The organism is Enterovibrio gelatinilyticus, assembly GCF_028683095.1.
GTDB lineage: Bacteria > Pseudomonadota > Gammaproteobacteria > Enterobacterales > Vibrionaceae > Enterovibrio > Enterovibrio gelatinilyticus.
The window spans coordinates 1-86,307 of the sequence record NZ_JAJUBC010000022.1; the positions used below are offsets into that span (position 1 = coordinate 1).

At 46.8% G+C, this 86,307-nt stretch carries 71 protein-coding genes, 4 tRNA genes and 1 riboswitch; of the genes, 38 read left to right on the top strand and 37 right to left on the bottom strand.

Annotation, left to right across the window (positions count from 1 at the left end; genetic code table 11):
- Positions 1-23: 23 nt before the first annotated feature.
- From LRP50_RS17285 to cysB, 3 genes are all read right to left on the bottom strand, one after another.
- Entirely contained in the window at positions 24-746 is a 723-nt protein-coding gene (locus LRP50_RS17285) for a sulfite exporter TauE/SafE family protein (RefSeq protein WP_274165709.1), read from the bottom strand.
- Positions 747-1,961, bottom strand: a complete 1,215-nt coding sequence (locus tag LRP50_RS17290; RefSeq protein ID WP_420791235.1) for a methyltransferase — start codon at positions 1,959-1,961, stop codon at positions 747-749.
- Positions 1,962-2,060: 99 nt separating this feature from the next.
- Complete coding sequence (gene cysB, locus LRP50_RS17295; RefSeq protein ID WP_274165710.1) at positions 2,061-3,035, bottom strand: HTH-type transcriptional regulator CysB; 975 nt, start codon at positions 3,033-3,035, stop codon at positions 2,061-2,063.
- Between the two features lie 319 nt (positions 3,036-3,354).
- On the opposite strand from cysB, the gene LRP50_RS17300 reads away from it, so the two are divergent.
- The 7 genes from LRP50_RS17300 (at position 3,355) to LRP50_RS17330 (ending at position 12,264) form a co-directional block, all read left to right on the top strand.
- Positions 3,355-4,110, top strand: a complete 756-nt coding sequence (locus LRP50_RS17300; protein WP_274165711.1) for a DNA repair protein — start codon at positions 3,355-3,357, stop codon at positions 4,108-4,110.
- 346 nt (positions 4,111-4,456) lie between these two features.
- On the top strand, positions 4,457-6,430 hold the full coding sequence (locus tag LRP50_RS17305) for a methyl-accepting chemotaxis protein (protein ID WP_274165712.1): 1,974 nt from the start codon (positions 4,457-4,459) through the stop codon (positions 6,428-6,430).
- 10 nt (positions 6,431-6,440) lie between these two features.
- Positions 6,441-7,739, top strand: a complete 1,299-nt coding sequence (locus LRP50_RS17310) for an ABC transporter substrate-binding protein (RefSeq protein ID WP_274165713.1) — start codon at positions 6,441-6,443, stop codon at positions 7,737-7,739.
- A 365-nt stretch (positions 7,740-8,104) separates the two neighbouring features.
- Complete coding sequence (locus LRP50_RS17315) at positions 8,105-8,929, top strand: DUF3100 domain-containing protein (protein ID WP_274165714.1); 825 nt, start codon at positions 8,105-8,107, stop codon at positions 8,927-8,929.
- Between the two features lie 3 nt (positions 8,930-8,932).
- Positions 8,933-9,382 carry a hypothetical protein gene (locus LRP50_RS17320; RefSeq protein WP_028022754.1) on the top strand — a complete coding sequence of 150 codons (450 nt, stop codon included), beginning with the start codon at positions 8,933-8,935 and terminating at the stop codon, positions 9,380-9,382.
- Positions 9,382-10,569, top strand: coding sequence for a M20 metallopeptidase family protein (locus LRP50_RS17325; RefSeq protein WP_274165715.1), 1,188 nt, complete (start codon positions 9,382-9,384; stop codon positions 10,567-10,569). The genes LRP50_RS17320 and LRP50_RS17325 overlap by 1 nt, the downstream gene beginning before the upstream one ends.
- A gap of 228 nt (positions 10,570-10,797) precedes the next feature.
- Positions 10,798-12,264 (top strand): multicopper oxidase family protein, encoded by a 1,467-nt coding sequence (locus LRP50_RS17330; protein ID WP_274165716.1) that lies wholly within the window; start codon positions 10,798-10,800, stop codon positions 12,262-12,264.
- 51 nt (positions 12,265-12,315) lie between these two features.
- Here LRP50_RS17330 and adiA read toward each other — a convergent pair whose 3' ends face one another.
- Both adiA and LRP50_RS17340 read right to left on the bottom strand, forming a co-directional pair.
- Positions 12,316-14,610 (bottom strand): arginine decarboxylase, encoded by a 2,295-nt coding sequence (adiA, locus tag LRP50_RS17335; protein WP_274165717.1) that lies wholly within the window; start codon positions 14,608-14,610, stop codon positions 12,316-12,318.
- 231 nt (positions 14,611-14,841) lie between these two features.
- Positions 14,842-15,000: a hypothetical protein gene (locus tag LRP50_RS17340; RefSeq protein ID WP_274165718.1), complete on the bottom strand. Its 159-nt coding sequence runs from the start codon at positions 14,998-15,000 to the stop codon at positions 14,842-14,844.
- Between the two features lie 66 nt (positions 15,001-15,066).
- On the opposite strand from LRP50_RS17340, the gene potE reads away from it, so the two are divergent.
- Positions 15,067-16,386 carry a putrescine-ornithine antiporter gene (gene potE, locus LRP50_RS17345; protein ID WP_274165719.1) on the top strand — a complete coding sequence of 440 codons (1,320 nt, stop codon included), beginning with the start codon at positions 15,067-15,069 and terminating at the stop codon, positions 16,384-16,386.
- A 10-nt stretch (positions 16,387-16,396) separates the two neighbouring features.
- Positions 16,397-16,780 (top strand): hypothetical protein, encoded by a 384-nt coding sequence (locus LRP50_RS17350; RefSeq protein ID WP_274165720.1) that lies wholly within the window; start codon positions 16,397-16,399, stop codon positions 16,778-16,780.
- Between the two features lie 71 nt (positions 16,781-16,851).
- Here LRP50_RS17350 and LRP50_RS17355 read toward each other — a convergent pair whose 3' ends face one another.
- Complete coding sequence (locus LRP50_RS17355; protein WP_274165721.1) at positions 16,852-17,826, bottom strand: LysR substrate-binding domain-containing protein; 975 nt, start codon at positions 17,824-17,826, stop codon at positions 16,852-16,854.
- Between the two features lie 181 nt (positions 17,827-18,007).
- Positions 18,008-18,481 (bottom strand): low molecular weight protein-tyrosine-phosphatase, encoded by a 474-nt coding sequence (locus tag LRP50_RS17360; protein ID WP_274165722.1) that lies wholly within the window; start codon positions 18,479-18,481, stop codon positions 18,008-18,010.
- Between the two features lie 282 nt (positions 18,482-18,763).
- On the opposite strand from LRP50_RS17360, the gene cobO reads away from it, so the two are divergent.
- Entirely contained in the window at positions 18,764-19,354 is a 591-nt protein-coding gene (gene cobO / locus LRP50_RS17365; protein WP_274165723.1) for a cob(I)yrinic acid a,c-diamide adenosyltransferase, read from the top strand.
- A gap of 123 nt (positions 19,355-19,477) precedes the next feature.
- Here the strand turns inward: cobO and LRP50_RS17370 are convergent, their stop codons facing one another.
- The gene (locus LRP50_RS17370; protein ID WP_274165724.1) at positions 19,478-20,530 is read right to left on the bottom strand and encodes a metal-dependent hydrolase; all 1,053 of its coding nucleotides are present in this window, start codon (positions 20,528-20,530) and stop codon (positions 19,478-19,480) included.
- Between the two features lie 266 nt (positions 20,531-20,796).
- Between LRP50_RS17370 and LRP50_RS17375 the strand changes: the two genes are divergently transcribed.
- Positions 20,797-21,240, top strand: a complete 444-nt coding sequence (locus tag LRP50_RS17375) for a CBS domain-containing protein (protein WP_028022765.1) — start codon at positions 20,797-20,799, stop codon at positions 21,238-21,240.
- A gap of 78 nt (positions 21,241-21,318) precedes the next feature.
- Here the strand turns inward: LRP50_RS17375 and LRP50_RS17380 are convergent, their stop codons facing one another.
- From LRP50_RS17380 to apbC, 4 genes are all read right to left on the bottom strand, one after another.
- On the bottom strand, positions 21,319-23,478 hold the full coding sequence (locus tag LRP50_RS17380) for an AsmA family protein (protein WP_274165725.1): 2,160 nt from the start codon (positions 23,476-23,478) through the stop codon (positions 21,319-21,321).
- Between the two features lie 121 nt (positions 23,479-23,599).
- Positions 23,600-24,181 (bottom strand): dCTP deaminase, encoded by a 582-nt coding sequence (gene dcd / locus LRP50_RS17385; protein ID WP_274165726.1) that lies wholly within the window; start codon positions 24,179-24,181, stop codon positions 23,600-23,602.
- Between the two features lie 104 nt (positions 24,182-24,285).
- Positions 24,286-24,927, bottom strand: coding sequence for a uridine kinase (udk, locus tag LRP50_RS17390; protein WP_274165727.1), 642 nt, complete (start codon positions 24,925-24,927; stop codon positions 24,286-24,288).
- A 171-nt stretch (positions 24,928-25,098) separates the two neighbouring features.
- Positions 25,099-26,157, bottom strand: a complete 1,059-nt coding sequence (apbC, locus tag LRP50_RS17395) for an iron-sulfur cluster carrier protein ApbC (protein ID WP_274165728.1) — start codon at positions 26,155-26,157, stop codon at positions 25,099-25,101.
- Between the two features lie 319 nt (positions 26,158-26,476).
- Between apbC and metG the strand changes: the two genes are divergently transcribed.
- Together metG and LRP50_RS17405 are read left to right on the top strand one after the other, a co-directional pair.
- The gene (gene metG, locus LRP50_RS17400) at positions 26,477-28,528 is read left to right on the top strand and encodes a methionine--tRNA ligase (protein ID WP_274165729.1); all 2,052 of its coding nucleotides are present in this window, start codon (positions 26,477-26,479) and stop codon (positions 28,526-28,528) included.
- A gap of 255 nt (positions 28,529-28,783) precedes the next feature.
- The gene (locus LRP50_RS17405; protein WP_274165730.1) at positions 28,784-29,611 is read left to right on the top strand and encodes a hypothetical protein; all 828 of its coding nucleotides are present in this window, start codon (positions 28,784-28,786) and stop codon (positions 29,609-29,611) included.
- A 363-nt stretch (positions 29,612-29,974) separates the two neighbouring features.
- On the opposite strand, the gene LRP50_RS17410 is transcribed toward LRP50_RS17405, so the two are convergent.
- The 6 genes from LRP50_RS17410 to lrp form a co-directional block, all read right to left on the bottom strand.
- Positions 29,975-31,537, bottom strand: coding sequence for a methyl-accepting chemotaxis protein (locus LRP50_RS17410; RefSeq protein WP_274165731.1), 1,563 nt, complete (start codon positions 31,535-31,537; stop codon positions 29,975-29,977).
- A 328-nt stretch (positions 31,538-31,865) separates the two neighbouring features.
- Positions 31,866-33,152, bottom strand: a complete 1,287-nt coding sequence (gene serS / locus LRP50_RS17415; RefSeq protein WP_274165732.1) for a serine--tRNA ligase — start codon at positions 33,150-33,152, stop codon at positions 31,866-31,868.
- A gap of 170 nt (positions 33,153-33,322) precedes the next feature.
- Complete coding sequence (locus LRP50_RS17420) at positions 33,323-34,657, bottom strand: replication-associated recombination protein A (protein ID WP_274165733.1); 1,335 nt, start codon at positions 34,655-34,657, stop codon at positions 33,323-33,325.
- A gap of 118 nt (positions 34,658-34,775) precedes the next feature.
- Complete coding sequence (gene lolA / locus LRP50_RS17425) at positions 34,776-35,375, bottom strand: outer membrane lipoprotein periplasmic chaperone LolA (protein ID WP_274165734.1); 600 nt, start codon at positions 35,373-35,375, stop codon at positions 34,776-34,778.
- A gap of 13 nt (positions 35,376-35,388) precedes the next feature.
- Positions 35,389-38,232, bottom strand: coding sequence for a DNA translocase FtsK (locus LRP50_RS17430; RefSeq protein WP_274165735.1), 2,844 nt, complete (start codon positions 38,230-38,232; stop codon positions 35,389-35,391).
- Between the two features lie 489 nt (positions 38,233-38,721).
- Entirely contained in the window at positions 38,722-39,216 is a 495-nt protein-coding gene (gene lrp, locus LRP50_RS17435; protein ID WP_016961524.1) for a leucine-responsive transcriptional regulator Lrp, read from the bottom strand.
- 165 nt (positions 39,217-39,381) lie between these two features.
- On the opposite strand from lrp, the gene ald reads away from it, so the two are divergent.
- The 7 genes from ald to infA all read left to right on the top strand — a co-directional run bounded on the left by ald (position 39,382) and on the right by infA (position 47,150).
- Positions 39,382-40,497 (top strand): alanine dehydrogenase, encoded by a 1,116-nt coding sequence (ald, locus tag LRP50_RS17440; RefSeq protein ID WP_274165736.1) that lies wholly within the window; start codon positions 39,382-39,384, stop codon positions 40,495-40,497.
- Between the two features lie 132 nt (positions 40,498-40,629).
- A complete protein-coding gene (gene trxB, locus LRP50_RS17445; RefSeq protein ID WP_274165737.1) occupies positions 40,630-41,589 on the top strand; it encodes a thioredoxin-disulfide reductase in 960 nt (319 codons plus the stop codon).
- Between the two features lie 126 nt (positions 41,590-41,715).
- Complete coding sequence (gene cydD, locus LRP50_RS17450; RefSeq protein WP_274165738.1) at positions 41,716-43,485, top strand: heme ABC transporter permease/ATP-binding protein CydD; 1,770 nt, start codon at positions 41,716-41,718, stop codon at positions 43,483-43,485.
- Positions 43,478-45,199, top strand: coding sequence for a heme ABC transporter ATP-binding protein/permease CydC (gene cydC / locus LRP50_RS17455; protein ID WP_274165739.1), 1,722 nt, complete (start codon positions 43,478-43,480; stop codon positions 45,197-45,199). The genes cydD and cydC overlap by 8 nt, the downstream gene beginning before the upstream one ends.
- Before the next feature lie 99 nt (positions 45,200-45,298).
- Positions 45,299-46,018: a leucyl/phenylalanyl-tRNA--protein transferase gene (gene aat / locus LRP50_RS17460; protein ID WP_274165740.1), complete on the top strand. Its 720-nt coding sequence runs from the start codon at positions 45,299-45,301 to the stop codon at positions 46,016-46,018.
- On the top strand, positions 46,011-46,715 hold the full coding sequence (locus tag LRP50_RS17465) for an arginyltransferase (RefSeq protein WP_274165741.1): 705 nt from the start codon (positions 46,011-46,013) through the stop codon (positions 46,713-46,715). Before aat ends, LRP50_RS17465 begins: the two co-directional genes overlap by 8 nt.
- 216 nt (positions 46,716-46,931) lie before the next feature.
- Entirely contained in the window at positions 46,932-47,150 is a 219-nt protein-coding gene (gene infA / locus LRP50_RS17470) for a translation initiation factor IF-1 (RefSeq protein ID WP_016961517.1), read from the top strand.
- 91 nt (positions 47,151-47,241) lie between these two features.
- Here the strand turns inward: infA and clpA are convergent, their stop codons facing one another.
- Together clpA and clpS are read right to left on the bottom strand one after the other, a co-directional pair.
- The gene (clpA, locus tag LRP50_RS17475; RefSeq protein ID WP_274165742.1) at positions 47,242-49,503 is read right to left on the bottom strand and encodes an ATP-dependent Clp protease ATP-binding subunit ClpA; all 2,262 of its coding nucleotides are present in this window, start codon (positions 49,501-49,503) and stop codon (positions 47,242-47,244) included.
- A gap of 58 nt (positions 49,504-49,561) precedes the next feature.
- A complete protein-coding gene (clpS, locus tag LRP50_RS17480) occupies positions 49,562-49,882 on the bottom strand; it encodes an ATP-dependent Clp protease adapter ClpS (protein WP_274165743.1) in 321 nt (106 codons plus the stop codon).
- Positions 49,883-50,698: 816 nt separating this feature from the next.
- On the opposite strand from clpS, the gene cspD reads away from it, so the two are divergent.
- Entirely contained in the window at positions 50,699-50,920 is a 222-nt protein-coding gene (gene cspD / locus LRP50_RS17485) for a cold shock domain-containing protein CspD (RefSeq protein WP_016961514.1), read from the top strand.
- Between the two features lie 361 nt (positions 50,921-51,281).
- On the opposite strand, the gene icd is transcribed toward cspD, so the two are convergent.
- On the bottom strand, positions 51,282-52,529 hold the full coding sequence (icd, locus tag LRP50_RS17490; protein ID WP_274165744.1) for an NADP-dependent isocitrate dehydrogenase: 1,248 nt from the start codon (positions 52,527-52,529) through the stop codon (positions 51,282-51,284).
- A 243-nt stretch (positions 52,530-52,772) separates the two neighbouring features.
- Between icd and LRP50_RS17495 the strand changes: the two genes are divergently transcribed.
- The 5 genes from LRP50_RS17495 to LRP50_RS17515 all read left to right on the top strand — a co-directional run bounded on the left by LRP50_RS17495 (position 52,773) and on the right by LRP50_RS17515 (position 58,097).
- Positions 52,773-53,432, top strand: coding sequence for a pseudouridine synthase (locus LRP50_RS17495; protein WP_274165745.1), 660 nt, complete (start codon positions 52,773-52,775; stop codon positions 53,430-53,432).
- Positions 53,433-53,517: 85 nt separating this feature from the next.
- Complete coding sequence (gene mnmA, locus LRP50_RS17500) at positions 53,518-54,630, top strand: tRNA 2-thiouridine(34) synthase MnmA (protein WP_274165746.1); 1,113 nt, start codon at positions 53,518-53,520, stop codon at positions 54,628-54,630.
- A gap of 13 nt (positions 54,631-54,643) precedes the next feature.
- Positions 54,644-55,264 (top strand): high frequency lysogenization protein HflD, encoded by a 621-nt coding sequence (gene hflD, locus LRP50_RS17505; protein WP_028022789.1) that lies wholly within the window; start codon positions 54,644-54,646, stop codon positions 55,262-55,264.
- A 21-nt stretch (positions 55,265-55,285) separates the two neighbouring features.
- On the top strand, positions 55,286-56,656 hold the full coding sequence (purB, locus tag LRP50_RS17510) for an adenylosuccinate lyase (protein ID WP_102260295.1): 1,371 nt from the start codon (positions 55,286-55,288) through the stop codon (positions 56,654-56,656).
- 307 nt (positions 56,657-56,963) lie between these two features.
- Positions 56,964-58,097 carry a ribosomal protein uL16 3-hydroxylase gene (locus LRP50_RS17515; protein WP_274165747.1) on the top strand — a complete coding sequence of 378 codons (1,134 nt, stop codon included), beginning with the start codon at positions 56,964-56,966 and terminating at the stop codon, positions 58,095-58,097.
- A 110-nt stretch (positions 58,098-58,207) separates the two neighbouring features.
- Here LRP50_RS17515 and oppF read toward each other — a convergent pair whose 3' ends face one another.
- The 6 genes from oppF to LRP50_RS17545 all read right to left on the bottom strand — a co-directional run bounded on the left by oppF (position 58,208) and on the right by LRP50_RS17545 (position 64,538).
- Positions 58,208-59,203 (bottom strand): murein tripeptide/oligopeptide ABC transporter ATP binding protein OppF, encoded by a 996-nt coding sequence (gene oppF, locus LRP50_RS17520; protein ID WP_274165748.1) that lies wholly within the window; start codon positions 59,201-59,203, stop codon positions 58,208-58,210.
- Complete coding sequence (oppD, locus tag LRP50_RS17525) at positions 59,203-60,168, bottom strand: ABC transporter ATP-binding protein (protein WP_274165749.1); 966 nt, start codon at positions 60,166-60,168, stop codon at positions 59,203-59,205. Before oppD ends, oppF begins: the two co-directional genes overlap by 1 nt.
- 9 nt (positions 60,169-60,177) lie before the next feature.
- Positions 60,178-61,089, bottom strand: a complete 912-nt coding sequence (gene oppC / locus LRP50_RS17530) for an oligopeptide ABC transporter permease OppC (protein WP_274165770.1) — start codon at positions 61,087-61,089, stop codon at positions 60,178-60,180.
- 13 nt (positions 61,090-61,102) lie between these two features.
- Entirely contained in the window at positions 61,103-62,023 is a 921-nt protein-coding gene (gene oppB, locus LRP50_RS17535) for an oligopeptide ABC transporter permease OppB (protein ID WP_274165750.1), read from the bottom strand.
- A gap of 73 nt (positions 62,024-62,096) precedes the next feature.
- Positions 62,097-63,737 carry an ABC transporter substrate-binding protein gene (locus LRP50_RS17540; RefSeq protein ID WP_274165751.1) on the bottom strand — a complete coding sequence of 547 codons (1,641 nt, stop codon included), beginning with the start codon at positions 63,735-63,737 and terminating at the stop codon, positions 62,097-62,099.
- Between the two features lie 642 nt (positions 63,738-64,379).
- Entirely contained in the window at positions 64,380-64,538 is a 159-nt protein-coding gene (locus LRP50_RS17545; protein ID WP_274165752.1) for a hypothetical protein, read from the bottom strand.
- Between the two features lie 823 nt (positions 64,539-65,361).
- Between LRP50_RS17545 and LRP50_RS17550 the strand changes: the two genes are divergently transcribed.
- Complete coding sequence (locus LRP50_RS17550) at positions 65,362-67,884, top strand: glycosyl hydrolase family 18 protein (RefSeq protein ID WP_274165753.1); 2,523 nt, start codon at positions 65,362-65,364, stop codon at positions 67,882-67,884.
- Between the two features lie 117 nt (positions 67,885-68,001).
- Here the strand turns inward: LRP50_RS17550 and moaE are convergent, their stop codons facing one another.
- The 5 genes from moaE to moaA form a co-directional block, all read right to left on the bottom strand.
- Positions 68,002-68,442 carry a molybdopterin synthase catalytic subunit MoaE gene (gene moaE / locus LRP50_RS17555; RefSeq protein WP_274165754.1) on the bottom strand — a complete coding sequence of 147 codons (441 nt, stop codon included), beginning with the start codon at positions 68,440-68,442 and terminating at the stop codon, positions 68,002-68,004.
- 3 nt (positions 68,443-68,445) lie between these two features.
- A complete protein-coding gene (moaD, locus tag LRP50_RS17560; RefSeq protein ID WP_274165755.1) occupies positions 68,446-68,691 on the bottom strand; it encodes a molybdopterin synthase sulfur carrier subunit in 246 nt (81 codons plus the stop codon).
- Positions 68,688-69,167, bottom strand: coding sequence for a cyclic pyranopterin monophosphate synthase MoaC (moaC, locus tag LRP50_RS17565; protein WP_274165756.1), 480 nt, complete (start codon positions 69,165-69,167; stop codon positions 68,688-68,690). Before moaC ends, moaD begins: the two co-directional genes overlap by 4 nt.
- A 3-nt stretch (positions 69,168-69,170) precedes the next feature.
- A complete protein-coding gene (gene moaB / locus LRP50_RS17570; RefSeq protein WP_028022801.1) occupies positions 69,171-69,683 on the bottom strand; it encodes a molybdenum cofactor biosynthesis protein B in 513 nt (170 codons plus the stop codon).
- 38 nt (positions 69,684-69,721) lie between these two features.
- Positions 69,722-70,708 (bottom strand): GTP 3',8-cyclase MoaA, encoded by a 987-nt coding sequence (gene moaA, locus LRP50_RS17575; RefSeq protein ID WP_274165757.1) that lies wholly within the window; start codon positions 70,706-70,708, stop codon positions 69,722-69,724.
- A riboswitch (molybdenum cofactor riboswitch) is annotated at positions 70,697-70,832 on the bottom strand. (Overlaps the previous gene by 12 nt.)
- 540 nt (positions 70,833-71,372) lie before the next feature.
- Here moaA and LRP50_RS17580 point away from each other — a divergent pair.
- Positions 71,373-71,939 (top strand): LON peptidase substrate-binding domain-containing protein, encoded by a 567-nt coding sequence (locus LRP50_RS17580; protein ID WP_274165758.1) that lies wholly within the window; start codon positions 71,373-71,375, stop codon positions 71,937-71,939.
- Positions 71,940-72,103: 164 nt separating this feature from the next.
- Positions 72,104-72,997 carry a uridine diphosphate-N-acetylglucosamine-binding protein YvcK gene (gene yvcK / locus LRP50_RS17585; RefSeq protein ID WP_274165759.1) on the top strand — a complete coding sequence of 298 codons (894 nt, stop codon included), beginning with the start codon at positions 72,104-72,106 and terminating at the stop codon, positions 72,995-72,997.
- On the opposite strand, the gene LRP50_RS17590 is transcribed toward yvcK, so the two are convergent.
- The 3 genes from LRP50_RS17590 to uvrB all read right to left on the bottom strand — a co-directional run bounded on the left by LRP50_RS17590 (position 72,965) and on the right by uvrB (position 77,098).
- On the bottom strand, positions 72,965-73,318 hold the full coding sequence (locus tag LRP50_RS17590) for an Hpt domain-containing protein (RefSeq protein ID WP_274165760.1): 354 nt from the start codon (positions 73,316-73,318) through the stop codon (positions 72,965-72,967). The genes yvcK and LRP50_RS17590 overlap by 33 nt on opposite strands.
- A 13-nt stretch (positions 73,319-73,331) precedes the next feature.
- Positions 73,332-74,774: a quorum-sensing sigma-54 dependent transcriptional regulator LuxO gene (gene luxO, locus LRP50_RS17595; protein ID WP_274165761.1), complete on the bottom strand. Its 1,443-nt coding sequence runs from the start codon at positions 74,772-74,774 to the stop codon at positions 73,332-73,334.
- A gap of 302 nt (positions 74,775-75,076) precedes the next feature.
- On the bottom strand, positions 75,077-77,098 hold the full coding sequence (uvrB, locus tag LRP50_RS17600) for an excinuclease ABC subunit UvrB (protein ID WP_274165762.1): 2,022 nt from the start codon (positions 77,096-77,098) through the stop codon (positions 75,077-75,079).
- 249 nt (positions 77,099-77,347) lie between these two features.
- On the opposite strand from uvrB, the gene LRP50_RS17605 reads away from it, so the two are divergent.
- Positions 77,348-78,076, top strand: a complete 729-nt coding sequence (locus tag LRP50_RS17605) for an SDR family NAD(P)-dependent oxidoreductase (RefSeq protein ID WP_274165763.1) — start codon at positions 77,348-77,350, stop codon at positions 78,074-78,076.
- 3 nt (positions 78,077-78,079) lie between these two features.
- Entirely contained in the window at positions 78,080-78,925 is an 846-nt protein-coding gene (locus LRP50_RS17610; RefSeq protein WP_274165771.1) for an amidohydrolase family protein, read from the top strand.
- A 140-nt stretch (positions 78,926-79,065) separates the two neighbouring features.
- Here LRP50_RS17610 and LRP50_RS17615 read toward each other — a convergent pair whose 3' ends face one another.
- On the bottom strand, positions 79,066-80,241 hold the full coding sequence (locus LRP50_RS17615) for a mandelate racemase/muconate lactonizing enzyme family protein (protein WP_274165764.1): 1,176 nt from the start codon (positions 80,239-80,241) through the stop codon (positions 79,066-79,068).
- A 55-nt stretch (positions 80,242-80,296) separates the two neighbouring features.
- Entirely contained in the window at positions 80,297-81,064 is a 768-nt protein-coding gene (locus tag LRP50_RS17620) for a class II aldolase/adducin family protein (RefSeq protein WP_274165765.1), read from the bottom strand.
- A 744-nt stretch (positions 81,065-81,808) separates the two neighbouring features.
- On the opposite strand from LRP50_RS17620, the gene LRP50_RS17625 reads away from it, so the two are divergent.
- The 7 genes from LRP50_RS17625 to rsxC all read left to right on the top strand — a co-directional run.
- Positions 81,809-81,884: transfer RNA gene (locus tag LRP50_RS17625), tRNA-Asn, on the top strand.
- A 180-nt stretch (positions 81,885-82,064) separates the two neighbouring features.
- Positions 82,065-82,140 (top strand) — tRNA-Asn (locus tag LRP50_RS17630).
- A gap of 79 nt (positions 82,141-82,219) precedes the next feature.
- Positions 82,220-82,295, top strand: a tRNA-Asn gene (locus LRP50_RS17635).
- A gap of 180 nt (positions 82,296-82,475) precedes the next feature.
- A tRNA-Asn gene (locus tag LRP50_RS17640) sits at positions 82,476-82,551 on the top strand.
- Between the two features lie 665 nt (positions 82,552-83,216).
- A complete protein-coding gene (gene rsxA / locus LRP50_RS17645) occupies positions 83,217-83,798 on the top strand; it encodes an electron transport complex subunit RsxA (protein WP_274165766.1) in 582 nt (193 codons plus the stop codon).
- Positions 83,798-84,379 carry an electron transport complex subunit RsxB gene (gene rsxB / locus LRP50_RS17650; protein ID WP_274165767.1) on the top strand — a complete coding sequence of 194 codons (582 nt, stop codon included), beginning with the start codon at positions 83,798-83,800 and terminating at the stop codon, positions 84,377-84,379. The genes rsxA and rsxB overlap by 1 nt, the downstream gene beginning before the upstream one ends.
- The coding region (gene rsxC, locus LRP50_RS17655; RefSeq protein ID WP_274165768.1) for an electron transport complex subunit RsxC at positions 84,376-86,307 on the top strand (1,932 nt) is incomplete at its 3' end. The genes rsxB and rsxC, both read left to right, overlap by 4 nt.

The window sequence follows — 86,307 nt, forward strand, 5'->3', positions numbered from 1 at the left end:
TACGCGTCGGCTTTTTTGTTGGTTTAAGAAAAACCACGGAGAAAGGTTGTCACGCCGGCAAAGGAACACAGTACCAGCAGCCCATACCTGACCCATTCAGCACGAACCAAAGGTGCAACTTTCAATGCCAACCATGAGGCGATAAACACCACAGGTAAAGAAAGTAATGCAACATTGGCGTGCCACAGTTCAAAGTACCCTGTCATGCCTTGCACTGCGAGAGAGATCGTACAGCTAAAGATAAAGTAGCCAGCCAAATTCGCACGCAGTTTCACGATATCCATTTTCTGCAATACCAACGCCATCGGTGGGCCACCAATACTGGTCGTTGTACCCATCACTGCAGCGGCAAAACCTGCCCAGAACATGTTCTTGTTATTGGGTTCAACCGACAGCTTAAATACACTCGCCACCACGGCCAATAATACGGCCAGTCCCATAATGATTTCGAGCGCATTGATTGAGAGATACAACAACAATCCGCCAGCCACGAATGTACCTGGAATACGCCCAACAAACGCCCAGCCAAGACCGCGCAATGACAATTGCCCGCGATACTGCCATGTATTCACAATCGCCAAACACAGGGTGACCAATGTCACTGTTGCTGGTACCAATGAAGGGTCTATCAGCATCAGGATTGGCGCGCCGACGATGGCGAGCCCAAAGCCAATCAAGCTTTGAACAAACGCGCCTAATCCCAGCGCAAGCACCACCATAATGAGCTGTTCATAGCTCAGTTCCATTTAGCCCTTCCTTATGGCTTGAATAAGAATGTTTCTTGGCGTCAATTCTCGGGCACAGAACGTGTAAATATCAACATCAAAACCGTTCTCGCTCATATACATCGCTTTATCGAGCACCAACCACATTTCTAGTGGACGACGGAACAAAGTGCGCACCGTTTCCATTTTTTCCACGGTCAAAAATCGCGACTCCCCACGTTTCAAATAGTGGGTGAAATCCACATCATCGGGCAAAACGATGTTTTTTTGCTTGGCAGCCCAAAGGCAAAATGCCTCAAAGCCTTCGTTCAATAGCGACTTTTGAACATTAGGCACAGGAAGATAGTGATCACTCACACCCAACGCGCGTTGAAGGCAATCAAACCCAAGACGAAAACTCACTTCTACAAAGCGCTTGTTTTTCACCGTTTGCCCTGCGGTTACGGTTTCTTGTAATGGGAGTTTTAGATCGTGTCGACTAAGCACCAATGGAGATTGCTTACCCGAAGAAGAGAGCGCTTGGTAGTGAGAGTCTCGAATCAAATGATAACAACAAGGCGAGACAGAAACGCTCTTAGGTTTCGCTGAGACGCTATGTTGCAAAAGCGTCACATGCAAATCACCGCAGGCATGCAGTGCGATGGCATGGTCACAGTCTCGGACAAGCAACTCAGAATCTGATGCAAAAGCATCCCCTTGGACAAAATGCATAGGAAGCCCCTGCTTGTCCGCATAATCCTGACCATCTTGGCAAAGTGCACTCTGCCACTCTAGGCTAGTGACCCGAGCCTGACGTGACGCAGAGATCACGCGTCCTAAGTAACCTTTTCCCGCACACCACTCCAGCCAATGATCACCACTGGACATAGGCATAACGCGATTGAATGCGGAGATTTGCTCCCATTTCCGACCAGGAATACCCGTCGCAAGGTGGTTATCACAGGGTATATCTGCGTCACTGCTATCTGCCGAGTTAATCGCGCACAACGCAAGCATCTTCTTTGTGTCGGGGAGATAAGCTGCGATCGCATCGGCTAAACATCGTGGATTTTCCTTGTACTTTTGCAGCGTATCCAAACTTTGAGCGTCTAGCCAGTGGCACAGTTCAGGATGCGTTTCACGCCATGGGAGATCAAGATAGTCAAAGGGCATGCCTTGCCACAACGAGGTATGTGATTGAAGCCATGAGTCAATTGACGAAAAATGCTCAGTGAGCACAGGTAAAGGCTGAGACAAGATACACTTCCAATATTGGACGACAGGAACGGTGAACCACGCGGGTAATGCGACTGAAGTATATACGCAATGCCCCGTAAAATGCAGCGTGTTCCGCCCTTATCTAATTGGGAGTTCAACCTGACTGAATAGGTTTTCCAGCTCAAGGGGATCTTTCAGTTGCATGGCTCTGTCGATGGTATTGCGATCTAAGTGAGGCGCAAAGCTCTCGATGAAGTCATACATATAAGTGCGAAGCACCGTACCGCGACGAAAACCAATACGCGTCGTGCTGGCATCAAAGATATGGCTCGCATCAATTGCCACCAAGTCCGAGTCCAACGCTTTGTCATACGCCATGCTCGCCATCACACCAATGCCTACGCCAAGTCGAACATAGGTTTTGATGACATCCGCATCCGTGGCGGTAAACACAATATTGGGTTTGAGTTTTGCGCGGTCAAATGCGATATCAAGGCAGGAGCGCCCCGTAAATCCAAAGACATAAGTAACCAATGGAAAACGCGCAATATCGTGAATCGTAATGGACGAGCGAGAGGCTAACGGGTGATCTCTTCGAACAATCAAAGATCGCGTCCAGTGATAACACGGCAGCATGATTAAATCTTCATAGAGATGGGACGCTTCTGTCGCAATAGCGAAGTCAGATTTTCCCTTTTGCACGAAATCGACAATCTGGCTCGGCGCACCCTGATGCATGTGAAGAGATACATTGGGATATCGCTTAACAAACTGAGAAATGACCGATGGCAATGCATATCTGGCCTGAGTATGCGTTGTGGCGATATTCAGTTTGCCCTTGTCCGGCGTCGTATATTCCGACGCAACAGATTTTATCCCATCAACCCGAGACAAAATATCACGGGCAATATCTACAATTTTCTCACCTGCGGGTGTGAGTTTGGTTAAATGCTTGCCACTTCGACCAAATACCTGCACCCCCAGTTCATCTTCCAAAGCGCGGATTTGTTTGCTGACGCCAGGCTGAGAGGTAAACAAACTTTCTGCCGTTGATGACACATTGAGGTCGTGATTCACCACTTCAACAATATATTTAAGCTGTTGTAATTTCATAGAAACAATCAAGAACACCAAGAAGATAGTTAGGTTATATCTCTTATTGATAAGAAGGCGAAGCGAATCGACACATAATCATTACACAGCGCCCACATTCCGCTCGATATTACTGAAATCTATCAAAACACACGACCAAAATAACTTGATGATAATTTTGCAAATAAACGTGTAGTGAAACGCACTAAATCAGACAAAAGCAATACGAAACGGCAGAATTTAGCTAAGATCGAAAATAGAACTAACAAACTATGACCATACTAGCAGATCGTGTATCTTAGGCCGTCTTAGTTTTAACAGGGATTATCGACGCTCACTTATGAATATTGCCTTAGTGGTTGGCTTATGTGTCATCCTGCTTGGTCTCATTGTTGGCTACAACATTATGGCCCAGCAGCGACAACGTGTAGAGTCATCCAAGCGCCAGGAAATGGCTAAATATATTGCAGTTATTGACGCCACTGAAGAGTTGATCGGTAACGCACACAATTTGCCGTATAGCGGTACCCTGCTGGTATGTCTGAATCAAAAAATTCTCGATGCACTGAAGACCATGCATGACATCGATAAAAACGATCGCTCACTTCCGCAACGTATCGCCGATGTACAAGCGCAGGTTAATCAAATCAAGCAGGCTTATCAAAACAAGGATTCAACGTCCTTCCGTGTTCCAGATAGCGATCGTGAAGCCATTTCGATGCTTAAATTGGTCAAACGTCTGCGCGCAGTCATCAAAGCGGAGCACACCAAAGGCCGTCTACCAACACAAGCATTTGTTTCTGAGAATTCTCGTTTAGAACAAATGCAAATGAAGATCAATATCGAAAACGTACTCAAACGCGTAAACGATGCAAAGATCAAAGGCCAAATGGGTACCGCACAGCAATTGCTGAAGAAAGCGTTAGATGTAGTCAGTAGCAAAAATGACCCTTACTGCCAGTCAGCCAAAGAGAGCCTCACTGGAATGCTGAACGAAGTCAATGCGGCTCTCAGCAAAGGCCATGAGAATGCTAAGCCTAAGAACGACGATAACAAAGAACTCGACGAGCTCTTTGCGCCTAAGAAGAAGTGGTAATCTAGCTAGCATTCTTCGTCAGGCCTATTTAACGAGCCCCTTTAATGGGGCTTTTTTGTGCGCGAATTTTGCGAACGTTGAATCTGAGTAACACGGATACGCTGGTTCAATATTGACTACTTTCTCACCAAGACCTTCAACCCATTTAATTCACACTGCAAAATATATGATCTAAATCACGTAAATTTCCGCTAAAGAAACAGTCATATAATGCCGATAATAATGAATCGTGTCACAATCGCTGGCATTTTTCGTCATCACTTGGAGTATTAATTTCAGGTGAGAAACAAAAACCCAGCATTACTTTTAGTCTGTATTTTCAAGACTGCTGAAAAGTGAGAGAGCAATGAAGTTGTCCGTAGTACAAAGAACAATCGCAGGTTTTGCCTTAATGTTTGTATTGATGGCATTGCTGAGCAGCATTAGTTTGTTCAATGCCAAAACTCTACAAGGAAAAGTGGAGCAAATTACTAACCAATCGACCCCAATGGTCGTTGCGTCAGGAGAGCTAATCACAGAGTTAATGCGTACCAGCCTTCTTATTCGCACCTTTCAAAATGACCCGACGCAAGCCGATCGTGTCAACTCACTTTTTGACCGCCAGAAGACACGTTTTTTCCAAATTCTCAGCCGTGCCCAACAGAATGCACAGCATAACGATGAACGCCGTCAGATAGATGCATTGCATCAAGCGTCGACTCGTTATTTTGAACAAGCCAGCACACTGATTGAATTGCAAAAGCAAGCGAACATGCTGACAGAGAAGCGTCAGGTTCTTGATCTTCAGTTTCTTCGCTTAGAAGACACCTATCAGTGGGCAGCCAATCTCCTGCTGCAAAAAGCTGCTATCAAGCGCTCACTTCACAACCGAGCAGAGCTCATCACAAGCGGCATCGCACGTGATATGAAGTCGCTTCGTCGCGCGGGACAGGATACTGACCTGATCAAATTGCGCGCTACATTGTCAAAAGATGTCGAAATGGCATTCAAGCGCCTCGAACTCATTTCTGTCGAAGAGGATGTGAAAGCACGCTACTCGCGTAACTTGAAGAAAGTTGAGCAACTGACATTGGCAGATCATGGCATTTTAGATGTCATGAGTCGCCAGCAGTCAAATAACGCACAACTGCAACGTGAAATCACGCAAACTGAATCTCAAATGGATGATATTCAGTCCCAATTGCAAGCCTATGCTGACTATGCGCAGCAATTGGCACAAACCAGCCGCAATGATGCGGAAAAAGCCGTTAGCGAAGCCTTGTTGTACATCATTATCATGACATCAGTCGCTGCCGCTATTAGCCTTTGGGTTGGCGTTCATACAACGCGTAGCATCCAAAAACCATTGGCACTGATCAGCAATGTACTTGCACGTATGACAGATGGCGACATGCGTACACGCGCTAATTATCAGGCACATGATGAATTTGGTGAGTTAAGCCGCTCGATTGATATGTTGGCTAACACCATGTCAGGCACCTTGGCAAAATTTGGCGAAGGGGCGCAGCACCTTCTTGATGAAGCCAGCCGCGCCGCCAGTGTGAGTGAAAGCTCACGCACCCGCGTTGAAGACCAAAAATCCCGCACTGACCAAGTTGCAGCAGCTATTTCTGAAATGGAAGTGAGTGCGAAAGAGATCTCGCGTTCAACCGAACTCACTGTCGCGGAAGTTGAAAACACCAACCAAACCGCAAACAGCGGCCGAACTCAGGTGTCACTAAGCCGCCAGTTGACCGAGCAGCTGTCTAGCAACATCAAGGAGGCGGTTTCAAATACTCAAGAGCTAAACCAATACTCCAACAACATCGGCTCGATTTTGCATGTCATTCAGGATATCGCTGAGCAGACCAACCTGCTTGCTCTAAATGCTGCTATCGAAGCGGCTCGTGCAGGCTCGCATGGACGTGGATTTGCTGTGGTTGCCGACGAGGTTCGTGCACTAGCGACTCGTACTCAGCAATCAACCGAAGAAATTCAGCAGATGATCAATAATTTGCAAGGTAACGCGTCGCGCATGGCAGACACCATGAACACGAGCCAAAAGCAGATGGATGATTGTTTGACGCAAACGCGCCTAACTGACGAAACACTGCAAGACATCGTGGCGCGAATGGAAGCGATTCAAGAAATGGCGGTACACGTCGCGCAAGCAACGGAAGAGCAGATCAAAGTGAGTCATGAAGTCGCCGAGCATATCAATGGCATTGCTCACGTGGCCTATGAATCAGAGAAAGACGCCAGAGCTTCAGCCACTAGCAGTGAATCACTGGCCACTTTGGCTCAGGAACAACAACGCCTGATTGCTAACTTCCGCGTGTAAGGATTTAACCATGAAAACCACCAAACTATTCCCCCTTGCCGCGATCACTCTGGCGGCATCGTTTTTCGCGAATGCTCAGACAACACTGATCATTGATTCTTGGCGATCTGATGACAAAGTATGGAACGAGAAAATCATTCCAGCCTTTAACAAGCACTACCCAAGCATAAAAGTTGAATATCGCTCACCGCCTGATCTCGATGCGTCAAAATGGAACGGAGACATGGAGAAGCGTTTTGAACAAGGTAAGGCTGGCGATTTGATTGCTTGCCGCCCATTTGATGGCTCTCAAGCGCTGTTCAATCGTGGCTTGCTAAAAGAAGTGACTGAAATGGAAGGGATGGAAAACTTCCCAAGTTTTGCGCTTTCTCCTTGGCAAACCGATTCAGGCGCACAAACTTTCTGCTTGCCAATGGCATCAGTTATCCATGGCTTTTTCTACAATAAATCCATCTTCAAAGAAATTGGCGTGAACGAGCCTGTCACCAACGCAGATTTCTACTGGGCATTAGAAAAAGCGAAACGTGCTGGTTACTTGCCGCTCGCCATGGGCACCAAAGACAAGTGGGAAGCCGCCACGATGGGCTTCCAAAACATTGGTCCTACACACTGGAAAGGCGAAGACGGCCGTGATGCCTTGTTAACGGGCAAGGAGCGTATGGACAGTCAGGCGTATCGCAAAACATTCCGTGAACTCGCCAAGTGGTCAAGCTACATGGGCGAAGATTTCGACCAGCGCGGCTACAATGATTCTATTGAAGCGTTCGCTAATGGTAAGGCCGCTATCTACCCTGCGGGGTCATGGGACATTGGCACCTTTGCAGGCAAAGTCGACATGGGTGTATTCCCGCCGCCAATCGAAAAGAAAGGCGATGCTTGTTACTTCAGTGACCATACTGATTTAGGCATGGGTATCTACTCGAAATCTACCAATCAAGAAGCGGCAGAGCTGTTTCTAAAATGGATGACCACCGCCGAGTTTGCTGAACTGCTCACCAATGAAATTTCAGGCTTCTTTTCACTGTCTAACCACTTCTTTGATGTAAAGAACCCGATAGCACAAGAGATGATGTCTTGGCGTGACCGGTGTGATTCAACCATCCGAAACTCGGCCCAAGTGTTATCTCGTGGGGAGCCAAATCTCGAGCTAGAGATTTGGGAAACCAGCGCCAGTGTCATGTCTGGGCAACTGTCACCATCAAAAGCCGCAAGCCAACTACAAAATGGATTGGAAAGCTGGTATTTGCCCCAGAAAAACAGCGACAAACTTGATGCCAATACGCCCTGCAATTGTTCGCCGTTACTGTAATCACACACTCATATCAACTAACCGTTGATTAGGTAGCCAGACTAAAAACGTCAAACCCAGCCACGTGCTGGGTTTTCTTTTTTCTGACCAACTTGCATTCACATTCACCGCGCGATTCGTGTCGAGCCTTCTGTTACACCTTCATGCGAGCTCCGTTATCAGTGTTGCACCTTGTCGCCAAACACCAACATGTCGCACACCAAAATCACCCTCTTTTTACCTGTCAATAACCCTTAATTCCATATGGGAATATGATATTTAGTTTTCATCTAGTATCGCGCTACAACTATTGATCTCATTCACGTTTCGCTTTCTCGCGCTCTCTATAATCAGCCCCGAATTCCACTTTTAACTGTTGAAGACCTATGAACACAGAAGAAAACAAAAGCGGGCAAGCTCGCGTCGTTATGACCAGTGTTATTGCTGTATCTGCCCTGATTTTCATTTCTCAGTTTTTAATCGGCACCCAAAAGATTGATATGGGTTTTGCCACGATATCTATTCTACCAATGCTATTTGCAGTGATGATCGGCATGGGCCTGTCGGTAAACTGGACAAAAACCAAAGTCAAAGCGTGGGGCAAACTCTTCACTGAAAAAGAAGAAGGCTTCTGCGGCAAAATGGTTGGTTACTGTTTGCTTGTTCTGGGCACCCAGTACGCGGGCATGATCATCCCTAACCTTGACATGATCATTGACGCGGGCATCCCGCTTCTATTCCAAGAGCTCGGTAACCTTCTTCCTATCCTTATTGCCGTTCCGCTTGCAGTGAAATTCGGCTTTGGCCGTAAAACCATTGGCGCTTGTTCATCAATCAGTCGTGAACCTTCAATCGCCGTTATCCAAGGTAAGTTCGGCACGGGCAGCCCTGAGTATGTTGGCGTGCTCGCTATCTATCTTTGCGGCTCAGTGATCGGCACCTTGTGGTTCAGCGTGCTAGGCAGTATTGCACCGCTAACCGGTCTTCACCCACTGGCACTGGCTGCGGGTTCTGGCGTAGGTAGTGGTTCAATGCTAAGTGCTGCATCTGGCGCTCTGGTGTCGGGTCTTGAGCCTGAAATGGCGAAGCAAGTACTCAGTATTGCTGCTGCCTCTAACCTGCTTTCTTCTGTACTTGGCGCACTGTCACTGACCTTCTTGGGTCTGCCACTTGCTGAGTTCGTCTACAAAATTTGCAACAAAGGTAAATAAGCCATGAAAGCCATTCTGAATGATATGAAGCTGGTCTCGCTTGCGATTGTACTGGCAGGTTTTACCCAGTTTCTCACTAACGGCACTGCGCCACTAGAAATGGTGAACAGCTTTGTTGCTATGTCTGTGATTGTATTTCTGTCGTTGGTTGCTAAGAAATTTATCCCTTCTTCACTGCCAACGTTTGCCTACGCGACCATTATCGGCATTTTGATTTGTTTGCCAGAAACGCCTATCCGTACTTACTTCCTCGAATCAGTCGGTAAAATCCAGTTCCTGTCTGTGTGTGTGCCATTGTTGGCATTTGCGGGCTTGTCTGTTGGCGGCCAAATGGAAGAACTTAAGAAGATGTCTTGGAAGGTTATTGTCATCTTCCTTATCGTTGCCACCAGCTGCTTCTTTGGTGCATCAATGATTGCCCAAATCGGCTTCCAAATGAAAGGAATCATCTAATGTCAGCGAAATACAGCCAATTTAATCTAGACAGCAAACTGCTAGAACTACACGCTTTTAGCGTGAACACTCGCCGTGATTTGCACCAGATCCCAGAAGCATCAGGCCAAGAATTTAAAACCACAGCCTACTGCCAAGCATTGATGACCGAACTCGGCTATGCCCTAACCACGTACGAAGGTTTTACCGGCTTTATTGCTGACCTAACTATCGACGAGAACTTGGATCGAGTGGCTTTCCGTGCTGACATGGATGCATTGGAAATGGACGACATGACAGAGAACGACTACCGCTCTCAACATGACGGCTGTTCACACAACTGTGGTCATGACACACACATGGCGATCATCTTGACCACGGCTAAATTCCTGTCTGAAAACAAACAAGCATTGAAGCACAACGTTCGCTTTGTGTTCCAAATGGCGGAAGAAGACATGCGCGTTCCAGGCGCAAGCAAGATGGTTGAGCTGGGCTGCATGAACGGTGTATCCGAAGTGTACGCATTGCACAACGATGCTGCGCTTGAATACGGCATGGTCAAAATCAACAACGGCATTATGTCGTCGTATGGTTCTGCATGGACACTGGATGTAAACGGTGTGTCTGCTCATGGTTCTACCCCGCAGAAAGGTCTAGATGCCATCCGAGAAGCGAGTCGCATCATCATGGACATGGATTACATTGTTGCTAAACGTACCAATCCATTCAGCCCTGCTGTCTTTGGTTGTGGCATGTTCAATGGCGGCAGCATTCCCAATGCTATCCCAGATCATGCTCAAGCTCGCGGCACCATCCGAGCGATGGACGCTGAAACGGACAAGATCCTAAAAGACAGCTTCGACAGCATCGTGAAAGAAAGTGAAATCCGTGGCTTTAAAACCACCATGGAATGCGAAGGCTACCCTGCGGTTATTAACCACCCTGATGCTTACCAACGTGTTGTCGATGCTGCGCGTGAAACCGTGCCAGCTGACCGCCTTGATCCAAACGGTAACCCAATGACCGGTTCAGAGGATTTCAGTTTGATGGTAAACGCGGCTGAAAACCAAAAAGGTGCAATGTTCTTCCTAGGAAGCGGTAACAAAGATGCGGGTATTTGTAACTACCTGCACTCAAACCCTTACTACGTGGATGACGATTTCTTGCTGATCGGTGCGCAAATCTTTATCCATATCGCTTGCCACTGACGATTACTTTCCCCCATAAACATCAAAGGCCAGATACTTCAGTTCTGGCCTTTTTCTTTCTATTCTCACCAATTTCTTATACCTAAAGATGCGTTAATCTGGACAGCTCGCTATCTTTTCTTGTTTGTATCACTTTTGAGCTAGGCTCTAAATGGACGAATACAGTCTGTTATTAAATAATCCGCAACCACAACATATTTAAGTTATTTAAGTTATTTAAGGACAAGGATGACCTGTTTCAGACATCAAAAAGGTGTACTTCAGTGCCAAAAAGGGTTTGCCAACCGACGTGTGGCCTTCGTAATACTTTTAGTCTCCGCTCTTCTTTTTACTGCCGTTTTTGCTAGCATTGCTCTACGCGCTTCTCCACCCACCACAGCAGCACAAACACCACTAAATATCCCAACACTCATCGACAGCCGTACCCAAAATGGGCCGATAGTTATCGATATTACAAAAGGTGAGCACGCGTTTTTCCTCGGCGTAAAGAGCACAACACGCGGCTACAATGGCGGCTATCTTGGTCCTACGATAAAAATGTACAAGGGTGAGAACACCGACATTCAGTTCACCAATCATCTGGATGAACCCACTAATATTCACGGTCATGGATTGCACGTTGAAGGAAAAATTGATGGTGGGCCTCAAAACAAAATCATGCCCGGAGAGACATGGAGCGTAACCATTCCCGTTTCGCAACAGGCATCAACTAACTGGTATCACCCTCACCTTAAAGGCTCCACCGCGAGTCAGGTTCATTCTGGGTTAGCTGGTTTTTATCTTATTGAGGATGCGCATTCAATGTCTCTGGGTTTACCAAACAGTTATGGCATTGATGACATTCCATTGGTGATTCAGGACAGAAGCTTCGTTGATGGAAAAATGACGCCATACCCAACTGGCAACATGCCGGAAGACTTAAGAGAAGACACACTTGTGGTCAATGGTACCGTCAATCCCTATACGTTGGTGCCACGATCTTTCGTCAGATTACGCTTACTCAACGGCTCCAATGCCCGCTCTTATGAGTTCTATCTGGAAGGCGACCAACCTTTCTATAAAATAGCGACTGAAGGCGGGTTACTACCGTCGCCAGTTGAATTAACATCGCTGAAAATGGCGCCTGGAGAACGAAATGACATCGTAGTTGATATGTCAGTCGTCGAAAGCCAGAGGTTGTTGGCAAGGCTGTTACCAATGAACTACAACGGGTTCAACGCTGTACTCATTCCTTTCTCTCAAAGCCAATCTGTTCTTGAACTTCGGGGAGATGACTCTCTTAAAGTGCTTGCATCCGAGTTACCCAAGCAACTCAATACCATCACACCTTATCTTGAAAAGGATGTTGAGGTTGAACGCGTTTTTGAATTGGGTGATATGTCCATTAATGGCCAACAGATGAACATGAAAGTCATCAACCATGAATCGAAGCTAGGGCAACTGGAAAAGTGGACCATTGATTCAGGCAGACACCCATTCCACATGCATGGCACGTCTTTTCTGATTCTGTCAATGAATGGAAAACCACCAGCCCCCGAAGACCAAGGTTGGAAAGACACCATTTATCCAAATGGTACCGCGGAAATTCTGCTGAAGTTTGACTATGAAGCGACTGAACAATGGCCATACATGTACCATTGCCACATTCTGGAACACGAAGACATGGGAATGATGGGGCAATTTACCGTCAAATAACATAGATTGAACAAGAAAGGGGGAAGCTATTTGCTCCCCCTTCGTTTGTATTTAAACCGACTTCACACACATTACATGATAGATTCCATCGTGCATTTCAGTGCCTTCAGTTTCTTTCTCAAAACCGGGGAATTCCTCATCCCACACTTCAAGACTCTTGAGGTATTTAATCTGCGGGCTGTTTTCGTCACCGAAACTCTCACCAGACATCAACATAGGAATACCCGGCGGGTAAGGAATAACCGCATTCGCCGCCACGCGCCCTTCCAATTGGGAAGATGGAACCATTTCCACGTTATCAGCAACAATGGCCTCAAATGCAGCATGTGGCGTAATGATAGCTTCCGGTAAGGTCTCGTAGGCCGCGTTCAGGACTTCGCCTGGGTTGTGCTGTTTGAGGTAACCGAAAATCTTATCACCCAATTCTTTCAAGCCCATTTCGCTATATACATCAGGGAAGTCTGCCACCAAATCTGGCAGCGCATCGGCGAGTGGCGTGTTGTTGTCATAATGGCGCTTAAAGGCCATCAAAGTGTTCACTAATGTTGCCCACTTACCTTTGGTAATACCCATCGAGAACAGGAACATGACTTGAAAATCAGTGGTGCGGGTCGGCACGATACCAAAGCGTCCCAAGTAGAGCGTGACCAGCGCAGCCGGCACACCCGAATCTAACAGGTGCCCATCATCGCCCATGCCCGGCGCCAGAATGCTGACTTTAATGGGATCCAGCATGCACCAATCTGCAGGCATATCCTTGAAGCCATGCCAATTGTCGTTAGGGTGCATGACCCATGCATCCTGACTTTCGCACAGCAAATCAGCCGGAGCATCTTCAAAGGCGTAGCTTTCACCTGACGCAGGATCCGTGACTGTTTCCGCGTTCCACGGTTTAAAGAACCAATCACCGTTATCATTAAATTCACGGTTTAGCCGCCCCATTGCCTGACGAAAATCTACGGCCTCGCGTATCACTTCCAACGTCAGGGAGTGTCCACGATTGCCGTCCATCATCGACACAGCAATATCATTGGAAGCACAAATCGCATACAAAGGTGACGTTGTCGCGTGCATCATGTACGCCTGATTAAAGCGCTCAAAGCTGATCGCCCCTTTGCCGTTCCGTACATGAAGAAAAGATGCCTGAGACAGTGCATTCAGCAATTTGTGTGTCGAGTGGGTGGCAAAGACCGTGGGGGCATCTGGGTTTTCTTCCGGCTCACCACGCATGGCAAAGTGATCTTCGTAGATAGGATTGAAACGCGCATAACCGTACCACGCTTCATCAAAATGAATCCGATCACTGCTTTCCGCCAGTATGTCTTGCGCTTGTTTGGCGTTATAACAAAGGCCGTCATAGGTACAGTTGGTCAATACTGCATAGACCGCTCGTTGGTCGGCATAATCTTTGGTCAGTGGCTCTTCTTTTGCACGTTGCTGAAGCACACTTTTCGATAATTGGTCAGGATAAATCGGCCCAATAATGCCGTAGCGGTTTCTTGTGGGGACAAGATAGACAGGTCGAGCACCTGATAACATTAGGCCTTGTTCAATAGATTTATGACAGTTACGGTCACAAATCACGAGATCATCCGCTTTCATACATGCAGACATTATCGTTCGGTTTGACCCAGAGGTTCCCGTCACTAGGGAATAGGATTGATGAGCCCCAAACACACGAGCTGCATACCGTTCACTTTCACCAAACGCCCCAGTATGATCAAGTAATGAACCTAAACTGCCCCGCTCAATACCCATGTCGGTGCGAAATAGCCCTTCACCGTAATAGTTATAAAAACGCTGTCCCGCAGGGGTTTTTGTAAAGCCCACGCCACCTTGGTGCCCCGGTGCCGCCCAAGAGTACTCATGAATATCGTCATAATGCATCAACGCAGCCATCAAGGGCGGTAACAACTGTTTACGGTATCGTCCCATCGCTGCAACGGCTCGTCCTGCAATGAAATCCGGTGTGTCTTCAAGGATCCAGGCGAACTCATCCACGTTCTCCATCATCTCACGGGTGACATGAAGGGTAATTTTCTTGCGCTCCGCCAATAAAAATACCGGCACGTTTTGCTGACGTTTATTTAGTTTCTCTATCAGCACATAGAAACGTTCGTTTTCTTCGCTTTGCGACCCACTCATGGCCGATGTCAGCATCAGACAATCGAGTGCGGTATTGGAGTTAATCATTGAATAGCAATCATCAAAACTGCTTGCTACCATTACTCTGGCACCACTGCTTTCGAGTTCGGAAATTAGCCTTTCAATGGCATTACCGACAACACCCTCTCTATGTGCCTCTTCTAATATCAATACGTTAAATTTCTTTCCGTAGGTTTTCATACACCCAGCTCCGACACTGTACTTGAAGAAGAGATGACTCAAGATTCATTGAGACTTCTTGAACATAGAAGAGAGGAAGCAGAGACAAAGTCGCAAAAAAGACATTCAACGTAAAAAGGTGCATCTCAGTTCATTCCAGCTGGATGCGAAGAAACACAAATTCTCCGATCACACCGAATAAAACATTCCGCCTCACTCAGGCATTTATCGTTTAACTGTCTTGTAAAAGAATCAATCTGGAAAGATGACACCATCTATTTTCAATGCAACGGTAAGCATGTATTGCTCACGTTTTCTGATGCCTATTTCAATCATGTCGCGATCTTGCTGGCACTTGATAGAGGTGACGGAACCATGCCCATAACTGTCAAACGCATGATGTAGAGCCATTGCCATGACTTGGGTAGAGCAAATTACCGCCTTTCGCACCAACATATATCGAGGTGGAGAACTAGCATGGCATCAGAAAAAAATAAAATGGGGTTGGTTGGGCTCACTACCATAGTGACCGTCAACATGATGGGTTCAGGGATTATCATGTTACCTGCCAGTTTGGCTCAAACTGGGGCAATATCATTATTGTCATGGATTGTCACCGCAATCGGCGCGATGTGCATTGCTTACGCTTTTGCGAAGTGTGGCATGTACTGTAATCGAGACGGAGGGATGTCTGCCTATGCTGATGAAGCACATGGGAAATCTGCCTTCTTCATTGCATCCTACACCTATTATGTATGTTTGGTGATCAGTGCTGTTGCTATTGCTGTGTCGGCAGCTGGCTATCTTGTCCCCTTCTTTCCTTGGATTAAAACCACGCCCTATCACACTTTTATCGCCGTAGTGGGTATTCTTGTTGTCACTATGGTTGCTAACTTTTGGGGCCCAAAGCTCACAGGGCAAATATCAGCAGTGACCGTCTGGGGGATTATTATTCCAGTGGTTGGTTTGTCCGTTGCGGGTTGGTTTTGGTTTAAACCTGAGGTCTTTGCGGAAGCGTGGAACCCTCACCAAGATACAACCGTCACCGCCATATCATCAGGTATCGCGCTCACGCTCTGGGCTTTCTTAGGCATTGAATCTGCAGGGGCGAACTCTGGGGCGGTAGAAAACCCCGAAAAGAATGTTCCCTTAGCCTGTATGCTTGCCACCAGCTTTACCGCCATCGTATATATCGCATCAACATCCGTGATTCAAGGCATCATCCCCAATGAGGAGCTGGCAAAATCTGATGCGCCCTTTGGCCTAGTGTACACCTACATGTTCAATGAAACCGTCGGACAAGTCATTACGGCTCTTGCCGTTATCGCCTGTATCGGTTCCTTGCTTGGCTGGCAGTTCACCAATGCGCAAGTATCGAAAGCAGCAGCCGACATTCGCCTTTTCCCTAAAGTGTTTGGTGAAGTCACCAAATCAAATGCGCCCATTAAAGGCATGCTTATCATGCTTGGGTTGGAGCTTCTACTGGCGATTATGACCATTTCGCCAAACTTGGTTAGTCAGTTCAATATCCTACTCAATCTGGCCGTGTTTATTAATATGGTGCCTTACATCTTGTCGCTCACTGGGCTCGAAGTCATTTTACGTAAGCAAAACTTGAGTGCTAAAGAGTACAAAACAGGGGCTGCCATCGGCACATTTGCCGTGCTTTACAGTATTTATGGCGTGTATGCCTGTGGTCAATCTGCCGTTTTCTATGGCGCGATATTGACGCTACTTGGCTACATCTTCTACGGGTTTATTGCAGCACGAGACACCAAAAGTGGCCCAGTTGCCTAGGAGGTGCACCATGTATGATTATGTAAACCTCACTAAAGGGACAACGCGACTCATCACCTTGAGCGTGTCGGTATTTCTGATGAGCGTGATGTCGGTATACGCGACGGAAGAAATAGACGTGAGTGAAGTGATTGAAGCCGAACCAGATTCAATCACAGCGATTGAGATCATCACGGGGAAACGGATACCTGAAACTGTACTGGAGGGCGATCGTCCACCCCACGTATATCGACCTCGTACGCCGATTTTTCATCACCACCACCCTGAGAATGAATCCGTTCCTCCTAAGATCACAAAGCATTTGTTGGTGGATCACCCCGAGCTAAACAACAACCAAGGCAGGACTATCCGCACACCAAAGAACCATGAAGCGTCTGAATCATCAACCAATTGACACACTTCATGTTAAACAAAAACGCCAGCGATTCTCTCGCTGGCGTTTTTGTTTGTCCTCGCTATCCCGTATTAGTAGACAGGTAGCTCAAGGCCTTCAAATAGCTTATCAACTTTTTCGGCACTATTTTGCATCAACACATTTTCCATCAATGTCTTAGTGAGATGAGGAGAAAATGACAGGAGAAAATCATACATGTAGTTCTGCAAAAGAATGTCTTTCGAGAAACAAATCCACGCACTCGACGGAGCAAACAAGTGATCAAGATTGATATAGGTCAGCCCGGTGTTTTCGATATCACGCGCTGCCAACGTAGAAACAATGCCGATGCCGAAACCAAGCTGAACGTAGCGCTTAATGACATCCGCATCCATGACTGTCATGAAATAGTTAGGGGAAATCCCTTCACGACCAAAGGCCTCATCTTGCGTTCTACGCCCTGTCGAACCCGGTTCGTAACTTAAAATGGGGTAATCCGCCAATTGCTTTAACGTAGGTTTACGTACATGGGCAAGCGGATGCTCCTCGGGCACTACCAGACCTAGTGTCCATAAATAGGCAGGGAGCACAATCAAATCATTGTCGGCCCCAAGGTCGTGAGCAACAATCGAGAAATCAGAGTGGCCTTTGCTGATCACCCCTTTGGTTTGCAAAGGCAGCGTCGGGTGCAAATGGAAATTGATATTCGGGTATTTTTGAGTGAAATAGGAAACACTGTTTGGCAACAGATAGCGAGCAATAGTATGAGTGGTATAGATATTCAGTGTACCCACACTTGGATCCAGATGCTCATTGGCCAATGCTTTAATTTTTTGCTCAAGCGCGAGCATTCGCTCAACCTGCTCAAGAATACGTTCACCGATCGGCGTAACACCACTGAGGTTCTTACCTCTGCGCTCAAATATTCGTACCCCGAGTTCTTTTTCCAACAAACCCACTTGCTTACTCACACCCGGCTGTGTGGTAAAAAGAGATTGCGATGCTGCGGACACATTTAAATTATTGTCCTTTATCGCTTTTAGATATTTGAGCTGTTGAAGTTTCAATCCCTTACCTCAGACAAAGACATTGGCTATAGATCCTAAATTTATAAGAGCCTTATATTTTAAACAAGTTGAATGACTTCAAAATGCTCTGTTTATGGCAAATAATCCAAACTTTCTCTGGGAAATGGCCACAAAAAAGCCCGTCATTGACGGGCTTCAAATCCATATAAGGGAAATCACGCTATCCCAACTGGTTAAGCACTTCATCACTCGCCTGTTCAATTAAATCCAACGCCACTTCAAAACCGCGTCCACCACCAAAGTAGGGATCAGGGATTTCATTTAATTCAGAATGACTATGGCTGAGGAAAAGGGACAATTTATGTCGGTGTTCAGGGGGACAAATATCGATTAAGTCAGCCAGATTCGCCTTATCTGCCGCTAAGATTATGTCAAAGCGCTCAAAATCTTTGACATCAACCTGCCGCGAAGTAATCCCTGAGAAGTCATACCCTCTGGCTTCTCCTGCAGCTTGGCTACGTGGATCAGGGTTAGCGCCAGTGTGATACCCAATGGTGCCTGCTGAATCAACAATCACATCTAGGCCACGTGTCGCCGCTTTCGCTCTGAGTACAGCTTCTCCGGTCGGAGAGCGACAAATGTTACCCATACATACGACGAGAATTTTCGGTTTACTAAGATGATCAACCGACATTGGCACTCCATTCCTTTATCACGTTGAAAACACTGTAACCAATGAAGCAACAGAGCGCAAAGTAGACGTTCAATCGATGTTGAAAAGTTTGATCAAAAAATGTACTAGACACCATCGTTCCCATCAGTACATCTAGACGAGGATATTTTGACCAACCAGAGTTGAACATCACTTCTGTGCTTCCAAATATGACAAGGTTTGTTATGTTGTGATCCAAATGACTAAGGCCAACATATTGATTCGGCCGAGAAGCCAGCATGACAAGCAGAAAAGGAAAGCAAAATGAGCGACGAGCGCTATAAAGCCCGACAACAAAAAGTAAAAGAACAAGTGGACGAGCGTGTAGCTGCTGCTCAGATTGAGAAAGGACTTCTGCTAATCATCACCGGGAATGGCAAGGGAAAATCCACCTCTGGCTTTGGTGTCGTCACTCGCGCGACAGGCCATGGTCAGAAATGTGGTGTGGCTCAATTTATTAAAGGCACTTGGGAATGTGGAGAGCGAAATCTGCTTCAACAGTGCGGTGTTGAATTCCACGTCATGGCAACCGGCTTTACGTGGGACACACAAGACAAAGAGAACGATACGCGCGTGGCGCAAGAGATTTGGGTTGAATGTAAACGCATGCTTGCTGACCCAAGCTATGACGTCGTCTTGCTTGATGAAATGACCTACATGGTCACTTATGGTTATATCGACCTTGATGAAGTCGTCACTGCGTTAGAGAATCGCCCTAGTGAACAGTCCGTGGTCATTACTGGTCGCGCCGCCCACCGAACCCTAACTGATATGGCGGATACGGTATCGGAAGTACGCAATGTAAAGCACGCTTTTGATTCTGGTGTAAAAGTTCGTAAAGGCATCGATTGGTAGCAGGCGACCCCCTTTCTCGATAGCGCCGATGTACCCCAAAAAAAAGCCCCTCTCCAAATATCCGAATCAAAGGATACAAAGAACAGGGGCGTTTTCGCTTCAGCCAGTCACACTTAAAGTTGCTTACTGAATCGTCTCTTCAATTTGCTCTTCACGAAAACAGTCATGTTCGTTACACAGCAAGGCGTCGATGCTTTGTAAACCTAACAACCGCATCCACAGCGCAGGAATTTGCCTAGGTAAAACAGGGCCAGGATCAAGCTGCACTGGATCTACGAGCTGCCAGATCTGTTGGTCATTCTTTTCCGCCATTAAGAACTCAAACGGATGATACATCGCCATCCCCAATCGAAGATCCGTCACGGTCAACGTATTATCTTGCTGTTTAAATTGCACAAAACCACGGGTAAAGGCTTCAAACTGAGCCAATAACTCAGGTTCACTCGGGAACGGCCATTCACCACGAATCATAGGCATCCAGTCTATGACCGGATCTTCATCCAGCAACGAAGTAAGACCTTCCCAATATTTCTCATCATCTAGCACAACCACTCGCCACAGCACGGTATTGAACGGCGTCGGGGAAATGAAAACAGGCTGTCCTTCTAAATGCGTACCCGCGACGTTTTCCTCGACACGCTCTTGTACTTGGCCTAGAGCCACCAAGGACCACATCAAATAAAGGGTCGATATTGCTAAACCTGCCCCACACAATTTAGCGGCTCGACGACGCCAAATTAATGCCGCCAAAACGGGAATAAGTAACGGCAGTGTGTACAAGGGATCGATAATGAACATGCTAGATATTGCCACTGACGGTACATCTAACGGCCAAAAAAGCTGAGTTCCGTATGAGGTGAACGAATCCAATATCGGATGTGTAATCAAGGCCGCAGTGATCAGTGTGAGCAACTGAACGAAAGGCCATGATGCGGCAAAGAAACGCTTCCAAAACAGTGCTAGCACTACAGAGAACGGGATTAGAACAAACAAAGAATGGCTAAAACCACGATGTTTGATCATGTTGGATATGGGGTCGCCGTAATCCAACACCACATCTAAATCAGGCAATGTACCAAGCGCCGCTCCCGCTAATAACACCTTAGGGGTGCAGCGCTTGCCCGCCACTAAACCTGCAACAGCAGCGCCTAAGGCTGCTTGAGAAATCGAATCCATCTACGCGTGTATTCCTTTTTGTTCAATGCCGGAGCAACTCAAGATGTTTGTTCAGCGAAGACCCGATTCTAGCGAACCGAGCCAAGAGTGAAAGCAATTCCTTGGAATGAAACCGTTAATTATTGTTTCCTCCAGAATATTTATACCCAAACAACCTGAAGATGCAGGATTCAACGAGGTTGATTGGGTATATGAGTCACAGCTCTCAACATTTAGTCCTTACATTATGTAGGTTTAAAATTTGACCACATGGAGGATTCAATACGATGCCAGGAAAAGTTTCGGATTACATGACACGTAAACTTATCACCGTCAGCGCAGACACCGGTGTACGCGAAGCCTACTTTTTAATGCGAGACAAAGACATACGCCATCTACCGGTTACACAAGACTCGCAATTGGTTGGTATTATCAGCGACAGATCGCTGCGCCGCCCAAATTGGGCTGATGAAGCACCGGATATTGAACACCCTTATTTGTTGTCAGATGATCTGACTGTCGGTGACGTCATGATCAAAGATGTCATTACCTGCCGAACCTACGAAACCCTGTCGAAGGCCAATCAAACCTTGTTGGATTACAATGTCGGCGCACTGCCGGTGTTAGACAAAACCGATGATTTAGTCGGCATACTGTCTGCGGTTGATTTGCTGGAAGCGCTTCAAGACATGCTCAAAACTGAAAAACGAGCCAAAAAGCAGCGTGCGTAAGCCAACAAACCAAAAAAGCCGCGATAGCGGCTTTTTTAATGCAAAGTTTCAGACACTAACAGTTAGTTAAACAAACCTTTAGTTAAACAAACCTTTTAGCAACTTATCCGCCACGTTTTTCACTTTGTCATCGCCCGCTTTGTCACCAAGCAATTTCTCTAAGCCACGCTCAGCTTCTTTGCGCACCTTTTCTTCCAACACTTTATTACTGGTCAACAGTGCTTTGACATCTAGCTTGTAGCTTGGCGCTTGCCACGTGCCGCCAATCGCAACGGGAATGGTAACGTCTTTCAGCTCATCAATGTCTTTCCCGCCCTGTCCTTTGCTGGTTCCAACCACAGAGACAAACACCTCGAAGTCCAAATCTTCGCTGACCAGATTGGTTTGACCTTCACTACGAATACGCAGCGCGGGCGCTTCCATCTTCATGTTGCGCGTTGATGCAATGCCTTTACCTAGGTTAAAGGTCGCCGTTAGCGCACTGAAGTCTGTTTGACGAGCTTCCTCGACATAATCCGCACGCTTACCTTTTAGTGTCGCTTTGGCTTCACGAATCATTTCAGGGATGTTGATACCGTCAATGGAGCCATCTGCAAAGTTGATAGCCACAGTACCCGTGATGCCAGTGCGAAGACGTTTTTCTGACAAACCAACACCATTTACATTCACGTCAATGCTGCCACGACCAGACAAAATATCTTCGTTGGCTGCTGCCATTAGCAAAGGCTGAACGTTAACGTTTTTGATGTCTTTGGTGACACGATAGCGAGCAGGCGTTACCGTGGCATCCAACGAGCCTTCTGCAGACACTGAACCACCATAGAGCTTCGCATCAAATTGCTTTAGGTTGACCTTGCCACGGTTAACAGCAAATGCGGTCTTCACTTGGCTAACCTTTACATTGTTGGCGACCAATTCATCAATCGCGATTTCCCCTGCAATATCCAACCCCTTCAGGGCTGATAAGTCAGGCTCGACATCGCTCAATGGCGCTTTGGCAATAGCGGTGGCAGATTGGTCATTAGGCGCTGACGATGGCTTGGTTTCCGCAGGTTTTGAGACAGCAGGTTGTGCCGCCTCTGTGGTGTTGCCTAGAAACGCATCAAGATCAATCTTCGAACTATGAAGCGCGAAACGTACAGCGGGAATGTCGGCCAGCGCAACTGATGCATGACCATCAACCTCCAACTCATCAAGGCTGGCAACCAACTGACTCAGTGTTAACTTCTGCGTGTTGTTATTGAACGCCGCATCCGCTTTAAGGCTGATATTCATCTCTGGGCGCGGAAGTGATGCTCCAGCCAGCAGGGTCGAGATATCAATGCCAGTCGCTTGAATATTCGCTATCGATTTATCGACCAACACAGAGGCTTTACCTGACGTATCAAATGACATGTCGTTCGCCTTGCCTTTGGCAGAAAACGTCAAGGCCGCAGGCATTGCTAGTGCAACCTGATCGGCAGTGAGCGACAGGCTGTCTAGTTGAATATTGGCGTCATTCAAAGAAGCGGATAAAGACAGCTTACGAAGCTGTGACTCCATCGCCACTTTGTTCAGCATCGCTTCCATTTGGCCTTTCGCAGTAAATACCATGGCATTTTGCTTTCCTTCAACGTCAAACTCGACCGGCACCCAAGTGCCAGTGGTCAGCTTTCCGATATGAAGATTTAGCTGGCTAATTTCACTGATGGTATGAACCTTATCGTCGCGCACCACTGCACTGGCATTAACCACATCCAACCCACCAATTGTAATGGTCCATGCTGTAGCGGCTTGGCTATCACTGGCAGGTTCGGTGGTCGGCGTCTGTGACGCAGTCTCCGGCTCGCTATCTGTGGTCGACGCGTCTCCGGTCAGCCCATCAAGATTACTCTGCCCGTTTGGCAATGTTTGAATAAAGACATGGGCGCCATACAAGCTCACGAGACCAATGTCGAGTGTATCCGACATCAACGGCATCACAGCGACGGACAAGTCAGCGCGATCCAGTTTGAGCATATTTGGTTCAGCGAAACCTTGGGGGTTTTTAAATGCTAATTTTTCAACGGACAAACCTAAGCTCGGCCAGAAGCGCCAACTGATGTCACCGTCGATGACCAACTCTCGCCCTGTCGCTTTCTTCACTTCGTCAGCAATCAGCGGCTTAAAATCGTTAGGGTTGATAACCGCAACAAGCACACCTATCGCGACAACCACTAACATCACCAGTCCAAGAAGGATGTAGAGAAGCTTTTTCATGATGACAAACCGTTCCTTTTGAGATGCATTGAGATAACAGCAAAAGACTAACGAATTATGACGCAAATTTCTGCATCAAAACGCCTCGTTTCAGCGTATTTAAAAAACAAAGCGAAAAGATCTAATCTTCGTTGATCCGCGAGGCATCAGCTCCTTGCTGATTTTTGTACTTGGCATTTTCTCTTTTGTGATAAGGGCGTTCTGCAGGGCTTGTCATGGTTTCAAAACTCAGTGCGCCAATTGGCATACCCGGGCGCAGCGCCAAAGGCAAACGACCACTGTTGTAAAACTCCAACACAATACGACCTTGCCAACCTGGGTCAATCCTATGTGCCGTGACATGCACCATTAAACCCAGACGAGCCAATGATGAACGGCCGTCAAGCCAACCAACAATATCATCAGGCAAGGTCACTACTTCTTGCGTCACTGCTAATGCTAACTGCCCAGGATGAAGATAAAACGCCTCACCTTCGGCAATCTCTATTTCATCACTCATGACTTTATCGAGTTGTGCGGACACTTCTTCTTTCGGCCCAGACAAATCGATATAGGGCGCCCCATACTCTTGAAAGACTCGAAACTGGTTGCCAAGAGTCACATCGGCGGTCACACCCGAAATGGCCTCGTCATTGGGTCTGGGTTCAATGATAATGTGTCCACTGTCCAAGTATTCACGTATATGCTTGTCACTTAATCTCATCGCACGCTCCCTGCTTAAATTGCCACACAGCATTGACCATGTGCGGCTTAGGCTTCCCCAACCTCAAAGATAAAAAAAACCGGACTAAGCCGGCTTCTTTATTATTATGCTTTTAGCAATTTTGCTATATGTGCTTTTAGCACATCGATGGCAATACGGTTTTTACCGCCTCGCGGAACAATGATGTCCGCATACTGCTTAGATGGCTCAATGAACTGCATGAACATTGGGCGAACTGTGTTTTGGTACTGTTGAAGAACAGATTCCATTGTACGACCACGCTCTGCAACATCACGCTTCACGCGACGAAGTAAACAAATGTCCAGAGGCGTATCCATAAAGATACTCGCATGCATCAAATCACGCAGACGTGGATCAGTCAGTAGCAAAATACCTTCCAATATGATCACCTTCTTCGGCGTCAATGTGGTGCTCTCGTCCATACGAGTATGCTCGGCATAGCTATATTGTGGTACTTCTACGGCTTTACCTTCCGTCAGCGCTTGGAGATGCTTACAAAGCAAATCATGGTCCAACGCTTGCGGGTGATCGTAATTTGTCTTTACGCGATCTTCCATGCTGAGATGACTTTGATCACGGTAATAGCGGTCTTCCGTGATAACACCGATCTGATGATCGCCCACTTTTTCTTTCAGTTCCTGATAGATGGTGCTGGCGATCAGACTTTTACCAGATGCAGATGCCCCTGCAATACCGATAATGACACATTGGTTGTTGTCACTCATATATGAATACCCGGAAGTTTGGCGAGAAATAAACCGCCTGATTATAGGGAGTTGGATGCGCTCACGCCATCAAAATATGTGATGAACATCTCAAATAAAAGTAAGATGCGCAATGTTTCACCAAGCTGCACGCGATTTGCGCATCAATTCACCCTTTCAACACGGCCCTCATTACTCACCCAATGTGGTGATGGAGATTTGCTCTGGTGCAGTTTCTCCGCTCCAAAAGAGCTGGCAAGCAACGCGCAACGCTAACTGACGGTAGATAGCCGCATGTTCGCTATCAGGTTTCGACGTGACAGTAGGGCTACCTGCATCAATGTCTTCACGAATACTCATGTGCAGAGGCACTTGCGCCAGAACGGATAAATCCAGACTCTCTGCCATTTTCTGTGCGCCGCCTTGCCCAAAGATGGCTTCGTGATGCCCACATTGGCCACAGATGTGATAACTCATGTTTTCAACCACACCCAGCACAGGCACTGCCACTTTATCGAACATGGAGACGCCTTTTATTGCATCCGCCAGGGCTAAGTCTTGCGGCGTTGTCACGACAATTGCCCCTGTGATAGGAAATTGCTGCGCCATACTCAAGGCAATATCTCCCGTCCCTGGCGGCATATCCACGACAAGGTAATCCAAATCAGGCCAACGGGTTTCATTCACCAATTGTGCAAACGCTTTTGAAGCCATGGGGCCACGCCACACCATGGCATTTTCATCAGGCACTAGATAACCGATGGAGTTACTAAACAGACCATGAGCCTCGACAGGCTCCATGTTTTTACCATCAAGGGTAACAGGTTGCTTACCTTTGGTTCCCAGCATAATAGGAACCGAGGGCCCATAAATATCCGCATCAAGTATGCCAACGTTGGCGCCTTGAGCATGCAACGCCAACGCAAGATTCACCGACGTGGTAGATTTACCGACCCCCCCTTTCGCTGAACTCACCACAATCACGTTTTTCACACCTTTGATCAACGCTTTGTCACCTGCCTTAATCGGCGCGACACGCTGTGTGAGCGTAAAACTGGGGACAGATGTGCCATTGGTTTTCTGAACGGTTAACCATGCGTCGAGCTCAGTAATGAGTTCTCCAGCAGCAAAGGGAAACGTCACAGTCACGTCACCTTGTTTTGACTCAAGCACGATACCTGGATGGCTTGCCCAATCAGAGATCAATCCAGGATGTTGAAACTGATTAAGCAAATCGACGACGGCAGACATATCAATCCCTCTATGTATGAATACGCCCACTCACAAGCAAATGGACGATATATTTCGAGTATATCGAGTTAGTCAAACTCGATTTTCATAGCCTAATGAAATTTAAACGAAAGCGCACGATTTTCATCCTGCAGTTAAAGAATACATTCGCTGTAACAAGACGGCGTCCGACCCATAAGAAACAAAATACCAATGAAAGGAGCACATCACGACAGCTTAAGCAGGTGTTTACTTGGGTTACGCTAGGCATTCCCACCCGTATCAGGTAATATTTGCGCCATTCATTCGATTCATTTGTCAAAAGCGAACTAACTAAATTATGGCTGCAAACCAACGTAAAATTCTGGTTACCTGTGCCCTGCCTTACGCTAATGGCTCCATCCATTTGGGTCATATGCTTGAGCACATTCAGGCAGACGTATGGGTGCGTTATCAGCGCCTGCGTGGCAACACTGTTAATTTCATTTGTGCCGACGATGCACACGGTACCCCTATCATGCTGAAAGCACAGCAATTGGGTATTGAGCCGGAAGCCATGATTGCGGCAATGCAGAAAGAGCATGAGACGGATTTCGCTGGCTTTGACATCAGCTTTGACAACTACCATAGCACTCACAGTGAAGAAAACCGTGAGCTGGCTTCGTACATCTACACCCAGTTGAAGAACAACGGCTTCATCAATAGCCGTTCAATCTCTCAACTGTTCGACCCAGAAAAAGAGATGTTCCTTCCGGACCGCTTCGTCAAAGGGACTTGCCCGAAATGTGGCGCCGAAGATCAATACGGTGATAACTGCGATAACTGTGGTGAAACCTACAGCCCGACTGATTTGATCAACCCAAAATCAGCGGTCAGCGGCGCAACACCAGTCATGAAGGACTCGGTACACTTCTTCTTTGACTTGCCACAATTCGCCGACATGTTGAAAGCGTGGACCACCTCAGGTGCGCTTCAAGACGAAACGGCAAACAAGATGGCCGAGTGGTTTGAAACGGGTCTGCAACAGTGGGATATCTCACGTGATGCACCTTACTTCGGCTTTGAAATTCCTGGCGAACCAGGCAAATATTTCTACGTATGGCTAGACGCGCCAATCGGCTACATGGGTTCATTCAAGAACTACTGTAACAAGAACAGCGACGTCGACTTTGACGAATACTGGAAGAAAGACAGCACGACTGAGCTTTACCACTTTATCGGTAAAGACATTGTCTATTTCCACAGCCTATTCTGGCCTGCCATGCTGGAAGGCGCTGGTTTCCGTAAGCCAACCAATGTGTTTGTTCACGGCTATGTGACAGTTAACGGCGCAAAAATGTCGAAATCAAAAGGAACGTTCGTGAAAGCGAGCACCTACTTGAAGCATTTGGACCCTGAGTGCCTGCGCTACTACTACACGGCGAAACTCAACAACCGCATTGATGACCTTGATTTGAACTTGGACGATTTCGTTCAGCGCGTGAACTCAGATATCGTGAACAAAGTGGTCAACCTCGCATCACGCAACGCTGGCTTCATCGCTAAGCGCTTCGACGGTCAGCTATCCGCTGAATGCGTAGAGCCTGAGCTTTACGCTGAATTTGCGGGTGCAGCAGATCGTATCGGCGATCTATACGAGAAACGCGAGTTTAGCCGTGCTATCCGTGAAGTTATGGCATTGGCCGACAAAGCGAACCAGTACGTGGATGAAAAAGCGCCGTGGGTTGTCGCAAAAGAAGAAGGCAAAGATGCTGAGCTTCAAGCGATCTGTTCAATGGGCATTAACTTGTTCCGTGTGCTGATGGCATACCTGAAACCAGTTATGCCAGAACTGGCAAAACGAACGGAAGCATTTTTGAACGAAACACTGACGTGGGAAGGCATTGCTCAACCACTCACAGGCCACGCTGTTAGCCCGTTCAAAGCACTGTTTAGCCGCATCGATCCGAAACACGTTGAAGCCATGGTTGAAACGTCAAAAGAAGATGCTGCAGCTGAGAAAGCGCTCGCAGAAAAAGCGGAAGCAAACAAAGCAAAAAGCCCATTGGTAGAAGAACCTATCGCTGCTGAAATTGAGTTCGATGATTTTGCCAAAGTCGACCTTCGCATCGCGAAAATCATCTCTTGCGAGTCTGTGCCAAAAGCAGACAAGCTGCTTAAATTCCAATTGGACCTAGGCGGCGAAACTCGCCAAGTGTTCTCTGGTATTAAATCAGCCTATAACCCAGAAGATTTGGTCGGCAAATACACGGTTGTGGTTGCTAACCTCAAGCCGCGCAAAATGAAGTTCGGTATGTCTGAAGGGATGATTCTTGCTGCTGGCCCTGGTGGCAAAGACCTATGGTTGCTTGAACCTCACGAAGGTGCTCAAGCCGGTATGCGTGTGATGTAATCGCCGCTGTCGTCGCAGCCACAAACTGCACACAATAAAAAGAGGGAGCCAGATTGGCTCCCTTTTTTGTCTTCATTTTGGCCTATCACTTTCAGAGACCATGATCACATTTATTGCACCGTGTTGGTTCGTTAATGCATCAAGGATGAACACGCCACCCACAAGAAAACACTTAAACCTATGATTTAAAACAAAAACAACAATTGGCATATGACCTGCAATATCTGTTCAGGCTCTCAATCTGAGGAAAGAAATATGTCTCTATTACGTGCAATCACTCCAACTTGGTTAATACAGCTTGGCAAAAGCATGTCCAGCACAAAAGAAACGCGTAGAGAACAATATCGTTCACAAATCAACAGCCTGCGCTCGCTGTTGTGGATGGTTCACGAACACAATACTCGTTATGTTCGCTGCCCTCAGTCACCTCAAGCTTCTAAAGCACGTGATGACATACGCGAGTATTGTGAGGAAATGCAAACATCATGCAGCAATCCTCAACGACCTCTATTTCGAGTGTTAAACGCACGTATGGAGCAAGCTCTGTCGGCACTGCCTAACCAGACCAAGCCGAGTTGGTATGCCATTCACCACAGAACCTCTGATCATCTCATTTATATCATTGATGAAATAGCCCGCTCATACCTTGCCGAAAGCAAGCACGATGCAATGTATGAGGAATACCAAGCATTTTGGCAAACATGGATAGATACCAAAGAATCTCAATTACGTTTTGAACAAGCCACCATGCGTTTGATAGAAGGAAAAATGGCCTCATGGCAATCAGTGAGTCTGCAAAGCCGAATTCTACAAAAGCGCATGCATCAACTATCACTCATTTCGAGTTCTGAAGTGTCCTTGGCATTTGACCGCATCGATAATCAATTTGACTCAATTGTTCAATCGAAAGAGGGAGACGTACCCGCATCCTCCTTAGTTAAAATCAGCCAAGACTTGAGTGTTGTCCTCCTTCACCTCTTTGATCAGGAACTGACAATACGTACCAATGATGCTCTGATGGAAAAGAATCACAAAGCCAAGACAACCGTGCATGCTCTTCCTGACCCTAATCAAAGCGCATAATATTGATGAGTCTACGTGCATCAAACTAGCCAAGAAAACACCCTACGCAACCTGATGTTATGATTCAGAGATCATCAGGTTGCGTGGTTCTTTAGCGCCTTGGGTACCAGGTTTTTTGAATGTAGGTTTCTTGAATGTCAGGCCCTTAAATACCAGGTTCCTTGGACTTTGGACTTTGGACTTTGGACTTTGGACTTTGGACCTTGGACCTTGGACCTTGGACCTTGGACCTTGGACCTTGGACCTTGGACCTTGGACCTTGGACCTTGGACCTTGGACCTTGGACAAGAATATAGGGGTTGGACAATAGCGTGAAATGAAAAAAGCCAGCATATGCTGGCTTTTGGATAGTGTAAGGTGTCATCAACCAATACGTCGGAACTGCATCACCAATCGCTTCTGCTCAGCGAGAGCTTGGAACAACCTCTCTGCCTCTTCTACCGACTCCCTCGATATTGAGATGGTATGTTGAGAAAGCTCAGACACAGACTGAATGTTACCGTTCATCTCATTGGATACTGCAGCTTGCTCTTGCACCGCTGTCGCAATTTGATGGTTTCTATCGTTAATATCAGTCACCAACTCTTGAGAGCGCCTTAGCACATCACCTGCCTGCTCCGCGCTGACAACACATTCTTCTGACAAAGTGGTACCGCGAGACATCGCATCAACCGCTTGCTGCGTCCCATTCTGAATTTTTGAAATCACATCCTGAATTTCAGACGTTGACTCCTGAGTACGCTGTGCCAATGCACGAACTTCATCAGCAACAACCGCAAAGCCTCGACCTTGCTCGCCAGCACGTGCCGCTTCAATCGCAGCATTGAGAGCCAGTAAGTTGGTCTGCTCTGCGATGCCCTGAATAACATCGGAAACGGCACCAATGCGCTTTCCATGTTCTTCGAGTTCAGAAATCACGCTGGAAGCAGAGTTAAGCTGTTTTGCCAGGTTCTGAATCGCATCGACGGTTTTACCCACCGTTTCCATGCCTGCCAATGTCGCATCTTGTGCTTCCAACGCTGCGTCAGATGCGCTCTGCGTATTACCTGACATGTCATTAGCGGTGGCTGACATTTGATTGATAGCCGCTGCAATCTGATCCGTTTCTGCATTCTGCCTATCAAGGTTACCAGCGGTTCTTTCGCCGTTTTCTTTCGCAGTGCTTGCAGCATTAAGTACTTGATCACTGCCATCCATGATTCGACCTACAATAGCGTTCAGCTCTGCCGCTCGCATTTTCAGGGCCAATTCAATCTCGGAGACATCATCAATGGCACCATTATATAAATATTCCATCAGCGGGTTGTCATACGCTTCTTTAGCTAGCGAAGTCACCGCTTCTAATCGCCGAGTCAGCATGAAAATCGCGACAACTGACACGACCAGTTGAACCGCAACGGATGCCACAAACCCAGCGAAGAACCCTGCAGCACCCGCCAATATTGCGCCAAGAACAAACCATATCAATGCTCGCTGCCACAAACGGGTACGGGGCATTTTCAATGCCGAAGGCGTTTTACCTGCCAATAATTGCGGATAAACCTTTTCTGCCCGCTCAACACTTTTTCTGTCCGGAACCATCCGAACCGACTGATACTCAACGATCTCACCGTTTTTCTTAATAGGCGACGCAAACGCATTCACCCAATAATGATCACCATTGCTCGAACGATTTTTCACCAACCCCATCCAAGAGCGACCACTTTTAATGTAGTCCCACATGTTCTCGAACGCCGCCGGCGGCATGCTTGGATGGCGAACCATGTTATGAGGCTGTCCAACAAGTTCCTCTTGGGTATAACCTGCAACTTCACAAAATTCTTTACTTACGTACTTAATAATACCGCGAGTGTCAGTGGTGGAGAGTAGGTTGTAGTCAATAGGGAAACGTACTTCCTTTTCTGTCACTGGATTGTTGATTCGCATACAACACTACCTTTCAGTTATTGAGACTTTTACCTAATAAGTAATGTTAGTCCATTAATTGAGAATGTAATGAGAAGGTTGTGATTAATTAGTCACTTACGTAAGGCGGGATATAAATAAATCTTTATTTTCAACATCTTACTGATAAGAATAAAGTGAAGATTCAAACAATTGGAAGATGGCATCAAAACACATAGGTGGAAAAACAGAACTGAGTGGCAGATTTTGGTATCACGACATATAAAAAAACCGACAACAAAGTGTCGGCTTTATAATTCAGTATATCCAACCACGTTAGTCAGCGGATATACAAGTGATCAACTTGGAATTAACCAATATGCGTTGCGCCACCCATGTATGGGCGAAGTACTTCTGGCACTTCAATACGACCATCTTCAAGCTGATAGTTTTCCAGAATCGCTACCATGGTACGGCCAACAGCCAAACCAGAACCGTTTAGTGTGTGCAGTAACTCAGGTTTGTTCGCACCTTTACGGCGGAAACGCGCTTGCATACGACGTGCTTGGAAATCCGTCATGTTTGAACATGATGAAATTTCGCGGTACGTGCTCTGAGCTGGAACCCACACTTCGAGATCGTAGGTTTTAGCTGAACCAAAGCCCATATCACCAGTACAAAGAATCACTTTGCGGTAAGGCAGATTCAATAACTGAAGGACTTTCTCAGCATGACCAGTCAATTCTTCCAACGCTGCCATTGAATCTTCTGGTTTCACGATTTGTACCAATTCAACTTTGTCGAATTGGTGCATACGGATCAAGCCACGGGTATCACGACCATATGAGCCAGCTTCTGAACGGAAACAAGGCGTGTGAGCCGTCATGCGGATCGGCAAGTCAGCTTCGTCAACGATGGTATCGCGAACCATATTTGTCAACGGCACTTCTGCTGTCGGGATCAGCGACATACCAACACCTTCTTCGGTAGCTGGTTGAGTGTGGAACAAATCTTCACCAAACTTTGGTAGCTGACCAGTACCAAATAGGCTGTCTGCATTGACCAAATACGGAACATACATTTCGGTGTAGTCATGTTCAGTGGTGTGAAGATCAAGCATGAATTGGGCAATAGCACGATGTAGACGCGCCATTTGGCCTTTCATTACGATAAAACGAGAACCAGATAGTTTGACCGCACTTGCGAAATCTAAACCACCAGAAAGCTCACCAAGATCAACATGGTCTTTCACTTCAAAGTCATACGACTTAGGCTCACCCCAAACAGAAATTTCTACGTTTTCAGATTCATCTTTGCCTACTGGCACAGCGTCATCAGCAACGTTAGGAACGGCTTGTACAATCGCGTTCAATTCATTTTGAAGATCAGCCAACTCAGCTTTTGCTTTGTTTAGCTCTTCGCCAAGGTTTTCAACATCTGCCAGCAAAGGCTGGATATCTTCGCCCTTCGCTTTCGCCTGACCAATGGACTTGGAACGTGCGTTACGCTCTGCTTGAAGTTCTTCAGTACGAACTTGCAGCGATTTACGCTTTTCTTCAAGATCGCGGAGTGTGTCGACGTCAAGCTTAAAGCCACGACGCGCCAATTTTTCAGCTGTTGCGTCCAGCTCGGTACGAAGCAGTTTAGAATCCAGCATGTTAATCCTGTGAATCGTTATCTAACAGTGCCTGAAAAAGAGTTAACGCTGCCACGCACTAATATGACAACGCCAATATGAAAGGATCTTGCCCCAGTCTTTTGCGACATTTCATTCGGAAACAACGGGGTCTTAAGGGCTTAAACAATACCCAAAATACCCTCTTTTTCCTAGCGTTTTTGGGGGCTATTTGCGTCTAATTGGTCAAGAAATGCCAACTTCTCAGCGATTTTAATTTCAAGCCCACGATTTACGGGTTCGTAGTATCGTGTGCCTTTCATTTCCTGAGGGAAATAGCTCTCACCCGCGGCATACGCATTTGGCTCATCATGGGCGTAACGATAACCGTCGCCATAACCCAAATCCTTCATCAGACTGGTTGGCGCATTGCGAAGATGATTGGGAACTTCAAAGTCGGGATGCATTTTTGCATCACGAAGCGCCTGTTTCCAACCGACGTACACGGCATTACTTTTTGGCGCACAAGCTAGATAAACTGCCGCCTGCGCTATGGCTCGTTCACCTTCGGATGGCCCAACACGCGTGAAACAATCCCATGCGCTGATAGCAACTTGCATCGCTCTTGGATCGGCATTCCCCACATCTTCCGATGCTATTGCAAGTAGCCGCCTTGCCACATATAAAGGATCGCCGCCTGCGGTGATAATACGGGCATACCAATACAAGGCTGCGTCAGGGTCTGAGCCGCGAACCGATTTATGAAATGCGGATATCAAGTCGTACCATAGGTCGCCCTTATTATCGAATCTCGCGATTTTCTCCCCTGCCACTTCAGCAAGAAGTTCTAGGGTAATGCGCTTATCCCCTTTATCGTCAGCCTCGACCATGTCTGACAACATTTCGAGGTAGTTGAGCGTCATCCTTGCATCACCCGATGTGAAGTTTGCTAGATGCTCTTTCACATCCTCAGGGAATACGAGGTTTTCACCACCCAACCCTCTATTTTTATCAGTCAACGCCTGTTCTATCACCTCAAGAATGTCTTCTTTATCGAGTGACTTCAGCTTATAAACACGCGCTCGCGACAACAATGCATTATTGAGCTCAAACGACGGGTTCTCCGTCGTCGCGCCAATAAACGTTACAGTGCCATCTTCAATATGCGGCAAAAATGCATCTTGCTGGCTTTTGTTAAAGCGGTGGACTTCGTCGACAAAAAGAATCGTTCTTCGCCCCACCAACTTGTTTTCACGCGCTTTATCTATGGCTAAACGAATGTCTTTCACCCCAGAGGTCACTGCCGACACGCGCTCAATTTCAGCGTCTGCGTAGCCCGCTGCCACTTCTGCCAAGGTGGTTTTTCCTGTTCCGGGAGGCCCCCACAAAATCATGGAATGCAGTTGCCCACTCTCCAATGCACGGCGTAACGGTTTCCCTTCACTAAGAAGGTGTTTTTGACCAATATATTCGGAAAGATTCGTCGGACGCATGCGTGCAGCAAGAGGGCGAAAATCGTCCGCAAATTCCAGACTGAAATTACTCACAAGCAGGACTCTCGGTTTGGGGAGCGAGGTGTTAACTTAGCATGACTAAGCCAAACACCTCACATGATAGTGATATTACGTAAGGGCGATAGTTCGCCGCAGAGAGGCATTTTATTGTTTATTGACGCTGGTCGTCCAGTTCTACACCTTCTGGCACCGTGAAACGAAATAGCGCATCGCTAGGCGATACATTCTTGACATTTTGCAGCGCGAAACGGCTCGTTTGTCCATCTTGTTCAACCACAGCAAACTCTGAAATACGTCCATCTGGTTGAACATCCACAACAAACTCACCCAAATTACCCGTTTGCTTTGGTGACAGAACAAAGGTGTCACCGTCTTGCTTGACGTTGTAGTTACCCCAATCTTTAGGATCATTTCGTGTCAGCAATACAAAAGGTGTTTGTGATGTCGCATCGTCAAGCCACATTGCGGTAACTTGCTCAATAAACGGGCTGTAGTACCAAAGGGTTTTCCCGTCTGATACGAGGATGTTTTCATCCGGCATCACAGTTTCCCAATTGAAAAGATTGGGGCGCTTCATGGCAAGAGTACCTTCACCCTCACTAATGACCTCGCCATCAGGGCTGGTGACGATTTGCTCAAAGTTTGCAGTGAAGCTATTTAGCTTTGCCAAACGTGTGTTCAGTTCTTGTTGTGGTGTTGCAAATACTGCCGGTGCCACCAGCAGCAAAGACATCAACATCATCTTTTTCATTTATGGTTTCCGATTAATCTCTTGGCGGTGGTGGCGGAGCCAACACCTCACGATTTGAGTTATGACCCGGTGCGCTAACAATGCCTTGTACTTCCAACTGTTCGACAATACGCGCCGCTCGGTTGTAGCCAATTTTAAAACGACGCTGCACACCAGAGACTGACGCTCTGCGAGATTCAGTCACAAATTCAACGACCTGATCAAACAACTGATCAAGCTCTTCTCCATCCCCGGCACCCGCGGCTTCTCCAGGCAATAGGCCTTCTGCACCTTGATCACCATTGGTAATGTCGGTGATGTACTGCGGTTTCCCTCGCGCCTTCCAGTTGCTCACCACTCGGTGTACTTCGTCATCATTCACAAACGCACCATGGACACGTGCAGGATGATTCGAGCCGTTTGGCATAAATAACATGTCACCCATACCAAGTAGAGATTCAGCACCGCCTTGGTCCAAAATGGTACGAGAGTCAGTTTTAGTAGAAACAGTAAACGCCATACGAGTTGGAATATTAGCTTTAATCAAGCCGGTAATAACATCCACTGATGGTCGCTGTGTTGCGAGTACAAGGTGAATACCTGCGGCTCGCGCTTTTTGCGCCAAACGCGCGATGAGCTCTTCAACCTTTTTACCAACAACCATCATCAAGTCGGCAAATTCATCAACGATGACGACGATATATGGCAGTTTTTCCAGCGAAGGGGCTGTTTCATCCATGCTATCACCTGGACTCCAAAGTGGATCAGGAATTGGATGGTCAGCGTCTGCCGCTTCTTTGACTTTGTCATTAAAGCCCGCAATGTTTCTGACACCGAGCATGGACATAAGTTTATAACGACGTTCCATTTCGGCCACACACCAACGCAGTGCATTGCCTGCGTCTTTCATGTCAGTAACCACTTCGGTTAATAGGTGTGGTATCCCTTCATAAACCGAAAGCTCAAGCATTTTCGGGTCAATCATGATGAAGCGAACATCTTCTGGACCCGCTTTGTACAACATGCTGACAATCATGACGTTAACGCCCACGGATTTACCAGAACCTGTCGTACCTGCAACAAGCATGTGTGGCGCTTTCGCCAAATCGGTAACAATCGCTTCGCCGGCAATGTCTTTACCCAAAACCACAGAAAGTGGCGACTTCGAGTTTTGGAATCGCTCACTCGCAACCACATCAGACATAAACACGGTTTCACGGCTATTGTTAGGCAACTCTAAGCCAATGTAAGGCTTGCCAGGAATCACATCGACAACTCGCACTGCACTGGTCGATAAAGAGCGTGCAATGTCTTTTGATAGCCCCATAATTCGACTGACTTTTACACCAGGTGCCAATTCAAGTTCAAATCGCGTGATCACCGGCCCAGGGAAAATACCTTTCACCGTGACTTTGATTTTGTATTCTTCCAAGCGTGTTTCTATCAACTGCGCTTGGTATTGCAACTCTTCATCCGTCGCGCGCGTTGCCGTATTGCGTGGAGGATCCAGCAAATCCAATGTCGGTAAGGGTTCTGCTGGCTTAGGTAAGTTTGGTTCATCTTTCACTAAAAACGGATGCAGTGCTCCCGCTGCATTTTTCTGAGCTTCGCGGATGGTTTCCATAAATGGGTCATCATCGGGGATCACGGATGTCGCCTGAGCGCGGTCAAGTTCTGATAAACCGTCCGTATTACCAATGGCAATGTCATGTCGCGGCTCATGATCCAACTCAAGATTATCGACATCAAATGCCGAGTCATTCTCGCGCGTATCCTCTGTGTCGTCGTAGTCAAAAGGAGGCTCGTCGTCCATAGACTCATTCGGTTCATGCACTACCGGCGTATCCATCATCAACACATCATCAGGCTCAAAGCCAACGTCACTCTTCTGCGCAATATGAACAGGATCATCACTAATGACTTGAGTGACATCTTCAACGCGAAGATCGCTGTCGGTTGGAATAAATTCAGGCTCAGGTGCGATGTCGTGCTCAGGTTCAAAATCCGAAGTAATAACGGGCTCTTTACGCTCAACAATAACTGGGACTGGGGTGTGTATCACTGGCTTATCAGAGCGACGAGCACTATCTGCTTTATCGTCAACACGTTGAGGCTTGCTCAATGCAGTAATATCAGTCAATTCGAGTTCTTCATCATTCAAAGATGAGGAGAACAAGGGATCGGTGAGATCGATATCAGCGGTATCCGCATCCGACGTATCAACTGTCGCGCCCAAGGTTTGTGCCTTATCACCACGGGCTCTATTCACAAGCCAAGTGACTGACGACAGGGTTTTCTCACCCAAGGTATCGACAATCGTTAACCATGAAATACCCGTAAAAAGCGTAAAACCCGCCGCCCACAAGAACATCAAGACCAGAGTTGTACCCAGCACATTAAACAACGGTAAGGAAAGAGCGGTCAGCACATCACCCACGACGCCACCGGACGAGAAATACCAGAAATCATCAAAATTCAGATCAGCCAAACCACTGCTGGTCAGCAACAGTAAAACGACACCCAGAATTTTGGTTGCAAGAATGGTGTAATTAAGAGGCTCACTTTCTCCTCGGCGACGAAATACTACCCACCCTGCAAGAAGAAGCAAGAATGGCATTGGGTAAGCTAATGTACCTAACGCAAAGAAAAAGGTATCAGCAACCCAAGCTCCCGCGCTACCTGCTGCATTTTGAACAGGACCATCCCAAGCTGTTTGTGACCATGATGGATCGGAGGAATCGTAACTAAGAAGGGAAACCAGCATGAACACAGCAGACAACAACGCAAGAATCAATGCGCTCTCTTTCAAACGTTGTTTTCCATTTAAACGACGTGAGGTGTCTGTCTGTTTCTGCTCCTGACGCAAGAAGAACTCCATTATCACCTATCTTTCAAAATTTAAGCCCCAAAGTGAGGGTTATGGCTTTATACCCAATCAACCTGAAGATGCTCGATTTCAGAGGCCATCAGTGCGTTCAGTTCAAGGCAAATTCTTGTAGGAATAGTCATTCTATTTTACAGGAACTTAACGATGAAGTGGACGCACTGAGGGCCTCCCTTCGGGCGAGTTTACTGACGCCATGCTCGGTGTTATCCCTTTTTGATGGAGATCACTACATCGGCAAAGGGACGCCTAGATCATAACGTCAGTAAACCTCGCTGAATCCTGCATCTTCAGGTTGTTTGGGTATATGATTATTCATTATTTGCCGAAGACACGAAGGAAGAAATAACCATATTCCCTCTTTCAACGCCCTTTACTTGCAAAAGTGTACACCAAACAAAAAAACAAACCGAGCAGCAAGCTACTCGGTTTGTAGAATATAACACTAATGTCAGCCCTCTTTGTTCGAGGTGCGTGAGCTTTTTAACGCGTTTTGATAACCAAATGGTTAGTTTGCTTCACTTCTTCCATCACGACATAAGTTCGAGTGTCGTTGACTCCAGGTAGACGAAGCAACGTCTCACCCAAAAGCTTACGGTATGCTGACATGTCCGACACGCGGGTCTTCAGCAAGTAGTCAAAATCACCTGAGACTAAGTGACACTCTTGGATATCTTCGAGTTGTTGAACGGCCTTGTTAAACTGTTCGAACACATCCGGCGCACCACGGTTCAGGGTAATCTCAACAAATACCAGCAATGAAGCATCGAGGAACTGAGGGTTCAACAATGCGGTATAACCACTGATATAGCCTTGTCTTTCTAAACGACGAACACGTTCCAGACAGGGGGTTGGAGAAAGTCCTACACGCTTAGACAGTTCAACGTTTGAAACGCGACCATCTTTTTGCAGTTCATTAAGGATATTTCTGTCAATGCGGTCCAATTCCTTGGAGGGTTTCTTTTTGGCGTCAACCATTTTTTATTCCACCTTATTACTTCCTTGCAATGTAAAATGCCATTTTCTTTAACATAACTTATGTTTTTAGCATCAAATCCGTCTTTTTGCGAACTATACTAGCTCTAAATACAACAATACTACAAAACAACAGCTAATAACTCTATATTGAAGCGAGGAATCAGGATGATCATTGGTGTACCTAAAGAGATAAAAAATCATGAATACCGTGTGGGCATGGTGCCTGCCAGCGTACGCGAGCTCGTTTCCCATGGTCATACTGTGCACGTCCAGTCACAGGCAGGAATGGGGATCGGCTTCAGCGATGATGACTACGTCAATGCCGGCGCTTCTGTTCTTCCAAGTGCGAAAGAAGTGTTTGCCACTGCTGAAATGATTGTCAAAGTTAAAGAGCCGCAGGCTGTTGAAAGAGCCATGCTTCGCGAAGGGCAGATATTGTTTACCTATTTGCACCTTGCACCAGATTTTCCACAGACACAAGACCTTATCAAGAGCAAAGCTGTCTGTATAGCCTATGAAACCGTAACAGATTCTAAAGGTCGATTGCCACTTTTGGCGCCGATGTCTGAGGTCGCTGGTCGCATGTCTATTCAAGCGGGTGCACAAGCATTGGAGAAATCTCGAGGCGGTGCAGGCATGCTGCTTGGCGGCGTACCTGGGGTTGAACCCGCGAAAATTGTGGTCCTTGGCGGAGGTGTCGTTGGTTCAAACGCAGCGCGTATGGCGGTTGGTATGCGTGCGGATGTTTCCATTTTGGATCGCAACATTGATACGCTAAGAGCGCTAGATGAAGAATTTCAGGGGCGCGCAAAAGTACTCTACTCAACAGAAGAAATTCTTGAAAAACACGTTCTCGCCGCAGATTTGGTCATCGGAGCAGTGCTAATTCCAGGTGCAGCAGCACCAAAACTCGTCAATGCGGGACATATCAAAAAGATGAAACCGGGCGCTGCCGTTGTCGATGTTGCTATTGACCAAGGTGGCTGCTTTGAAACATCACACGCCACGACGCATGCTGATCCGACTTACATTGTGGATGATGTCGTCCACTACTGTGTCGCCAACATGCCAGGTGCAGTCGCCCGTACGTCAACGTTCGCACTGAACAATGCAACATTACCTTATATCGTGAAACTGGCTAACCTTGGCTACCGTGATGCACTGCTCAGTGACGAAGGCTTACTAAAAGGCCTGAATGTCATTGACGGTAAGGTAACGATAAAAGAAGTCGCTGACGCCTTTAATCTCGACTATCTAGACCCACGTGCTGCAATCTCATAATCCACAACCAATCAAAGTGTAATATGAGATAACACATTTCAATGAAGGGCACCGCATGGTGCTCTTTCTTTAATTACGCATTTTCCCTACAATCTCTCTCATTAGATCAAACTCAATCCATCCGGAGAAATAATGAGTAACGTAAAGCATTCAAGCCTTCTTATCTTAGGTTCAGGTCCTGCAGGATATACTGCTGCAGTCTATGCTGCTCGCGCCAACCTTAAGCCTGTTATGGTTACTGGCCTACAACAGGGCGGACAGCTCACCACAACGACTGAAGTGGAAAACTGGCCGGGTGATGCAGAAGGGTTAACTGGCCCTGCTCTGATGGAACGCATGAAAGAACATGCTGAAAAATTTGATACCGAAATCATTTTCGACCACATCAATGAAACAGACCTCACTCAGCGCCCTTTCCGCCTTAAAGGCGACAATGCTGAATACACTTGTGATGCATTAATCATCGCAACAGGTGCTTCTGCTCAATATTTGGGTATGGAGTCAGAAGAAAACTTCAAAGGCCGCGGCGTTTCAGCGTGTGCAACCTGTGACGGTTTCTTCTATCGCAACCAGAAAGTCGCGGTGATTGGCGGTGGCAACACGGCTGTTGAAGAAGCACTTTACCTGTCCAACATCGCATCAGAAGTTCACCTTATCCACCGTCGTGATACTTTCCGTGCTGAAAAGATTTTGGTTAGCCGTCTAATGGACAAAGTCGAAAACGGCAATATCGTTTTGCACACAGATCGCGTTCTTGATGAGGTGTTAGGCGATGACATGGGCGTGACAGGCGTTCGTATTAAAGAAACACAATCTGACGCCACCGAAGATTTGGATGTGATGGGCTTGTTCGTTGCCATCGGTCATAAACCAAACACCAGCATCTTTGAAGGTCAATTGGAGATGCACAATGGTTACATCAAAGTGCAATCTGGCCTTGAAGGCAACGCCACACAAACCAGCGTTGAAGGCGTTTTCGCCGCTGGCGATGTGATGGACCATATCTACCGTCAAGCAATCACATCAGCGGGTACCGGCTGTATGGCTGCATTGGATGCCGAGCGCTTCCTAGACGCAAAAGAAAGCAAATAATAATTCGCGTTTTTAGGCCCATTTATGGGCCTATATTTTGCCAACTCAGCCTTCCTATCATCCACATTGTCGTTATTGCTGTACTGACAGTTCGAAACACCGTGGATTAAAAAACCAAGAAGTAGTATGGATAAAAAGAAACAACGCTCGCTAGTCCAGTGGCTAAAAGGACAAAGCAAGCTTGGCAAAACATGGCTCGTAACCGCAATCGGACTGGCATTTTTGTCCGGTTTATTTTTGATCGCCCAGGCCGCGTTACTCGCAAACATTCTTCACGAACTCATCATCGAGAAAGCCGACAAATCCGATATCTGGCTGTCCTTCGTAGGACTTGCCATTATCGTTTGCCTACGCGCAATATGTAGCTGGGGCAAGGAGCAAGCGGGTTATCGCGCTGGTGAAGCCGTCCGCCTTCATATTCGTCATCTCGTGCTGGATAAGCTGCAAACACTTGGTCCTGCCACGATTCAAGGCAAGCCTGCCGGGACATGGGCAAGCTTGGTGCTTGAACAAGTAGAAGAAATGCAGGATTTCTTTGCGCGCTATCTTCCCCAAATGGCCATAGCAGGGTTAATACCCTTGGTTATTTTGGTTGTTGTCTTTCCACTCAACTGGGCGGCAGGGCTTATTTTCTTACTGACCGCCCCGCTTGTGCCTTTCTTCATGGCACTCGTTGGCATGGGCGCTGCGGATGCGAACAGACGAAACTTTAAGGCGCTGCAGCGTCTCTCTGGGCATTTCTATGACCGCCTTCGTGGTCTGGCAACCATTCGATTGTTTGATCAAGCTGATGCAGAAAGTCAGCACTTAAAAGTCGCCTCTGAGGATTTTCGTAAACGTACGATGGAAGTGCTGCGATTAGCGTTTCTTTCCTCAGCCGTACTCGAATTTTTCACCTCGCTCTCCATCGCGATCACTGCGGTTTACTTCGGCTTTAGTTATATAGGCGAACTGAACTTCGGTCACTACGGTTTAGGCATCTCGCTGTTTATCGGTGTTTTCGTACTGGTACTTGCGCCTGAGTTTTATCAACCATTGCGAGATCTCGGCACCTACTATCATGCCAAAGCGCAAGCGATAGGCGCGGCAGAGTCCATTGTTAACTTCCTTGACGCACAACCAGAACATCAAGCGTCAGGTGAGGCAAAAATCGCATCGGATACCGTCGAAATCACAGCAACTGATCTTGAAGTCCTCAGCCCTGATGGCATTATTCTCGCAGGCCCATTGACGTTTAAGATTAAGTCTGGTGAACGCGTCGCATTGGTCGGGCAAAGTGGTGCGGGCAAAACGAGCCTCATCAATGCTGTTCTGGGCTTTCTACCCTATCGCGGTAGCCTAGTGATAAACGGTATTGAACTAAAAGAAGCCGATTTGTCACATTGGCGCAAACAAGTGAGTTGGGTGGGACAAAACCCTCAGCTTTTCCACGGCAGCGTCAAAGACAACATTTGCCTGTCAGCACCATTAGCAACGGAAGAGCAAATCCAACGCGTCGCCCACGCTGCGCATGCCAATGAATTTATTCAGCGGTTAGATCAAGGCTATTCACACCCCGTTGGTGATCGCTCTAGCGGCTTATCTGTCGGACAAGCACAGCGAATAGCCGTTGCTCGGGCATTACTACAAGATGGTCGATTTTGGCTACTCGATGAACCTACAGCAAGCTTAGACGCATCCAGTGAGCGATTGGTGATGGAGAGCTTAGACAAAGCAACCAAAGACACCACCACCTTGCTGGTCAGCCACCGCATTGACCAACTGGGTACCTCAGACAATATATTGGTCATGAGCAAAGGTAAGCTGGTGCAGCAAGGTACATTCGACGCCCTCAAGCACGAAGGGCTATTTTCTGAAATGATCCAAGCTGTAGACAGGAGTGATCTTGATGCGTGATCTCATTCCATTTCTAAGGCTTTATAAAAAACATTGGTTTGGTCTGTCCTTGGGCATGCTCTTGTCCTTTGCGACGCTGGCCTCTGCAATCAGCCTACTCACTCTATCGGGTTGGTTTATCGCAGCGTCAGCCGTTGCCGGTCTGGCTGCTGCCACCAACTTTAACTACATGCTTCCCGCTGCGGGCGTGCGCGGATTTTCTATCGCAAGAACCGCAGGACGCTGGGGCGAGCGTGTCGTCAGCCATAATGCCACATTCAAACTGTTGGCTGACCTTCGTATTTTCTTCTTTGAAAAGCTCACGCCGCTGATCCCTGGCAAAGTGGGTAACTTACGAGACGCTGACATTCTCAACCGCTTGGTGGCAGATGTTGACGCTATGGATCATGTCTATCTGCGCCTTATCAGCCCGCTGTTCGTTGGCATTTTGGGTATATTTTGCGTTAGTGGTTTCCTCTATTGGTTTGACCCCAAATTAGGCATGACGCTGGGCGTGATTCTACTATCACTCATGCTGATCCTCCCTGTCATTTTCTACCGCCTCGGTGAGCCGCATGGTGCAGGGATCACGCGGGCAAAGTCAGAACTTCGAGTGTCACTGCTAGATTGGCTTCAAGGCCACGCGGAACTGCAGATCTTTGGTGCAGCAGATCGATACCGTGAACGCGCACATGACGCAGAGGCTCGGCTTCTCAATGCACAACGTCGCATGGCGGGCGTAACTGGTCTTGCCAATGGCATCTTACTGGCAGCAAATGGATTAACCTTGGTGTTGATGCTTTGGATTGCAGCTGACGGCGTTGGGGGACAATACCCGAACCCGATGGTGGCGATGGTGGCATTTACGACCATGGCTAGCTTTGAGTTGATGATGCCCGTCGCTGGTGCTTTTCAATATTTAAGCCAAACAATGACATCGGCAAAACGACTGAATGAAATCATTGAAGCAACACCAGAAACACCGTTCGATCCTGCCGGTTACAACAATACAGCTAAAGGTAACATCCGTTTCAATAACGTGAGCTACACCTACCATGATGCGGATAAACCAGCGATTGATGGCGTTTCACTAACGATTAAAGCAGGCGAGAAAGTAGCACTGTTAGGACGTACAGGTTGCGGTAAATCCACACTACTACAGCTATTGACCCGCTCGTGGGACCCTTCTCAAGGTGAGGTTGAGATAGATGGTCAGCCGCTTACCGCGTGGAGAGAGTCGGCACTAAGAAGCTCAATAGCCGTAGTCAGTCAACGCGTTGATGTTTTTAATGGCGCCTTGCGCAATAATCTATCGATGGCGAAACCTAGCGCCTCTGACGCGGAGCTCATTGCAGTCATTGAACAAGTTGGACTTTCTGATCTTCTTGATGGGCCAGGGTTAGATGTTTGGTTAGGCGATGGTGGTCGTCAATTATCTGGTGGTGAACGCCGTCGTCTTGGCATTGCTCGTGCGTTGTTACGCGATGCGCCGATATTACTATTGGACGAACCCACAGAAGGACTGGATGTAAAAACTGAGCAACATATTCTCTCTTTGCTTCTTGAACACGCTCAAGACAAAACCGTACTGTTCATCACTCATCGTCTCGTGGGACTAACGCATATGGACACTGTGTGTTTAATGGACGAAGGACAGATCATTGAGCAAGGCAGCCACCACACGTTGAAAGCGGCGGGTGGTCGATATTCGAACCTGCTCCAGCGTATTCAGTAGTGAGCCTGTGTTAGTGTATCTATAATTGGAAAAAGGGAGCTTCGGCTCTCTTTTTTCCACTTTAACGCGAATAGACGTAATCAAAACGAACGAGTAGTTATGACCATTTACCTTCCACCATTGGATGAGAATGATCCGGAGGATTTCCCCTCTGTCACCAGCGCACTTGAAGAACCCGATGGTTTACTTGCGATAGGCGGCGATCTCTCTCCACAGCGTCTTAGAGCCGCATATGAGCGCGGTATATTCCCTTGGTTCGGTGATGATGAGCCCTACCTTTGGTGGTCACCTTCAGAACGCGCAATTATCGACCCGCTCACCTTCGTCCCAAGTAAAAGCCTCAGGAAATATGCTCGAAAACAGAACATACGCGTTTCCATCAACTACCGTTTTGATGATGTGATTGAGCACTGCGCATTGATCCGAGGTGCTCATCAAGTTTGGATCACGCAAGAGATGAGAGACGCTTACAAAAAGCTGCACCGTCAAGGTGGCGCCCACAGCGTAGAAGTCTGGCAAGATGACCAATTGATTGGCGGTCTTTACGGCGTCAGTGTCGGGACGCTATTTTGTGGCGAATCCATGTTTTCACTGCAAACCAATGCGTCCAAGATTGCACTATGGCGCTTCTGTGAACACTTCAAGAAACACGGCGGTAAGCTCATCGACTGTCAAATGATGACGGAGCACCTTTCTACTCTTGGCGCGACGCCTCTATCTCGCTCCGATTTCATTCGAAGACTCGACCAGCTTAAACATCGAATGACGGATGCTTCTCTCTTTCAATCTCAATGGATTGATGGAGCAAGCAATGCGTAGAGCAACGCGTTCATTTCGCATTGGCGTCATGCCACCTTCGTCATGCTCTTACTTACCTGATCGCCAAGAGTCGGTCGCAATCGTTCTCGATGCTGAACTGCACAACATGCCCAGTTACGATGCGTTGATACAATCAGGGTTTCGTCGAAGTGGTGATAACATCTACCGACCTCACTGTGCTGAATGCAAGGCGTGCCATTCACTGCGTGTTGATACCGCAGCGTTCACGCCGAGCAAGAGCCAGAAACGGCAAATCAACCAACTCAATCGATTAGAAATCAGAATTGAAGATACCTTAAACGAAGATTGGTTTTCGCTCTATGAGCGCTATATCAATCAACGCCATCAGAACGGCTCTATGTATCCGGCAAACAAACAAGATTTCCTCTCTTTTATCCAAAGCGGTTGGCAACGCTCAAAATACATCCACCTCTTTGATGGAAACACCTTAATCGCCATTGCAGTCACAGATGTCCTTGTTCAAGGTTACAGTGCCATTTACAGCTTTTTTGACCCGGACCATCCTTGGTCTTTGGGTTCATTGTGTGTTCTTGCCCAAATTCAAACAGCCGCACAACACGGTATTCCTTGGCTTTATCTTGGCTTCCAAATTGATGATTGCGCTGCGATGCGCTATAAGCAAAAATTCACCCCGAATGAGCGTTTTACTGCTGGCGAATGGAAAACGTCAGAGTAATTGCGCAACCGGAATGGCTACCGCCACCCCACTAAAGCCTGCTATTTTGTGTCCAAACTAATAACTATTTGGTGTAAACCTTAACCGATAGCTGATTTTTACTAGTCAGTGAGGATGCAAAGGGGTAAAATTTCGGCCCTGAACTTTACAGACTTAACGAATCAAGGCATTATCTGCCAGTCGAAAAATGGCTGATTGATAGCCTAAGAGGATTAAATGGCAAAAGAAGACGTAATTGAATTGCAAGGTACCGTACTGGACACCCTGCCAAACACCATGTTTCGCGTAGAACTAGAGAACGGCCACGTAGTCACTGCTCACATCTCTGGTAAGATGCGCAAAAACTACATCCGTATCCTGACTGGTGACAAAGTTACCGTTGAAATGACGCCTTACGACTTGTCGAAAGGACGCATTATCTTCCGCGCGCGCTAATCCTCACGTCTCGCGAACACGAAAAACCCGGCTCTTAGCCGGGTTTTGTCATTTGTGAATCGTGATTTTTGGTGAAAAGTGTAGCCGACGATTACGCCGGCTCCATTTCATCGCTAAAACTAAAGGTAAGCGAATCGTTTTTCAGACCGACCTTCACCGTGCCACCATTGACCAAACAGCCAAACAACAGTTCGTTTGCTAGGTTTTTCTTCACATGCTCTTGCATCACACGTGCCATTGGACGAGCGCCCATTGACTTGTCATAGCCTTTCTCTGCAAGCCAAAGTTTCGCTTTATCGGTCACTTCTAGTGACACGCCACGAACATCCAACTGTGCTTGAAGTTCAACAACAAATTTATCCACCACTTGAAGAATGACTTCTTTATCGAGGTGGTTAAACCATATGATGTTATCAAGACGATTTCGGAATTCTGGTGCGAATACCTTCTTAATTTCCGCCATCGCATCGTGACTATGATCTTGCTGAATCAGACCAATCGACTTGCGTACTGTTTCCGTTACGCCAGCATTGGTTGTCATCACTAGGATCACATTGCGGAAATCCGCCTTACGGCCGTTGTTATCAGTCAGCGTACCGTTATCCATGACTTGAAGAAGCAAGTTAAACACGTCTGGGTGTGCTTTCTCTATCTCATCAAGCAATACAACACTATGTGGGTGCTTAATCACTGCATCAGTTAGTAAACCACCTTGGTCGTACCCGACATAGCCTGGAGGCGCACCGATCAAACGACTGACAGTGTGACGCTCCATATACTCGGACATATCAAAGCGCTGAAGCTCAATACCCATTGCTCGTGCCAGTTGCACCGTCACTTCTGTTTTACCGACCCCTGTTGGCCCAGCAAACAAGAATGAACCCACAGGTTTGTTTTCAGCGCCTAGACCAGCACGGCTTAGCTTAATGGCTTCACATAGCGCACCAATGGCATCGTCTTGCCCAAACACCAGCATCTTCAACTTGTGCTCGAGTGACTTAAGCACTTCTCTATCCGTTGACGATACTGACTTTTCAGGAATACGTGCCATCTTAGCAATCATATTTTCAATGTCGCCGACACCCACCGTTTTCTTACGCTTATTCGCTGGAGCCAAACGACAACGCGCGCCCGCTTCATCGATAACATCAATGGCCTTGTCCGGAAGATGGCGGTCGTTGATGTACTTAGCCGACAACTCAACGGCAGCACGGATGGCTTTGTTGGTATAGCGAACTTCATGGTGTGCTTCGTACTTCGGTTTCAGGCCCATCAAAATCTTGGTGGTGTCATCCAACGAAGGTTCGATAACATCGATTTTTTGGAATCGACGAGCTAGCGCTCGCTCTTTCTCAAAAATACTGCTGTATTCCTGATAGGTAGTAGAACCAATACAACGCAACTTGCCGCTAGACAACAATGGTTTGATAAGGTTTGCAGCATCAACTTGACCACCAGATGCAGCACCCGCACCGATAATGGTGTGGATCTCATCAATAAACAGAACAGCATGTTCTTCTTTTTCAAGTTGCTTCAAAATACCTTTGAAGCGCTTTTCAAAATCGCCGCGGTACTTGGTACCCGCAAGCAAAGAACCAATGTCCAGTGAGTAGATGATGCAGTTCTGTATGATCTCAGGCACTTCGCCTTCAACAATACGCCAGGCTAGTCCTTCTGCTATTGCAGTTTTACCTACACCTGCTTCACCCACAAGTAATGGGTTATTTTTGCGACGACGACATAACACTTGAATGGTTCTCTCAAGTTCTTTGTCTCGTCCAATCAGAGGATCAATGCCGCCTACACGGGCAAGTTGATTCAAGTTAGTCGCAAAGTTCTCTAGACGTTCTTCCCCGCCTTCTACTGCCGCTTCTTCCGAAGACAAATCAGCACCAGGGAGCTCTTCATCACTGTTAGACGACTTAGTCGTGCCATGTGAGATGTAATTAACAACGTCTAGTCGGCTAATATCATTCTTCTTCAGCAAATATGCTGCGTGCGATTCTTGCTCGCTGAAAATAGCCACGAGAACATTCGCACCGCTCACTTCACTACGACCAGAAGATTGAACATGGAATACAGCACGTTGAAGTACGCGCTGGAAACTCAACGTTGGTTGGGTTTCACGATTATCGTCATCAACAGGGATGAGCGGAGTGGTCTGTTCAATGAAAGCTTCTAGCTCTTTTCGTAAAGCATCGAGGTCAGCGCGGCACGCAAGCAAAGCTTCGCGAGCAGCCACATTTTCCAGAAGCGCCAGCAGTAGATGTTCTACCGTCATGAACTCATGACGTTTTTCACGTGCTCTTGCAAAAGCCCCATTCAGGCTCGCTTCGAGTTCTTTATTTAGCATAAGGCACCTCCCTCAAAAACCACATTATGGTGTGCCGGAGAAAAACCAATTCTCCTTCTTAGGCTTTCTCCATTGTGCACAGCAATGGGTGTTGATGTTCTTTCGCATACATCATTACTTGGGCGACTTTCATCTCAGCAACTTCTGCACTAAAAATGCCGCAGACCGCTTTTCCTTCGTAATGCACAGCCAACATCAACTGTGTTGCTCTCTCTATGTCCATGGAGAAAAACCGCTGTAATACGTCTACAACAAACTCCATGGGGGTGTAGTCATCATTATTCAACATCACTTTATATAAGGATGGTGGTTTTACCTTGGTCTCTTCCGCTTCTTTTACATCTGAATCCGGAACTATCCATTCGTACTTTTTGCTCATAACTGCTTACAATCTTTAAGGTAGCTCAAGTGTTCTTTACAAAACAATGTTTTATACGTCAGGTTTGCAGATTGAGATATCAAACACAAGATTTGCTACCACTACTTAAAACGTAATCCACAGATTGTATTCCAGCAACCAAAACAATACTACGTTGCTAGAACCTACTTAACGAATTTCAGCCTGCCTCATCCAATATGAGGTCACAGCTTCAACATTGCAACGTTGTGTTCCTCGAATTGTCATACAAAGCACATCAACACATATGCAATCATTTGTGTCAGAAATTCCATACAAAACATAGGTAAAAACATGGCCTCATAAAGAAAACAGTGTCTTATTTGTTATAAAGTTAATTTTCGCTGTTAATGCTGAGCCGTCATCCATTCACTCCGAGAATGCATAAAACCAAGTGTATCCTTCAATTAATTCACCAAGTTCAAAACCCTCCATTATTACCATTTTTATCAATGCTATACACTCACATTAAGCCATCACAATCAGACATATCATAGTGTTTGCAATTGATGAACCTGTAAATAAACTGGGCAAGTAAAAGTCTCAATACTGAAATATGAATATATTTATGAAACAATTCCTACCAAAATGATACTCACATCATCCTTCCGTAACATCGCTGGTTATTTTTATTAAAATGTTGTTATATAGGCTTTAAGACGCTTGACTGTCTAAATCTTTCTACTAGAGTGGGAATTGAAGTAAAAACATACAGCATCAATTACGGTTGAGTAACATGATTGCAAATGTTGGTTTTACTCATAGTTATGCAATTTGAATGCAAGAGGGATGTTTCGCATGGCAACTGGTACAGTTAAATGGTTTAACAATGCTAAAGGGTTTGGTTTCATCTGCCCTGACGAGGGTGACGGAGATATCTTTGCACACTACTCGACGATACAGATGGATGGTTATCGCACTTTGAAGGCGGGTCAAACCGTGAACTATGAAGTGCAAGAAGGTCCGAAAGGCTATCACGCTAGTGAAATTGTTCCCGTAGAAAACGAAGCCCTAAAATAAAATAGCGTTGCTACAATCTTTTTGCTGCCCGAAGGTCGACATTTTTAAAGAGCGAACACATGTTCGCTCTTTTTGTTTTTAGACACGCCCAAATCAAGCAACAGCTTCCTTTTGTCGTTGCTTCTGTATCCCTATCCCAGCTAACTGCTCCCCTATGCGCTTCAACGCCACTTAGACGAGATGCATAAATAACAACTCGCCCTGTCACTTGTTACATGACAAACGCGCTTATGACAGCCCTGTGAGCGGCTCTTTGATGAGGGGGCATTTCATCACTATTGAAAGGTGTTTTGACGTATGCATATCTGATAGACATAAAAAAACCCAGCCGAAGCTGGGTTTCTAATGAACTCACCAAAAATTACATTTGGTCAATCATGTCTTGTGCGAATTCAGAACACTTGCGCAGTGTCGCGCCTTCCATTTGACGTTCGAAATCGTAAGTCACAGTCTTGTTGCTGATCGCTTTTTCCATTGAAGAAATGATCAGGTCTGCTGCTTCAGTCCAACCTAGGTGGCGAAGCATCATTTCCGCAGACAAAATCAAAGAACCAGGGTTAACCTTGTCCTGACCTGCATACTTAGGCGCAGTACCGTGAGTTGCTTCAAACAGTGCAATGCCGTCACCGATATTTGCACCTGGTGCAATACCAATACCGCCTACCTGTGCAGCAAGTGCATCAGATACGTAGTCACCGTTCAGGTTCATCGTTGCAATGACATCATACTCTGCTGGGCGCAGCAGGATTTGCTGTAGGAACGCATCTGCAATCACATCTTTAATGATGATCTCGTTGCCAGTGTTTGGGTTCTTCATCGTCATCCATGGACCACCGTCCAACAACTCTGCACCAAACTCCTCTTTAGCAACTTCGTAGCCCCAATCTTTGAAGGCACCTTCGGTGAACTTCATGATGTTGCCTTTGTGAACCAATGTCATTGAGTCACGATCGTTGTCGATAGTGTACTGGATTGCTGCGCGCACAAGACGCTTAGTACCTTGCTCAGAAACAGGCTTGATACCAATACCACATTCCTCGTCAAAACGGATTTTCGTTGCGCCCATTTCTTCTTTCAGGAATTTGATGACTTTGTCAGCTTCAGCAGTACCCGCTTTAAACTCAACACCAGCATAGATATCTTCTGAATTTTCACGGTAGATAACCATGTCAGTCAGTTCTGGTTGCTTCACTGGGCTTGGTACACCAGCAAAGTAACGAACAGGGCGAGCACAGATGTAAAGGTCAAGCTCTTGACGCAATGCAACGTTCAGTGAACGAATACCGCCGCCAACTGGCGTCGTCAATGGGCCTTTGATTGATACTTTGTATTCACGAATAAAATCTAGTGTTTCAGTAGGCAGCCACTGGTCTTCACCATAAACCTGCGTTGACTTCTCACCAGTGTAGATTTCCATCCAGGAGATCTTACGGTCACCGCCGTAAGCTTTTTCTACTGCCGCATCAACAACGTTGATCATTGCAGGGCTAACATCAATACCAATGCCGTCACCTTCAATGTATGGGATGATTGGATTGTTAGGAACGACTAACTTGCCGTTTTCGACTGCAATCTTCTCACCTGCTGGTACGACTACTTTGCTTTCCATTTAATTCTCCTAGCGTCCATTTTCTATTTAGCGCTCACCAAACAGAACAATTTGCCGTCGTGCGTCTGTACAATCACCACATCACTATTGAGCCAATGATCTGATGTAGCACGTCAGGTAATTGTTCTGCTTGGTATAACATGCGAGCAAAAGAATACTGCAATTCCCGCAACACGCCAATCACATTATTCCATGTATAATACCAAGGTCTCATTTGTAACCAGACCTGATTGACAGTACTCCATGACGTTTAAAACCACATCGAAAAGAAGCGTGACCAAGCCCGCTTCAAACCCTAATTTCCGACGCACTTCACGCCGTCGGACCGATAAACCTGCAAAGCCTAAAGGGCCGACCAAAGTCATCATATTCAATAAACCTTTCAACACGCTGACACAGTTCACCGGAGAGCCCAATGATTCCACCTTGGCAGACTTCATTCCTGTCAAAGATGTGTATGCGGCAGGCCGATTAGACAAAGACAGCGAAGGGCTGCTTGTGTTGACGAATGACGGCATCTTGCAAGCTCGCCTCACCCAGCCAAAATCCAAATCACCCAAAGTCTATTGGGTGCAAGTTGAAGGCATTCCTTCCGACGAAGCCGTCAAACAGCTTCGAGAAGGCGTCGAGCTTAATGACGGCTGGACGTTGCCAGCGGGCGTAGAAATCATGGAGGAACCGCAACTGTGGGAACGAAACCCACCGATTCGTCATCGTCCTTCAGTGCCAACCACATGGTTAGCAATCACGCTCGAGGAAGGCCGAAATCGTCAAGTTCGCCGCATGACTGCAGCAATCGGCCACCCAACCTTACGCCTTGTGAGATATCAAATGGCGGGTTGGACGGTAGAAGGACTGCAACCGGGTGAATGGAAAGAGGTTTCACCACCCCAAAAACAATGAAAATGTGATTGAGTTCTCATCTGTAACAGCGCAAAGGATTCTGGTAAACTCTGCCACCGATTTAATTGGAGCTAGAAATTTCGTCATGTCAGATAACAGCAGCAAAAAAGTTATTGTCGGTATGTCCGGCGGCGTCGACTCCTCAGTGTCCGCCTATTTACTGAAGCAACAAGGCTATCAGGTAGAAGGCCTTTTCATGAAAAACTGGGAAGAAGACGACAACGATGAGTACTGTTCGGCAGCGGAAGATCTGGCCGATGCACAAGCCGTTTGTGACAAGCTTGGTATTGAGATGCACACCATTAACTTTGCAGCTGAATACTGGGATAACGTCTTTGAGCACTTCCTCACCGAATACAAGGCAGGACGTACTCCAAACCCAGACATCCTTTGCAACAAAGAAATCAAGTTCAAAGCCTTCTTGGAATTTGCCGACGAAGTGCTAGAAGCAGATTACATTGCAATGGGTCACTACGTTCGTCGCTCCTTCCCGACACAGGAAGGCGAAGCCGTGCAAATGTTGCGTGGCGTTGATAACAACAAAGACCAAAGCTACTTCCTTTACACCTTGAGCCATGAGCAAGTTGCCCGCAGCCTGTTCCCGGTAGGAGAATTGGAAAAGCCTGAAGTTCGCCGCATTGCGGAAGAACAAGGTCTGATCACCGCGAAGAAGAAAGACTCGACGGGTATTTGCTTCATTGGTGAGCGTAAATTCACTGATTTCTTGTCAAAATATCTACCCGCACAACCGGGTGTGATTGAAACCACTGAAGGTCAAGCCATTGGCGAACACCAAGGTTTGATGTACCACACCTTAGGCCAGCGTAAAGGCCTCCACATTGGTGGTCAAAAAGGCGGTGGCGGTCTAGAAGCTGCTTGGTATGTGGTCGACAAAGACGTTGAACGCAATGTGTTGATTGTTGCACAAGGCCATGATCACCCACGTCTATTTTCAAAAGGACTGGTAGCGGCTCAACTGCATTGGGTTGATCGTAAAGTGATTAGCGAACCATTGAAGTGCACCGTAAAAACACGATACCGCCAACAAGACATATCATGTACCATCGAGCCCATTGATGGAGACCAGATCAAAGTTATCTTTGATGAACCGCAAGCAGCGGTAACCCCTGGTCAATCCGCGGTATTTTATTCCGGTGATGTTTGCCTAGGTGGCGGCATTATCGAGCAGCGAATTTAAGGAGCAATCGTCAGTGGCTAATACTTTATTTGATCGAACCATCGCGTTCGCAAGTATCTGTCAATCCGTCAAATTAGTGCAGGAAGTGTCGCGCACAGGTACTTGTGATGCCGACGCACTGAGCGCCAGTTTGAAGAGTATTATCGTCACTAACCCCGCTTCTACACTGGAGGTTTTCGGCAATGAAGAAAGCCTCACAGTGGGTTTGAATACGCTTATTGGTGAACTGGACAACAGTCCCGGTGGCAGTGAACTTACTCGTTACCTTATCAACTTACTTGCGTTGGAACGCAAACTCTCTGGTCGCCGCGATAGCCTCGCGCAATTGGGAGACCGTTTAGAGACCGTCCAGCGCCAAGTGCAACACTTTGACCTGCTTGATGAACAAATGATAAGCAACCTTGCCAGTGTTTATTTGGACACGATCAGCCCATTGGGCCCGCGTATCCAAGTGACTGGCAACCCTGCCCAGCTTCAGCAAACTGGCGTTCAGCATCGCGTGAGAGCATTGCTGCTTTCAGGTATCCGCAGCGCGGTTCTTTGGCGTCAGGTCGGCGGAAAGCGCCGTCATCTTATCTTTGGCCGCAAACAAATGATTGAGCAGGCCAAAATCATCTTAGCCCGAAATTCGTAATAATAATTCAGGAGAGAGACCATGGAACTGTCAGCACTGACAGCTGTTTCACCGGTGGATGGCCGTTACGGAACGAAAACGATTGCGTTGCGTTCAATCTTCAGTGAGTTTGGCTTATTGAAGTACCGCACGATCGTCGAAGTTCGTTGGTTGCAAAAACTGGCAGCAACAGATGCTATCAAGGAAGTACCTGCGTTCAGCGCAGAAGCAAACGCGCTTTTAGACCAAATCGCTGCTGAGTTCAGCGAAGCTGATGCACAACGCATCAAAGACATTGAGCGCACCACCAACCACGACGTGAAAGCGGTTGAGTATTTCCTGAAAGAAAAAGTCGCTGGCAATGCCGAGTTGAACGCGGTTAACGAGTTCATTCACTTTGCATGTACTTCAGAAGACATCAACAACACCTCACATGCATTGATGCTTAAAGAAGCACGTGATGAAGTGATCCTGCCAGAAATTCGCAACGTGATTGATGCGATCAAAGCACTGGCTGTTGAATATCGTGAAGTGCCTCTTCTGTCTCGTACACATGGTCAACCAGCCTCTCCTTCTACCATGGGTAAAGAGATGGCTAACGTTGCATACCGTATGGAACGTCAGTACAAGCAAATCGAAAACGTTGAAATCCTGGCGAAAATCAACGGTGCTGTTGGTAACTACAACGCACACATCTCTGCTTACCCAGAAGTTGACTGGCACGGTTTCAGCGAAGAATTCATTACTGAATCGCTTGGCGTAACGTGGAACCCTTACACAACGCAAATCGAACCGCACGATTACATCGCAGAATTGTTCGATGCAATTGCGCGTTTCAACACCATCTTGATCGATTTCGATCGTGATGTATGGGGTTACATTGCACTGGGTCACTTTAAGCAAAAAACCATTGCTGGCGAAATTGGTTCTTCAACCATGCCACACAAAGTGAACCCAATTGACTTCGAAAACTCAGAAGGCAACCTAGGTCTCGCGAACGCAGTATTTGGCCACTTGGCGCAAAAACTGCCAATCTCTCGCTGGCAACGTGACCTGACTGACTCAACGGTTCTTCGTAACCTTGGCGTTGGCGTGGGTTACGCAATCATTGCATACACCTCGACCCTAAAAGGCATCAGCAAGCTGGAAGTTAACCAAGCTGCGCTTGAAGCTGAACTCGACAGAAACTGGGAAGTATTGGCAGAGCCAGTACAAACCGTGATGCGTCGTTACGGTATCGAGAAGCCATACGAGAAGTTGAAAGAACTCACGCGCGGTAAGCGTGTTGACGGCGAAGGCATGCGTGCATTCATCGATGGTCTGGATCTGCCTGAAGACGAGAAAGTGCGTCTGAAGCAAATGACCCCAGCAAACTACATCGGCGATGCTATCAAGCTGACTGATCAGCTGTAAGCGATTGTTCTTTCTGCTACTGCGCGCAGATTGATTGAAGCCCGGCTCTGCCGGGCTTTTTATTTCTCTCCCGTCTCTGCATATTCATATACCCAATCAACCTGAAGATGCTCGATTTCAGAGTCCATCAGTGCGTCCCTTCGGGCGAGTTTACTGACGCCATGCTCGGTGTTATCCCTTTTTGATGGAGATCACTACATCAAAAAGGGACGCCTAGATCATAACGTCAGTAAACCTCGCTGAATCCTGCATCTTCAGGTTGTTTGGGTATATACTTGAGCCCATTCTTAGAAACCTGCACACCCTTATGTATCAGTTAAATTTCGATCTAAACACGTTCCTCACGACTCACTGGCATAAAAAGCCAACCATTATTCGCAACGGTTTCGTTGAGTTTGATGACCCTATCACGCCAGATGAATTGGCGGGATTGGCAATGGAGGAAGAAATCGATTCACGCTTCGTGACTAACCTTGATGGTAATTGGCAAGCCCAGCACGGTCCTTTTGAGCACTTCGACGACTTCCCAGACACTCACTCTCAGCTGATCATCCAAGCAGCGAACCACTGGCACCCAGGGTTACGTGAGTTGGCTGAACCGTTCCGTGCGCTGCCAAACTGGTTGTTTGATGACGTTATGATTTGCCTATCAATGCCAAATGGCGGCGTAGGTCCGCACATCGACCAATACGATGTGTTCATCATTCAAGGTATGGGTAAACGTCGCTGGCGCGTGGGTGACAAGGGCGAATACAAAGACGCTAACCACCACACAGGTTTGCGCCAAATCGAAGGCTTTGATCCGATCATTGATGAAGTACTAGAGCCTGGCGATATTCTGTATATCCCGCCAGGTTTCCCACACGAAGGGAACACTATCGATGTATCCATGAGTTACTCCATTGGTTATCGTTCTCCGAAGAAACTAGAGCTTCTAAGCGGCTTTGCGGACTACGTGCTAACCAATGAGTTGGGTGATATTCACTACTACGATCCCAACCTACAAACTCGCAATGAACACGGCATGATCCCAACCGCTGAGTTTGATGCATTGAACAATATGCTGATGAAGCTGTTGAACGACCCAAAAGCCAAGTCACGTTGGATGGGCGAGCAGTTGAGCCAGTCACGTCATGAACTCGACATCATGCCAGCAGAGCCACCGTGGGCTGCAGATGAGCTGTTCCAATTCATGGATGAGAACTTAGTACTCGAGAAAGTCTCTGGCCTAAAAGCGCTGTACCACGAAGACGACTTATCAGTGATTTTCCTTAACGGCGAATCGATCGAGCTTCCAGAAGGTTGTGAGGCAGCAGCTCGTGTGCTTTGTGACCAAGAATCGTTCTCTGGCGAAGACCTAGGAGACATCGCTGCTAACCCAGCATTACTCGCTCTCCTACTCAGTCTGTGCAACCAAGGTTACTGGTATCCACAGGCCTAAGCCTGAATGTCACACAGAAAAACCCTCAAGAAAAAGCCTTCCATGCGGAAGGCTTTTTTATTTTTGACAAAGTCTCTATGACTCGTTGAATGTCACCTTGGTATTCGTGTTTACAGGTGAACCTGCAAGCAAGACACCGCATGTGCATCCGAGCCTAGCAATGTTGGTCGTTTCTGTGCACATGTTTCCGTTGCTTGAGGGCAACGGGTACGGAACACACAGCCCGACGGTGGGTTCATCGGTGATGGCAACTCGCCTTCCAACATTTGAATTTTCTTGTTCCGTTCTTTAATAGGGTCAGGAATGGGCACCGCTGACATGAGTGCGCGAGTGTAAGGGTGCTGAGGGTCGCTAAACAACGACTTACCTTCAGCCAACTCAACGGCATTACCCAGATACATCACCAATACGCGATCGGAAATATGCTTCACCACAGACAAATCATGCGCAATGAAAATCAGGCTCAAGCCCATTTCTTGCTGCAATTCTTTCAGCAAATTCACAACCTGCGCTTGAATCGACACATCAAGTGCAGACACCGGCTCATCACAAATCACCAACTTAGGTTTTAAGATAAGCGCGCGTGCAATACCAATACGCTGACACTGTCCGCCAGAGAACTCATGCGGATAACGGTTTATTACGTTAGGTAGCAAGCCCACACGCGTCATCATCGCTTGGACTTGCGCTTTCACTTCATCTTTAGAAAGCTCTGGGTAGAAAGTCTTTAACGGCTCAGCAATGATGTCACCGACCGTCATACGTGGGTTCAACGACGCCAGTGGATCTTGGAAAATCATTTGAATTTCTTTGCGCTTTTCACGCAAGTCATTCCCGCCGAGTTTAGTTAGGTCTTGCCCTAGCCAAACCACCTCACCCTCTGTCGCTTGTACCAAGCCAATCACAGCACGAGCAAAAGTGGATTTACCACAACCGGACTCGCCCACAACGCCCAGAGTTTCGCCTTCATACAGTTTGATGTTCACGCCATCAACCGCTTTCAATACAGCAGGTTTTGCCCAAGGCAAAAGAGACTTTGACGCAATATTGAAGTGAACTTTAAGATCTTTAATATCAAGCAGAAGCTTTTTTTCTACAGCATTCATTACCAAGCTCCTACATCAGAAAAACACGCACGGAGACGGCCATTTTCATAAGGCGTCAAGATCGGTGATTCAGTTTTACAGCGATCTGTCACACGGTGACAGCGATCTTGGTAAGGACAACCTGGTGGCAGTTTCATTAGGTTTGGTGGGTTACCTGGGATGGTTGGCAATACATCGCCTTCAACATCCAAACGTGGAATCGCTTTGATGAGTCCTTCCGTGTAAGGGTGGCTAGGAGTGTAGAAGATTTCATCCACCTTGCCATATTCCATGGTACGCCCCGCATACATCACCAGCACTTTGTCACACGAACCTGCTACTACACCCAAATCGTGCGTAATCATGATAATCGAGGTGTCGAATTCTGATTTCAGTTCGTTGAGGAGATCCATGATTTGCGCTTGAACAGTCACATCCAATGCGGTGGTTGGTTCATCAGCAATCAATAGCTTTGGACGACACAGCAATGCCATAGCAATCATCACGCGTTGGCGCATACCGCCCGAAAACTCATGGGGATACATGGTAATTCGCTTTCGCGCTTCTGGAATTTTCACCGCTTCCAGCATACGCACCGATTCTTCAAACGCTTCTGCTTTACCCATGCCTTTGTGCAGCATAAGTACTTCCATCAGTTGATGACTGACTTTCATGAATGGGTTTAGCGATGTCATCGGATCTTGGAAAATCATCGCAATCTGCTCTGCACGGATCTTATTCAGTTCCTTTTCCGGCAGATTAAGAATTTCATTTCCTTCAAATTTTGCGCTGCCTTTAATGGCACCGTTTTTCGCAAGCAGCCCCATGATCGCAAACACTGTCTGGCTCTTACCTGATCCCGACTCACCCACAATGCCCAGCGTTTCGCCACGCTCCAGAGAAAAGTTCAGGTCATTAACTGCGGTAACATAACCATCTTGGGTTTTGAATTCTACGCGCAGGTCTTTCACATCTAATAGGCTCATACTTCCTCCTTATCGATCCTTAGGATCTAGCGCGTCACGAAGACCATCACCCACATAGTTGAAGCACAACAATGTGGTCACCATAAACATGGTTGGAAAAGCCAGTTGCCAAATCGCCAGTTCCATCGTTTGCGAACCTTCTTGCAACAACGCGCCCCAACTTGTCATTGGCTCTTGTACACCTAAGCCCAAAAAGCTGAGGAAGGATTCAATCAAAATCATACTTGGAATCAACAGCGTTGAATAAACGGCCACGATACCTAACACATTTGGAATGATATGACGGAGGATAATATTTCGCGTGCTCACACCGCAGACATGAGCGGCTTCAATAAACTCTTTGTTACGTAGGCTCAGCGTTTGTCCTCGGACAATTCGCGCCATGTCTAGCCAAGCAATCGCGCCGATAGCAACGAAGATAAGCACAATGTTTCGGCCAAAAAAGGTCACGAGTACAATCACCAAGAACATGAAAGGAATCGCGTTCAGGATCTCCAGAATACGCATCATGACACGGTCAGTACGGCCACCAATATAACCAGAAGCTGCGCCATAAACAGTACCAATAAGGACTGCAACCAAGGCACCCATCAGGCCAACCATTAAGGAGATTTGGCCACCCACCAAGGTTCGGACATAAATGTCTCGGCCCAGTGCGTCGGTACCAAAGACATGGCCTTCTGCGCCCAATGATGGCGCCGCATGCATGGCATACCAATCGGTATCATCAAATGCATAGGTTGCAAAGAATGGCCCCACAATCACCCACAAGGTAATGCATAGCAAAATAGCCAAACTGGTCATTGCAGCTTTATTACGCATAAAACGAATACGCGCGTCTTGCCACAAGCTGCGACCTTCTACTTCAAGTTGTGCAGAAAAGTTGTCGATAGCTTCGTTATTTTCTTCTCTTTTTAACAGCATATTTCAAACCTCAATAACGAATCTTCGGATCTAGCCACGCCAGCAAAATATCCACAATGGCGTTAAAGATGATAAACAAAGTACCAATCAAAATGGTCACGCCCATCACCAGTGAATAGTCACGGTTGAACGCAGCGTTAACAAATAACTTACCAATACCAGGAAGACCAAAAATGGTTTCGATGACGACAGAGCCCGTAATGATGCCGACAAATGCAGGGCCCATGTATGACACCACTGGCAACATAGCTGGACGCAAAGCATGCTTGATAACGATATATCTCATGCTCAAGCCCTTGGCTTTTGCGGTACGGATAAAGTTACTGTTCAAGGTTTCAATCATGCTGCCACGCGTAATACGAGCAAAGGTAGCGATATATAGAAACGACATGGCAAGGATGGGTAAGATCATGAATTCAATGGCGCCGCCATTCCAACCACCCGCGGGTAGCCATCCAAGGCCGATTGAAAAGATGTAAATCAGCACTGGCGCAAGTACGAACGAAGGCAACACCACACCGAACATGGACGTGGACATGATGAGATAGTCGACCCAGCTGTTTTGCCGCAAGGCCGCAATGGTGCCAATCGTCACACCGACAACAACAGTAAGAATAAAGGCATAAAAACCCACTTTTGCGGAAACTGGCAAAGCAGAAGCCACCAATTCATTCACTGTATAGTCTTTATATTTGAATGAAGGGCCAAAATCGCCTTGCAGAATATTTCCCAAATACGTGGTGTATTGCTCAAACACGGGCTTATCAAGGCCGTATTTTGCGTTGATGTTTTCCATGACCTGCGGAGGCAGCGTCTTTTCAGAGGAGAAAGGGTTTCCTGGTGCAAAACGCATCAAGAAAAACGAAATCGTGATCAATACCAGCAAGGTTGGTATTGCTTCTAACGTACGAGTAAAAATCAATCTAAACATAAAGCATCCCACATATGCTCAAAAACACATGCGCCTGTGGAAACCTCCACAGACGCATGGAACGACCCTGTTATTATTCTGCGATAATGAACATATCTTTGGTGTAGATATTGTCTTGAGGGTTCTTGTCTGGGTAGCCACCTACATTTGTTGCAACCAAGCGCGGCTGAACGTATTGGAAAATAGGAGCGATTGGCATGTCTTTCGCCAATTGAGCTTCAGCGATTGCGTAATAACCATTACGCTCAGCTTCCGTTTTAGCGACTTTGACAGCATCGTTCATGGCTTTATCAAAAATAGCACTCGAGTACTTCTGATCATTCGAGCCGTTATCAGTTTTTGCTATCGCTAGGAAAGATGACGCCTCGTTGTAGTCAGCACACCAGCCTGCACGACGGACATCAAAGTTGCCTTGCTTACTGTTGTCTAAGTACGTTTTCCACTCTTGGTTTTCCAAGGTCACGTTCACAAATTTACCCAGAGACTTTTTCCACATGGACTGAATCGCAACAGCCGTTTTCTTGTGGTTTTCGCTGGTGTTGTAAAGCAGGGTAAAATCAAGTGGGTTACCCTTTCCAAAACCAGCTTCTGTCAAAAGCTCTTTCGCTTTTTCAACACGTTGCTTCTGGGTCATACCAGCATATTCTGGTGCATCCGGTGTGAAACCAGTAATACCACTGTGAGTCAGTGCATATGCAGGCGTTTGACCTTGACCCCAAATTGCATTGGAAACGATATCGCGATCGATTGAGTAAGAGAGAGCTTTACGAACGCGTGCATCATCAAACGGCGCTTTTTGGGTATTAAAGCCGTAGTAATAAGTACATAGGTTTGGCGAAACAACCACATTTTGCGGATATTCTTTCTTCAAGCGACGGAACTGCTCATTCGGCACTTCATAAGTAATGTTGATTTCACCAGAAAGAAAACGGTTCATTTCAGCATTTTGGTTTTCGATTGGCAGGAAGGTAACTTTATCGATAGCCGTGTCTTTGTTGTCCCAGTAATTTTCGTTACGCGACAAGACAATTTTTTCGTTAACAACCCAGTCAGTTAGCTGATAAGCACCGTTACTGACAAAGTTTTCAGGTTTAGTCCACGCATCACCAAATTTTTCTGCCGTTGCTTTGTGCACAGGATACATGGTGGTGTGCGCCATCATCTTCACGAAATAAGGAAGAGGCACTTCAGTTTCAACAACGAGCGTTTCGGCATCGACCGCTTTAACACCTAGTTCTTCAACTGGCTTTTTCGCAGCAATAATATCTTTCGCACCCTTCATCTGGGTTTTTTCGATATACCACGCGTAAGGCGATGCTGTATTTGGATCTACCGCGCGCTTAAAACTGTATTCGAAGTCATAAGCGGTGACAGGGTCGCCATTTGACCACTTTGCATCTTTACGGATTTTAAATGTGAAGGTCTGGTTGTCATCCGTTGACCAAGATTCTGCAACACCGGGGATGGTATTGCCGACAGCATCTTGAATAACTAGACCTTCCATCAAATCACGCAGAACGTGAGCTTCTGGCACGCCTTCTACTTTGTGCGGGTCAAGCGAAGCAACTTCAGTACCGTTACCGCGAACCATTTCCTGCACTGGAGCGAGTTTTACGCCAGCAGGAACTTCGACAGCTGTTGCAGTGAAAGAGGTAGCGGAAACCGCTAGACCAGCGCCCAGTAATAGCGCCTGAGTGATTTTGTTCTTATACATGCAGATACTCCAATTTATCCTTTGCTTGCATCCATGACACTCTCCGACACGCTTAAATCGAGATGAAAACTAAGTCTCATTTCATCGAATCAATTCAGTAGGGGTGGAGAATTGCTTGGAACATTACCAAGCATCAAAGTAATTTGCCACAAAATCGACAAAAAAAGTCACATAAAACCAACATGGAGAGAAAAAGCAGCAGATATGACCATATGCATGAGCGTGATTGAACAGATACTTCACTGTTGAGGCATATGAAAGTATAAAATTGCAGAAAATACCCAAAAAGAACAATTTTTAAGCAGAATAATTCGATGTTATCGGTAAATATCCCGATATATATCCACATTTAGTAACAAATAAAAGATTAAAACCTGAATCATTTCTCACAAAATTTGCATAAATAACCACTCAATTATAGTGGGTTCTTCATTGTTTCTACCTTGATCTCAGGCAATGATGTGCCTACATTGATTATATTTTTTATCCATATTTTCAAATGGTTCGGTGTTCGTCGTATGATAAATTGATCAATTAGACAGGACTGACTTTCAGATAATAAAAAAGCCAGCAGGGTTAGCTACTGGCTCCATTTAGACGATTTATGTGTATTGTTTACTTAAAAGTCTCTGTGAAAAATCGCTACTTCTGCTCGTTATCAAGCTTAAGAGGAGTTTCATCGTTACCCTTCGCTGTCTTTCCTTCAACGAGGGAATCATCTTTCGTCTTTTGTGCGTCTTCTGGCATGATGTCGTGTAACATTTGCTGGATCTTTTTGTTACTAATACGCTTATGTCCCATTGTAATCCTCCTGATTGATGGTTACCGCTCAGGCACAAATACTGCGTGTGCATTTTTCTAACATTAAAAGTGTAGCAAAGCATAACTGCATACCAGACGCAGTTTTGACACAATGAGAACTTCGGCACCTCCAATTGCTCTTTCCTCAACAAAACAAGCAATTAAAATCACTTTGTCGTTTTAATAACCAATTGGAATAAAAAAAATCCTGTTTAGAATTTATTCAAAAAAGTTCCCGCTGTGACTCATATTCAATTGTTAAAGTCTTAATTATTGCGCACTATGTCTCTGTACCGATGTAACGATTCGTTGTTTTTCGGCATTGAGGTGCAGCAGCAACAAACATAATGACTTTTAACAAACAATAGAAAAGAGACGATCAAAAAATGAGACCCGCTGGCTCACAATCTAGACCTCTGTGCTCTCGTGTTCGACATGGCTTTATTCCTGTTGGGAAACAAAAACCAGCAAACGATGAAAAAGCAAAAGGCAACCGTTGAAACGCAGTTTATCGCTTGAATAAATAGCTTCTCTCTTGAGAAGCTATTTTTTTGCCTCATTTTTCTCGATCAATCCTAATGATCGACATATCACTTAATTCAATATAAATAAAAAGCACTCATTTCTGTGACTTGCTGTAGAAAAAATAACCGCAATGTAACGGAGATGTTGCTCAAATTTCTTTCATCCCTCTAAAACATTTCTTCTTAATTTTGCCTTACTTAGCTTTAACAACAACTATCTAATCAGGGTTAACGAAGATTAGCCCACATTCATGCGCTGAATAGTTAATTCTCGCAATAAATTTTCAAGGTATATTAAGATGAACAAAACGGCTTTTCTCAAGGGGCTGCTTGCTGCCTCTGTGGCAGGAGCGATATCCTCCCCTGCCTTAGCTGCACCCGGCGCACCGATCATTGGTTGGGGCGAAACCAATTTCGCCATCATTGAAGTCAATGACGCTGCCACTGCATATAAAGACCTAGTCACTGTCAAACCTTTTGCTGAAGTGCCCGTCTCTTGGGACCGTTGGTCTGGTGACCCAGCTGAATCATGGCGCGTTCTTCTAAATGGCAACGTTGTTCATGAAGCAAACGTAACGCCATCAGCAAGCCAGAAAGAATCAGCTATTCTGCAAGTAGCTAAAGGCGGTCAATACGACATGGTTGTTGAGCTTTGTAGTGGCACAGGTGCTGCGCAAACTTGTACACCAAGCGCGCCAAAGCAAATCGTTGTGGCAGACACAGACGGTAGCCACCTTGATCCGTTGCCAATGAATGTTGACCCTAACAATGGCAACTACACAACCCCAGCAGACACCGTTGTTGGTGCTTATTTTGTTGAATGGGGCGTTTATGGCCGAAAATTTGCCGTTGATAAAATTCCAGCTCAGAACCTAACACACATTATCTATGGCTTCGTCCCTATTTGTGGCAACAACCCTTCTTTGGAAGACGGCCCCCTAGCGGCGCTAAACCGCGCGTGTGCAGGCTTACCAGATTATGAAGTTGTTATTCACGACCCATGGGCTGCAGTTCAAATGCCTCACCCGCAGTCTGGGCAATCTTTCTCATCGTCTTATAAAGGGACTTATGGCCAGATCATGGCGCTCAAGCAGCGTTATCCTGATCTGAAAATCCTTCCATCTATTGGTGGCTGGACGCTTTCTGACCCGTTCTACGAGTTTGGTGATAAGACTAAACGTGACAAATTTGTCGCTTCCGTTAAGCGTTTCCTACAAACGTGGAAATTCTACGATGGTGTAGACATTGACTGGGAATACCCAGGTGGTTCAGGCGCTAACCCTAATCTTGGTGACTCTGCAAAAGACGGTGATACTTATGCCGTATTGATGCAAGAACTCCGCGCTATGCTAGATGAATTGTCTGCTGACACAGGCCGCACCTACGAGTTGACCTCAGCCGTTGGCGTTGGCTACGACAAAATCGAAGACGTTAACTATGTAGACGCTGTGCCATACATGGATTACATCTTTGCGATGACGTACGACTACTATGGCGGTTGGAACAACGTTGTCGGCCATCAAGCAGCGTTGGATTGCGGCAGCCACATGTCTGCTGACGAGTGTGCTGGCAAAGGCTTAGACGCTGAAGGGAAACCACGTAAAGGACCTGCTTACACCACTGTTAACGGCGTCAACCTTCTTCTAGAGAAGGGCGTTCCACCTCAAAAACTGGTTGTTGGTGCAGCAATGTACGGTCGTGGCTGGACAGGTGTTACCGAAGCAAGCATGTCTGACCCAACGAACCCAATGACGGGCGTAGGTAACGGCAAAATTGCGGGTTCTTGGGAAGCAGGCGTCATCGACTATAAAGATGTCGTTTCTGACTACGAGAATAAAGCGGGCGTCGTCCTAGGCTATGACGAACAAGCTGAAGCTCCTTGGGCTTGGGACCCATCAAACGGTGACCTAGTCACTTACGACAACAAACGCTCTGTCATGGCGAAAGGGGCATATGTTCGTCAAAACAACTTCGCAGGCCTATTTGCTTGGGAGATTGATGCAGACAACGGTGACATCCTTAATGCAATGCAAGAGTCACTGGCTAAAGACGGTACACAGCCACCACGCAACAAAGCGCCTATTGCCAATGCGGGTGCAGATGTAACAGTTGAAGCAGCGAGCATAGTGTCACTAGACGGTTCAGCATCAAACGATACTGATGGTCAAGTTGTCGCTTACAGCTGGAAGCAAACTGGCGGTCCATCGGTTGTACTGACTAATGCGAATGCGGTATCCGCTTCTGCTGATATTCCAGCAGTAACCGTTGACACTCAGTATGTGTTCTCTCTAACCGTCACTGACGACAAAGGTGCTACCTCTGTTGATACCGTGACAGTGATTGCGAAGAAGCAAGGTGGAACCGAGCCAACCAACACTGCGCCAGTGGCCGCTATCAATGCGCCAGCCACTGCAAAAGCAGGCGACATGGTGTTGGTTGACGCAAGTGGTTCAAGCGATAAAGATAACGACACGCTGACTTACACATGGGATATCCCAGCAGGAGTTCAAGCAACCGTAAACGGTGCGTCACTATCATTTGTTGCAGACAGCTACACATCAACCACTAACCTTACGTTCTCTGTGACTGTGTCTGATGGCAAGCTTGCAGATAGCGCATCAGCAACAGTTGCAGTGCAAAAAGACGTGACTGACCCAATCTGTGCAAACGCATGGAAAGAAGGCGTGGTTTACAACTCTGGTGATGTAGTGACTCAAGGTGGTAAAGAGTACTCAGCCAAGTGGTGGACAACCAATGAAGTACCAGGCACTACTGGTCAATGGGGTGTTTGGAAAGAGTTAGGCGCAGCAAACTGCGGATAATTCTTAAGTCTCTCACTAGCCGTTGACTGAGAGGCCATCGCGATACAGCGAATAGAACCAAAAAGGGATGCCTCGGCATCCCTTTTTATTTATTCAGTCGTTTTGAAGCTTTATAACTTACCAGCGTTTTGCGGCAGCATCATCGCTATCGCGCGCTTCCACCCAACGTTCGTTATCATTCAAGCGCTCTTTCTTCCAAAAAGGAGCCTGTGTTTTTAAAAAGTCCATGATGAACTCACATGCTTCAAACGCAGCGTTACGGTGAGCACTGGATACGCCGACAAACACAATCTGATCACCGATGCTCAGCGCACCCACACGATGAATAACCCGCACATACGTCAAAGGCCAACGAGCCTTAGCTTGATCAACAATGCTGTTGAGTGATTTTTCTGTCATGCCGGGATAATGTTCAAGTGTCAATCCAGTGACATTATCACCCAAGTTCATGTCTCGAACTTTGCCCACAAACGTGACAATCGCACCGTCGCTATCACTGTCATTCAATCGCTGATATTCATCGGCAATCGAAAAATCTTCGTGCTGCACTGAAATCATGGGTTACCCCCCAGTGACGGGTGGGAAAAAAGCCACCTCATCACCATCTTTGACCGGTGATGAAAGATCGGTGATCGTTTGGTTGACTGCCACCAGCAATTTTCCAGATTCGAGCGCTAATGACCATTTGTCACCTTTCGCCGCAAGGTGCTGGCGAATTTCTTCTGCAGAAGAGTACTCAGCGTCAAGCGTCACAGAACTGGTTCCCACAAGCTCTTTCACTTGAGCAAAGAAAAACACTTGGATCATTGTTCCACCTTAAAGTGACCAGACTTTCCGCCTGTTTTTTCCAGTAAACGCACCTGCCCAATCACCATGTCTTTTTGCACAGCTTTACACATATCGTAAATCGTCAGCGCTGCAACAGAGGCTGCGGTTAGCGCTTCCATCTCTACGCCGGTTTTACCGGTGAGTTTACATAGTGATTCAATACGAACTTGTGAGGTTTCAGGCAGCGCTTCGAGTGATACTTCCACTTTGGTTAGCATCAGAGGATGGCACAACGGAATCAAATCCCAAGTACGTTTCGCCGCTTGAATTCCCGCGATACGCGCTGTGGCAAACACGTCACCTTTGTGGTGTTGGCCTGATACGATCAACTCAAGCGTTTCTGGTGCCATATCAATATAAGCTTCAGCGCGCGCTTCTCTGACTGTCTCAGCTTTGGCGGAAACATCGACCATGTTGGCTTCGCCAGAAGCATTAATGTGCGTGAACTGACTCATGGATTATTGACCAAGATGTGGCATAAAGTTACACGGGCGGTGACTCGCATCGAGTTGCTGCTTGATAATGCCATTCCAACCAGTGCGGCAAGCGCCTGTCGAACCTGGCATACCAAAAATCACGGTATGGTTAGCAAAACCCGCAATCGCGCGAGACTGGATAGTCGATGTGCCGATTTCTTGGAAAGAAATCGCGCGGAACAACTCACCAAAGCCTTCAACTTCTTTATCGAAAAGCGGTTTAATCGCTTCTGGGGTACTATCACGTGACGTAAAACCCGTACCGCCAGTGATCATGATGGCCTGAACGTTTTGATCAGCAATCCACTGCGAAACAATAGAACGAATTTGATAAATGTCATCGATAACGATTTTTTTGTCTGCCAATGTATGGCCGGCTTCTTTCAGCGCATCAACCAGAAACTGACCAGACGTATCATTTTCTTCTGTACGTGTATCTGAAACCGTCAGTACGGCAATTTTTGCTGGCGAAAACTCAGTAACAGCGTGACCCATAAAATCTAAACCTCAACGAATAATGTCAATGAACGGTATTAACCGCCGATGGATGCCAGGTGCGGCGTCATGCCGGTATGCCCCTGATCTAGAAAGTGGCTTTCTTTTTTGTTTGAAAGCTGGCCTTGAATACGTGAAATCAACGCAGTCTCTTGCGAGTCTTCTTGCAACAAATCACGTAGTTCAACACCGTAATCGCCAAACAGGCACATGTGGAGTTTACCCAGAGCAGAAACACGTAAGCGATTGCAAGAATGACAGAAATCTTTTTTGTACGGCATGATGAGGCCAATTTCACCGAGATAGTCAGGGTGACAATAGACTTCAGCAGGGCCATCACTCGCCTCTCGCACTTTCATACCCCAACCATTCGCGATGAGATGATTACGGATTGAGACGCCAGATTGATGGTGCTTATCGAAAAGAGAGTCCATCTCGCCCGTTTGCATCAACTCGATAAAACGCAATTGGATAGGTCGGTCTTTGATCCAACGTAAAAACGCGGGTAGCTCGCCACTGTTTAGATCTTTAAGCAGCACCGCATTGACTTTCACTTGTGAAAATCCCGCGTCAAACGCAGCATCGAGCCCTTTCATCACTTGATGAAACTTGTTCTCGCCCGTGATCTGATGGAACATTCGAGGGTCAAGGCTATCGATACTGACATTGATATTAGTTAGACCCGCATCTCGCCATTCCTGCGCTTTTTGAGCCAAACGATAACCGTTTGTGGTCATCGCGACTTTCTCGATGCCTTCTTGGGCCGAGATCATCGAAATAATATCAGTGAAGTCTTTTCTTAAGCTGGGTTCACCACCGGTGATACGGACTTTAGATGTTCCGCAATCAGCAAACGCCGCAACCACTCGACGCAACTCATCGAGGGAAAGAAAGCTTGAATTCTTCTGGGCAGGTTTATAACCATCCGGCAAGCAATAGGTGCACCGAAAGTTACACACGTCTGTAATCGACAACCGCAAGTAGTAAAACTTGCGATCGAAAGAATCTTGAAATTGAACAGCCACAAAACACCTTTCCAAATACGGGAGACGGACACATTTCTATGGCCGCCCTGGTGACATAATGTCACGGCCTAGCCCCCATATTCGGGTGAACTTAGCGAACTAGGCTTCGGAGTCATTGAAGTAAGAGACTTGTTTTACACAAAACCTCAAACCAGTGAGGTTAATTTAGCAAACTATGTCATCTATTAACAATAAATGACGGTCACTTTTATGTTGAGGCGGCACTTTCACAACTAATTGCTTACCGTCTCAAAACACAAACAGACCTAACACACAACCTTAAAGCACAATTTGGTTTCAATCTATACACTGGCTGTATCTATGCCTAAATGAGAGGAAGAATCATTTTTTCCTTCATTATGACGAACAGGGCTTACACTTTAAGAGTATTGTGCCAGCCAATCGTTAGCATTTTGGTATTCAAAATTTGCAGTTTTGAAATGCAATTTGCAATGACCACCAGACAAGACGCAGAAACTGGGCGTCGTTTAGTAGGCATTGAACTTGCAGTATGGATTGAAAGACACAGGTATCTAAGTAGTTCCGGTACTTCCCGAGTCAGCAACACATCACTCGGGGTATAAACCAATGACAATAATGCGCAGCATACATAGGCAAATGGCCAAAATAACAATCGCTGCAAGCATATGACTGGGAGCTCACGATGGCAATCACACTACCAATATTGTTTAATAATCGTCATATATTACCTTCTGGCCGTCTTCCACTTCGCGTGGTGCAAGGAGAACAACTCAATACCGTGAAATATGCCATGCAGCACGGTTTGGATCTTGGCGTATGTATGGATGAAACCAGCCCTATTGGCGCAGGTATCGGAACCCGAGTGACGATTGAAGACTTCAACATGGCCAGTGACGATGGCGCTCTGACTATTACCGTTTGTGGTCATGAGAGTTTTGTCATTGATAGCATCAAAGAAAATGAAGCTGGAATTCTAGACGCACAATGCCAACCTTTACCAAAGTGGCCAGAACGTGCAGTAAGTAACGATGCCGCGCCATTGGCAGAGCGGTTGCAAATCATGTTCGACCGATACCCAGAACTCAGCTCTCTTCACAAAGCGCCAAATTTCGACAACTTAAGCTGGTTGTGCCAACGCTGGTTAGAACTCCTACCCATACCTGCCAGTGAGAAACAAGTGCTAATGGCCGCCAACTCCTGCAGTGATACCGCTGAATATCTACTGAGTTTGATGAAGGATCCTCACTAGTCGCTCCCTGCTGCTGGTTCCAAAGAAAGATCAGATAAAATCTGGTCTTTTTTTTCGCTTCTCGTGATCTAAAAATCAAAACAATCAATGAAAAGCAGAAGATTGTGACAGTTTTTACGATCTATGCCTTATTATTGCTGTATACAACAACAAAAGTAATTGCGATGACGACTAAAAAAAATAATCAAACAATCGTTGCTATCGGTGGTGGGCATGGTCTCGGACGTATGCTTTCAGCACTGAGTGAATACGGAGAAAATGTTACCGGTATTGTCACTACCACAGACAATGGCGGTTCAACCGGCAGAATTCGAGCATGTCAGGGGGGTATCGCCTGGGGAGACACCCGCAATTGCATCAACCAATTGATTACAGAACCTTCCATCGGTTCAATGATTTTCGAGTATCGATTCAAGGGAAATGGTGAATTAGACGGTCATAACCTAGGAAATCTGATGCTGACAGCGCTTGATAATTTGTCAATTCGACCATTAGAAGCAATCAATCTCATCCGTGACATGCTGAAAGTGACCACTAACATTGTTCCCATGTCAGAACACCCTGCCGACCTTGCTGCACAAACCAGAGCCGGTATCGTCATCTCTGGCGAAACAGACGTCGATGATTTGCCCGAGCCACCAGCAAGACTCATGCTTGATCCTGTCGTACCAGCGACCAAAGAAGCAGTACTCGCGATCAACGATGCAGACCTTGTGATACTCGGCCCTGGAAGTTTCTTAACGAGTGTAATGCCACCTATCTTACTGCCCGAAATCAGTCGTGCCCTCAAGCAAACACAGGCCAACATCGTGTTTGTCCGAAATCTCGGCAAAGAAACAGGCCCTGCAGGCTCCATGTCGCTAAAAACGATGCTTTCTTGGTGTGAGCGTTCCATGGGAGGTAGAGCGATTGATATTGTTTTGGGTCCAGATTTGGACGAGGAACTTGAGGATAGTTATCAACAGGTGGTTGAGGACCTTGCTTCCGCCAACCACCAGTGGAGACATGATAGAGATAAGTTAACGTTATCTATCAAAAAGATCTTGTCTGCTAGCTAATGCCTTGTACTGAGACGCTGTTCCTTCAATCATCGATGTCAGGCGAGGCAGTTGCTCATGAACCCACGACTCTTGACCTAGCTTGACTCGTGACTCACACTCGCGAGCCAATTCTGCTAGCTCGTCTGCACCAAAGCTTGCTGCGCTGCTCTTTATTGCATGACTAATCTCACGCACCTGCATTGCACTCGGTGTTTCAGACAATTCATTTGAATAACGGCTTAGCTCGTCGCTAAAAACTACCAAAAGAGAAGAAACGGTTTCTTCCCCTACTTCTACTGCCAGCCGCCGCAACGTTTCATGGTTCACTATGGACGCCATAAACATTTTCCTTCTATTGAGATTCTTGCCAACTCTGCAGCTTACGATAAATAGTGGATGGACTAACTTCTAAGAGGCCAGCGGCTTGCGGGATATTGCCATCACAGGCATCTATCGCAATTTGTATCGCTCGCTTCTCAACCAACCACAAAGGTTCAATATCCGCTTTGCTTGTGATTCCTTGCTTCAACATTTCCGTCGCCGCCGAGAATCCACCATCATTTACTCGCTCTATTGCTACTTGAGCATTTCTTATAGGAGGCTGTGATGCAATTTTGACACCAGAAACGAGAGACAATGGCGGAGGTAACATATTTTCTGTTACTTCTTGCCCACTATGCAGCACGACTGTGTTACGAATAACGTTCTGTAATTGCCTCACATTACCTGGCCATTCGTAGTTCAAAAGCCTTTGAGTCACCCCTTCACTAAAGGATCGAAACTCTTTCCCTTCTTCCATGGCAAACATCAATAACAACGACTGAGCAATTTCAACGACGTCTTCGCCGCGATCTCTAAGTGGCGGCAATCCTAACGGAATGACATGCAAACGGTAGTAGAGATCCTCTCTAAAATTACCTTTTGATACCTCCACCCATGGATCTCTGTTCGTGGCGCAAATAAAACGCACATCGACATGTTTAACCTTGGACGAACCCACCTTTTGAAAGGAACCCGTTTGAATAAATCGCAACAGTTTAGATTGAAGATCTAAATCCATTTCGCAGATTTCATCAAGAAACAAAGTACCGCCGTCCGCCAGTTCAGCCGCGCCTTCTCGTTCAGATGCAGCTCCGGTAAACGCCCCTTTCATATGACCAAACAACTCACTCTCGATCAAATCCTTGGGAATCGCAGCACAGTTAATCGCAACGAACGGCTTTTGGGCGCGAGCACTTGCTGCATGAATAGCCTCTGCACACACTTCTTTCCCTGTGCCGCTTTCACCAGTAATAAACACCGTTGCCTTGCTAGGCGCAGCAGATTCAATAACTCGGTAAACCGCTTGCATGGACAAACTTTGTCCAATAAATCCGTAGTACGAGCCCTCTTGCGCAGAACCCGCGGTTTTGCTTTTTGGCTTTAGTGCATTGTTCACCGTCGCGCGCAGCAATTCGGCTTCACACGGCTTTATCAAAAAATCACTGGCGCCATAACGTAACGCCTCTACGGCGGCATCTATCGAGCCATGTGCGGTCATAATGACAACAGGAATTTCCGGTTGGTGTTTTCGAATTTCAGCCAATACTTCAAAACCAGAAATATCGGGCAAACGCAGATCCAGTAAGATCAACGAAAATGTGTGCCCAGAAGAAAAATGATCTAAAGCCTGTTGACCTGTACTTGCTATCTCGACATCGACGTCTAGTGGATTGAGATACGATTTGTATAACGCTGCAACTGATGCGGTATCTTCCACCATCAGCACGCGCTTCTTAGCGCCAGAACCTAGCATTGAACCCCCGCTATAATTCTATAAATTGTTATTAATCTCGAAAATCATGTTTCAAGTATAACGCTGAATTTCAGTAACTAGGCAAATTTGCACGCGTTTTGCATTGCAATTTGCAAAAGAAATTGCAATTACGCAGTATGGAGTCCGGTGAGTATACCTTTATAAGTGTTCAGCAAAGTTGGCATGTTAAATGCTTTAGTTAACTTGACCCTTCTGGGTCACCTAGCCAACTGACGTTGTTTGTGAGCACTTCGTTCACTGAAACAAGATAGCCAACCGACTCTTTACGGTTGGCTTTTTTTTTAGCTATTTTGGATAAACAGAGTACGAAGTGAAGATATTTCGTCTCGTAGACCTGCCGCAGTTTCAAATTCCAAGTTTTGAGCTGCCTCATACATCTGCGCTTCCAACTTCTGTATTCGGGCTTCAATCTGCTGAGGCGATTTGCTTTCATACAGTGCATCTTCCTCTGCGACTGCTTTCAAAGAAGGCGCCACTCTAGGCTTAGATTTTCGCTTACCGCCCATCTCCATAATATCGGAAACTTTTTTGTTTAGCTTTTGCGGCACAATACCGTGCTCAGTATTATAAGCCTCTTGCTTCTCTCGACGACGCTCGGTTTCATCAATCGCTCTTCGCATAGATTTGGTAATACTATCGCCATAGAGAATAGCTTTACCGCTCAAGTTACGCGCTGCTCGACCAATGGTCTGAATAAGAGACCGCTCCGAACGCAAGAACCCTTCTTTATCAGCATCCAAAATCGCCACCAAAGAGACTTCTGGCATATCTAAGCCTTCTCGGAGTAAGTTAATACCCACCAGCACATCAAATTCACCCAGTCGAAGATCGCGAATAATCTCGATACGTTCAACAGTGTCGATATCAGAGTGCAAGTACCGCACGCGTACACCATGTTCTTCAAGGTACTCAGTGAGATCTTCCGCCATGCGTTTGGTCAGCGTCGTTACTAACACGCGTTCATTTTTCGACTCTCGGATACGGATTTCTGAGAGAAGATCGTCAACTTGCGTCGAAACAGGTCGCACTTCAATAACCGGATCAAGTAGTCCCGTCGGTCGCACGACTTGCTCCGCGATTTCACCGTCTGACTTTTCAATCTCATACGCACTAGGTGTTGCCGACACATACACAGTCTGCGGTGCAATCGACTCGAACTCATCAAACTTTAGTGGTCGATTATCAAGCGCCGAGGGTAATCGGAACCCGTATTCCACAAGGTTTTCTTTTCGAGAGCGATCCCCTTTATACATCGCGCCTATCTGCGGCACTGTGACGTGAGATTCATCGATGATCAGTAAACCGTCTGCCGGCAGGTAATCAAACAATGTTGGAGGCGGCTCGCCGTCATTTCGGCCGCTTAAATAACGAGAGTAGTTTTCAATGCCCGAGCAATAACCAAGCTCTTGCATCATTTCAAGGTCAAACAAGGTTCGCTGAGAAATCCGCTGTTCTTCAATTAATTTGTTGTTTTCGAGCAACACTTTCTTACGGTCAACTAACTCCACTTTTATGTGTTCAATCGCTTCCATAATGCGTTCACGAGGCGTCACATAGTGGGTTTTAGGATAGATAGTACAACGCGGTAAGTCTCGTTCAGAAATAGCGCCCGTTAGCGGGTCAAAGATACTGATGCATTCCACTTCGCCATCAAACAGCTCAACGCGAATAGCATCACGATCAGATTCAGCTGGGAAAACATCGATCACTTCACCACGCACGCGAAATGTACCGCGAGTAAATGCCTGATCATTGCGGCTATATTGGATCTCCGCCAAACGACGGAGAATGCTTCGCTGATCAATGACATCACCACGACGTAAATGAAGCATCATTTTCAAGTATGAGTTGGGATCACCCAAGCCATAAATGGCAGACACTGAAGCGACGATCACCACATCGCGTCTTTCCATTAATGCTTTGGTGGCAGACAAACGCATTTGTTCAACGTGCTCGTTTATCGATGCATCTTTCTCGATAAAGGTATCCGTTGAGGGCACATACGCTTCAGGCTGGTAATAATCATAATAAGAAACAAAATATTCGACTGCATTCTCAGGGAAAAACTCTCGCATCTCACCATAAAGTTGTGCTGCCAATGTTTTGTTGGGTGCCAAGATCATGGTCGGCCGACCCGTCTGGGCGATCACATTGGCCATAGTATAGGTTTTACCCGACCCCGTAACACCCAGCAATGTTTGGTGTGCTAATCCCGAATCCAACCCATCCAGCAGTTGGTTGATCGCTGTTGGCTGATCACCCGCTGGTTTGAAAGGCGAATGTAAGTTAAAGGTTTTAACCATGACGCATCCGTGACTAGTGATTTCGAACCCATCATTTTCCCCGCTGCTAGCACTAAGTCAACTGACAAAGCACTGACATGCTAATTTCCTACGTGTTTTCTTTTATTAGCAGCAATGCCTTGAGCCAGTTGACTTCTTTTGTCGCGCCACGGATCATCACACTCATTAGTTTTCGAAGTCATGCGCAACGAAAATAAGATACCAACGAACAAATGCGCATTGGTTTACGTTTATATATTGAGGAATAAAATGAATAAAGTCGCAATCGTGACAGGTGGCTCTGCGGGGATTGGGCTGGCCGTGGTTCGGGGCTTAATCACTGAAGGATATAAAACCTTTAGCTTAGACCTCCAACCAGCTCCCGTTGGCGAATGGGTTGAATGCAATGTCACCGACACCCAAGCAGTGCAATCTGCCGTTGACCAAATATTGGCAGACAATGGGGCTATTGATGTGCTGGTTTGCAATGCGGGTATCCACTTTAGTTCAACCATTGAAAACACCAGCGAGGCCGATTTGGACCGTGTGTTGGCCATCAATGTGAAAGGGGCATACTTTGCTATTCGAGCCTGTTTACCAGCAATGAAGGCCGCTAATAAAGGCAGCATTGTGTTGCTCGGTTCAGATCAATGCACCATCGCTAAACATAATTCATTTGCCTACAACCTCAGTAAACATGCCATTGCATCCATGGCAAAAACAACCGCTCTGGATTTTGCAGCCTACAACATCCGTGCGAATGCCGTATGTGCTGGCACCACTGAAACACCGCTCTATCACAAAGCTATCGACAGCTATTGCGCACGTTCAGGTGCAAATAAAGACGACATTCATCAAGAAGAAGGCAAACTGCAACCACTTGGACGAATTGCGCAACCTGAAGAAGTCGCCAATCTCGTTGTGTTCCTTGCAAGTGACAAAGCCAGCTTTATTACCGGAAGTCTTCACGCCGTTGATGGCGGCTATACGGCGCAGTAAGTGATGGAGATTATCGACGCTCACCTACATTTGTTCGATTTACAGCACGGACACTATGACTGGGTACGAGATGGCAATCCGCCATTTTGGCCTGACAAATCGATGATTTGTCAAAATTGGTCTGAGTCCGATCTGACACTATCAAACCCACAGCAGCTTTCAGGCATCGTGCATATAGAAGCGGGATTTGATAACGCGCAGCCTTGGCGCGAAATTGCGTGGCTGGAAGAAGCCGTTTCATTGCCACTAAGAAGTATTGGCTGTGTTGACCTCACTCTGTCGCGCTCAGCATTTCTCAAGCAGGTATCTGCACTTTGTCGCTACAACTCTGTGGTTGGTGTCAGGCACATACTTGATGACGATGCAGAGGTTTTGCTGAGCGATGAGAATGTAAAGTCCAATCTACAGGTGATAGCGGACACTAACCTCATATTTGAAGCACAGTTTGATGGTGATAACACCGCGGCAATGACAACATTTCTTTCAGTTATTGAGAATATTCCCAATCTCATCGTTGCCTTTAACCATGCCGGATTTGCACCGTCTAAAAACAGAAATATCTGGGCGCATAATCTGCAGCGACTCGCGAAGAAGCCTAACGTATACATTAAAGCGTCAGGTTGGGAGATGGTCGAGCGGCAGTATGAATCGAAAATCATAAGCGAACGTATTGGTGAACTCTTGGCTTGGTTTGGCGAAGACAGAGTGATGTTGGCGAGCAACTTCCCTCTTTGCCAATTTCGCTCAAGCTATCGTGACCTTTGGAATGAGTATGCTCAGTTGCCGATAACTGAAGACATAAAGCTGAAACTTCGCTTTTCCAACGCCCAGCGGTTTTATCGATTTTAGATCGCTATTTCCCGATGTTGTTACCGACGTTATTTCGGCTTATCGAAAACAAACAACCCGCATCATGCGGGTTGTTTAATTTCTTCCCCTGCAACACCAATGGGCATTGATGACGCATAGGGTTACGTAGTGTTAAACGCTTATTTGATGACAATGCGCGGCGAGCGCATCACCACTTCATCATTTAGCTCAATACCAATACCCGGCGCCTCTGACACTTCAAAGAAACCATTAACAGGTTGAGGGTCTTGAATACATAGCTCTCGGTTCCAAGCCTTAATGGCGTAGGTATGATGCTCATGGATCAAGAAGTTTGGAATCGCCGTTTCCAAGTGCAAGGACGCTGCTGTTGCCACAGGCCCGCCACAAACATGCGCTTGAATACGAACATCAAAGATATCAGCGTAATCGCAAACTTTTTTCGTTTCGGTAAAGCCGCCACACAAACCAATATCTGGCTGCAGAACATCAACACTCTGATCTTCTAGGTACGGCCTTACACCCCAACGATTGTACAAACGCTCACCACCGGCGATAGGCACTTTCACTTTGTCCGCGACTTTTGCATGTAAAGAGTGGTTCAAGTAGTTGACTGGCTCTTCGTAATACATGCAGTCGAACTCTTCGGCAATCTCGCCTAACTGAATGGCTGTGGTCGCGCCAGGAAGGCTATGGCATTCAAAAATGATGTCAACTTCATCGCCAACCGCTTCACGAATAGCCTGCATACGGGCACGGTACAGTTTCATCTCTGCACGAGAAATGATTTTCGTACGCTCGTAGTAAGTGTTGCCATCTTTGTCATACATAATCGGGTCGACTTTCACGGCATCATACCCTTCGGCAATCGCTTTTAACGCAGCCTCCGCGTACTCCTCAGGACGAGAGAGCGCTTTGAAGTCTTTATCCCAATCAAACTGTAACTGCGACGCATAAGTGCGCAACTTGTCGTTTACCTTGCCACCAAGCAGTTGGTAAACCGGTAAGTTCAGTGCCTTACCCTTTATATCCCAAAGCGCGGTATCAATGGCACTCATCGCCGCATAGACAACAGGCCCGCCACCAAGCCCCCAAAAACTCTCGCGCAGCATGCGAGACCAAAGCATCTCTGTTTGGAATGGGTCATGCCCGATAAGAAAGGCTTCCGCCATTTCTTTCACCATATGTGCCGCAGCGCTGTGGCCTAAGTCGTACGCCAAACCTGCTTCACCAACACCACTGATCCCTTCATCTGTGTGAATTCGCACAAACACCGGATTCCACGTTGGGCGGTCTGGGCAATGAATATCAAACACTTCAACTGATGTTACTTTCATCCTTGTACTCCAAAATCGGGTTAACACACGTCGCTTGTTAAGATGACGTGATTTTCTATTCCATAAAGCTGGGATCAAGACGCCATGCTTTTCGTAATAAAGAAGGCCATGCTTTTTGACCACCCGTCGCGCCTGAATGCACCACGTTCGCCTGTGCAAAGATATTGTCTTGAATCGACTGCGGTACAACAACATTGTCCTTGCCTGCCGACTGCAGCATTAGCTGCACCTCACAAGCACGTTGCATATCATAAAAACGCATAAAGGCATCACCCACTGTTGGGCCTAACGTTAAGCCACCATGGTTAACCAACAACATATGATTCGTGTTCCCCAAATCACGTTGAAGACGCTGTCGCTCCTCATCATTCACCGCTAACCCTTCATAGGTGTGATAAGACAAAGACGGCAATGAGAACATGGAATATTGGCTGAGCGGCTGTAACCCCTCTTTTTGTGTTGCGACGGCAATGGTTTCGTTAGTATGTAAATGGATAACACAATGTGCATCCTGACGCACTTCGTGAATCGCACTGTGAATCGTAAACCCTGCAGGATTTATGTCGAATGGGGTTTCATCAAGAATATTGCCAGCAAGGTCAACTTTCACTAGGTTTGAAGCAGTCACCTCATCGAATGCGACACCGAATGCATTAACCAGATAGGTATCCGTATCAGGGACACGAAGAGAGAGGTGGGTATAAATCAGGTCGCCCCATCCCATATCAGCGACTAAACGATAGCATGCAGCCAAATCGATGCGGCATTGCCACTCGATATCACTGACTTTCCCCTTCAAGTTCAATTTGGGTAAGGCTTCCACAATCTCATCCTTTTGATAATCCTTCTACCGTTAGCTTGTCTCATTTACCGTATCATCGCAAACGCCTTGCAGAAAATTTTCTGCACGAGTCAAAACCACAAATCCATGTGTACAAGTTAATTTTGATCGAGAAAGGCAAATGTCTTCGGGATAAAGCCCAACATACTGTCATTACGCCGAATTCCAATGCGACGTCGCTTCGTTTTCTGTTTTTTTCCATAACAAAGGATCAATTAATGGGGATAAAAGCTGTGATTAACATACTTATCCACAGATTTTGTGGGTAACCTTTGCCAATGCAATCACTAAAAGCACTTGGTAATGTCAATGTATTTTTAATGAAATACTCCCTTAATCGACCAATCACACATCAAACCGCCCAATGAGAGGTACATCACAAAGTTTTAAGTCATCAACAGAGCAATTCGTCAGTCAATTTCACGGCAATTCTTGGAATAGCAAAAAAGCACTGCGCACTTTTTAATCAATCTAAGTCTGATGCCCATTTTTACTATCAAGATGGTGGTCATCTGAGATTTCGTTGACGTTACCTCTCCAGTCGCAATTTATTTTTCATGTCACGCTGATCCAAGCGAAATACTGGTGCATATATAGCCATCAGAGCAAAAAAGCAGCCAACTCTGATCGCACAATAAACAGATGATTTAAAATCGACAATTTCTGCTGTTTCAGAGGTTGACAGCCTAGGAGGTGATAGCTAAGATTCGCCCCGCTTTCAGAGATTCCCCCTTAGTTCAGTCGGTAGAACGGCGGACTGTTAATCCGTATGTCGCAAGTTCAAGTCTTGCAGGGGGAGCCACTTTTAATGATTGGTTCATAGAACGAGTCATTGGTTTGAGAATGTCGCTTCGCGATATGTCGCAAGCCTAGGCGGCCCCGTTAAGTCTTACAGGGGTGCCACTTTTAATGATTGGTTCATAGAACGAGTCATTGGTTTGAGAATGTCGCTTCGCGATATTGAGTAAACCACACAATCTGTTCCCCCTTAGTTCAGTCGGTAGAACGGCGGACTGTTAATCCGTATGTCGCAAGTTCAAGTCTTGCAGGGGGAGCCACTTTTCATGGTTTGTTCTAGGAACGAATCATGGGTTTGAGAATGTCGCTTTGCGATATTAAACAAACCACACAATCTGTTCCCCCTTAGTTCAGTCGGTAGAACGGCGGACTGTTAATCCGTATGTCGCAAGTTCAAGTCTTGCAGGGGGAGCCACTTTTCATGGTTTGTTCTAGGAACGAATCATGGGTTTGAGAGTATCGCTTCGCGATATGTCGCAAGCCTAGGCGGCCCCGTTAAGTCTCACAGGGGTGCCACTTTTCATGGTTTGTTCTAGGAACGAATCATGGGTTTGAGAATGTCGCTTCGCGATATTGAGCAAACCACACAATCTGTTCCCCCTTAGTTCAGTCGGTAGAACGGCGGACTGTTAATCCGTATGTCGCAAGTTCAAGTCTTGCAGGGGGAGCCACTTTTAGAAACCTAGTCTTCGGACTAGGTTTTTTTTCGTCTGTTATTCAGTGCGCTGCACTGATTGTCGCAACCCTAGGCGGGCCCATTCCAGTCTTGCAGGGGGAGCCACATTACAAAGGCCTTGTCGAAAGACGAGGCCTTTTTCGTTTGGGATAATCGCTTCGCGATTTGTCGCAAGCCTAGGCGGCCCCGTTCCAGTCTGCAGGGGGAGCCACTTTTAGAAACCTAGTCTTCGGACTAGGTTTTTTTTCGTCTGTTATTCAGTGCGCTGCACTGATTGTCGCAACCCTAGGCGGGCCCAATCCAGTCTTGCAGGGGGAGCTACTTTGGAAAACCAGCTCGGAACTAGGTTTTTCCGCCTTTCTTTCAGTGTGTCGCACTGACTTCCACACTGTAGGAAAGCAAAAAGTTATTTCATAACAGCCAATCAACGAAAACTCGCTGTATAACAAGAACGCTTTTACCTCCAGATAAACTGATCCCTTTGAAAATCACTCTACGTAACTGTTATTAATGGTTTGCTCACATGTAAATCAACATGCGTTTTTGCTCAAAGATCGCTCGCTATCGGTATTTTGCCTAAAAACCCTGCCGCCTATCTGTTGTTATAGCGGCGTCAAACGCCGATAATACAAAGATCTTTATAAATTTTCGAAGAATGGCATGACTGAGTATTTGTTGCTTCTTGTCGGCACTGTCCTTGTAAACAACTTTGTGTTGGTTAAGTTTCTTGGCCTCTGCCCATTTATGGGTGTCTCCAAGAAACTCGAAACTGCAATCGGGATGGGGCTGGCGACCACCTTTGTATTGACGCTTGCGTCAGTAAGCGCCTATTTGGTCGAGACCTATGTGTTGGCGCCGTTAGGCCTTGAGTACTTGCGTACCCTTAGCTTCATTCTCGTGATTGCTGTCGTTGTGCAATTCACAGAAATGGTGGTGCACAAAACCAGCCCGACGCTCTACCGTTTACTCGGTATTTTTCTTCCGCTCATTACGACCAACTGTGCGGTATTAGGTGTTGCGCTATTGAACATCAATGAAAGGCACAACTTTATAGAATCCATCATCTATGGCTTCGGCGCAGCGGCGGGTTTCTCATTAGTACTCATTCTGTTTGCCGCGATGCGTGAACGAATTGCGGCAGCTGATGTGCCACAGCCATTCCGCGGCGCTTCTATCGCGATGATCACCGCTGGCTTGATGTCGCTAGCATTCATGGGCTTTACTGGGTTGGTGAAACTGTAATGACCGGAATTTTAATTGCGGTGCTGGCTATCGCTGTACTTGCCGCTATTTTTGGTATTTTGCTAGGGTTTGCATCTATTCGGTTTAAAGTCGAAGCCGATCCCATTGTTGAACAAATTGATGCAATCCTACCTCAGACACAATGCGGTCAATGTGGTTATCCGGGTTGTCGACCTTATGCAGAGGCGATTGCCAACGGCGACACCATCAATAAGTGCCCTCCTGGTGGTCAAGCTACCATTGAAAAGCTCGCTAACCTCATGGGCGTTGAAGCGACAGAATCTGCACACGAAGAAGAAGCCGTTAAAACGGTTGCTTTTATTTACGAAGATGACTGTATTGGTTGCACAAAATGCATCCAAGCGTGCCCTGTCGACGCCATTATTGGTAGTACCAAAGCCATGCACACCATCATCAAAGACGAGTGTACTGGTTGCGATTTGTGTGTAGCCCCTTGCCCCACTGACTGTATTGAAATGATCCCAGTAAAAACCACACCTGAAACTTGGAAATGGCAGTTGGAGCAAATTCCTGTTGTTCAACTGTCTGATACGCCGCAGAAGGGAGCTGAGAAAGCATGAGCACCCTTATCGAACAAATAAAACAAGGCCAAGTCTGGGATTTTCATGGTGGTATCCATCCACCAGAAAACAAACGTCAGTCAAGTGAACAAGGTATATTGCCTGCCGAGATTCCGAATGAAATCGTGCTGCCGCTGAAACAACACATCGGAACGACAGGACAAGTTTTAGTCAGCGTCGGTGACAAAGTACTGAAAGGTCAACCACTGACAAAATCAGACATATTGCAGTGCTGCCCTGTACACGCACCGACATCAGGCGACGTGGTTGCCATAGAACCGCGCACCATCGCGCATGCCTCAGGTTTATCAGAAACCTGCATTGTGATCCGCCCTGATTTTGAAGATGCGTGGTGTGAGAAAACCAGCCTGTCTGATTTCAGCCAAGCCACGCCAGAAACGCTCATTGATCATATTCGGATGATGGGTATTGCAGGTATGGGTGGTGCGGGATTCCCTTCTGCGCGAAAACTACAAACGGCACTCGCACGCACAGAAGTGCTGATCATCAATGGCGCTGAATGTGAACCTTACATCACCGCAGATGATCGCTTGATGCAAGAACGTGCAGAAGAGATCATTCAAGGTGTTGAAGTCCTCCAGCATATTGTAACGCCTCAAATAACAGTTCTCGCGTTGGAAGACAATAAGCCCGAAGCCATTGCAGCACTCAAAACAGCGACGACGGGTAAATCAAACATTTTGGTACAAGTCGTCCCCACCAAATACCCATCTGGTGGTGAAAAACAACTGATCAAACTCATCACAGGCAAAGAAGTTCCCGCAAAATCTATTCCAGCCGCCATTGGCGTAATGATGCAGAACGTCGGAACGGTTTTTGCGATTAAGCGTGCAGTGATTGATGGTGAGCCATTAATTGAACGTGTGGTGACACTAACTGGCACCACACTTCACGAACAGAGAAACCGCTGGGCTCTGTTAGGAACACCTGTTCGCTTCCTATTAGACAAACACGGTTACCAACCCGACCCTAAACTCGAGCGGCTGATCATTGGTGGTCCTATGATGGGCTATACCGTTCCGCATGCTGATGTGCCTGTCACCAAAGTGACAAACTGCATTTTAGTGCCGAGCAAGAAAGAAATTGCACCTTCGCAAGGTGAAATGGCGTGTATTCGTTGCAGTGCTTGTGCAGAAGTTTGTCCTGCATCTTTATTGCCTCAGCAACTGCAGTGGTATGCCAAAGATCAAGATTTCGACAAATGCCAAGAATACGACCTCTTTGATTGTATTGAATGTGGCGCTTGCGCTTACGTCTGCCCTAGTGAAATTCCGCTGGTACAATACTACCGACAAGCTAAGGCAGAAATTCGCACGCGTGATGCTGAAAAGCTTGCGGCAGAGAGAGCCCGTGAGCGTTTTGAAGCGAAAAAAATGCGCATGGAGCGTGAAAAGCAGCAACGCGAAGAGCGCCATAAAAAAGCAGCGGAAAATCGCCGCCAAGCCATGGCAAAATCTGACGACGGTGATGCCATCGCCGCAGCTATCGCTCGCGTAAAAGCAAAATCAGAACAAGGTAATGCCGCCACTGCTGTTAAACCCGCCGTTGCTGCTGCGATAGCTAAAGCCAAAGCGAAGCAAGCGGAAGCCGCTGCTCAAGGGCAGAGTGAGCCTGACAACAGCGAAATGAAGAAATTGCGTGAAGAACGCAAACGTCTGGCACGCGAACGAAAAGCATCGGAACAATCAGAGACTGAAACGTCAGCACCAGAACCTATCGACGCCAACGTCGATCCAAAGAAGGCCGCTGTTGCTGCTGCCATTGCTCGAGCTAAAGCACGTAAAGCGACAGAACAAACCGAAGTTGAGGCCCCAACGGAAGAAGCCTCTGAAGCGGACCCGAAAAAAGCCGCTGTCGCCGCTGCTATCGCCCGAGCTAAAGTACGTAAAGCCGCACAGCAAGCTGAA

What these genes read in the sequence shown, in the direction of transcription:
- LRP50_RS17285 (WP_274165709.1), bottom strand. Translation starts at nt 746, where the DNA reads ATGGAACTGAGCTATGAACAGCTCATTATGGTGGTGCTTGCGCTGGGA.
- cysB (WP_274165710.1), bottom strand. Translation starts at nt 3,035, where the DNA reads ATGAAATTACAACAGCTTAAATATATTGTTGAAGTGGTGAATCACGAC.
- LRP50_RS17300 (WP_274165711.1), top strand. Translation starts at nt 3,355, where the DNA reads ATGAATATTGCCTTAGTGGTTGGCTTATGTGTCATCCTGCTTGGTCTC.
- LRP50_RS17305 (WP_274165712.1), top strand. Translation starts at nt 4,457, where the DNA reads ATGAAGTTGTCCGTAGTACAAAGAACAATCGCAGGTTTTGCCTTAATG.
- LRP50_RS17310 (WP_274165713.1), top strand. Translation starts at nt 6,441, where the DNA reads ATGAAAACCACCAAACTATTCCCCCTTGCCGCGATCACTCTGGCGGCA.
- LRP50_RS17315 (WP_274165714.1), top strand. Translation starts at nt 8,105, where the DNA reads ATGAACACAGAAGAAAACAAAAGCGGGCAAGCTCGCGTCGTTATGACC.
- LRP50_RS17320 (WP_028022754.1), top strand. Translation starts at nt 8,933, where the DNA reads ATGAAAGCCATTCTGAATGATATGAAGCTGGTCTCGCTTGCGATTGTA.
- LRP50_RS17325 (WP_274165715.1), top strand. Translation starts at nt 9,382, where the DNA reads ATGTCAGCGAAATACAGCCAATTTAATCTAGACAGCAAACTGCTAGAA.
- LRP50_RS17330 (WP_274165716.1), top strand. Translation starts at nt 10,798, where the DNA reads ATGACCTGTTTCAGACATCAAAAAGGTGTACTTCAGTGCCAAAAAGGG.
- adiA (WP_274165717.1), bottom strand. Translation starts at nt 14,610, where the DNA reads ATGAAAACCTACGGAAAGAAATTTAACGTATTGATATTAGAAGAGGCA.
- LRP50_RS17340 (WP_274165718.1), bottom strand. Translation starts at nt 15,000, where the DNA reads ATGGCTCTACATCATGCGTTTGACAGTTATGGGCATGGTTCCGTCACC.
- potE (WP_274165719.1), top strand. Translation starts at nt 15,067, where the DNA reads ATGGCATCAGAAAAAAATAAAATGGGGTTGGTTGGGCTCACTACCATA.
- LRP50_RS17350 (WP_274165720.1), top strand. Translation starts at nt 16,397, where the DNA reads ATGTATGATTATGTAAACCTCACTAAAGGGACAACGCGACTCATCACC.
- LRP50_RS17360 (WP_274165722.1), bottom strand. Translation starts at nt 18,481, where the DNA reads ATGTCGGTTGATCATCTTAGTAAACCGAAAATTCTCGTCGTATGTATG.
- cobO (WP_274165723.1), top strand. Translation starts at nt 18,764, where the DNA reads ATGAGCGACGAGCGCTATAAAGCCCGACAACAAAAAGTAAAAGAACAA.
- LRP50_RS17370 (WP_274165724.1), bottom strand. Translation starts at nt 20,530, where the DNA reads ATGGATTCGATTTCTCAAGCAGCCTTAGGCGCTGCTGTTGCAGGTTTA.
- LRP50_RS17375 (WP_028022765.1), top strand. Translation starts at nt 20,797, where the DNA reads ATGCCAGGAAAAGTTTCGGATTACATGACACGTAAACTTATCACCGTC.
- LRP50_RS17380 (WP_274165725.1), bottom strand. Translation starts at nt 23,478, where the DNA reads ATGAAAAAGCTTCTCTACATCCTTCTTGGACTGGTGATGTTAGTGGTT.
- dcd (WP_274165726.1), bottom strand. Translation starts at nt 24,181, where the DNA reads ATGAGATTAAGTGACAAGCATATACGTGAATACTTGGACAGTGGACAC.
- udk (WP_274165727.1), bottom strand. Translation starts at nt 24,927, where the DNA reads ATGAGTGACAACAACCAATGTGTCATTATCGGTATTGCAGGGGCATCT.
- apbC (WP_274165728.1), bottom strand. Translation starts at nt 26,157, where the DNA reads ATGTCTGCCGTCGTCGATTTGCTTAATCAGTTTCAACATCCTGGATTG.
- metG (WP_274165729.1), top strand. Translation starts at nt 26,477, where the DNA reads ATGGCTGCAAACCAACGTAAAATTCTGGTTACCTGTGCCCTGCCTTAC.
- LRP50_RS17405 (WP_274165730.1), top strand. Translation starts at nt 28,784, where the DNA reads ATGTCTCTATTACGTGCAATCACTCCAACTTGGTTAATACAGCTTGGC.
- LRP50_RS17410 (WP_274165731.1), bottom strand. Translation starts at nt 31,537, where the DNA reads ATGCGAATCAACAATCCAGTGACAGAAAAGGAAGTACGTTTCCCTATT.
- serS (WP_274165732.1), bottom strand. Translation starts at nt 33,152, where the DNA reads ATGCTGGATTCTAAACTGCTTCGTACCGAGCTGGACGCAACAGCTGAA.
- lolA (WP_274165734.1), bottom strand. Translation starts at nt 35,375, where the DNA reads ATGAAAAAGATGATGTTGATGTCTTTGCTGCTGGTGGCACCGGCAGTA.
- LRP50_RS17430 (WP_274165735.1), bottom strand. Translation starts at nt 38,232, where the DNA reads ATGGAGTTCTTCTTGCGTCAGGAGCAGAAACAGACAGACACCTCACGT.
- lrp (WP_016961524.1), bottom strand. Translation starts at nt 39,216, where the DNA reads ATGGTTGACGCCAAAAAGAAACCCTCCAAGGAATTGGACCGCATTGAC.
- ald (WP_274165736.1), top strand. Translation starts at nt 39,382, where the DNA reads ATGATCATTGGTGTACCTAAAGAGATAAAAAATCATGAATACCGTGTG.
- trxB (WP_274165737.1), top strand. Translation starts at nt 40,630, where the DNA reads ATGAGTAACGTAAAGCATTCAAGCCTTCTTATCTTAGGTTCAGGTCCT.
- cydD (WP_274165738.1), top strand. Translation starts at nt 41,716, where the DNA reads ATGGATAAAAAGAAACAACGCTCGCTAGTCCAGTGGCTAAAAGGACAA.
- cydC (WP_274165739.1), top strand. Translation starts at nt 43,478, where the DNA reads ATGCGTGATCTCATTCCATTTCTAAGGCTTTATAAAAAACATTGGTTT.
- aat (WP_274165740.1), top strand. Translation starts at nt 45,299, where the DNA reads ATGACCATTTACCTTCCACCATTGGATGAGAATGATCCGGAGGATTTC.
- LRP50_RS17465 (WP_274165741.1), top strand. Translation starts at nt 46,011, where the DNA reads ATGCGTAGAGCAACGCGTTCATTTCGCATTGGCGTCATGCCACCTTCG.
- infA (WP_016961517.1), top strand. Translation starts at nt 46,932, where the DNA reads ATGGCAAAAGAAGACGTAATTGAATTGCAAGGTACCGTACTGGACACC.
- clpA (WP_274165742.1), bottom strand. Translation starts at nt 49,503, where the DNA reads ATGCTAAATAAAGAACTCGAAGCGAGCCTGAATGGGGCTTTTGCAAGA.
- clpS (WP_274165743.1), bottom strand. Translation starts at nt 49,882, where the DNA reads ATGAGCAAAAAGTACGAATGGATAGTTCCGGATTCAGATGTAAAAGAA.
- cspD (WP_016961514.1), top strand. Translation starts at nt 50,699, where the DNA reads ATGGCAACTGGTACAGTTAAATGGTTTAACAATGCTAAAGGGTTTGGT.
- icd (WP_274165744.1), bottom strand. Translation starts at nt 52,529, where the DNA reads ATGGAAAGCAAAGTAGTCGTACCAGCAGGTGAGAAGATTGCAGTCGAA.
- LRP50_RS17495 (WP_274165745.1), top strand. Translation starts at nt 52,773, where the DNA reads ATGACGTTTAAAACCACATCGAAAAGAAGCGTGACCAAGCCCGCTTCA.
- mnmA (WP_274165746.1), top strand. Translation starts at nt 53,518, where the DNA reads ATGTCAGATAACAGCAGCAAAAAAGTTATTGTCGGTATGTCCGGCGGC.
- purB (WP_102260295.1), top strand. Translation starts at nt 55,286, where the DNA reads ATGGAACTGTCAGCACTGACAGCTGTTTCACCGGTGGATGGCCGTTAC.
- LRP50_RS17515 (WP_274165747.1), top strand. Translation starts at nt 56,964, where the DNA reads ATGTATCAGTTAAATTTCGATCTAAACACGTTCCTCACGACTCACTGG.
- oppF (WP_274165748.1), bottom strand. Translation starts at nt 59,203, where the DNA reads ATGAATGCTGTAGAAAAAAAGCTTCTGCTTGATATTAAAGATCTTAAA.
- oppD (WP_274165749.1), bottom strand. Translation starts at nt 60,168, where the DNA reads ATGAGCCTATTAGATGTGAAAGACCTGCGCGTAGAATTCAAAACCCAA.
- oppB (WP_274165750.1), bottom strand. Translation starts at nt 62,023, where the DNA reads ATGTTTAGATTGATTTTTACTCGTACGTTAGAAGCAATACCAACCTTG.
- LRP50_RS17540 (WP_274165751.1), bottom strand. Translation starts at nt 63,737, where the DNA reads ATGTATAAGAACAAAATCACTCAGGCGCTATTACTGGGCGCTGGTCTA.
- LRP50_RS17545 (WP_274165752.1), bottom strand. Translation starts at nt 64,538, where the DNA reads ATGGGACATAAGCGTATTAGTAACAAAAAGATCCAGCAAATGTTACAC.
- LRP50_RS17550 (WP_274165753.1), top strand. Translation starts at nt 65,362, where the DNA reads ATGAACAAAACGGCTTTTCTCAAGGGGCTGCTTGCTGCCTCTGTGGCA.
- moaE (WP_274165754.1), bottom strand. Translation starts at nt 68,442, where the DNA reads ATGATTTCAGTGCAGCACGAAGATTTTTCGATTGCCGATGAATATCAG.
- moaD (WP_274165755.1), bottom strand. Translation starts at nt 68,691, where the DNA reads ATGATCCAAGTGTTTTTCTTTGCTCAAGTGAAAGAGCTTGTGGGAACC.
- moaC (WP_274165756.1), bottom strand. Translation starts at nt 69,167, where the DNA reads ATGAGTCAGTTCACGCACATTAATGCTTCTGGCGAAGCCAACATGGTC.
- moaB (WP_028022801.1), bottom strand. Translation starts at nt 69,683, where the DNA reads ATGGGTCACGCTGTTACTGAGTTTTCGCCAGCAAAAATTGCCGTACTG.
- LRP50_RS17580 (WP_274165758.1), top strand. Translation starts at nt 71,373, where the DNA reads ATGGCAATCACACTACCAATATTGTTTAATAATCGTCATATATTACCT.
- yvcK (WP_274165759.1), top strand. Translation starts at nt 72,104, where the DNA reads ATGACGACTAAAAAAAATAATCAAACAATCGTTGCTATCGGTGGTGGG.
- LRP50_RS17590 (WP_274165760.1), bottom strand. Translation starts at nt 73,318, where the DNA reads ATGGCGTCCATAGTGAACCATGAAACGTTGCGGCGGCTGGCAGTAGAA.
- luxO (WP_274165761.1), bottom strand. Translation starts at nt 74,774, where the DNA reads ATGCTAGGTTCTGGCGCTAAGAAGCGCGTGCTGATGGTGGAAGATACC.
- uvrB (WP_274165762.1), bottom strand. Translation starts at nt 77,098, where the DNA reads ATGGTTAAAACCTTTAACTTACATTCGCCTTTCAAACCAGCGGGTGAT.
- LRP50_RS17605 (WP_274165763.1), top strand. Translation starts at nt 77,348, where the DNA reads ATGAATAAAGTCGCAATCGTGACAGGTGGCTCTGCGGGGATTGGGCTG.
- LRP50_RS17610 (WP_274165771.1), top strand. Translation starts at nt 78,080, where the DNA reads ATGGAGATTATCGACGCTCACCTACATTTGTTCGATTTACAGCACGGA.
- LRP50_RS17615 (WP_274165764.1), bottom strand. Translation starts at nt 80,241, where the DNA reads ATGAAAGTAACATCAGTTGAAGTGTTTGATATTCATTGCCCAGACCGC.
- rsxA (WP_274165766.1), top strand. Translation starts at nt 83,217, where the DNA reads ATGACTGAGTATTTGTTGCTTCTTGTCGGCACTGTCCTTGTAAACAAC.
- rsxB (WP_274165767.1), top strand. Translation starts at nt 83,798, where the DNA reads ATGACCGGAATTTTAATTGCGGTGCTGGCTATCGCTGTACTTGCCGCT.